94 protein-coding genes and 1 pseudogene (2 of these 95 running past the window's edge) are annotated in these 115,343 nt (G+C 69.8%); 40 read left to right on the top strand and 55 right to left on the bottom strand.

Annotation, left to right across the window (positions count from 1 at the left end; all coding sequences use genetic code 11):
• The 3 genes from ABZT06_RS04840 to ABZT06_RS04830 form a co-directional block, all read left to right on the top strand.
• Nucleotides 1-607 carry the 3' portion of a DUF4142 domain-containing protein gene (locus tag ABZT06_RS04840; RefSeq protein WP_355734833.1) on the top strand. The gene continues 182 nt to the left of window position 1, outside the view, so 607 of the gene's 789 nt are visible here — the last part of the coding sequence; its start codon lies beyond the left edge, outside the window; it ends in the stop codon at nt 605-607.
• A gap of 100 nt (nt 608-707) precedes the next feature.
• The gene (locus tag ABZT06_RS04835; RefSeq protein WP_355734830.1) at nt 708-1,550 is read left to right on the top strand and encodes a TIGR04222 domain-containing membrane protein; all 843 of its coding nucleotides are present in this window, start codon (nt 708-710) and stop codon (nt 1,548-1,550) included.
• Between the two features lie 116 nt (nt 1,551-1,666).
• A complete protein-coding gene (locus ABZT06_RS04830; RefSeq protein ID WP_355734827.1) occupies nt 1,667-3,283 on the top strand; it encodes an alpha/beta hydrolase in 1,617 nt (538 codons plus the stop codon).
• On the opposite strand, the gene hemQ is transcribed toward ABZT06_RS04830, so the two are convergent.
• Nucleotides 3,284-4,015: a hydrogen peroxide-dependent heme synthase gene (gene hemQ / locus ABZT06_RS04825; protein ID WP_355734825.1), complete on the bottom strand. Its 732-nt coding sequence runs from the start codon at nt 4,013-4,015 to the stop codon at nt 3,284-3,286.
• 5 nt (nt 4,016-4,020) lie between these two features.
• Nucleotides 4,021-5,460 (bottom strand): protoporphyrinogen oxidase, encoded by a 1,440-nt coding sequence (gene hemG, locus ABZT06_RS04820; RefSeq protein WP_355734822.1) that lies wholly within the window; start codon nt 5,458-5,460, stop codon nt 4,021-4,023.
• Between the two features lie 159 nt (nt 5,461-5,619).
• Between hemG and ABZT06_RS04815 the strand changes: the two genes are divergently transcribed.
• Nucleotides 5,620-6,606, top strand: a complete 987-nt coding sequence (locus ABZT06_RS04815; protein WP_355734819.1) for a DUF4349 domain-containing protein — start codon at nt 5,620-5,622, stop codon at nt 6,604-6,606.
• 27 nt (nt 6,607-6,633) lie between these two features.
• Nucleotides 6,634-8,028 carry an FAD-dependent oxidoreductase gene (locus tag ABZT06_RS04810; protein WP_355734816.1) on the top strand — a complete coding sequence of 465 codons (1,395 nt, stop codon included), beginning with the start codon at nt 6,634-6,636 and terminating at the stop codon, nt 8,026-8,028.
• A gap of 213 nt (nt 8,029-8,241) precedes the next feature.
• Here the strand turns inward: ABZT06_RS04810 and ABZT06_RS04805 are convergent, their stop codons facing one another.
• Entirely contained in the window at nt 8,242-8,568 is a 327-nt protein-coding gene (locus ABZT06_RS04805; protein ID WP_355734813.1) for a hypothetical protein, read from the bottom strand.
• A gap of 135 nt (nt 8,569-8,703) precedes the next feature.
• On the opposite strand from ABZT06_RS04805, the gene ABZT06_RS04800 reads away from it, so the two are divergent.
• Nucleotides 8,704-9,531, top strand: coding sequence for a rhomboid family intramembrane serine protease (locus tag ABZT06_RS04800; RefSeq protein ID WP_355735537.1), 828 nt, complete (start codon nt 8,704-8,706; stop codon nt 9,529-9,531).
• Nucleotides 9,532-9,538: 7 nt separating this feature from the next.
• Here the strand turns inward: ABZT06_RS04800 and hemE are convergent, their stop codons facing one another.
• A complete protein-coding gene (hemE, locus tag ABZT06_RS04795) occupies nt 9,539-10,594 on the bottom strand; it encodes a uroporphyrinogen decarboxylase (protein WP_355734810.1) in 1,056 nt (351 codons plus the stop codon).
• 116 nt (nt 10,595-10,710) lie between these two features.
• Here hemE and ABZT06_RS04790 point away from each other — a divergent pair, with 116 nt between their 5' ends.
• The 3 genes from ABZT06_RS04790 to ABZT06_RS04780 all read left to right on the top strand — a co-directional run bounded on the left by ABZT06_RS04790 (nt 10,711) and on the right by ABZT06_RS04780 (nt 13,666).
• Nucleotides 10,711-11,379 (top strand): DUF3000 domain-containing protein, encoded by a 669-nt coding sequence (locus ABZT06_RS04790; protein ID WP_355734807.1) that lies wholly within the window; start codon nt 10,711-10,713, stop codon nt 11,377-11,379.
• 211 nt (nt 11,380-11,590) lie between these two features.
• Nucleotides 11,591-12,253: a response regulator transcription factor gene (locus ABZT06_RS04785; protein ID WP_355734804.1), complete on the top strand. Its 663-nt coding sequence runs from the start codon at nt 11,591-11,593 to the stop codon at nt 12,251-12,253.
• A gap of 132 nt (nt 12,254-12,385) precedes the next feature.
• Nucleotides 12,386-13,666, top strand: a complete 1,281-nt coding sequence (locus ABZT06_RS04780; RefSeq protein WP_355734801.1) for a ribonuclease D — start codon at nt 12,386-12,388, stop codon at nt 13,664-13,666.
• Nucleotides 13,667-13,776: 110 nt separating this feature from the next.
• On the opposite strand, the gene ABZT06_RS04775 is transcribed toward ABZT06_RS04780, so the two are convergent.
• From ABZT06_RS04775 to ABZT06_RS04765, 3 genes are read right to left on the bottom strand one after another with little or no spacing between them, the layout of a single operon-like run.
• The gene (locus tag ABZT06_RS04775; protein ID WP_355734798.1) at nt 13,777-14,607 is read right to left on the bottom strand and encodes a carbohydrate ABC transporter permease; all 831 of its coding nucleotides are present in this window, start codon (nt 14,605-14,607) and stop codon (nt 13,777-13,779) included.
• On the bottom strand, nt 14,604-15,545 hold the full coding sequence (locus tag ABZT06_RS04770; RefSeq protein WP_355734795.1) for a sugar ABC transporter permease: 942 nt from the start codon (nt 15,543-15,545) through the stop codon (nt 14,604-14,606). Before ABZT06_RS04770 ends, ABZT06_RS04775 begins: the two co-directional genes overlap by 4 nt.
• Nucleotides 15,545-16,858, bottom strand: a complete 1,314-nt coding sequence (locus ABZT06_RS04765) for an ABC transporter substrate-binding protein (protein WP_355734792.1) — start codon at nt 16,856-16,858, stop codon at nt 15,545-15,547. Before ABZT06_RS04765 ends, ABZT06_RS04770 begins: the two co-directional genes overlap by 1 nt.
• Before the next feature lie 156 nt (nt 16,859-17,014).
• On the opposite strand from ABZT06_RS04765, the gene ABZT06_RS04760 reads away from it, so the two are divergent.
• The 4 genes from ABZT06_RS04760 (at nt 17,015) to ABZT06_RS04745 (ending at nt 23,886) form a co-directional block, all read left to right on the top strand.
• Entirely contained in the window at nt 17,015-19,384 is a 2,370-nt protein-coding gene (locus ABZT06_RS04760) for a glycoside hydrolase family 2 protein (protein WP_355734789.1), read from the top strand.
• A complete protein-coding gene (locus ABZT06_RS04755; RefSeq protein ID WP_355734786.1) occupies nt 19,381-20,418 on the top strand; it encodes a LacI family DNA-binding transcriptional regulator in 1,038 nt (345 codons plus the stop codon). Before ABZT06_RS04760 ends, ABZT06_RS04755 begins: the two co-directional genes overlap by 4 nt.
• Nucleotides 20,419-20,536: 118 nt before the next feature.
• The gene (locus ABZT06_RS04750; RefSeq protein WP_037720402.1) at nt 20,537-21,763 is read left to right on the top strand and encodes an acetyl-CoA C-acyltransferase; all 1,227 of its coding nucleotides are present in this window, start codon (nt 20,537-20,539) and stop codon (nt 21,761-21,763) included.
• Complete coding sequence (locus ABZT06_RS04745; protein WP_355734782.1) at nt 21,760-23,886, top strand: 3-hydroxyacyl-CoA dehydrogenase NAD-binding domain-containing protein; 2,127 nt, start codon at nt 21,760-21,762, stop codon at nt 23,884-23,886. Before ABZT06_RS04750 ends, ABZT06_RS04745 begins: the two co-directional genes overlap by 4 nt.
• An 80-nt stretch (nt 23,887-23,966) precedes the next feature.
• Here ABZT06_RS04745 and ABZT06_RS04740 read toward each other — a convergent pair whose 3' ends face one another.
• On the bottom strand, nt 23,967-24,995 hold the full coding sequence (locus tag ABZT06_RS04740; protein ID WP_355734780.1) for a hypothetical protein: 1,029 nt from the start codon (nt 24,993-24,995) through the stop codon (nt 23,967-23,969).
• A gap of 70 nt (nt 24,996-25,065) precedes the next feature.
• Here ABZT06_RS04740 and ABZT06_RS04735 point away from each other — a divergent pair, with 70 nt between their 5' ends.
• Nucleotides 25,066-25,431: an NTP pyrophosphohydrolase gene (locus tag ABZT06_RS04735; protein WP_355734778.1), complete on the top strand. Its 366-nt coding sequence runs from the start codon at nt 25,066-25,068 to the stop codon at nt 25,429-25,431.
• Between the two features lie 178 nt (nt 25,432-25,609).
• Here the strand turns inward: ABZT06_RS04735 and ABZT06_RS04730 are convergent, their stop codons facing one another.
• The 10 genes from ABZT06_RS04730 to ngcE all read right to left on the bottom strand — a co-directional run bounded on the left by ABZT06_RS04730 (nt 25,610) and on the right by ngcE (nt 39,202).
• Nucleotides 25,610-27,037 (bottom strand): glycosyltransferase family 39 protein, encoded by a 1,428-nt coding sequence (locus ABZT06_RS04730; protein WP_355734776.1) that lies wholly within the window; start codon nt 27,035-27,037, stop codon nt 25,610-25,612.
• Between the two features lie 74 nt (nt 27,038-27,111).
• Nucleotides 27,112-28,614 (bottom strand): amino acid permease, encoded by a 1,503-nt coding sequence (locus ABZT06_RS04725; protein WP_355734774.1) that lies wholly within the window; start codon nt 28,612-28,614, stop codon nt 27,112-27,114.
• 142 nt (nt 28,615-28,756) lie between these two features.
• On the bottom strand, nt 28,757-30,676 hold the full coding sequence (dxs, locus tag ABZT06_RS04720) for a 1-deoxy-D-xylulose-5-phosphate synthase (protein ID WP_355734772.1): 1,920 nt from the start codon (nt 30,674-30,676) through the stop codon (nt 28,757-28,759).
• 136 nt (nt 30,677-30,812) lie between these two features.
• The gene (locus ABZT06_RS04715) at nt 30,813-32,129 is read right to left on the bottom strand and encodes a sugar ABC transporter permease (protein WP_355734770.1); all 1,317 of its coding nucleotides are present in this window, start codon (nt 32,127-32,129) and stop codon (nt 30,813-30,815) included.
• A complete protein-coding gene (locus ABZT06_RS04710; protein ID WP_355734767.1) occupies nt 32,126-32,917 on the bottom strand; it encodes an ATP-binding cassette domain-containing protein in 792 nt (263 codons plus the stop codon). The genes ABZT06_RS04715 and ABZT06_RS04710 overlap by 4 nt, the downstream gene beginning before the upstream one ends.
• A gap of 289 nt (nt 32,918-33,206) precedes the next feature.
• Entirely contained in the window at nt 33,207-34,298 is a 1,092-nt protein-coding gene (locus ABZT06_RS04705; protein WP_355735535.1) for a substrate-binding domain-containing protein, read from the bottom strand.
• A 133-nt stretch (nt 34,299-34,431) separates the two neighbouring features.
• Nucleotides 34,432-35,631 carry an ROK family transcriptional regulator gene (locus tag ABZT06_RS04700; protein WP_355735533.1) on the bottom strand — a complete coding sequence of 400 codons (1,200 nt, stop codon included), beginning with the start codon at nt 35,629-35,631 and terminating at the stop codon, nt 34,432-34,434.
• Between the two features lie 183 nt (nt 35,632-35,814).
• A complete protein-coding gene (locus ABZT06_RS04695) occupies nt 35,815-36,738 on the bottom strand; it encodes a carbohydrate ABC transporter permease (protein ID WP_355734764.1) in 924 nt (307 codons plus the stop codon).
• 17 nt (nt 36,739-36,755) lie between these two features.
• Nucleotides 36,756-37,691 carry a sugar ABC transporter permease gene (locus ABZT06_RS04690; RefSeq protein ID WP_355734761.1) on the bottom strand — a complete coding sequence of 312 codons (936 nt, stop codon included), beginning with the start codon at nt 37,689-37,691 and terminating at the stop codon, nt 36,756-36,758.
• Nucleotides 37,692-37,756: 65 nt separating this feature from the next.
• Nucleotides 37,757-39,202: an N-acetylglucosamine/diacetylchitobiose ABC transporter substrate-binding protein gene (gene ngcE, locus ABZT06_RS04685; protein WP_355734758.1), complete on the bottom strand. Its 1,446-nt coding sequence runs from the start codon at nt 39,200-39,202 to the stop codon at nt 37,757-37,759.
• Nucleotides 39,203-39,560: 358 nt separating this feature from the next.
• Between ngcE and ABZT06_RS04680 the strand changes: the two genes are divergently transcribed.
• The gene (locus ABZT06_RS04680; protein WP_355734755.1) at nt 39,561-43,349 is read left to right on the top strand and encodes a GH92 family glycosyl hydrolase; all 3,789 of its coding nucleotides are present in this window, start codon (nt 39,561-39,563) and stop codon (nt 43,347-43,349) included.
• Between the two features lie 20 nt (nt 43,350-43,369).
• Nucleotides 43,370-45,313 carry an alpha-glucuronidase gene (locus ABZT06_RS04675; protein WP_355734752.1) on the top strand — a complete coding sequence of 648 codons (1,944 nt, stop codon included), beginning with the start codon at nt 43,370-43,372 and terminating at the stop codon, nt 45,311-45,313.
• Between the two features lie 6 nt (nt 45,314-45,319).
• On the opposite strand, the gene ABZT06_RS04670 is transcribed toward ABZT06_RS04675, so the two are convergent.
• The 6 genes from ABZT06_RS04670 to ABZT06_RS04645 all read right to left on the bottom strand — a co-directional run bounded on the left by ABZT06_RS04670 (nt 45,320) and on the right by ABZT06_RS04645 (nt 53,203).
• The gene (locus ABZT06_RS04670; RefSeq protein ID WP_355734749.1) at nt 45,320-47,329 is read right to left on the bottom strand and encodes a beta-galactosidase; all 2,010 of its coding nucleotides are present in this window, start codon (nt 47,327-47,329) and stop codon (nt 45,320-45,322) included.
• Nucleotides 47,326-47,949 carry a hypothetical protein gene (locus ABZT06_RS04665; protein ID WP_355735531.1) on the bottom strand — a complete coding sequence of 208 codons (624 nt, stop codon included), beginning with the start codon at nt 47,947-47,949 and terminating at the stop codon, nt 47,326-47,328. The genes ABZT06_RS04670 and ABZT06_RS04665 overlap by 4 nt, the downstream gene beginning before the upstream one ends.
• Nucleotides 47,950-48,149: 200 nt before the next feature.
• Nucleotides 48,150-49,664 (bottom strand): xylan 1,4-beta-xylosidase, encoded by a 1,515-nt coding sequence (locus ABZT06_RS04660; RefSeq protein WP_355735528.1) that lies wholly within the window; start codon nt 49,662-49,664, stop codon nt 48,150-48,152.
• On the bottom strand, nt 49,664-51,319 hold the full coding sequence (locus tag ABZT06_RS04655) for an extracellular solute-binding protein (protein ID WP_355734746.1): 1,656 nt from the start codon (nt 51,317-51,319) through the stop codon (nt 49,664-49,666). The genes ABZT06_RS04660 and ABZT06_RS04655 overlap by 1 nt, the downstream gene beginning before the upstream one ends.
• A 37-nt stretch (nt 51,320-51,356) precedes the next feature.
• Nucleotides 51,357-52,229, bottom strand: coding sequence for a carbohydrate ABC transporter permease (locus ABZT06_RS04650; protein WP_355734742.1), 873 nt, complete (start codon nt 52,227-52,229; stop codon nt 51,357-51,359).
• On the bottom strand, nt 52,223-53,203 hold the full coding sequence (locus ABZT06_RS04645) for an ABC transporter permease subunit (protein WP_355734739.1): 981 nt from the start codon (nt 53,201-53,203) through the stop codon (nt 52,223-52,225). The genes ABZT06_RS04650 and ABZT06_RS04645 overlap by 7 nt, the downstream gene beginning before the upstream one ends.
• 203 nt (nt 53,204-53,406) lie before the next feature.
• Here ABZT06_RS04645 and ABZT06_RS04640 point away from each other — a divergent pair, with 203 nt between their 5' ends.
• Nucleotides 53,407-54,420: an acetylxylan esterase gene (locus ABZT06_RS04640; RefSeq protein ID WP_355734736.1), complete on the top strand. Its 1,014-nt coding sequence runs from the start codon at nt 53,407-53,409 to the stop codon at nt 54,418-54,420.
• Here the strand turns inward: ABZT06_RS04640 and ABZT06_RS04635 are convergent.
• From ABZT06_RS04635 to ABZT06_RS04605, 7 genes are all read right to left on the bottom strand, one after another.
• Nucleotides 54,401-57,673: a GH92 family glycosyl hydrolase gene (locus ABZT06_RS04635; protein ID WP_355734733.1), complete on the bottom strand. Its 3,273-nt coding sequence runs from the start codon at nt 57,671-57,673 to the stop codon at nt 54,401-54,403. The two genes, ABZT06_RS04640 and ABZT06_RS04635, sit on opposite strands and share 20 nt — an antisense overlap.
• 356 nt (nt 57,674-58,029) lie before the next feature.
• Complete coding sequence (locus ABZT06_RS04630; RefSeq protein ID WP_355734730.1) at nt 58,030-59,094, bottom strand: lytic polysaccharide monooxygenase; 1,065 nt, start codon at nt 59,092-59,094, stop codon at nt 58,030-58,032.
• An 811-nt stretch (nt 59,095-59,905) separates the two neighbouring features.
• Nucleotides 59,906-60,487, bottom strand: a complete 582-nt coding sequence (locus tag ABZT06_RS04625; RefSeq protein ID WP_355734728.1) for an HD domain-containing protein — start codon at nt 60,485-60,487, stop codon at nt 59,906-59,908.
• Between the two features lie 263 nt (nt 60,488-60,750).
• Nucleotides 60,751-61,299: a DUF1062 domain-containing protein gene (locus ABZT06_RS04620; protein ID WP_355734725.1), complete on the bottom strand. Its 549-nt coding sequence runs from the start codon at nt 61,297-61,299 to the stop codon at nt 60,751-60,753.
• A 202-nt stretch (nt 61,300-61,501) separates the two neighbouring features.
• A complete protein-coding gene (locus ABZT06_RS04615; protein ID WP_355734722.1) occupies nt 61,502-63,055 on the bottom strand; it encodes an ATP-binding protein in 1,554 nt (517 codons plus the stop codon).
• A complete protein-coding gene (locus ABZT06_RS04610) occupies nt 63,052-63,402 on the bottom strand; it encodes a hypothetical protein (protein WP_355734719.1) in 351 nt (116 codons plus the stop codon). Before ABZT06_RS04610 ends, ABZT06_RS04615 begins: the two co-directional genes overlap by 4 nt.
• Nucleotides 63,403-63,588: 186 nt before the next feature.
• Nucleotides 63,589-66,951, bottom strand: a complete 3,363-nt coding sequence (locus ABZT06_RS04605) for a BTAD domain-containing putative transcriptional regulator (RefSeq protein ID WP_355734717.1) — start codon at nt 66,949-66,951, stop codon at nt 63,589-63,591.
• A gap of 214 nt (nt 66,952-67,165) precedes the next feature.
• Here ABZT06_RS04605 and ABZT06_RS04600 point away from each other — a divergent pair, with 214 nt between their 5' ends.
• Together ABZT06_RS04600 and ABZT06_RS04595 are read left to right on the top strand one after the other, a co-directional pair.
• Nucleotides 67,166-67,708 carry an SDR family oxidoreductase gene (locus tag ABZT06_RS04600; protein ID WP_355734714.1) on the top strand — a complete coding sequence of 181 codons (543 nt, stop codon included), beginning with the start codon at nt 67,166-67,168 and terminating at the stop codon, nt 67,706-67,708.
• A gap of 70 nt (nt 67,709-67,778) precedes the next feature.
• Nucleotides 67,779-69,023: an MFS transporter gene (locus ABZT06_RS04595; protein ID WP_355734711.1), complete on the top strand. Its 1,245-nt coding sequence runs from the start codon at nt 67,779-67,781 to the stop codon at nt 69,021-69,023.
• A gap of 570 nt (nt 69,024-69,593) precedes the next feature.
• Here the strand turns inward: ABZT06_RS04595 and acnA are convergent.
• Nucleotides 69,594-72,311, bottom strand: coding sequence for an aconitate hydratase AcnA (gene acnA / locus ABZT06_RS04590; protein ID WP_355734708.1), 2,718 nt, complete (start codon nt 72,309-72,311; stop codon nt 69,594-69,596).
• A 181-nt stretch (nt 72,312-72,492) separates the two neighbouring features.
• Between acnA and ABZT06_RS04585 the strand changes: the two genes are divergently transcribed.
• From ABZT06_RS04585 to ABZT06_RS04570, 4 genes are all read left to right on the top strand, one after another.
• Nucleotides 72,493-72,624: a hypothetical protein gene (locus ABZT06_RS04585; protein WP_355734705.1), complete on the top strand. Its 132-nt coding sequence runs from the start codon at nt 72,493-72,495 to the stop codon at nt 72,622-72,624.
• A gap of 589 nt (nt 72,625-73,213) precedes the next feature.
• Entirely contained in the window at nt 73,214-73,414 is a 201-nt protein-coding gene (locus ABZT06_RS04580; protein ID WP_007385362.1) for a DUF4236 domain-containing protein, read from the top strand.
• Nucleotides 73,415-73,497: 83 nt separating this feature from the next.
• Nucleotides 73,498-75,027, top strand: coding sequence for a UDP-N-acetylglucosamine 1-carboxyvinyltransferase (locus ABZT06_RS04575; RefSeq protein WP_355734701.1), 1,530 nt, complete (start codon nt 73,498-73,500; stop codon nt 75,025-75,027).
• Between the two features lie 409 nt (nt 75,028-75,436).
• A complete protein-coding gene (locus tag ABZT06_RS04570) occupies nt 75,437-75,832 on the top strand; it encodes a helix-turn-helix transcriptional regulator (RefSeq protein ID WP_355734698.1) in 396 nt (131 codons plus the stop codon).
• A gap of 18 nt (nt 75,833-75,850) precedes the next feature.
• On the opposite strand, the gene ABZT06_RS04565 is transcribed toward ABZT06_RS04570, so the two are convergent.
• A complete protein-coding gene (locus ABZT06_RS04565) occupies nt 75,851-76,540 on the bottom strand; it encodes a M24 family metallopeptidase (protein ID WP_355734695.1) in 690 nt (229 codons plus the stop codon).
• Nucleotides 76,541-76,792: 252 nt separating this feature from the next.
• Here ABZT06_RS04565 and modA point away from each other — a divergent pair, with 252 nt between their 5' ends.
• The 4 genes from modA to ABZT06_RS04545 all read left to right on the top strand — a co-directional run bounded on the left by modA (nt 76,793) and on the right by ABZT06_RS04545 (nt 80,663).
• Nucleotides 76,793-77,617, top strand: a complete 825-nt coding sequence (gene modA / locus ABZT06_RS04560; RefSeq protein WP_355734692.1) for a molybdate ABC transporter substrate-binding protein — start codon at nt 76,793-76,795, stop codon at nt 77,615-77,617.
• A complete protein-coding gene (gene modB, locus ABZT06_RS04555) occupies nt 77,614-78,477 on the top strand; it encodes a molybdate ABC transporter permease subunit (protein WP_355734689.1) in 864 nt (287 codons plus the stop codon). The genes modA and modB overlap by 4 nt, the downstream gene beginning before the upstream one ends.
• A gap of 637 nt (nt 78,478-79,114) precedes the next feature.
• Nucleotides 79,115-80,194, top strand: coding sequence for an ABC transporter ATP-binding protein (locus ABZT06_RS04550; RefSeq protein ID WP_355734686.1), 1,080 nt, complete (start codon nt 79,115-79,117; stop codon nt 80,192-80,194).
• A gap of 262 nt (nt 80,195-80,456) precedes the next feature.
• Nucleotides 80,457-80,663 (top strand): hypothetical protein, encoded by a 207-nt coding sequence (locus ABZT06_RS04545; protein ID WP_355734683.1) that lies wholly within the window; start codon nt 80,457-80,459, stop codon nt 80,661-80,663.
• Nucleotides 80,664-80,709: 46 nt separating this feature from the next.
• Here the strand turns inward: ABZT06_RS04545 and ABZT06_RS04540 are convergent, their stop codons facing one another.
• Nucleotides 80,710-81,138, bottom strand: a complete 429-nt coding sequence (locus ABZT06_RS04540; RefSeq protein WP_355734680.1) for a DUF6299 family protein — start codon at nt 81,136-81,138, stop codon at nt 80,710-80,712.
• A gap of 242 nt (nt 81,139-81,380) precedes the next feature.
• On the opposite strand from ABZT06_RS04540, the gene ABZT06_RS04535 reads away from it, so the two are divergent.
• The gene (locus ABZT06_RS04535; RefSeq protein ID WP_355734677.1) at nt 81,381-81,575 is read left to right on the top strand and encodes a DUF5999 family protein; all 195 of its coding nucleotides are present in this window, start codon (nt 81,381-81,383) and stop codon (nt 81,573-81,575) included.
• Between the two features lie 408 nt (nt 81,576-81,983).
• On the opposite strand, the gene ABZT06_RS04530 is transcribed toward ABZT06_RS04535, so the two are convergent.
• Nucleotides 81,984-82,382: a RidA family protein gene (locus ABZT06_RS04530; protein ID WP_355734673.1), complete on the bottom strand. Its 399-nt coding sequence runs from the start codon at nt 82,380-82,382 to the stop codon at nt 81,984-81,986.
• Nucleotides 82,379-83,506, bottom strand: a complete 1,128-nt coding sequence (locus ABZT06_RS04525; RefSeq protein ID WP_355734670.1) for an acyl-CoA dehydrogenase — start codon at nt 83,504-83,506, stop codon at nt 82,379-82,381. The genes ABZT06_RS04530 and ABZT06_RS04525 overlap by 4 nt, the downstream gene beginning before the upstream one ends.
• Before the next feature lie 156 nt (nt 83,507-83,662).
• Here ABZT06_RS04525 and ABZT06_RS04520 point away from each other — a divergent pair, with 156 nt between their 5' ends.
• The 3 genes from ABZT06_RS04520 to cysC all read left to right on the top strand — a co-directional run bounded on the left by ABZT06_RS04520 (nt 83,663) and on the right by cysC (nt 86,748).
• Nucleotides 83,663-85,255, top strand: a complete 1,593-nt coding sequence (locus tag ABZT06_RS04520) for an AMP-binding protein (protein ID WP_355734667.1) — start codon at nt 83,663-83,665, stop codon at nt 85,253-85,255.
• Between the two features lie 15 nt (nt 85,256-85,270).
• The gene (locus ABZT06_RS04515) at nt 85,271-86,083 is read left to right on the top strand and encodes a PaaX family transcriptional regulator C-terminal domain-containing protein (protein ID WP_355734664.1); all 813 of its coding nucleotides are present in this window, start codon (nt 85,271-85,273) and stop codon (nt 86,081-86,083) included.
• Nucleotides 86,084-86,196: 113 nt separating this feature from the next.
• Nucleotides 86,197-86,748, top strand: coding sequence for an adenylyl-sulfate kinase (gene cysC / locus ABZT06_RS04510; protein WP_355734661.1), 552 nt, complete (start codon nt 86,197-86,199; stop codon nt 86,746-86,748).
• 40 nt (nt 86,749-86,788) lie between these two features.
• Here cysC and ABZT06_RS04505 read toward each other — a convergent pair whose 3' ends face one another.
• Together ABZT06_RS04505 and ABZT06_RS04500 are read right to left on the bottom strand one after the other, a co-directional pair.
• Nucleotides 86,789-89,161 carry a bifunctional salicylyl-CoA 5-hydroxylase/oxidoreductase gene (locus ABZT06_RS04505; RefSeq protein WP_355734658.1) on the bottom strand — a complete coding sequence of 791 codons (2,373 nt, stop codon included), beginning with the start codon at nt 89,159-89,161 and terminating at the stop codon, nt 86,789-86,791.
• Nucleotides 89,158-89,985, bottom strand: coding sequence for an enoyl-CoA hydratase family protein (locus ABZT06_RS04500; protein WP_355734655.1), 828 nt, complete (start codon nt 89,983-89,985; stop codon nt 89,158-89,160). Before ABZT06_RS04500 ends, ABZT06_RS04505 begins: the two co-directional genes overlap by 4 nt.
• A 307-nt stretch (nt 89,986-90,292) precedes the next feature.
• Here ABZT06_RS04500 and ABZT06_RS04495 point away from each other — a divergent pair, with 307 nt between their 5' ends.
• The gene (locus tag ABZT06_RS04495) at nt 90,293-90,745 is read left to right on the top strand and encodes an ATP-binding protein (RefSeq protein WP_355734652.1); all 453 of its coding nucleotides are present in this window, start codon (nt 90,293-90,295) and stop codon (nt 90,743-90,745) included.
• Nucleotides 90,746-90,748: 3 nt separating this feature from the next.
• Here ABZT06_RS04495 and argF read toward each other — a convergent pair whose 3' ends face one another.
• Together argF and ABZT06_RS04485 are read right to left on the bottom strand one after the other, a co-directional pair.
• On the bottom strand, nt 90,749-91,756 hold the full coding sequence (argF, locus tag ABZT06_RS04490) for an ornithine carbamoyltransferase (RefSeq protein ID WP_355734649.1): 1,008 nt from the start codon (nt 91,754-91,756) through the stop codon (nt 90,749-90,751).
• Nucleotides 91,757-91,872: 116 nt separating this feature from the next.
• A complete protein-coding gene (locus ABZT06_RS04485; RefSeq protein WP_355734646.1) occupies nt 91,873-93,096 on the bottom strand; it encodes an arginine deiminase in 1,224 nt (407 codons plus the stop codon).
• Between the two features lie 123 nt (nt 93,097-93,219).
• Here ABZT06_RS04485 and ABZT06_RS04480 point away from each other — a divergent pair, with 123 nt between their 5' ends.
• Both ABZT06_RS04480 and ABZT06_RS04475 read left to right on the top strand, forming a co-directional pair.
• Nucleotides 93,220-94,224: an SPFH domain-containing protein gene (locus tag ABZT06_RS04480; protein ID WP_355734643.1), complete on the top strand. Its 1,005-nt coding sequence runs from the start codon at nt 93,220-93,222 to the stop codon at nt 94,222-94,224.
• A complete protein-coding gene (locus tag ABZT06_RS04475; RefSeq protein ID WP_355734640.1) occupies nt 94,221-95,111 on the top strand; it encodes a hypothetical protein in 891 nt (296 codons plus the stop codon). Before ABZT06_RS04480 ends, ABZT06_RS04475 begins: the two co-directional genes overlap by 4 nt.
• A 44-nt stretch (nt 95,112-95,155) precedes the next feature.
• Here ABZT06_RS04475 and ABZT06_RS04470 read toward each other — a convergent pair whose 3' ends face one another.
• From ABZT06_RS04470 to ABZT06_RS04460, 3 genes are all read right to left on the bottom strand, one after another.
• The gene (locus tag ABZT06_RS04470) at nt 95,156-97,699 is read right to left on the bottom strand and encodes a polynucleotide kinase-phosphatase (protein ID WP_355734637.1); all 2,544 of its coding nucleotides are present in this window, start codon (nt 97,697-97,699) and stop codon (nt 95,156-95,158) included.
• Entirely contained in the window at nt 97,696-99,174 is a 1,479-nt protein-coding gene (locus ABZT06_RS04465) for a 3' terminal RNA ribose 2'-O-methyltransferase Hen1 (protein WP_355734633.1), read from the bottom strand. The genes ABZT06_RS04470 and ABZT06_RS04465 overlap by 4 nt, the downstream gene beginning before the upstream one ends.
• A gap of 110 nt (nt 99,175-99,284) precedes the next feature.
• The gene (locus ABZT06_RS04460; RefSeq protein ID WP_355734630.1) at nt 99,285-99,839 is read right to left on the bottom strand and encodes a recombinase family protein; all 555 of its coding nucleotides are present in this window, start codon (nt 99,837-99,839) and stop codon (nt 99,285-99,287) included.
• 1,406 nt (nt 99,840-101,245) lie between these two features.
• Between ABZT06_RS04460 and ABZT06_RS04455 the strand changes: the two genes are divergently transcribed.
• A complete protein-coding gene (locus ABZT06_RS04455; RefSeq protein ID WP_355734627.1) occupies nt 101,246-101,656 on the top strand; it encodes a hypothetical protein in 411 nt (136 codons plus the stop codon).
• Nucleotides 101,657-102,090: 434 nt separating this feature from the next.
• Nucleotides 102,091-102,759, top strand: coding sequence for a helix-turn-helix domain-containing protein (locus ABZT06_RS04450; protein ID WP_355734624.1), 669 nt, complete (start codon nt 102,091-102,093; stop codon nt 102,757-102,759).
• A 742-nt stretch (nt 102,760-103,501) separates the two neighbouring features.
• Here the strand turns inward: ABZT06_RS04450 and ABZT06_RS04445 are convergent.
• Together ABZT06_RS04445 and ABZT06_RS04440 are read right to left on the bottom strand one after the other, a co-directional pair.
• Nucleotides 103,502-104,140 (bottom strand): hypothetical protein, encoded by a 639-nt coding sequence (locus ABZT06_RS04445; RefSeq protein ID WP_355734621.1) that lies wholly within the window; start codon nt 104,138-104,140, stop codon nt 103,502-103,504.
• A 112-nt stretch (nt 104,141-104,252) separates the two neighbouring features.
• On the bottom strand, nt 104,253-104,588 hold the full coding sequence (locus tag ABZT06_RS04440) for a hypothetical protein (protein ID WP_355734618.1): 336 nt from the start codon (nt 104,586-104,588) through the stop codon (nt 104,253-104,255).
• A gap of 49 nt (nt 104,589-104,637) precedes the next feature.
• On the opposite strand from ABZT06_RS04440, the gene ABZT06_RS04435 reads away from it, so the two are divergent.
• Nucleotides 104,638-104,940 (top strand): GntR family transcriptional regulator, encoded by a 303-nt coding sequence (locus ABZT06_RS04435; protein ID WP_355734615.1) that lies wholly within the window; start codon nt 104,638-104,640, stop codon nt 104,938-104,940.
• A 189-nt stretch (nt 104,941-105,129) separates the two neighbouring features.
• Here the strand turns inward: ABZT06_RS04435 and ABZT06_RS04430 are convergent, their stop codons facing one another.
• From ABZT06_RS04430 to ABZT06_RS04420, 3 genes and pseudogenes are all read right to left on the bottom strand, one after another.
• Complete coding sequence (locus tag ABZT06_RS04430; RefSeq protein ID WP_355734612.1) at nt 105,130-106,815, bottom strand: recombinase family protein; 1,686 nt, start codon at nt 106,813-106,815, stop codon at nt 105,130-105,132.
• A 42-nt stretch (nt 106,816-106,857) separates the two neighbouring features.
• A pseudogene (locus ABZT06_RS04425) lies at nt 106,858-107,076 on the bottom strand (3' terminal RNA ribose 2'-O-methyltransferase Hen1); the annotation flags it as partial.
• Nucleotides 107,077-107,099: 23 nt separating this feature from the next.
• A complete protein-coding gene (locus ABZT06_RS04420; protein WP_355734609.1) occupies nt 107,100-108,023 on the bottom strand; it encodes an LLM class F420-dependent oxidoreductase in 924 nt (307 codons plus the stop codon).
• A gap of 239 nt (nt 108,024-108,262) precedes the next feature.
• Here ABZT06_RS04420 and ABZT06_RS04415 point away from each other — a divergent pair, with 239 nt between their 5' ends.
• Nucleotides 108,263-108,433 (top strand): hypothetical protein, encoded by a 171-nt coding sequence (locus ABZT06_RS04415; RefSeq protein WP_355734606.1) that lies wholly within the window; start codon nt 108,263-108,265, stop codon nt 108,431-108,433.
• Between the two features lie 153 nt (nt 108,434-108,586).
• On the opposite strand, the gene ABZT06_RS04410 is transcribed toward ABZT06_RS04415, so the two are convergent.
• The 4 genes from ABZT06_RS04410 to ABZT06_RS04395 all read right to left on the bottom strand — a co-directional run bounded on the left by ABZT06_RS04410 (nt 108,587) and on the right by ABZT06_RS04395 (nt 111,197).
• Nucleotides 108,587-109,051 (bottom strand): DUF6099 family protein, encoded by a 465-nt coding sequence (locus ABZT06_RS04410; RefSeq protein ID WP_355734603.1) that lies wholly within the window; start codon nt 109,049-109,051, stop codon nt 108,587-108,589.
• A gap of 155 nt (nt 109,052-109,206) precedes the next feature.
• Entirely contained in the window at nt 109,207-109,533 is a 327-nt protein-coding gene (locus ABZT06_RS04405) for a nucleotide pyrophosphohydrolase (RefSeq protein ID WP_355734600.1), read from the bottom strand.
• A complete protein-coding gene (locus ABZT06_RS04400) occupies nt 109,530-110,726 on the bottom strand; it encodes an ATP-binding protein (protein ID WP_355734597.1) in 1,197 nt (398 codons plus the stop codon). Before ABZT06_RS04400 ends, ABZT06_RS04405 begins: the two co-directional genes overlap by 4 nt.
• An 81-nt stretch (nt 110,727-110,807) precedes the next feature.
• Nucleotides 110,808-111,197 carry a cell division protein SepF gene (locus tag ABZT06_RS04395; protein ID WP_355734594.1) on the bottom strand — a complete coding sequence of 130 codons (390 nt, stop codon included), beginning with the start codon at nt 111,195-111,197 and terminating at the stop codon, nt 110,808-110,810.
• Between the two features lie 256 nt (nt 111,198-111,453).
• Here ABZT06_RS04395 and ABZT06_RS04390 point away from each other — a divergent pair, with 256 nt between their 5' ends.
• Nucleotides 111,454-113,124 (top strand): hypothetical protein, encoded by a 1,671-nt coding sequence (locus ABZT06_RS04390; protein ID WP_355735525.1) that lies wholly within the window; start codon nt 111,454-111,456, stop codon nt 113,122-113,124.
• Here ABZT06_RS04390 and ABZT06_RS04385 read toward each other — a convergent pair.
• Nucleotides 113,105-113,620 carry a YceI family protein gene (locus ABZT06_RS04385; RefSeq protein WP_355734592.1) on the bottom strand — a complete coding sequence of 172 codons (516 nt, stop codon included), beginning with the start codon at nt 113,618-113,620 and terminating at the stop codon, nt 113,105-113,107. The genes ABZT06_RS04390 and ABZT06_RS04385 overlap by 20 nt on opposite strands.
• Nucleotides 113,621-113,702: 82 nt before the next feature.
• Between ABZT06_RS04385 and ABZT06_RS04380 the strand changes: the two genes are divergently transcribed.
• A complete protein-coding gene (locus tag ABZT06_RS04380; protein WP_355734590.1) occupies nt 113,703-114,182 on the top strand; it encodes a MarR family transcriptional regulator in 480 nt (159 codons plus the stop codon).
• 96 nt (nt 114,183-114,278) lie between these two features.
• On the opposite strand, the gene ABZT06_RS04375 is transcribed toward ABZT06_RS04380, so the two are convergent.
• Together ABZT06_RS04375 and ABZT06_RS04370 are read right to left on the bottom strand one after the other, a co-directional pair.
• The gene (locus ABZT06_RS04375) at nt 114,279-114,863 is read right to left on the bottom strand and encodes a sigma-70 family RNA polymerase sigma factor (RefSeq protein WP_355734588.1); all 585 of its coding nucleotides are present in this window, start codon (nt 114,861-114,863) and stop codon (nt 114,279-114,281) included.
• Nucleotides 114,864-115,038: 175 nt separating this feature from the next.
• Nucleotides 115,039-115,343, bottom strand: the 3' end of a protein-coding gene (locus tag ABZT06_RS04370; RefSeq protein WP_355734586.1) for a hypothetical protein. It continues 337 nt past the right edge of the window; the window shows 305 of its 642 coding nt (coding positions 338-642); its start codon lies off the right edge, out of view; the stop codon is at nt 115,039-115,041.

The raw sequence follows: 115,343 nt of genomic DNA, 5'->3' as shown, positions 1-115,343 counted from the left end.
CGCGCTGGACCGGGAGTTCGTCACGAAGGTGCGGCTGGCCGGGCTGTGGGAGCTGCCCGCGGGTCAGCAGGCGCAGCAGAAGGGGACGACGCAGGCCGTACGGACGGCGGGGCAGCACCTCGTGGAGGGGCACACGTTCCTCGACGCACGCGTGCGTGACGTGGCGTCGAAGCTGGGACTCGCCCTGCCCAACGAGCCCAACGACCAGCAGAAGCAGTGGCTCGCCACCCTGGACCAGGCGCAGGGCGTCGACTACGACCGCCAGTTCGCCAACATCCTGCGCCTCGCGCACGGCAGGGTGTTCTCCGTCGTCGCCGAGGTCCGCGCGAGCACCCAGAACTCCCTGGTCCGCGCCCTGGCCGACGACGCCAACAGCACCGTACTGGACCACATCAAGATCCTTGAGGCCACCGGGTACGTCGACTTCGGCGCGCTGGCCCGGGACATGGCCACGGGCAGCACCCCGCCGATCACCAACTCCCCCGCGCCGCCCGGTCCGACGACCGACCCGGGCCAGGTCGTGCCGGTCACCCCGTCGCCGTACGCCACGACCTTCACCCTGCCCCCGGCCGCCTCCAGCCCGCCGCCGGAGCCCGTGCCGTCGTAGTTCACTTCCGGACAAACGGAACGTCACACACCGACAACACTCCGTCCGGATCGTGAACAGCCCATGGCGCCGCCAGGAGCCTTTGGCATAGAAACGCGGCATGTTCTGGGTTCTTCTCCTGTTGCTGGCCTGGGCCACCGCCGGCACCGCGTGCACCCGGCTGTGCCTGGCCGCCGTACACGCGGCGGCCGCGGACGCGGACACCCGGGCACACGATCTGACGCTGTACGAGGCCGCGTTCCTGTCCGGTGGACCGCGGCGGGTCGCCGATCTGACGCTCGTCTCCATGGCCCGGCAGCGACGGCTGCTGCTGGCCCACACCGGCTGGGCGACCGTCGTCGATCCGCGCGGCCGGGACGAGATGGAGCGCACGGTCCTCGGAGCCATCGGGCCGGAGGGGCAGTCCCGGATCGCTCCGGTGCGGGCGGACGCGGCCTCGGCGGACGCGGTGCGCAGCCTTGCCGCCCGGCTCGTGGACGCGGGGCTCGCCGTGCCCGACGGCGCCCGCTCCGGCATCGCGGTGGCCGTCCGCCAGGTGCGGCTGGCCGCGGCGGCCGTCGTCGCGCTGGGCGCGATCGCGCTGCTGGTGCCCGCCCCGTCGGAGATGCCGCGGCACCTGGTCGCCCTCTGGTTCGCGCTGCCGCTCGCCCTCAGTCTGAGCTGTCTGGCCATCGCGCGGATCGAGGTCCACCCGTACTCGCGCTGGGCGTCCCCGGCGGGCCAGCGTCTGCTCGGCGCCCTGACCCGGCGCCCCGGCGGCACGGACGAGCGGACCTATCTCACCTCCGTCGCCGTACGCGGCATCAGCGCGATCGGCGAACCGGGCCTGCGCGCGGCCTTCGCCCACCGCGAGCAGCACCACGGCCCGCACCGCGAGCTGTGGCGAGGCGAGCGGCCCGGCGGACACGGCGAGGAGCACCGCCGTCCGCACCGGCGCGACTGACCCCACCCGGGGGCGCACGGAGGCATTGGGGCCGACACCGGCGGGGCGGTGCTTGCCTTCACCCACGGCCGAACCAAACATCCCTTTTGTCGCTGCTGCGCACCGAAGGGACACCGATGAGAGCTCCCGCCCTCTTCACGGCCGCCGGATCCTTGCTCCTGACCACGCTCGCCGCCGCACCGGCCGGGGGCGCTCCGGCCGCCCCGGGCGCGGCGGAACTGCACGGCACCGCGGTCGCCGCTGCGCGCGCCGGGGCGGCCGGCGTCCGCTTCGGCGCCTGCCCCGCGGTGGAGGACCTGCCCGAGGACGTCCGGTGCGGCACGGTGTCCGTCCCCCTCGACTACGCGCGTCCCGACGGCCGGCAGATCAAACTGACCGTCAGCCGGGTGCGTGCCACCCAGCAGGACCCGCGCAACAGCAAGCGCCGGGTACCCCGGCAGGGCGCCCTGGTCTTCAACCCCGGCGGCCCCGGCGCCTCCGGCATGTACTTCCCGCTGGTCGGCGCGCTCCCCGAGTGGAAGGGGCTCGCCGCGGCCTACGACCTGGTCGGCTACGCCCCGCGCGGGGTCGGCCGTTCGGCGCCGCTGTCCTGCACGGACCCGAAGCACTACTTCAAGGCGCCCACGCAGGCGCCGACGCACCCCTCGGAGTCGTACAAGAAGGAACGCATCGCGCAGGCGAAGGCGTACGCGCGCGGATGCGCGCAACGGACGGGCGCGGCCCTGCGGTACTACACCTCCCTGAACAACGCCCGGGACCTCGATGTCCTGCGGGCCGCGCTGGGCGAGCAGAGGCTGACGTTCATGGGGGCGTCGTACGGGACCTACTTCGGCGCGCTGTACGCGACGCTGTTTCCCTCACATGTGCGGCGGATGGTGTTCGACGCGGCGGTGGACCCGGATCCGGAGCAGGTCTGGTACCGCAACAACCTTGACCAGTCGGCCGCCTTCGAGGGCCGCTGGGCGGACTTCCGGGAGTGGGTCGCCCGGCACGACGACGTGTACGGGCTCGGGGCCACGGCCGACGAGGTGCTGCGCAGCTACGAGAAGGCGGCGGCGCGGCTGGCCGCCGAGCCGGCCGGCGGGAAGGTCGGGCCGGGGCAGCTCCAGGGGGCGTTCCTGTCGGCCGGGTACTACGACGACTTCTGGCCGCACCGGGCACAGGCCCTGTCGGCGTATCTCAAGGGCGACCCGAAGCCGCTGATCCAGCAGGCGGGGCCGCATCAGGAGGCGGCGAAGGAGGCGGAGAACTCGAGCGCGGTCTACACGGCCGTCGAGTGCAACGACGCGCCCTGGCCGACGGAGTGGAAGGTGTGGGACCGGGACAACACCCGGCTGGCGCGGGTGGCGCCGTTCGAGACCTGGGACAACGTGTGGACGAACCTGCCCTGCGCGTACTGGCCGGCGCCGCGTCAGCAGGCCCTGGACGTGCGGACCGGGCCCGGTGAGGTGCCGCCCACGCTGATCCTGGCGGCCGAGCGGGACGCGGCGACTCCGTACGACGGTGCGCTGGCACTGCACCGGCGGCTGTCCGGCTCGGTGCTGGTGACCGAGCGGGACGCGGGCACGCACGGCATCGCGGGCGGCCCGAACCCGTGCGTCAACGGATACCTGGACGCCTATCTGCTGGAGGGCCGCCTCCCGGTGCGGCGCGCGGCGTGCTCGCCGCACCCCGAGCCGGAACCGAAGCCGGTGGCCGGCCTCCGGAAGGCGGCCGGCACACCGGTTCGCTGATCAGGCGAGGCCCGCCACGAGGTCGCCGATGTCCTTGCGGCGGCCCGTGTAGAACGGGACCTCCTCGCGGACGTGCATGCGGGCCTCGGAGGCGCGCAGGTGGCGCATGAGGTCGACGATGCGGTACAGCTCGTCGGCCTCGAACGCCAGGATCCACTCGTAGTCGCCCAGGGAGAAGGAGGCGACGGTGTTGGCGCGGACGTCCGGGTAGCCGCGGGCCATCTTGCCGTGGTCGGCGAGCATGCGGCGGCGGTCCTCGTCGGGCAGGAGGTACCAGTCGTAGGACCGCACGAACGGGTACACGCTGACGTAGTCGCGCGCGTGCTCGTCCGCCAGGAACGCCGGGATGTGCGAGCGGTTGAACTCGGCGGGGCGGTGCAGCGCCATGTTCGACCAGACCGGCTCGAGGGCGCGGCCCAGCTTCGTGCGGCGGAAGAGGTTGTACGCCTCCTGCAGCTGGTCGCTGGTCTCCGCGTGCCACCAGATCATGACGTCGGCGTCGGCGCGCAGCCCGGACACGTCGTAGGTGCCGCGGATCGTGACGTCCTTGGCGGCGAGCTGGTCGAACAGCTCCTGGACCTCGTCGGCGAAGCCGGTGCGGTCCTCGGGCAGTACGTCCTTCAGCTTGAAGACGGACCAGAGCGTGTAACGGATGACCTCGTTGAGGTCCTTGGCCAGCTTGCCCTTGTTCGGGACCCTGCCGGACTCGGGGGTGGGGGCGTCGTTGCTCATGGGTCTCATTCTCCCGCTCCGCCATGGAGACTCTGCACCGGGTTGGCCGTGAGCTCGCGTACGGCGGTCAGGTCGCCCTGGATCTGGTCCACGGCCGCGTATGCGCTCGCGATGCAGGCCGGGATGCCGACGCCGTCGTACTGCGCGCCGCACACCGCGAGGCCCGGGAGCTTGGCGACGTGCTCACGGATACGGGCCACGCGCGCGTGGTGGCCGACGGGGTACTGGGGCAGGCCGTGGGTCCAGCGGGTGACGCGGGTTTCGAGCGGGGTGGCGTCCAGACCGGTGGCCGCTTCCAGGTCGTGGCGGGAGACGTCCACCAGGTCGGTGTCGGCGCGCTCCAGGATCTTCGTCTCGCCGTAGCGGCCGACGGAGGTGCGCACGACGACCACGTCCGGGTTCTCGTCGGCGATCCAGTCCCACTTCTGGGAGGCGAAGGTGGACGCCTTGATGGTGCGGCCGTCGACCGGCGGGACGAGGAAGCCGCTGCCCGCCGGCAGGGCGGTGTCGGAGCGCCGGTAGGCGAGCGTGACCAGGGCCATGGAGGCGTACTCGACGGTGTCGAGCTCGCTGGCGGCCTCGGGGGCCTCGGCGCGCAGCAGACCCGCGGCGGCCGGCGCGGGGACGGCGACGATCACGGCGTCGGCGTGCAGAACGCGGTCCCCGGTGACGACCTTCCAGCCGCCGGAGGGCTCGCGGCGCAGCTCGGTCACCGGGGCGCCGGTGACGATGTCGCCGCCGCGCGCGCGAACCGCGTCGGCGACGGCGAGCGGGAGGGTGCCCACGCCGCCCTCGATGCCCATGAACACGGGGCCGGTCTGCTGGTTGGCGGCCATCCTCGCCTGGATCTCGCGGACGCCCTCGGTGAGCGAGGTGTGGGTTTTGGCGGCCTGGAAGAGCTGCGGGACCGCCGAGCGCATCGAGATGCGGTACGCGTCGCCCGCGTAGACGCCCCCGAGGAGGGGTTCGACGAGGCGGTCGACGACCTCGCGGCCCAGGCGCGCCGCCACGTACTCACCGACCGCCACGTCGTCGCCGACCTCCGTGCGGGGCAGCTCGGCGTCCTGCTCGATACGGGCGAGGCCCTCGTCGGAGAGCACGCCCGCGAGGGCGTCGGCGGTGCCGGGGACGCCCATGACGTGGCCCTTGGGCATCGGGCGCAGGGCGCCGCGGGTCCAGATCGACGCGGTCGCGGTGGCGGGCGGCTGGAGGCGCTCGTCGAGGCCCACCTCGCGCGCGAGGGCCACCGCCTCCGGCCTGCGGGCCAGCATCGACTCGGCGCCCAGGTCCACGCGCGCGCCCGCGATCTCACCGGGCAGCAGCTTGCCGCCGACACGGTCCGACGCCTCGAGCACGGTGACGTGCGCACCGCGCTGCGACAGCCGGTGGGCCGCGGCCAGTCCCGCGATGCCGGCTCCGATGACGACGACCTGTGATCCGCTCATGGCCCCAGCCTCTCAGACCCCACTGACAGTCCACCGGCGGCCCGGTGTCCTGCACGAGTCCTGACCGTGACCGCATCGGGACCGCCGGAGTCCAACGTTCGCACCCACTCCGGCGTCGAAGGAGCGTCAGTTGTTCACGACCCTCGGGGGGACGCCCGCATGCGCACATCACGATCACGACGTTCCGTACGGCCCGCGCGGGCCCTGGCCGGCCTCGTGCTCGCCGCGGGCCTCGCCCTGACCGGGTGCAGCGGAGGCGCCGACAGCAGCGACGGCGGCAGTGCCCTGTCCGACGACAAGGCGGCGCAGAGTCAGGCGGAGGGCGCGGCCGGCGACGCCGGTCGCGCGGGCGGCAAACAGGCCTCCCAGGCGCCCGCTCCCGCCGCGAACCACATCATCCGCACCGCCACGCTGACCGTGCAGGTCAAGAACGTGCCGAAGGCCCTCACCGCGGCCCGGACCACCACCGAGGACGCGGGCGGGTTCGTCGGCAAGGAGTCCACCTCCCGGGACGAGGAGGGCCAGGAGCAGACGGAGGTCGTGCTGCGGGTGCCCGTCGAGAAGTACGACGAGGTCCTTGCCGACCTGGAGGGTTCGGGCAAGCTCCTGGAGCGCACCGCGAACGCGCAGGACGTCACCGACCAGGTCGTCGACGTGCAGAGCCGGATCGCGACGCAGCGCGCGAGTGTGGCGCGGATCCGGGAGCTGATGGACAAGGCGACCGTGCTGAGCGACGTGGTGACCCTGGAGGGCGAACTGAGCTCCCGCCAGGCCGACCTGGAGTCGCTGCTGGCCCGCCAGGCGTCCCTGAAGGACCGCACGACCCTGGCCACCATCACCCTGTCCCTGTCCGAGAAGCCCGTCGTCGTGGCCGAGGAGGACGACGACCCCGGCGTCGTCGACGCGCTGGCGGGCGGCTGGGACGCGTTCGTGACCATGCTGCGCTGGATCGTGGTGGCGCTGGCCGCGGTGCTGCCGTTCCTGCTGGGGATCGCGTTGCTCGTGCTGGTGTGGCTGCGGCTGGTCCGGCCCCGGCTGCCTCGCCGGCCGGCCCCCGCGGCCGCCTCGACCGCCCTGGGCCCACTGCCCATGGCACGTCCCGTACCGGACCCGGAACGGGAGCAGGAGCGGGGCGGCCAGGACTGAAATGCCCCGCCCTCGTAGCGTGTTCGCATGAACATGAGCCGTACGCGGGACACGAGGGAACGTCTGGTAGTGATCGGCGGCGACGCCGCGGGGATGTCCGCGGCGTCGCAGGCACGCCGGATGAGGGGCCCCGGCGAACTGGAGATCGTGGCGTTCGAGCGGGGTCACTTCACCTCCTACTCGGCGTGCGGCATCCCGTACTGGGTGGGTGGGGACGTCGCCGGGCCGGACCAGCTGATCGCCCGTACGCCCGAGGAGCACCGGTCCCGCGGCATCGATCTGCGCATGCGCACCGAGGTCACGGAGATCGACGCCGACCGGCAGCGGGTACGCGCGCGTGACCTCGACTCCGGGGCCGAGTCCTGGACGTCGTACGACCAACTCGTGATCGCGACCGGCGCGCGCCCGATCCGCCCGGACATGCCGGGTGTCGACGCACCCGGCGTCCACGGGGTGCAGACCCTCGACGACGGCCAGGCGCTCATCGACACGCTGGCACACACGCGTGGCCGCAAGGCGGTGGTGGTGGGCGCCGGTTACATCGGCGTGGAGATGGCCGAGGCCCTGATCAACCGCGACTACGAGGTGACGGTCCTCAACCGCGGCAGCGAGCCCATGTCCACGCTCGACCCGGACATGGGCCGTCTGGTGCACGAGGCCATGGAGGGCCTGGGCATCACCATGGTCAACGACACCGAGGTGACCAAGATCCTCACGGGCGAGGACGGCCGGGTCCGCGCGGTGGCCACGCAGGACGCGGAGTATCCGGCGGACGTGGTGGTGCTCGGCATCGGCGTGCGCCCGGAGACGACGCTCGCCGAGGCGGCCGGTCTGCCGCTGGGCACCCACGGCGGCCTGCTCACGGACCTCGCGATGCGGGTGCGCGGTCACGAGAACATCTGGGCGGGCGGCGACTGCGTGGAGGTCCTCGACCTGGTCTCCGGGCAGGAGCGCCACATCGCGCTCGGCACCCACGCCAACAAGCACGGCCAGGTCATCGGCACGGGCGTCGGCGGCGGTTACGCCACCTTCCCCGGGGTCGTCGGCACGGCGGTCAGCAAGGTCTGCGACCTGGAGATCGCCCGCACCGGGCTGCGGGAGAAGGACGCGCGTCGGGTGGGCCTGCAGTTCGTGTCGGTCACGATCGAGTCCACCAGCCGGGCCGGCTACTACCCGGGCGCCTCCCCCATGACGGTGAAGATGCTCGCCGAGCGCCGCACGGGGCGGCTGCTCGGCGTGCAGATCGTCGGGAGAGAGGGCGCGGGCAAGCGGGTCGACGTCGCCGCGGTGGCGCTGACGGCGGGGATGACGGTGGAGCGGATGACGGCCCTGGACCTGGGGTACGCGCCGCCGTTCAGCCCGGTGTGGGATCCGGTACTGGTGGCGGCCAGGAAGGCCGTCGCGAAGGTGCGGGGCTCCTGAGGGCCGGTGCCTGTCCTTCGGATCGGGTCGGCCCGCAGGGACGGCCCCTGCCGGCCGGGGTGAGCGGCGTCTGGTGCGTGCGGCCGCGAGGCGGAGGAGGGCGGCGACGCGGAGCACCGGCAACCGACGACAACACGGCCCGGCCCCCGCCTTTCGGGCAGTGACGAGTGCGTGCCGGCCCCCGCGACGCCGGCCTGATCCGAAAGACGGGCCCTACGCCGTCCCGTTGATCCGCTCGATGGCCTGGCGGGCCTGGTCGGCCGGCGGGCGGGGCGGCAGCGCCGAGACGGAGGCGCTGGTGCTGGCGGGCATCGCGGACGGCTGCTCACCCGCCGGCTTGGCGTGCGCCGCGGACCGGGTGGACCTGAGCCGGTTGCTCACCGCCTCGTCGAGCGTCACCGGCCGCTGCATCTGGGACGCCAGCCGCCCGGCCTCCTGACCGAGCCTGGCCACGTCCTCCCACGGCAGTCGCACCACCAGGGAGAGTTCGGCTTCACCGTCGGGAAGAGCGTGCATCGGAGGAGTAATACGGTCGTTCATCGCTGTTCCTCACGTAGTCCCCGCGGCCCGCCTTCCCCGTGCCGCGGGCGGTTGAGGAGACATACGCACGCGTGCGTGCGGGTGTTCACCGAAGCGGCACCGATTCGCCGGGCCCATCGCGGGCAGTACTTCCTTGTGGTCATCCCCGTCCATGATGTGAACCCCGTGCGCCGCACCACCGTGGTGACGTACGCGCTCATCGCCGCGAACGTCCTCGTGTTCCTGTACACGCCCGGCCTGGCCGGCTCGGTGGCGGGCGACAGCAGCGTGTCGCAGCTGTGCCACCTCCAGGCGTTCCTGGACCACTGGGCGGCGATCCCACAGGAGTTGATCCACCATCAGATGCCGCACCTCGTCCCCACGGGCGACGTCGGCACCAACGCGCAGGGCGCGACGGGCTGTGTGGTGGCCCCGCCGGACTACGACAAGTCCCCCGCCCTGTCGGTCCTGACGGCGATGTTCCTGCACGGCGGCTGGCTGCACCTGCTGGGCAACATGCTGTTCCTGCTGATCTTCGGCAACAACGTCGAGGACCGCATGGGGCATGTGCGCTTCGCGCTGTTCTACGTCGTCTGCGGCTACGCGGCCTCGTACGGCTTCGCGCTCCTCAACGCCGACTCGGCCGACCCGCTGATCGGCGCCTCGGGGGCCATCGCCGGGGTCCTGGGCGCCTACCTGGTGCTGTATCCGAAGGCCAGGGTGTGGGTCCTGGTGCCGTTCCTGGTGTTCCTGCCGCTCAGACTGCCGGCCTGGCTGGTGCTGGGCTTCTGGTTCGTGCTCCAGGCGGTGTACTCGTCCGGCGAGGGCGTCTCCGCGGCGGGCACGGTCGCGTACGCGGCGCACGTCGTGGGCTTCCTCGTCGGGATGCTGCTCGCCTGGCCGCTCAAGCCGGGCACTCCCCCGCCGCCGGAACCGCGCGGCCTTCTGTTCGGCAGGAAGGCGCGGCCCCGGCACACGTGGTGAGGGCTTTTTACCGGGCCGTCTGCGTGTGGACGTACTCCACGAGGCGGGTGAGGGCGTCCGGGTCGGTGGACGGCATGACGCCGTGGCCGAGGTTGAAGACGTGGCCCTCCAGGCCCTCGGCCGAGTCGAGAACCTCGCGGGTCTTGGCCTCGACGGCCTCCGTGGACGCGAACAGGACCGTCGGGTCGAGGTTTCCCTGGAGCGCCTTGCCGGGGCCGACGCGGCGGACGGCCTCGTCGAGCGGGACGCGCCAGTCGACGCCGACGACGTCCGCGCCGGCCTCGCCCATGAGCCCCAGCAGCTCGCCGGTGCCGACACCGAAGTGGATGCGGGGGACGCCGTACCCCGCGACCGCCTCGAAGACCTTCGCGGAGGCGGGCAGCACCGAGCGGCGGTAGTCGACGGGGGCGAGGGCGCCGGCCCACGAGTCGAAGAGCTGGACGGCGGAGGCGCCGGCCTCGATCTGGACCTTCAGGAAGGCGGCCGTGATCTCGGCGAGGCGGTCGAGGAGGTCGGCCCACAGTTCGGGGTCGCCGTACATCATCGACTTGGCGTTCTCGTAGGTGCGGGACGGGCCGCCCTCGACGAGGTAACTCGCGAGGGTGAAAGGCGCGCCGGCGAAACCGATGAGGGGGGTCGGGCCGAGCTCGGCGGTCAGCAGGCCGATGGCCTCGGTGACGTAGGAGACGTCCTCGGGGGTGAGGTCGCGCAGCTGGGCCAGGTCGGGGCGGGTGCGGATCGGGCGCTCGACGACCGGGCCGACGCCGGGCTTGATGTCGAGGTCGATGCCGATGGCCTTGAGCGGGACGACGATGTCGCTGTAGTAGATCGCCGCGTCCACGCCGTGCCGGCGGACCGGCTGGAGGGTGATCTCGGCGACCAGCTCGGGCCGCGTGCAGGACTCGAGCATCGGGATGCCCTCGCGGACCTTGCGGTACTCCGGCAGCGACCGCCCGGCTTGGCGCATGAACCACACCGGGGTGTGCGGCACGGGTTCGCGCCGGCAGGCCTTGAGGAAGGCGGATTCGTACGTGGCTGACGGCGGCGTCTGGTGTGCACTCACATCGGAAAGTCTCGCACGGTGCGGTGAGTGCCGAGTGCGCGGTGTCTGTGTGGGCATGGAGCCGAGTCAGGGTGTCTAGGCCCGCACCACGCCTCGGTTCCCCTTAACCTTCCGGCATGGCTGCGGCACAGGGACGACTGTCGGACGACACGGGCGGAATGGACGACGCGAAGGGGAGTGACCGGGATGGGAGCGGTGCGGCTCCGCCGGCCTTCCAGGCGGCGGTTCAGGCCCTGCGCGGCAGTCGGCTGCGGCCGCAGATCGAGATGGAGCCGACACGGGCCCCTCAGCGACTCGCCCCGCACGCGTACGCGTTGGAGGCGACCGTCGTCGACGGCGACCAGGACCTCGCCGACGGGCGCCTCGTGCTCCTGCACGACCCCGACGGCCACGACGCCTGGCGGGGCACCTTCCGGCTGGTGACGCTGGTGCGCGCGGAGCTGGAGCCGGAGATGGCCGCCGACCCGCTGCTGCCCGAGGTGTGCTGGTCGTGGCTGACCGGCGCGCTCTCGGCGCGCGGGCTGTCGTACGGCGAACCGAGCGGCACCGTCACGCGCGCGAGCTCGCACTACTTCGGTGGTCTGTCCGAGCGCCCCGCGGCCTCGCAGATCGAGATCCGTGCCTCCTGGACGCCTCGTGAGGGCCTGGGCGGGGTGCCGGACACGGCGGGGCACCTCGCCTCCTGGTGCGACCTGCTGGCCCAGGTCGCGGGTCTGCCGCCGGCCGGTCCGGGTGACGCGTCGGTGGTGACCTTGCCACAGCGGCGGGATCCGCAGGCCCGCTGACCACCCGTGCGGAGCATCAATTTGTCGATACGGCCACTTTCAGTCAGGAGTGGTCCCTCGAACGAACCGATATGTTCACCGAACGATCGACCGTACGTCCGAATTGCACTAATTGTTACTCACTAGATCGTGATCATTCCCTAAAGGACGCCGGGTTCGGTGCCGAAGACGTCTGTGACCTTCCAAGCCGTCCCGCACCCCAGGAGGCCCGGTGTCCGTTCTCCTCGAGCAGCCCGCAAGCCTGGTCGCCTACCGCCCCAACAAGCCCACCGCCATGGTGGTCGTGGCCGACCCGCGTGTCCGCTCCACCGTCACCCGTCACCTCTGGGCGCTCGGTGTGCGCGATGTCATCGAGGCCTCGTCCGTGGCGGAGGCTCGTCCCCGCATCGGCAGCCCCAGAGACATCTGCGTCGCCGACGTCCACCTACCCGACGGCTCCGGCCTGACCCTGCTCTCGGAAACCCGCGCCGCGGGCTGGCCCAACGGGCTCGCCCTCTCCGCGGCCGACGACATCGGCGCCGTACGCAACGCCCTCGCGGGCGGCGTCAAGGGCTACGTCGTCACCGGCACCCGTACCAACATCGGGCTCCCCACCCGACCGGGAGCCGCCCCCATCGGCGCCGCCGCCGCCCGTATGCACCGCCGCCCCCCGGGTGCCCCGAGTCACCCGGGCGGCTACCGCGAGCTCTCCGGCCGCGAGGTCGAGGTCCTGCGGCTGGTGGCCGAAGGGCAGTCGAACAAGGCGATCGGCGTCTCGATGGGCCTGTCCGCACTGACCGTCAAGAGCCACCTCGCCCGCATCGCCCGCAAGCTCGGCACGGGAGACCGCGCCGGCATGGTGGCGGTGGCTCTCCGTACCGGCATCATCCACTGAGGCTCTTCGGACCTCACTGTTCACGGACGTGAACCAGGGCTTTCACCGAGCTGACTGGTTTACGACCCTCAGGCGCCTGCCGACGGAACGTTCCGTCGGCAGGCGCTGTCCATACACAGATACCCTTGACATGTGACCGACGCCCAAGAGACCGCAGCAGACGTTTCACTGCGAACCACCGGAGGCGGCCCTCCGGACGATGGCGGATCTTCTGTCGCGGAGGCTCCGATCCCTCTGCTGGAGCCGCGCGAGGGCATTCCGCCCGTGATCGCCGACGAGGAATCGCTCGCCGAGGTGATCGCCGCGTTCGCCGCGGGCTCCGGCCCCGTCGCCGTCGACGCCGAGCGGGCGTCCGGCTACCGCTACGGACAGCGCGCGTATCTCCTGCAGCTGCGCCGCGCGGGGGCGGGGACCGCGCTGATCGACCCCGTGGCCTGCCCCGACCTCTCGGGTCTCGGCGAGGCCCTCTCCGGTGTGGAGTGGGTGCTGCACGCCGCCACGCAGGATCTTCCGTGCCTTCGCGAGATAGGCATGATCCCCTCGCGCCTCTTCGACACCGAGCTGGCCGGCCGGATCGCCGGGTTCCCCCGGGTCGGGCTCGGCGCCATGGTCGAGGGAGTGCTGGGCTTCGTCCTGGAGAAGGGGCACTCGGCCGTCGACTGGTCGACCCGTCCCCTGCCCGAGCCCTGGCTGCGGTACGCCGCCCTCGACGTGGAACTGCTCGTCGATCTGCGGGACGCGCTGGAGAAGGAGCTCGACCGGCAGGGAAAGCTGGAGTGGGCGCTCCAGGAGTTCGACGCGATCGCCTCGGCCCCGCCGGCCGAGCCGCGCAAGGAGCCCTGGCGCCGGACCTCCGGGATGCACAAGGTACGGCGGCGTCGGCAGCTGGCCGTCGTGCGGGAGCTGTGGGAGGCGCGGGACCGGATCGCCCAGCGGCGGGACGTGTCGCCGGGCAAGGTGCTGTCCGACGCGGCGATCGTCGAGGCCGCGCTCTCGCTGCCGGTCAACGTGCACGCGCTCGCCGCGCTGAACGGGTTCGGGCATCGGATGGGGCGGCGGCAGCTGGAGCAGTGGCAGGCGGCCGTCGACCGAGCCAGGGCCCTCGCCGAGGCGCAGCTGCCGCAGCCCGGGCAGCCGGTGACGGGACCGCCGCCGCCGCGGGCCTGGGCCGACAAGGATCCCGCCGCTGCGGCTCGGCTGTCCGCGGCCCGAGCGGCGGTGTCCGCGCTGGCCGAGTCGCTGAACATGCCTCAGGAGAACCTGATCACCCCGGACACGGTGCGGCGGGTGTGCTGGGAGCCGCCGAGTGTGGTCAGTGCGGAGTCGGTGGGAGCCGCGTTGGCTGGTTTCGGGGCTCGGGCCTGGCAGGTCGAGCAGGTTACGCCGGTTCTGGTGGCCGCGTTGTCCGCATAGCCGCCGTAGGGGTTCTGCGACGTACGGCGGCTGCGGGTTGTCCGTGGTTGCTCGCGCCCACGCGGCGGTAGCCGCACATCCCACACAGCCCCGCGCCCCTGGACGGGCGCTTACCTGGTCGCGCCCCTCATGAAGCCGTTGTAGATGAAGCGCTGCAACGACAGGAAGACGATCAGCGTGGGCAGGATCACCAGGACCGCTCCCGCCGAGATCACCTCCCAGTGGGCCGCGTACGGACCCTTGAAGCGGAACAGCGACGTCGAGATCACGCCAAGATCTTCCGAGGGCATGTAGAGGAACGGGATGTAGAAGTCGTTGTAGACGGTGATGCCCTTCACGATCACCACGGTCGCCGTCGCCGGCTTCAGCAGCGGAAAGATGATCTTCCGGTAGATCGTGAAGGCGTTGGCGCCGTCCAGACGGGCCGATTCGTCCAGGGAGATCGGGATCGAGCGGACGAACTGCAGGAAGATGTAGATCGAGACGATGTCCGTGCCCATGTAGAGGACGATCGGCGCCCACAGGGAGTCGAACATGCCGAAGCTGTTGACGATCTGGAACGTGGCCACCTGGGTGGTGACGCCGGGGACCAGCGCGGCCGTCAGGAAGAGCGCCACCACCAGCTTCTTGAAGCGGAAGGTGAAGCGGTCGATGGCGTAGGCCGTCATCGAGCCGATGAGGACCGTGCCGCCGACCGAGACCAGCAGGATGATCGCCGTGTTGGCGAAGGCGGAGAGCATCCCGCCGTCCTGGAAGGCCGCCACGTAGTTGTGGAAGTTCAGCGGGTCGTCCGGGAGGTCGAGGGCGCCGCTCGTGTTCGCCATCTCCTTCTCCGACTTGAGGGAGGTGAGCAGGACGACCACAAGCGGGAGCAGGACGACCACCGTCGCGGCGATCAGCGACAGCTGGACCAGGGCGCGGGCGATCGTACGGCGGGTCATACGAGGTCCACCTTGTCGTCGGGGACCAGGCGCCGCTGCACCCAGGTCACCAGCAGGATGATCAGCAGGAGGACGACGGCGGCCGCCGAGGCCAGGCCCGTCTTGTTGAAGCGGAAGGCCAGGTTGACCGTCTGGATCACGAAGGTCTCGGTGCCGGTCGCGCCGCCGGTCATGATGTACGGGATCTCGAAGACCGAGAGCGAGCCGGAGATCGAGAGGATCACGGTCAGCGTCAGGACCGGTTTGATGCCCGGCGCGATGATGTAGCGGAACTGGTGCCAGCGGTTGGCGCCGTCCAGCTCGGCGGCCTCGTACAGCTCCCCCGGGATCGACTGGATCGCGCCCAGGAAGAGGACGAAGTTCAGGCCCAGGTAGCGCCAGACCGAGACGCCGGCGAGCGAGGTGTTCGCGGAGGCCGGGGTGCCGAGCCAGGCGTGGTCGGTGTGCACGCCGAACAGGCTCAGCACCGAGTCGAGGGTGCCGCCGTCCTGGAAGAAGTACAGGAACACGAAGCCGATGGCGACCCCGTTGATCAGGTACGGGAAGAAGAGCACGCCCTTGAAGAAGTTCCGGAAGCGGACGTTGAAGCTCAGGACCGTCGCGAAGTAGAGCGCGAGGACGATCTGGACCGCGGAGGCGGCGAGGTAGTAGCCACTGACCCAGAAGACCTCGAAGAGATCCGGGCGGGTGAAGACCTCCTGGTAGTTCTCCGCGCCCGTGTAGTGCAGTACGGGGCTGACGCCGTCCCAGTCGGTGAAGCTGTAGGCGAGCATGTTGACGATCGGCGCGTACGTGAAGGTGATCAGCAGGGCGAGCGGGGCGATCAGGAACAGCCAGGGGGTGACGCCCCGCCAGGTACGAGTCCGGCGCGAGGCGGGCGCCGGGACGGGGGCGGCCGGGGTCACCTCCACGGCCGCCTTCTGTGTCGTGTCCGTCATCAGGACCCCAGGTTCTTCTGGGCGTCCGTCCAGCGCTTGCCGAGGTCGTCGAGGAAGCCGTCCAGGCTGCCCTTGCGGGCTCCGCGGGCGAGGTCGACGAGGTTCTGGCGGTACTCGGGGGCGTAGATGCCCACCTCCGAGTCGCTGTCGATCTGCTTGACCCGGGCGCCCTGGGCGTCGTCGACCTCGATGAGCTTGACGCCCTGCTCCTCGTACGGCTTGAGGACCGCGGGCATGGAGGCGTTCTTCAGCGGCGAGATGGCCAGGTTGTCCTGCCCGTACGTCGACTTGTCGGTGAACCAGTCGATCCAGGCGCGGGCGGCCTCCTTGTACTTCGAGTGGACGTTGACGGCCTGGTTGTAGTCGGGTGCGACGGTCGCGCAGAACTTGCCGTCGGTCTGCGAGGGGAAGGGCATGAAGCCGATGTCGTCGGGGTTCACCCCGGCCTTCTTGGCGGCGTCCTGGAACTGCACGATCGCCCAGGTGCCGAGCCACTGCGTGGCGATCTCGCCCTTGGCGGTGCGGGGCTTGGACTCCTCCCAGTTACTGGTGGTGGGGTCCTTCTCGATCAGGCCGGCCTTCACGATGTCGTGGAGCAGGGTGTCACCGACGCGCAGGTCGGCGCCCTTCGCCCACGGGTCGCCCTCGGCGAGCTTGGTGGTGGCCTGCGGGTCGCAGTGGACGGCGCCGTCGACGTACGTCCACGAGGTGAGCGTCCAGCCGGCCGCGAAGTTGGTGTAGTACGGGATCGCGTCGGTCTTGGCCTTGATGGCCTTGAGGTCCTTGATGAACTCGGCCGGGGTGGTGGGCCATGCGGTGACCCCGGCCTCCTTCCAGATCCGCTTGTTGTAGACGAACCCGGGGGCCACACCGATCGGGCTCTGCCCGTAGACCTTGCCGTCGACGGTGGTGTAGTCGGTGAAGCGGTACTTCTTGGCGCGCTCGGCCTGGGTGCCCAGCGAGGCGAAGAACCTCGGGTAGTCGGCCTTCTTGATGACCGCGGGGATCAGCAGGACGTCACCGTAGTTCTCGGTGTTCATCCGGATCTTGACCTCGGCCTCGTAGTTCGTGAGGGCCTCGAACTCGACCTTGACCTTGGGGTACGTCTTGTTGAACTCGGCGGCGTACTTCTTCATCGTGCCGTCCTGCACGAGGTCGGTGCGGACGGTGAGGACCTTGATGGTTCCGGAGACCTTTGACGGATCGTCAGGAGCCTTGGCGTCGGCCCCCTTCGACGATCCGCCGGTGCCGGTGCACCCCGGGATCAGCAGGGCGGCTCCCACGGCCAGGGCCAGGGCTGTACGGCGGTTCATGTGCATCAGCTCCGTTCACGGGACGGACGAGCACGAGCGGGTTGGCTGGTTCGGTACTCTGACAACGTTTTCTTAACCGGTAAAGTCCCTATCTCGCCAACGCTGCCGAAAAGCTTTCGAACCACTGGACTTGATCGGTTTAGGGAGTGTGCGTACATGCTTCAGGCCACACCGCTCACCGACGGATGGATCCTGCGGCACGAGGGAGAGGCGCTGCCGGCCGTAGTGCCGGGCTGTGTACACACCGATCTGCTGGCCGCCGGGGTGATCCCGGACCCCTTTCTCGGGCGCAACGAGACCGAGGTGGCGTGGGTGGGGCAGCGGGAGTGGACCTACGAGACCGACCTCGCTCCGGTGAACGGGCACGAGCAGACCGACCTCGTCTTCGACGGTCTGGACACGGTGGCCGAGATCCTGCTGGACGGCCAACTCCTGGGCCGGACAAGGAACATGCACCGCTCGTACCGCTTCGACGTGACCGGTATGGCCGGACGGCTGAGCGTGCGGTTCGTCTCCGCGTACGCCGAGGCCGAGGCGGTACGCGGGAAGCTGGGCGAGCGGCCCGCCGCGTATGCCGAGCCCTACCAGTACATCCGCAAGATGGCCTGCTCGTTCGGCTGGGACTGGGGGCCCACGCTGGTGACGGCCGGGATCTGGCGGCCGGTGCGGCTGGAGCGGTGGTCGACGGCCCGCATCGCCCGGGTGCGGCCGCTGGTGACCGTCGAACAGGGCGTGGGTGTCGTGGAGTTGGCGGTCGACGTGGAGCGGGCCAGGGTCGAGGCGCCGCTGACGGTGGAGGCTTCCGTGGGCGGGGTCCGGGCCCGCGCCGCGGTCGAGGGGACCTCGGGGGCCGTGCGCCTGGAGGTGCCGGACGCACGGCTGTGGTGGCCGCGTGGTTACGGTGAACAGTCGTTGTACGACGTCGAGTTGACGCTGCTGCACGAGGACCGGCCGCTGGACGCGTGGCGGCGCCGGGTGGGCTTTCGGACCGTCGAGCTGGACCGGGCGGCCGATGAGCACGGCACGGGGTTCACGTTCGTCCTGAACGGCGAGCGGCTCTTCGCGCGCGGCGTGAACTGGATCCCGGACGACGTGTTCCCCTCCCGGATCACCCGGGAGCGGTACCTGAAGCGGCTCGGGCAGGCGGCCGACGCGGGTGTCGATCTCGTACGGATCTGGGGCGGCGGGATCTACGAGAGCGAGGACTTCTACGACACCTGCGACGAGTTGGGGCTGCTGGTATGGCAGGACTTCCCGTTCGCGTGCGCGGCCTATCCCGAGGAGCAGCCACTGCGGGGCGAGGTGGAGGCGGAGGCCCGGGAGAACGTCGTACGGCTGATGCCGCATCCCTCGCTCGTGCTGTGGAACGGCAACAACGAGAACCTGTGGGGCTTTAGGGACTGGGGGTGGGAGGCGCGGCTCGCCGGGGACTCCTGGGGGGAGGGGTACTACCTGGGCCTACTGCCGCGGGTGGTGGCCGAGTTGGATCCGACGCGTCCGTACACGGCGGGCAGTCCCTGGTCGGGGTCGTGGGAGCACCATCCGAACGACCCGGCGCACGGGACGCACCACTCGTGGGAGGTGTGGAACCGTCTGGACTACGCCGGGTACCGCGCCGATGTCCCGCGGTTCGTGGCCGAGTTCGGCTGGCAGGCACCCCCCGCGTACGCCACGCTCGCGCGTGCGCTGCCCGGGGAGGAGCTCGCGGCGGGCTCCCCCGGGGTGCTGGCCCACCAGAAGGCGGACGACGGGAACGGCAAGCTGCGGCGGGGCCTGGAGCGCCATTTCGCCTTCCCTGAGGGGGACTTCGACCGCTGGCACTACCTCATGCAGGTCAACCAGGCGCGGGCCGTGGCCGCCGGGATCGAGCACTGGCGGTCGCACTGGCCGGTGTGTGCGGGGACGGTGGTGTGGCAGCTCAACGACTGCTGGCCGGTGACTTCGTGGTCGGCTGTGGACGGGGACGGCCGGGAGAAACCGCTCTATCACGAGCTGCGGCGACTGTACGCGGACCGGCTGCTGACGGTTCAGAAGCGGGAGCGGGGGCTGGAGCTGGCGGCGGTCAACCAGGCGGGCGAGCCGTGGGCGGGGGTGCTGCGGCTGCGGCGGATGTCGGTGGACGGCGACGTGATCGACGAGGCCGAGGTGGGCTTTCGCACGAACCGGCGGGCGGTCACGGAGGTGTCGGTACCGGCGGAGGTGGTGCCGGTGGGAGCGAAGGAGTTCCTGGTGGCCGACGCGGACGGACTGCGGGCCCTGTACTTTCCCTCGCCCGACCGGGAAATCCCCTACCCCCGGCCCGAGTTCGACGTGTCCGTGGCGCCGGGGGCCGTGACGGTGACCGCCCGCACCCTCGTACGGGATCTGTTGCTCCAGGCGGACCGGCTGGATCCGGCGGCGCGGGCCGATCGGGGGCTGGCGACGCTGTTGCCCGGGGAGCGGGTGACCATCGGGGTGAGCGGCTGGGAGACTCCCGATGCGGATGCCGCCCGGTCCGCCCTGTACTGCCTGGAGCCCAGCCGATGACAGCCCAGCCGGCCTCTCGCGTCACCATCAAGGACGTCGCCGCGCGCGCCGGGGTGTCCAAGGGGGCCGTGTCGCTCGCCTTCAACCACAAGCCGGGGCTGTCGGAGGCGACCCGGGACCGGATCTTCGCGGCCGCGCGGGAGCTGGGCTGGGCGCCGAACCTCACGGCGCGGACGCTGGCCGGCTCGCGGGTGGACGTCGTAGGGCTCGCGATCTGCCGGCCGGCCCGGCTGCTGGGGCTCGAACCCTTCTACATGGAGTTCGTGTCGGGCGTGGAGAGCGTGCTGATCGAGCGGAACTGCGCGCTGCTGCTGCGGCTCGTGCGAAACGTGGAGGAGGAGGTCGGGCTCCAGGAGTCCTGGTGGCGGGGCCGGCAGGTCGGGGGCTCGATCCTGGTCGACTTCCGGGCCGACGACCCGCGCGTCGCGGCGGCGGAACGGCTGGGGATGCCGGTGGTGGCCGTAGGACATCCGTCGTTCACCAGCGGCCTCACCTCCGTGTGGACGGACGACGCCACCGCGGTGACGGAGGCCGTGCGGTATCTGGCGGCGCTGGGGCATCGGCGGATCGCCCGGGTGGGGGGTGCGGCGGCGCTCGGGCACACGGCGATGCGGACGGCCGCGTTCGACGACGCGGCGCGGGGGCTCGGCCTCGCGGGGGCCTGGCAGGTGACCACCGACTACTCGGGAGAGGCCGGAGGGCGGGCCACCCGGTCCCTGCTGACCGCCCCGCCGGCGGACCGGCCGACGGCGATCGTCTACGACAACGACATCATGGCGGTCGCCGGGCTGTCGGTCGCGGCGGAGATGGGGCTGCACGTCCCCCGCGACGTCTCCCTGCTCGCCTGGGACGACTCCCAGCTGTGCCGGCTCACCCATCCCACGCTCTCCGCGATGAGCCATGACGTGCACGGCTTCGGCGCGGAAGCGGCCCGTACGCTGTTCGGGGTGATCACCGGGGAGGGGCCGGGATCGCACCCCGTGCCCACTCCGGTGCTGACACCGAGGGGTTCCACGGCGCCTCCGGCGGTGTGACCTTCGCCGCTCCGGCCTCCAGGGGTGGGCAGTCACGTTACCCATAAGTAGCATGGGTCCTGAGCGCGCGCTCAGCGCATCGCAGCAGTGCAGATCCCGCATCTGGAGGAGAGCCATCGTGCCTCGTACCGTCAGGGACGTCGTCTTCGTCGACGGCGTCCGCACCCCGTTCGGCAAGGCGGGCCCGAAGGGCATCTACCACGAGACCCGCGCCGACGACCTCGTCGTGAAGGCGATCCGGGAGCTGCTGCGCCGCAACCCGGGTCTCGACCCCAAGAAGATCGACGAGGTCGCCATCGCCGCGACCACGCAGATCGGCGACCAGGGGCTCACCATCGGCCGTACCGCGGGGATCCTCGCCGGTCTGCCGCAGTCCGTCCCCGGTTACTCCATCGACCGCATGTGCGCCGGCGCGCTGACCGCCGTCACCACGGTGGCCGGTTCGGTTGCCTTCGGGGCGTACGACATCGCCATCGCCGGTGGTGTCGAGCACATGGGCCGCCACCCCATGGGCGAGGGCGTGGACCCGAACCCGCGGTTCGTGAGCGAGAAGCTCGTCGACGAGTCCGCCCTGTTCATGGGCATGACCGCCGAGAACCTGCACGACCGGTACCCGACGATCACCAAGCAGCGCGCCGACGAGTACGCCGTGCGCTCCCAGGAGAAGGCCGCCAAGGCGTACGCCAACGGCAAGATCCAGGCCGACCTGGTGCCGATCTCGGTGCGCCGCACCAACCCGGAGGCCGGTGAGACCGGCTGGGGCCTCGTGACCGCCGACGAGCCGATGCGTCCGGGCACCACCCTGGAGAACCTGTCCGGGCTGAAGACGCCGTTCCGTGTGCACGGCCGGGTCACCGCCGGTAACGCGGCCGGTCTGAACGACGGCGCCACCGCCTCCCTCATCGCCTCCGAGGACTTCGCCCGCGAGAACGACCTGCCGGTGAAGATGCGTCTCGTCTCGTACTCCTTCGCGGGTGTCGAGCCCGAGGTCATGGGCTACGGCCCGATCCCGGCCACGGAGAAGGCCCTCGCGCAGGCGGGTCTGTCCATCTCCGACATCGGTCTCTTCGAGATCAACGAGGCCTTCGCGGTCCAGGTGCTGGCCTTCCTGGAGCACTACGGCATCGCGGACGACGACGCGCGCGTCAACCAGTACGGCGGCGCCATCGCGTACGGCCACCCGCTGGCCTCCTCCGGCGTCCGGCTGATGACGCAGCTGGCCCGTCAGTTCGAGGAGCAGCCCGAGGTCCGCTACGGCCTGACCACCATGTGCGTCGGCTTCGGCATGGGCGCGACGGTCATCTGGGAGAACCCGAACCACAAGGACGCCGGAGGCAGCAAGTGAGCACCACTGAGCTCTTGAAGGGTGCGGCCGAGCTGTTCCCGGACGAGGTAGTCACCCAGGCGCACGTACGCCACCTGGACCTGCCGTTCAACGCGGGGCGCTTCGCGCTCATCACGCTGGACAACGGCTTCGACCACACCAAGCCGACCACCTTCGGCCCGGCCTCGCTGGCGAACCTGAACACCGCCATCGACCAGGTGGAGAAGGAGGCCGCGGCCGGCGAGATCGTCGGTGTCGGCATCACCGGCAAGCCGTTCATCTTCGCCGTCGGCGCGGACCTCAAGGGCGTCGAGCTCCTCAAGGAGCACAAGGACGCTCTGGCCATCGGCAAGGGCGGCCACGAGGTCTTCAAGCGCCTCGCGGGCATCGCGGTGCCCACCTTCGCGTACTACAACGGCGCGGCGATGGGCGGTGGCGTCGAGGTCGGTCTGCACTGCACCTACCGCACGGTCTCCGCGGCGCTGCCCGCCTTCTCGCTCCCCGAGGTCTTCCTCGGTCTGGTCCCCGGCTGGGGCGGCTGCACCCTGCTGCCGAACCTGGTCGGCGCGGAGAAGGCCGTCTCGGTCATCATCGAGAACTCGCTCAACCAGAACAAGCAGCTCAAGGGCGCGCAGGTCTACGAACTGGGCATCGCCGACGCGCTGTTCGAGGGCGCGGACTTCCTGGAGCAGTCCCTGCTGTGGACGGCGTCCGTCCTCAAGGGCGAGATCGTCATCGACCGGCCGGTGATCGACCGCGGTGAGGCCTGGGACCAGGCCGTCGCCAAGGGCCGTTTCATCGCGGACTCCAAGGTGCACGGGGCCGCTCCGGCCGCCTACCGCGCCCTCGACATCATCGCCGCCGCCAAGAACGGCGATCTGCAGCAGGGCTACGACGCCGAGGACCAGGCGCTCGCCGACCTGATCATGGGTGGCGAACTGCGCTCCGGCATCTACGCGTTCAACCTGGTGCAGAAGCGCGGCAAGCGTCCGGCCGGTGCGCCGGACAAGTCGCTGGCCCGCCCGGTCACCAAGGTGGGCGTCGTGGGCGCGGGTCTCATGGCCTCCCAGCTCGCGCTGCTCTTCCTGCGCCGCCTGGAGGTGCCGGTCGTGCTGACCGACATCGACCAGGAGCGCGTCGACAAGGGTGTGGGCTACGTCCACGCCGAGATCGAGAAGCTGCTCGGCAAGGGCCGTATCAACCAGGACAAGGCCAACCGCCTGAAGGCCCTGGTCACCGGTGTGCTGGACAAGGCGGAGGGCTTCTCCGACGCGGACTTCATCATCGAGGCCGTGTTCGAGGAGATCGGCGTCAAGCAGCAGGTGTTCGCGGAGGTCGAGGCGGTCGCCCCGGCGCACGCGATCCTCGCCACGAACACCTCCTCGCTGTCGGTCTCCGAGATGGCGTCGAAGCTGAAGAACCCCGAGCGGGTCGTCGGCTTCCACTTCTTCAACCCGGTCGCGATCCTCCCGCTCCTGGAGATCGTCCGCGGCGAGCAGACCGACGACGCCTCGCTGGCCACGGCCTTCGCCGTCGCCAAGAAGCTGAAGAAGACCGCGGTTCTGGTGAAGGACGCCCCGGCGTTCGTCGTGAACCGCATCCTCACCCGCTTCATGGGCGAGATCCAGAACGTCATCGACGAGGGCACCCCGGTCGAGGTGGCGGAGAAGGCGGTGGAGCCCCTGGGCCTGCCCATGTCGCCTCTCGTCCTCCTGGAGCTGGTCGGTCCCGCGATCGGCCTGCACGTCTCCGAGACCCTCAACCGGGCCTTCCCGGAGCGCTTCACCGTCTCCCCGAACCTCGCGGCCGTCGTCAAGGCGGGCAAGCGCGGTTTCTACGTCTACGACAGCGGCAAGCCCGAGCTCGACCCCGAGGTCGCGGCGCTGCTCGAGCAGGGCGATGTCGTCCTGTCCGAGGAGCAGGTCCGCGAGCGCGTCCTCGACGCCGTCGCTCAGGAGATCGGGCTCATGCTCGACGAGGGCGTCGTCGCCGAGGCCCAGGACATCGACCTGTGCCTGATCACGGGCGCCGGCTGGCCCTTCCACCTGGGCGGCATCACGCCGTACCTGGACCGCGAGGGTGTCTCCGAGCGCGTGAACGGCAAGAAGTTCCTGGCTCCGGGCCTGGCGTCGGTCCCGGCGTAACACCGGCAGGCGAAGAGGGCCCCCGCCACGGCGGGGGCCCTCTGTCGTTCACCGTGGACGGCACGGGGACGGCTGGACGGTCAGACCTCCTGCCAGGCCGCCAGTGCCAGTCCCGGCTCGTCCTTCTGCCGGGCGATCCTCAGCTCCCCGTCGGGGGTCACCGTCGCGGCGACGACACGTCCGTCCGCGTCCTCGGCGAGGGCCACGGCCGTGCCCACCGGCAACTGCGGCCCGGACTCCGTCCACCACAGGCCCGCCGACTCCTGCTCGGTCGGACAGGCGGCGAAGGCGACCCGGCCGGACGCCGAACGCTGGGCGAGCACCGTGCAGTCGTGACCCTCCAGCGTGCAGCGCAGCAGGGCCGCCGGGCCGGGGCCGGCCGCCGCCAGCAGAGGAGTGGGCTCGGTGTCCGGACGCCAGGCGTACAGCATGCCCTCGGGGTCGGCGAAGAACAGGGTGGTGTGGTCCTTGGCAGTGGGCAGCGCGCTGAGCGTGCCCGGCTCCACGCGCACCGGCAGCGGGTCGGCCGGGACGGGAGGCGCGCCCGCCTCCCCCGGGAGCCAGCGCAGGATGCCGACCGGGTCGGTGCCGTACAGCTCGACCCGGCCCGACTCCCCTGTCACGGCGGTCAGTTGCTCGTGCACGCCGCTCCCTCCGAGGTCGGCCCAGGCGTTCCAGCCGCCACGCTCCTTCTGGATGAGTGCGCGCACGCCGTTCCCACGGTCGCGGACGAAGACATGGGCCCGGCCCTCCGCGTCGACGGCCACGGCGGGCACGCCGGTGCGCGGGCCGGCCTTGTCGGGGTGACCGACCGGGGCCCAGTCGAGGGCGGCGAGGTGGACGCGGAAGTGCGTGGAGTGGACCAGGCCCGCTTCCTGGGCCTTGGTGGGCCGCCAGGAGACGAGGTGCGCGTAGCCGTCGGCGCCGTGTCCCACGGCGAATCCGGGGTGCAGGCGCTGGCCGCCGCCGACCTTGCGCCAGGACAGCCAGGTGTCGCCGCCCGGGCGGCGCTCCGCCCTGCACCACACGGCGTCGTCGCGGGTGGCGTAGACGCCGAGTCGGCCGTCACGGGCGCGGATGAGCCAGTCGCCGTTCACTGTACGGACCATTGACACGGGTCCACTTTAGTCAGGCGGTCAACGCCGTCTCCGGGTGGGCCGGTCGTGGGACGCTGAAGGCATGAGTGACGTGCTGTTGGTCGTCGTGGATGCCGCGAACGTCGTCGGGTCGGTACCGGACGGGTGGTGGCGGGACCGGCGGGGGGCCGCGGAGCGGTTGCGGGACCGGCTGGCGGTGGACGGGGTGCCGGGACGGGACGGTCCCCTGGAGATCGTGCTGGTGGTGGAGGGGGCGGCTCGGGGCGTGGAGTCGGTGCCGGGGGTCCGGGTGGAGTCCGCTCCGGGGAGCGGGGACGACCACATGGTGGAGCTGGTCGGGGGGGCCGGTGAGCGGCCGGTGCTGGTGGTCACGGCGGACCGTGAACTTCGGCGGAGGGTTGGGGAGTTGGGGGCGGAGGTGGCGGGGCCGCGAACGGTTCGTCCCTGAGCGCCTTCCGATGTCCCGCGTTGTGCCGTCTGGCGGCACAGGTGCCTCGTGGCTGGTCGCGCAGTTCCCCGCGGCCCTGGGTGGGTGCGGTTGGGGCCTGCCTGGCTGTACCCACCTGTTTGGGGGCGCGGGGAACTGCGCGACCAGCCCCCACCGGCCCGCAGCCGACAAAGAACCCCTACCCCCGTCTCACGTACAGCACAGCCCCATCCACCGTCCCCACCTCCTCGTACCCCGCCGAAAGCAACCGCCGTAGTCCGGCAACCCGTTCCGGCGCGTACGGCTTGCCAAGGGAGTCGTCCACCACCAGGACCGCCGAGACCGCCTCCCGCCGGAACACCGTCCACGCACCCCTGACCGCGTACCTCTCCCCCACCCGTCCGCCGTCCCGGCCCCCGCTGAAGTTCGTGAGGAGACCCGCCGTCAGATAGCGGGTGGCCGGGGCGCGGTCCGCCAGCCAGTACGTCTCCGGGTGTATGCCCCAGACCAGCACCGGATCGCCCGGCGACGTGCGGGACGACACCGCCTGCGCGACCCGGCGGGCGTGGTCGAGGTCGGGGCGAGGGGCCAGCACGCCCCACGTCAGGAACAGCACACACGCACAGGCCGACGTGAGCACCGCCGTGACCGTGCGGTCGTACGGCAGCGTGCGAAGCGCTCCCGTGGCCAGGAGCGCGACCGGCGGGAGGAGTTGGAGGTAGTAGTGGCCGAAGAAGTGGAGGCCGAGCAGCACCGCGCCCGCCGACGCGAGCAGCCACAGCCACAGGTCGGCCGTCGGTGCGCGCCGGGCCCGTACGACAGGCGCGATCAGGCCCGCGCAGGCCGCCGACACGATCGCGGTGTTGACCAGCGCCCTTGCCAGTACGTGGAGTTCGGAGCCGGTCAGGGTCGCGTACGCGACCGAGCCCGTCACCGTCCAGAACACGAAGCCCGCCGGGTCCGTGACCAGCGCCGCGCACAACACCGGCACCACGGCGCCCGCCACCAGCCGCGAAAGGCCACCGCGCCGCGCGCCCGAGGTGACGTACAGCCACAACACCGGCAGCAACACCGCCCCGCCCGTCTGCTTGGTGAGGAAGGCGCACGCGACCGCCGTCCCCGCCGCGCCCCAGCGGCGCCGGTCCGCGCACCACATCGCGGCGGCAGTGCAGGGCAGCAGGAAGACTTCGAAGGTCGCGGCCTGCGCGTCCTCGGGGTTCAGTCCGACGGAGATCAGCAGGTACAGCACACCGGCGGTACGGCCGGACGCGTCGCCCCAGCGGCGGGCCAGGGAGGCCAGTAGTGCGGCGGTGAGGAGGTGGGCCAGGACCGCCAGGACCCGCACCCCGGCCAGCGTGCCGGAGCCCGTCCCCGCGAACGCGGCCTCGTAGAGCCACGGTACGAGCGGCGGCTTGCGGTCGACGACCGTCTCGTAGAGCTGCCCGCCGTGCGCCAGCAGCCGTGCCTGTACGGCGAGGTAGCCCTCGTCCGGGTTCCAGAGGGGGCGCGTGAAGGACGGGATCCTCGTCGCGCAGGCCAGGGCCGCGAGCGGAGGCAGCAGCCGGCTCCAGTACTCCGCACGGGAACCGGGTACGGAGGGTGACGGGAGCAGGAGCTCTGCGGGCATGAGCGGCACGCTATCCGGCCCCGTACCTCCTGGTTGAGCAGGACATACGGAGCCGGAGAGGTGGAACGTTTGTGTTACTCCGTGTTACCGGCGGTCGCCGTCGTCGCGCGCTGCGCGAGGCGGCTGTGGGTGCGGCCGTACAGGAAGTACACGAGGAAGCCGATGACCATCCAGATTGCGAACCGCAGCCAGGTCTCGGCCGGCAGGTTCAGCATCAGCCAGAGGGAGGCGGCCACCGACAGGATCGGGATGAACGGCACCCAGGGGGTGCGGAAGGCCCGCGGCAGGTCGGGGCGGGACTTGCGGAGGATGATCACGCCGATCGCGACGACGATGAAGGCGAACAGGGTGCCGATGTTGACCAGTTCGGCGAGTTCGCTCAGGGGCGTGAAGCCGGCGACGATCGCGATGATCACGCCGAGCAGGATGGTGGGACGGTGCGGGGTCCTGAACTTCGGGTGGACGTGGGAGAAGAACGTGGGCAGCAGTCCGTCGCGGCTCATCGCGAAGAAGACCCGGGTCTGGCCGAGCAGCAGGATCATGCAGACCGTGGTGAGGCCGACCGCGGCGCCGAAGCTGATGAAGCCCGCGAACCAGGGGTGGCCGGTGGCCTTGAAGGCGTCCGCGAGCGGGGCCGTGATGGACAGGTCCGTGTACTTCTGCATGCCCGTCACGACGATCGACACGGCCACGTAGAGGGTCGTGCAGATGATCAGGGAGCCGAGGATGCCGCGGGGCATGTCGCGCTGCGGGTTCCTGGTCTCCTCGGCGGCCGTGGCGACGACGTCGAAGCCGATGAAGGCGAAGAAGACGACGGAGGCGGCGGTGAAGATGCCCATCACGCCGAAGTTGGAGGGCGCCCAGCCGAACATCAGCTGGATCAGCGGCGACTGGAGGCTGTCACCGGCCGGCACGCCCTTCGCCTCCGGCACGAACGGGTGGTAGTTGTCGCCGCTGACGAAGAAGGCACCGGCGATGATGACGGTCAAAACGACCGTCACCTTGATGGCGACGACGATCGAGGTCACGCGCGCGGAGAGCTTGGTGCCGAGCACGAGGATGCCGGTGAGCACCAGGACGAGCGCGGCGGCGAGGATGTCGAAGCCGAAGCCGTGGGCCCCGTCGCGGCTGCCGAGCGCCGCCGGCAGATGCCAGCCCGCGTTGTCCAGCAGCGAGGCGATGTAGCCGGACCAGCCGACGGACACCACCGCCGTGCCCAGCGCGAACTCCAGGACCAGGTCCCAGCCGATGATCCAGGCGGGCAGTTCACCGATGGAGGCGTACGAGAAGGTGTACGCCGATCCGGCCACCGGGACGGTGGACGCGAACTCGGCGTAGCAGAGCGCGGCGAGCGCGCAGACGACGCCGGCCACGACGAAGGCCAGAGCGACCGCCGGGCCGGCGTTGTTCTTGGCGACGGTGCCGGTCAGGACGAAGATGCCGGTGCCGATGATGACGCCGACACCGAAGACGGTCAGGTCCAGCGCGGACAAGGACTTCTTGAGCGCGTGCTCTGGCTCCTCGGTATCGAGGATGGACTGCTCGACCTTCTTCGTCCGGAAGAGGGTGCTGCTCATGGGTACCTCCCACGCTGTGTCGTCCTCGACATGATCGAGAGGGGGCGTAGGTCGTATGCCCCGGCGCGGGCGGATTCACGCGAACGGGCCGGTCACACCACTGTCAAGAGTGGCGTGACCGGCCCGTTCGGCCGAACTTCTGTCAGTCGCGGGCCGACTCGACCTCGGCCCGGGCGTCGTCGTAGCGGCCGTCGAGCTTGGAGACCAGGCCGGTGACCTGGCGGGCGATGTCGGGCGCGGTCAGCCCGATCTCCGCCATGATCTCGGCGCGGGAGGCGTGGTCGAGGAAGCGCGGCGGGATGCCGAAGTCGCGCAGCGGGACGTCGACGCCCGCGTCGCGCAGGGCCTGTGCGATCGCCGAACCGACACCGCCGACACGGGAGTTGTCCTCGACGGTGACGACCACGCGGTGCCGCTCGGCGAGCGGGGCCATGGCCTCGTCGACGGGCTTGACCCAGCGGGGGTCGACGACGGTGGTGGAGATGCCCTGCTTGTCGAGCAGGCCGGCGATCTCCAGGCACATCGGGGCGAGGGCGCCGACGGAGACGAGGAGCACGTCGGGCCTGTCCGTCCCCGGCTCACGCAGCACGTCCATGGAGCCGACGGTGCCCACGGCGGGTACGGCGGGGCCGACGACGCCCTTGGAGTAGCGCAGCACGGTCGGCGCGTCGTCGATCTGGACGGCCTCGCGCAGCTGGGCGCGCAGCTGCTCGGCGTCGCGCGGTGCGGCGAGCCGGAGCGTCGGCACGACCTGGAGCATCGACATGTCCCACATACCGTTGTGCGAGGCGCCGTCGTCGCCGGTGACGCCGGCCCGGTCGAGGACGAAGGTCACCCCGCACTTGTGCAGGGCGACGTCCATGAGGACCTGGTCGAAGGCGCGGTTGAGGAAGGTGGCGTAGACGGCGAAGACGGGGTGCACTCCCCCGGTCGCCAGGCCCGCCGCCGACACGGCCGCGTGCTGCTCGGCGATGCCGACGTCGTAGATGCGGTCGGGGAAGGCGTCCGCGAACTTCTTGAGCCCGACCGGCTGGAGCATGGCCGCGGTGATGGCGACGAGGTCCTCGCGCTCGCGGCCCAGCTTGACCATCTCGTCGCCGAAGACGGAGGTCCAGCTGGCGGCGGAGGCCTTGATGGGCAGGCCGGTGTCGGGGTGGATGGGGCCGATGCCGTGGAAGCGGTCGGCCTCGTCCTGCTCGGCGGGCTTGTAGCCGCGGCCCTTCTCGGTGAGGCAGTGCACGATGACCGGGCCGCCGAACCGCTTGGCGCGGGCCAGCGCCGACTCCAGCGCCTCGATGTCGTGGCCGTCGATGGGGCCGACGTACTTCAGGCCGAGGTCCTCGAACATGCCCTGGGGCGCGATGAAGTCCTTGAGGCCCTTCTTGGCGCCGTGCAGGGTCTCGTACAGCGGCCGGCCGACGACCGGAGTGCGCTCCAGGAGGTCCTTGCCGCGGGCCAGGAAGCGCTCGTAGCCGTCGGTGGTGCGCAGGGTCGCCAGGTGGTTGGCGAGGCCGCCGATGGTCGGCGCGTAGGAGCGCTCGTTGTCGTTGACGACGATGACCAGCGGCCGGTCCTTGGCGTCGGCGATGTTGTTCAGCGCCTCCCAGGCCATACCGCCGGTCAGGGCACCGTCACCGATGACGGCGACGACGTGGTCGTCCCGTTTCAGCACCTGGTTGGCCTTGGCGAGGCCGTCGGCCCAGCCGAGGACGGTCGAGGCGTGGCTGTTCTCGATGACGTCGTGCTCGGACTCGGCGCGCGAGGGGTAGCCGGAGAGGCCGCCCTTGGAGCGCAGCTTCGAGAAGTCGTGGCGCCCGGTGAGCAGCTTGTGCACGTAGGACTGGTGGCCGGTGTCGAAGAGCACCCGGTCCTTGGGCGAGTCGAAGACCCGGTGCAGCGCGATGGTCAGCTCGACCACACCGAGGTTGGGGCCGAGGTGGCCGCCGGTCTTGGAGACGGCGCCGACGAGGAAGCTGCGGATCTCCTCCGCCAGCTGGTCCAGCTCCTCGAGGCTGAGCCGGTCCAGATCACGCGGTCCCCTGATTCGGGTCAGCAGCGGCACCCGTGCCTCCTTGCATTAGAGCTGATCGAGCTTTGCCGGGCGGGGTCGAGTCTAATGTTCTACGAGAACAATCCTGCCCGGCACCTCGTGGGTGCCGGGCAGGACCATCGATCTGGAGGGGCGCTCCCCTGCGGTGTTATCCGCGGCCGGAGGCCTTCTGAGACCTTCGCGACACCGAGTCGATGACGACGGCGCCCAGCAGAACACCACCGGTGATCATGTACTGGATCGAGGCGTTCATGTTCAGCAGGTCCAGACCGGTCGTGATGGACTGGATGACCAGCATGCCCAGGAGGGCCGACCACACCGAACCGCGGCCGCCGAACAGGCTCGTACCGCCGATGACGGCCGCCGCGATGGCGAGCATCAGGGTGTTGCCGCCACCGGCGCTGAGGGTCGCGCTCGCGGTCTGACCGGCGAAGAACATACCGCCGATCGCGGCGAACCCACCGGAGATGGCGAACACGGTGATCCGGACCATCGGCACGTTGATACCGGCACGGCGCGCGGCCTCGATGCCGCCGCCCACCGCGAAGACCTGACGGCCGTACGTGGTGCGGCGGAGCACGAAGTCGACGACCACCAGCGCCGCCAGGAAGATCACCAGCGAGTTGGAGACACCGGCCGCGTTGTTGAGGACGGCGGCGGCCAGGAAGGACGCGACGGCGAGCGCGCCGACGCGGACCAGGATCTCGACGGTCGGCCGGAAGGGCACGCCTGCGGCCTTGCGGCGCCGCTGCTCGTTGAGGTTGCCGACGAGGGTGAGCACGACGGCGAGGCCGGCCAGCAGGTACGCGCCGATGATCGCCTGGTCCATGAAGAACGAGCTCTGGCCGAACAGGTGGATCGGACCCGAGTCGGACGGGATGTTGATGGTGCCGCTGGAGCCCAGCAACCACAGCATCAGGCCGTTCCAGCCGAGGAGACCGGCCAGGGTGACGACGAACGCCGGTACGCCGACCTTGGCGAAGAACCAGCCGTGCAGGGAGCCGATGGCGACACCGGTGACGATCGCCAGGATCAGCGCCAGCCAGACGTTCATGCCGTGGTTCACGACCCACACCGCGAACAGGGTGGAGGCCAGGCCGCTGACCGAACCGACCGACAGGTCGATCTCGCCGAGCAGCAGCACGAACACCAGGCCGATGGCGATCATGCCGGTGGCCGACATGTAGTAGCTGATGTTGGAGACGTTGTCGGCGCTCAGGAAGCGGTCGTTCTTGAACTGGAAGATCGCCCAGATGACGATCAGGCCGACCACCACCGGCAGCGAGCCCAGCTCACCGCCCTTGACCTTGCGCGTGAACTCGGTCCAGTAGCCCTTGAAGCCCTCTTCACGGACCAGCAGCCGGGGGTCGACCACCGACACCGGTGCCGCGGTGGGGTCGTCGGCGGGGGCGACCGTGGTCTGCGCCTCCGCGTCCGCCTTGGAAACCTTCGACGTGTCGCTCACTTTGCCGCCTCCGCGCTGCGACGTCCCGCACGACGGGTCACGGCGTTGTCCGTGGCACCCGTGATCGCGGAGATGATTTCTTCCTGACTGGTGTCCTTCACCGAGAAGGAACCGTTGTTCCTGCCCAGCCGCAGCACGGCGACGGTGTCGGCGACTGCCTTCACGTCGGCCATGTTGTGGCTGATGAGGATGACGCCGAGGTTGCGCTCCCGCAGCCGCTCGACCAGGTCGAGGACCTGTGCGGTCTGCTCGACACCGAGGGCGGCGGTGGGCTCGTCGAGGATCACGACCTTGGGGTCGCCGATCAGGGCGCGCGCGATGGCGACGACCTGACGCTGACCGCCGGAGAGGCTCGCGATCGGGATGCGCACACTCGGGATGCGGATGGAGAGCGTGTTCAGCAGCTCGCGCGCCTTCTGCTCCATCGTGACCTCGTCGATCACACCGCGGCGCAGCAGCTCGCGTCCGAGGTAGAGGTTGCCGACCACGTCGAGGTTGTCGCACAGGGCGAGGTCCTGGTAGACCGTCGCGACGCCGAGTCCCTGGGCGTCGTGCGGCTTGTTGATGCTGACCGGGTTGCCGTCCCACTCGATGACGCCCTCATCGATGGGGTGGACACCGGCGATCGTCTTGACCAGCGTCGACTTTCCGGCGCCGTTGTCGCCGACCAGGGCGACCACTTCTCCGGCGTGGACCTCCAGTTCGACATCGGTGAGGGCCTGCACCGCACCGAATCGCTTGGAGACTCCGCGCAACGCCAGCACGGGCGTAGCGGACACGTGAACCATCTCCTTCGCCGCCTGACCGGCGGGGATGCCGCGCTTGGGGTAAGGCGCGGAGGGGTTGCGCTCGTGGCACTCAGGCTCGTAGCACTCGACTGACGAGTTGTGCCGTAAGCACGGATTTACTGTCGAACATGCGCGCGACCGGTGCCTCTTGGCAACGGCTGCGTCCGTCATGCTTCCGTCCGGCGCCCGCCCCGCAGCGGGGTATGAAGGCGGTGCGGGCGCCGGACAGGCTTGGGTGCCTGCCTCGGGGCGGGTCCGTCGAAGGACGCGCCCCGGAGCTCAGCGGCTCTTACTGAAGGCCGGCCTTCTTGCACGCGGCGGCGTAGTCCGCGGTGCAGATCTGCGCGACGGTGTAGAGACCGTCCTTGACGACCGTGTCCTTGATGTTCTTGACGGTCACGGAGACGGGGGTCAGCAGCTTCGCCTGGACCTTGTCACCGGAGCCGCTGGTGACCTCGGTGTCGGCCAGGGACTTGATGTCCTTGCCCTGCAGGAGGTTGACCGCGAGCTCGGCGGCGTTGTCGGCCTCGGGCTTGTAGGCCTTGTAGACCGTGGCGGACTGGGTGCCGGCGACGATCCGCTGGATGGCGGCGAGCTCGGCGTCCTGACCGGTCAGCGGGATGGTGCTGATGCCCGCGCCCTTGAGGGTGTTGGCGATACCACCGGCCATGCCGTCGTTGGCGGCGTAGACGCCCGCGATGTTCTTGGCGCCCAGCTGGGTGATGGCCGCGGACACCTTCTGCGCGGCGACGGTGTCCTTCCACAGGCCGGACTGCTCGTAAGCGATCTTGACCTTGCCGTCGAGGACCTTGTGCGCGCCTTCCTTGAACTGCGCGGCGTTCGGGTCCGCGTCGTCACCGTTGATCATGACGACGTTCGCCTTGGGGGTCGCCTTGGAGCCGAGGGCGTCCAGCAGGGCCTGGCCCTGCAGCTCGCCGACCTTGACGTTGTCGAAGGAGACGTACGCGGAGACCGGGCCCTGGGCCAGACGGTCGTACGCGACGACCTTGACGCCCTTGCTCACCGCGGAGGCGATGGAGGACTTGATGGCGGCGGAGTCCTGCGCCGAGACCACGATCACCTTGACGCCCTTGGTGACCATGCTGCTCATCTGCTGGGCCTGCTTGGCCGGGTCGGCCGCGGCGTTGGCGTAGGAGACGGTGCAGTCGCTGCACAGCTCCTTGACCTTGGCCTCGAAGTACGGCTTGTCGAACTTCTCGTACCGCGCGGTGACGTTGTCGGGCAGGAGCAGGCCGATCGACTTGCTGCCGGAGCCGGAGCTGCTGCTGTCGCTGCCGCTGTTGTCGTCGCCGGCCTTACCGCAGGCGGCGGCCGAGACGGCGAGCGCCGAAATCGCTACGGACACGGCGGCACGACGCATGAGCGTGTTCACTTGAGAAACCTCCCTGACGAGGCCGCGTCGTTGCGGCCGAGGTGGCTGGAAGTCAACTCGGCCACACGTGCGACGTCAAGAAGTAAATACTTAACGAGATGGCAACGACGTCCTGTGTTCTCTAAGTGAACGCAGGCGCCGCGGCATGCAGCGTGCTGTCCAAAAGGGTCGAATCACCCATCTCGCTGAGGGCGAGGGCGAGTGCTCCGAGCACCTCCGCCCGGCCTCCAAGTGCCCCTGGAAGCACGGACAGTTGACGCGCCGCACTGGGGATCGCGTAGCGGCCGACGGACTCCCTGATCGGACCGAGCACCAGCTCACCGGCCTCGGCGAGATCACCGCCCAGGACGACTCGGCTCGGGTTCAGCAAGTTGCAGAGATTGGCGACTCCACTGCCGATGTGTCGGCCGACGTCGGCGATCACCCGACGGCAGCCAGGGTCTCCGTCCCGCGCGAGTCGAACAACGCCTTCCATGGTGAGATCGGTGCCGTGGCTGGACTGGAGCAGCGGAAGCACATAGCGCGCGGCCGCGAAGGTCTCCAGACAGCCGCGGTTGCCGCAACGGCAGACGGGGCCGGACTCATCAAGAGTAATATGCCCGATTTCTCCCGCTGTGCCACCCGGGCCGCGGTAGATCTTGCCGCTGATCACCAGTCCGGCGCCCACACCGCTCGCGACCTTGATGTACGCCAGGTCGCGCACCCCCCGGCCACTGCCCCAGACCAGCTCACCGAGGGCGCCGAGGTTGGCGTCGTTGTCCACGTGCACGGGCACGCCGAGGCGCCCCTGGAGCTCCTCGGCGGGCTTGGTGCCGATCCAGCCCGGCAGGATGGCGGAGGAGCCCAGGGAGCCGGACTCCAGGTCGATGGGGCCGGGCACGCCGAGGCCCACCCCGGCGATCTTCGAGCGGTCCACGCCGGTCGCCTCGATCAGCCGGTTGACCAGCTGTTCCGCCCGGTCGAAGCCCTGCGCGGAGGAGGCGTCCACGTCCAGCGGCTCGGACTCCTCGGCCAGCACCTGGTGGGCGAGGTTCCCGACCGCGACGCGCAGGTGGGTGTGCCCGAAGTCCACCCCTATGACGATGCCGGCGTCTCCGCTCAGGGAGACCGCGCGGGCGCGCCTGCCACCCGCCGAGGTGGGCGTGACCTCGACGGTTCCGCCGTCCTTCAGCTCACGGACGATGTTGGAGACGGTCGCGGCGGACAGTCCCGTGGTCCGTGCGATCTCCGCCTGCGTGAGCGACCCGGCCAGCCGGACGGCTCGTACGACCCGCTCCAGGTTGGCTCGGTGCAGCGACGACTGCGACCCCGGAGTCTCCACGACGACCTCCTGCGCGCGGGACCGCAGCGATGAGGCCCCGTCTATGTCCAACTAGTGAACTCTAAGCTGAGCCGTTAGGGTCGCCTCCCGTCAAGAGGTTGAACAGTATCCGGGGTGTAGCGCACACGTCTGCGCACCGTCACCGGGGCCGGGGACGGTGCGCCTGCGTGCGCTCGCGGAGCGCTACTTCAAGGTCGCCGAAGTCAGACCCGCCTGCACCTGGCGCTGGAAGGACAGGTACACCACCAGCATGGGGATCATCGCGATGGTCACCCCGGCGAAGAGCACCGGAAGGTCCGACGCGTACCCCATCTGCTGCTGGAGCTGGATGAGGCCCTGGGTGAGCACATAGCGCTCCGGATCGTCGCCGCTCTGCGGCTGCATCAGCACCGTCGGCAGGATGAACTGGTTCCACTGGCCGAGGGTGTTGAAGATGCCGACGCTGATCAGTCCCGGCTTCGCCATCGGCAGCATCACCTGGAAGAAGGTCCGGGTGTGCGAGGCGCCGTCGAGGACCGCCGCCTCGAAGACCGCCGTGGGCAGCGTCCGGAAGAACGCGTGCATGAAGAACACCGTGAACGGCATCGAGTAGGCGACGTACACCAGGATCAGCCCCTGGTACGTGTTCAGCATGTCCAGCCGCTTCACCATGAAGAACAGCGGGACCAGGGCCAGGAACACCGGGAACATCGCGCCCGCGACGAAGAAGAAGTACAGGAACCTGTTGCCCCAGAACTGGTAGCGGGCCAGGACGTAGGCGGCCATGGAGCCCAGCAGCATCGTCAGCGGCACCGAGAAGACCAGCACGATGACGGTGTTCAGGAAGTAGTCGCCGATGCCCTTGTCCCAGGCCCGGCCGAAGACGTCGAGGGACCAGTTCTGCGGCCAGCCGAAGGCCGAACCGCCGATCTGGGCGTCGGTCTTGAAGGAACTGATCACCAGCCACAGCAGCGGCAGCACGATCAGCAGGGCCCACAGCGCGAGGAAGCCGTGCGAGAAGGCGTTCAGGACGACGCCCTCGCCGCGCTCGCTGCCGGGGCGGGCCGGGGCCGGGCCCGTGGTCCGCTGTGCCGGCACGGCGGCGGTCTCCTTGATGGGTGCGCTCATCGTCGTATCTCTCCCGCTCAGAACTCGACGCGGTCGCGGCGGGTGGCACGCAGCATGACCACGGACAGGACCAGGGTGAGCAGCAGCATGACGACGCCCATCGCGCAGGCGTATCCGCTCTTGCCGAAGTACTGGAAGTTGCGCATCATCACCGTCGACATCACGTCGCTGTGATGGTCGGGGCCGCCGCCGTAGGCGCCCATGTTCTGGGTCATCGAGGACACCAGCACGAACATGTCCATCGCGACGATGCCCAGATAGACCCAGGCGGTCTGCACGGTGTCCCACAGCAGCGGCAGGGTGATGCGGAAGAAGGACTGGTTGCGGCCCGCGCCGTCGATGAGCGCGGCCTCGTAGATGTCCTTCGGAATGGACTGCATGGCGGCCGAGAACAGCACCAGGTAGAAGCCGACCCCGTGCCACACCACGGCGATGACCAGCATCCACAGCACGAGGTTGGGCTCATTGAGCCATTCCATGGGATTCTCGGCGTCGACCAGGCCGAGTTTGATCAGGATCCCGTTGAGGAGACCGCCGCCGTCACTCCGGTACACCGCGTTGAACAGCACGGCGACGATCGCCAGCGACAGCACCTGGGGAAAGAAGTAGACGATTTTGTAGACCTGTGATCCGGCGACTCCGCGCACCCCGCCGGCCCTGCTGCGCCCGCCCGCGTTCAGCATGAACGCGAAGAACAGGGCGAGCAGAATGGTGATCACCGGGATGAAGATCAGGAACAGGATGTTGTGCCAGATGGCCTGCATGAAGACGTCGTCCTGGAACAGCGCCTTGTAGTTGTCCAGGCCGACGAACTTGAACGTCTGCGACTGCCCTTTCCAGTCGGTCAGCGAATAGCCGAACGTCTGGACGTAAGGCCAGATCACGAAGATCAGATAGAGCGACACGGGAACGAAGAGAAATCCCGCGACGAACCTGTACTGCCCTTTGCGCATGCGATTCCTGCCCCTGATGTCCCTTCCCGGGCCGGAGTGCTCCGGCCCGGGAAACGGCGTTGCGGTCAGTCCCGGTGGTTCTTCTTGGAGGCCGGGTCCTTGGCCTGCTTGTCGACCGCGGCCTGGGCCCGCTTCAGCCACTCCTTCGGCTGGATGCGCTTGGCCATCAGCTCGTTGGACGCGGCCTCGATCGCCGCTCCCATCTCGCTGTACCACTCGGTGTACAGGTAACGGAAGGTGTCGTCGCCGGCCGCCTTGGACGCCTCGACGGTGGACTGGGTGCCCGGGCGCAGCTTCACGCTCGGGTCGACGCCGTCCTTGAGGATGGTGAGGGAGTTGGCCTCCTTGGCGAACAGCGTCGACCACTCCTTGGAGAGCATGCGCCGCATGAACTCCTTGGCCCCCGGCAGGTTCTTGGCCTTCGCCGGGATGATGAAGGGTTCACCGGAACCGGCCCGGATCGCCGGGAAGGGCAGAGCGCTGTCGGGCAGCAGCGGCATCGGCATGAACTTCATGTCGAAGTCCGCCGGCGTCTGCTTGAGCTGCTCGTTCTCCAGCCAGGAACCGCAGGTGATGAAGGCGGCCTTGTACTGGTTCCAGCGGGTCTGGGACTCGGTGTGGGTCAGGCCGTTGGTGCCGGGCATCAACAGGCCCTTCTCCACGACCTCGTAGATCGCCTCGACGCCGGCCTGGGCCGCGTCCGAGCCGACGAAGGCCTTCGGATCGAGGTTGTCGATCGCCTTCATGGCGTCCAGACCGCCCTTCTTGGCGATCAGGTCCATGATGGCGACGTTGATGTAGTACGGGTACTTGCCCTGGTGGGCGAGGCCGCCGATGCCCTGCTTCTTGGCGTCCTGGCAGATGGCGAGGAAGTCGTCCCAGGTCTTGGGCTCCTCCCAGCCCTTCTCCTTGAAGAGCTTGCCGGAGTACCACAGGCCCCAGACGGTGTAGATGTAGTTGAGGGCGACGATCTTGCCGCCCTGGAGACCGGCGTCGAGGGTCCCCGGGATGATGAGGTCGCGGACCTTCTTGCTCGGGTCGTCGATCGCGGGCGCGTCCAGAACCTCGGCGAGGTCGAGCAACTGCCCGTTCTTGTAGAGGACGTCGACCTTGATCTGCTGGGCGCCGGAGTCGTCGACGACGTCCGGCGGGTTGCCCGCGTTGAAGCGCGGCTGGAGCTTTCCGGTGATCTCCTGGGTGCCGGTGTGGGTGGAGGTGATGCCGAGCTTCTTCTGGAAGTCGGCCTCCCATGCCTTGGCGTAGTCGTCGCCGTAGCCGCCCTTGAAGATCACGACGTCGAGCTTGCTGCCCTTCGCCGCTCCGAAGGGGTTGTCCTTCGACGTGGTGCCCTTGGTGTTGTCGTCGCTCGATTCGTCGCCTCCACCGCTGGCGCAGGCGGACAGAAAACCGGTCGCGGGGACGGCGGCCAGTCCGAGCGCGGCCGAACGCTTGATCAGATCGCGCCGGCCGACACCTTCATCACCGTGGCTGTCTGCGGAAGTGGATCCCATGCTCAAGTCCTCGCCTTCTCCAGGACTCAGGCGGTGAACCGGATCCTCCCCGGCACCGCGGTCAGGTCAAGCAGGTTCGTGCAGGAGGTTCGTGCAAGAGGGGTGAATTGCCGACAGGTATAGTCCACTTCCGGTCGGCGGAGCAAGATCGAACGCAATGTTGGTCATGGGTGTTCTCTAGTTGAGACCTCGCGGAAATATGAGCGGTCTGTGCGAAGCTTGCCGGAAAAATCCATGACATAGGCCCCGAATGCCACAGGCAACACCCTTGACATCACTGTCCACTTGGGCCACTACTGATCCTTGCACGGAATTGGTGACAACGTTGTCCGGCCTCGTGCAGGGAGGGTACTCGCCGATGCATCGGTACAGAACTCGGCTCAGACGGAGTGCGGCGGTCGTGTTCACGGCCGCCTTTGCCGTGACGGTGGGCTCGCAGGGCGCGGCGGTCGCCCTGCCCCAGGCCGCCGCCCAGGCCGATCGGGGGTTCGCCACCTCCTTCGAGACGGGCGATCCCGCCCCGGACTGGATCAACAGCGTCGACGGAGGCAGGGCTTCCGGTGTCGACGGCGGCTACAGCACCGGCATCCCGGGCAACATCACCGACCACGTGACGGACGTCCGGGCGAGCGCGGAGAACACCGGCGGCGGCGAGGTGAAGGAGAACCTCGTCGACGGCGAGTCCGGCACCAAGTGGCTGGCCTTCCAGAGCACCGGCTGGGCCGAGTTCGACCTGGACAGACCGGCCAAGGTGGTCACCTACGCGCTGACCTCGGCCAATGACTTCGCCGAGCGCGACCCCAGGGACTGGACGCTCCAGGGCTCGACGGACGGCAAGGACTGGAAGACCCTCGACACCCGCTCGGGCGAGACCTTCACCGAACGGTTCCGGACAAATTCGTACGACATCCAGGATCCGGCCGAATACCAGCACTTCCGGCTGGACATCACCCGCAACAACGGCGCCTCCGGCATCCTCCAGCTGGCCGACGTGCAGTTCTCCACGGGCGGGAGCGACGGGCCGGTCCCGCAGGACATGCTCTCGCTGGTCGACCGCGGCCCGAGCGGATCACCCACCGCGAAGGCGGGCGCCGGATTCACCGGAAAGAGGGCCCTGCGTTACGCCGGTCGGCACACCGCCGACGGGCGGGCGTACTCGTACAACAAGGTCTTCGACGTCAACGTGGCGGTGGACCCGCTGACCCGGTTGTCGTACCGGATCTTCCCGTCGATGGCGGACGGCGACCGGGACTACGACGCGACGAACGTCTCCGTGGACCTGGCCTTCACCGACGGCACCTTCCTGAGCGGCCTCGGCGCGCGCGACCAGCACGGATTCACGCTCTCGCCACAGGGACAGGGCGCCTCGAAGGCGCTCTACGTCAACCAGTGGAACAACGTGGTCTCGCGGATCGGGTCGGTCGCGGCCGGGAAGACCGTCGACCGGATTCTCGTCGCCTACGACTCCCCGAGCGGGCCGGCGAAGTTTCGGGGCTGGCTGGACGACGTCACCGTGGAACGGGCGGCGCCCGAGAAGCCCGAGGCGCATCTGTCGGACTACGCGCTCACCACTCGCGGCACCAACTCCAGCGGCGGCTTCTCGCGGGGCAACGACTTCCCGGCGGCGGCCGTGCCGCACGGCTTCAACTTCTGGACGCCGGTGACCAACGCGTCCTCCCTGAGCTGGCTCTACGACTACGCACGCGCCAACAACGACGACAACCTGCCGACGATCCAGGCGTTCAGCGCGAGCCACGAGCCGAGTCCCTGGATGGGTGACCGGCAGACCTTCCAGGTGATGCCGTCGGCCGCCGCCGGCACCCCGGACACCGGTCGCGAGGCCCGTGAGCTGGCCTTCCGGCACGAGAACGAGACCGCGCGGCCGTACTACTACGGGGTGCGGTTCGAGAACGGGCTGAAGACGGAGATGGCGCCGACCGACCACGCGGCGGCCCTGCGCTTCACCTACCCGGGCGACGACGCGAACGTGCTCTTCGACAACGTGACGGACCAGGCGGGCCTGACGCTCGACAAGGACGCGGGCGTGATCACCGGGTACTCGGACGTGAAGTCCGGGCTGTCGACCGGCGCCACCCGGCTCTTCGTCTACGGCGTCTTCGACAAGCCGGTGACGGACGGCTCGTCGAGCGGGGTCAAGGGGTACCTGCGCTTCAAGGCCGACGACAGAACCGTCACGCTGCGGCTCGCCACCTCACTGATCAGCCTCGACCAGGCGAAGGACAACCTGCGCCAGGAGATCCCGGACGGCACCTCCTTCGAGCAGGTCCGCGACCGCGCCCAGCGGCAGTGGGACCGGCTGCTCGGCAAGGTCGAGGTGGAAGGCGCCACGCAGGACCAGCTCACCACGCTGTACTCCAGCCTGTACCGGCTGTACCTGTACCCCAACTCCGGCTTCGAGAAGGTCGGTTCGAAGTACCAGTACGCGTCCCCGTTCTCCCCGATGCCCTCTCCCGACACCCCGACGCACACCGGGGCGAAGATCGTGGACGGCAAGGTGTACGTCAACAACGGTTTCTGGGACACCTATCGGACCACCTGGCCGGCGTACTCCCTGCTGACGCCCTCTCAGGCGGGCGAGATGGTCGACGGGTTCGTCCAGCAGTACAAGGACGGCGGCTGGACCTCGCGCTGGTCCTCCCCCGGGTACGCGGACCTGATGACCGGCACCTCCTCCGACGTCGCCTTCGCGGACGCGTACGTCAAGGGGGTCGACTTCGACGCGAAGTCGGCGTACGACGCGGCCCTGAAGAACGCCACGGTCGCGCCCCCGTCCTCCGGTGTGGGCCGCAAGGGCATGGAGACCTCGCCCTTCCTCGGCTACACCAGCACCGACACCCACGAGGGCCTGTCCTGGGCCCTGGAGGGCTACCTCAACGACTACGGCATCGCGCGCATGGGCAAGGCGCTGTACGCGAAGACCGGTGAGAAGCGCTACAAGGAGGAGTCGGAGTACTTCCTCAACCGGGCCCAGGAATATGTGAACCTCTTCGACAAGAAGGCGGGCTTCTTCCAGGGCCGGGACGCCGACGGCAAGTGGCGTGTGGAGTCGTCGAGTTACGACCCGCGGGTGTGGGGCTACGACTACACCGAGACCAACGGCTGGGGGTACGCGTTCACCGCCCCGCAGGACAGCCGGGGTCTGGCGAACCTGTACGGCGGCCGCTCCGGGCTCGCCGACAAGCTGGACCAGTACTTCGCGACGCCGGAGACGGCCTCGCCGGACTTCGTCGGCTCCTACGGCGGTGTCATCCACGAGATGACGGAGGCGCGGGACGTCCGGATGGGCATGTACGGCCACTCCAACCAGGTCGCCCACCACGTGAACTACATGTACGACGCGGCCGGTCAGCCCTGGAAGACACAGCAGAACGTCCGTGAGGTGCTGTCGCGGCTGTACGTGGGCAGCGAGATCGGGCAGGGCTACCACGGTGACGAGGACAACGGCGAGCAGTCGGCCTGGTACCTGTTCTCCGCGCTGGGCTTCTACCCGCTGGCCATGGGCAGCGGCGAATACGCCGTCGGCTCACCGCTGTTCACCAAGGCCACGGTCCATCTGGAGAACGGTCGGGACCTGGTGGTCAGGGCCCCGAAGAACAGCGCCCGGAACGTGTACGTGCAGGGCCTGAGGGTCGACGGCAAGCCCTGGCGGTCCACTTCGCTCCCCCACTCGATCCTGTCCGAGGGGGCCGTCCTGGACTTCGACATGGGTCCACGGCCGTCCAAGTGGGGCACCGGGAAGAACGCGGCTCCGGTGTCGATCACCCAGGACGACGAGGTGCCGACGCCGCGCGCGGACGTGCTCGCCGGGGACGGGGCACTGTTCGACAACACGTCGGCCACGGACGCGACGGTCACCTCCGTGGACCTTCCGGTGTCCGGCGAGGTGAAGGGGCTTCAGTACACGCTGACCTCGTCGTCGGACCGCACGAAGGCCCCGACCGGCTGGACGCTCCAGGGCTCGGACGACGGCACCAAGTGGAAGACCCTCGACCAGCGGTCCGGGGAGTCCTTCGCATGGGACCGGCAGACACGGGCGTTCTCCGTGAGGTCTCCGGGTACGTACGGGAAGTACCGTCTCGTGCTCGACGGCGAGGCGGTGGTCTCGGAAGTCGAACTGCTCGCCTGAGCAAAGGCGTTGGGGGTCTCATGCAGGGTGTCGATCCGGCCTGGCTGCCGGACGGGGCGTTCCGGCCGATCGGCACCCGGCGGACCCTGATCCGCGGCTCGGGTGCGCTGGTGGACACGGTTCACGGGGAGGTGGCGGCGGCCTGCGAGCGCTTCGGAGGAAGTGTCTCGCGTGAACCCGGGCCCTGCGACCTGGTGGTGGAGCTGGACGGCGACGACGGCTCCGAGGGTTTCGTGCACGGACGCCGTGACGGTTGTACGACCGTCACGGCGTCCGGCGCGCGCGGGTTGCTGTACGGGTTCTTCCACGTCGTACGGCTCGGGGAGGCGGCGTTCCTCGGCGAGGCGCAACCTGCCCTGCATGAACCCAAGTCGGCGCTGCGCATGCTCGACCACTGGGACAACGTGGCCGTGCACCCGGTCATGGGCCAGGTGGAGCGCGGGTACGCCGGCGGGTCGCTGTTCTGGGAGGACGGACGGGCGCGCGGGGACATGGAGCGCGTGCGGCGGTACGGCAGGCTGCTCGCGGCCTGCGGGATCAACGCCGTGGCCGTCAACAACGTCAACGTGCACGCGACCGAGGCACGGCTGCTGACCGACCGGATCGGTGAAGTGGCCGCCATCGCGGGCGCGTTGCGGCCCTACGACATCCGGACGCATCTGTCGGTCACCTTCGCGGCGCCGATGGTGCTTGGCGGGCTGCCCACGGCCGATCCGCTGGACGAGTCGGTGCGGACGTGGTGGGCCGAGGCGACCGCGCGGGTGTACGCGGAGATTCCCGACTTCGGCGGGTTCGTGGTCAAGGCCGATTCGGAAGGGCAGCCGGGGCCGTTCGCGTACGGACGCAGTCACGCTGACGGCGCGAACGCGCTGGCCGCCGCGCTTGCCCCGCACGGCGGTACGGTCCACTGGCGGGCCTTCGTCTACGACCACCGCCAGGACTGGCGGGACCGCTCGACCGACCGGGCGCGGGCCGCGTACGACCATTTCGTGCCGCTGGACGGGGAGTTCGCCGGCAACGCCGTCCTCCAGGTCAAGCACGGGCCGCTGGATTTCCAGGTGCGCGAGCCGGTCTCCCCGCTGATCGGGGCGATGCCCGGCACACGGCTGGCGGTGGAGCTCCAGGCGACCCAGGAGTACACGGGGCAGCAGCGGCACGTGTGCTGGCTGGGGCCGATGTGGGGCGAGGTGCTGCGCTTCGGCATCGACGGGGAGTCCGCTGTCGGCGAGCTGGCACGCGGTGGGCTCGTCGCCGTGTCCAACGTCGGGGACGACCCGTTCTGGACCGGGCATCCGCTGGCCCAGGCGAACCTCTACACGTTCGGTCGGCTGGCCTGGGACCCCGACGCCGATCCGCATCGGGTCCTCGACGAATGGATCCGGCTCACCTTCGGGAGCGAGCCCCGGCTCACGGCGGGTCTGCGCTCGGTCCTGGACGGTTCGTGGCGGACGTACGAGAAGTACACCGCTCCCCTCGGCGTGGGGTTCATGGTCCAGCCGGGACACCACTACGGGCCGAGCGTCGACGGCTACGAGTACAGCCCGTGGGGCACCTACCACTTCGCCGACCGTGACGGCGTCGGTGTCGACCGGAGCGTGGCGGGCGGGACCGGGTACGCGGGGCAGTACGCCAAGCCGTGGGCCGAGGTCTACGAGTCCCCGGAGACCTGCCCGGACGAGCTGCTGCTGTTCTTCCACCACGTGTCGTACAAGCACATGCTGCACAGCGGCAAGACGGTGATCCAGCACATCTACGACACGCACTTCGAAGGCGTGGCGGAGGTGGAGGCGGCCCGGGAGGTGTGGGCCTCACTGGTGGACCTCGTGGACCCGGAGCGCCACGCAAGGGTGACGGAGCGGTTCGAGGAGCAGCTCCGGAGCGCCCGCGAGTGGCGCGATCAGGTCAACAGCTATTTCTTCCGGAAGTCGGGGGTGCCGGACGAGCGGGGGCGGACCATCTTCTGAAGCCGCCTATGGGAGGCGCAGGACCGCGACGCCCCGTGGGTCGAGGGTCACAGGCGCCCCGGCCTCCGCCACTTTGCCGCTGAGCAGGTCGGTCGCGGTCGCGTGAGCAGTCAGCTGAAGAGGCTCCGCCGTGTGGTTGAGGAGGAAGAGCAGGCGGGTTCCGTCGGGGGCCACTCGGGTGGCCGTCTCCAGGCCCTCGTGGTCGGCGTACGGGCCGACGAGGTCGTGGCGGGACAGGACGCGGCGGACCACCTGGTCCACACCGGGCTGGTCGAGGGCCGTGGCGACGTACCAGCCCTCGCCCCGCCCGTACCGGTTGCGGGTGACGGCGGGGGTCCCCGCGTAGAAGTCGGAGCCGTAGGTGGCGACCGACTCGGCGCCCCGGAGCCGCACGATCTCGAAGACGAGCCGTCCCTCCGAGGCGAGTTCCGGGACGGGCTGGGCGAACTCGGCCGGGCGGGAGTCCCATTCGTCGATGCGGATGCCCATCAGGGGCGCGAGGGGGCCGGGGACGTCGGCGAGAAAGGCCCGGTCGTGTGCGTCGACGCGGCCGGAGAGGAAGGTGGCGAGGACCGTGCCGCCGCGTTCCGCCACCGCTTCGAGGCGGGTGGCGAGATCGCCCTTGACCATGTGCAGGGCGGGGGCGAGGACCACGTCGTACGGGGTGAGGTCGGCGGTGTGCGCGACGACGTCCACGTCGGCGCCTGCCGCGCGGGCGGCCCGGTAGTAGGCGTGGACCACCTCCTGGTACCTGACCAGCCGGGAGGGGCCGTCGGAGATCTCCAGGGCCCACCAGCTGTCCCAGTCGAAGAGCAGGGCGGTGCGGGCGGGCGTACGGGCGCCGAGGGAGGCGTCGCCGAGCAGCTGCAACTCCGCACCCAGTGCGGCCACTTCCTGGAAGACACGGGTGTCGTCGCGACCGGCGTGGCCGATGACCGCCCCGTGGTACTTCTCGCAGGCTCCCCGCGAGGCGCGCAGCTGGAAGTAGAGGGCCGCGTCGGCGCCGTGGGCGATCGCCTGGAAGGTGGCCAGGCGCAGCTCCCCCGGTCTGCGCAGGGGGTTGACGTCACGGCATGCTGTCGTGGACGGGGTCTGCTCCATCAGCCAGAAGGGGGCGCCGTCCTTGAGGCCGCGCATCAGGTCGTGGGCCAGGGCGGCCCAACTCGGCGGGGCGTCGAGGGGCGGGTAGCTGTCCCAGGACGCGAAGTCGAGGTGGGGTGCCCAGCGGTGGTAGTCGAGGGGGCGAAACATGCCCATGAAGTTGGTCGTGACGGGGGTGACCGGATCATGGGCGCGGATCACCTCCTTCTCGGCGAGGAAGCAGCCGAGCAGCGCGTCGGTGGTGAAGCGGAAGTAGTCGAGCGTGATGCCCTGGAAGGCGGTGTGGTCGGGGCCCCGCCAGTGCTCGGTGAGGGCGCTGGGCGGCTCGATCTCCTCGAAGTCGGTGTAGCGGTGCGACCAGAACGTCGTCCACCAGGCGTCGTTGAGGGCGTCGAGGGTGACGTACCTGTCCCGCAGCCAGTCCCGGAAGGCGTCGGCGCACAGGTCGCAGTAACAGACGCCGCCGTACTCGTTGTTGATGTGCCAGGCGAGCAAGGCCGGGTGGTCCGCGTGCCGTTCGGCGAGTCGTGCCGCCAGCTCCGTGGCCAGTCTGCGGTACGCCGGTGAGCTGGGGCAGAAGTTGTGGCGTTGCCCGTAGCGGTGTCGGCGGCCCTCGAAGTCGGTGCGGTTGACCTCGGGATACCGGTGCGCGAGCCAGGGCGGCAGGGCGGCCGTACCGGTGGCCAGACAGACCTGTCGGCCCTCGGCCGTCGCCCGGTCCAGGACGCGGTCCAGGACCGTGAAGTCGTAGGTGTCCTCGGCGGGTTGGGTGAGCGACCAGGAGAAGACGCCGACGGTGAGGGTGTCGATGGCGGCCCGGGTGAACAGGTGGTGGTCCGCGTCCCAGACCTCCTCGGGCCACTGCTCGGGGTTGTAGTCGCCGCCGTAGGGGATCTTGGAGCTCGACGGGCTCATGCGGTGAAGTCCTCCTGGGTCTCGGCGATCACCGGGCGGCTGCTGTGCAGCAGGGACAGCAGCAGCGGGGCCGCCAGCAGGGCGGGCAAGGCCTCGGTCAGTACGGCGGTCCCGGCGGCGGTCAGGACGAGCAGCGAGGCGGCGCCGAGGGTAGCGCGGCCGTGCCGGAACAGGAAGTGACCCGCGAGGCGTGCGGTGTCGCGCGCCCGGAACGCGAACAGGGCGGTGAGCACGAGTGCGTGTGCGCCCCAGAGAAGCGAGCCGACGCCGATCGCCGCGAGCAGCACCGCCCACCAGCCGGGCAGGCCGGTGGCGGTGAAGTGGGTCAGCGTGAACGCGATGACCGTCAGCCACGCCAGCAAGGGTGCCCACAGCTTCAGGGCGGGGACGGCGTTGAGCCGCCAGCCGCGCCGGTACGCCCGCGCCGGGTGGAGGTCGGCGAGGTCGCGGTCGCGGTGGTCGAGGGCGTACAGAGCGGCGGCCGTGGCGGGGCCGAGGGGCAGCAGGCACACGGCGGCCAGGGGGAGGTTGGCGGGGGCCGGGCCCAGCAGGAGCAGACCCGCCAGGCCCGGAGAGGCGGCGACGAGGAGCAGGACCTCGACGGTGACGAGGGTGTGGATGAGGGCTGCGGCACGGGAGAGGGAGCCCTGGCCGAAGGAGGTGCCGGCGGGTGAAGGCGGGGGCTCGTGGGTCTCCTGTCGTCGCCCTGCGGGTCGGCCGGGTGGGGCGGTGTCGGGTCGGTCGGTGGCCGTGGTGTCGTGGGCCCCGGCCCGGGTGCGGCCGGCTGTCGCCCGCACGCGACTGTCCCCGTTCACCCCGTTCACTGCGGCTCCCTGCCCAGCAGTCGGCGTTCGTCCCACCAGTCCGGTGCCTCCTCCACGACCGGACTCACCTCCACGAGCGTGATCTCGTGGCGGGCCAATGTCAGGTCCAGTTCGGTCCGGTCGTCCTCGACCCGCAGCCTCAGGTGCTGTCGGCCCGGCTCGGCGGCCTCGTGGAGTACGTCGAGCTGGTGCCGGCCGGGTGAGCGCGGGCTGCCCATTCGCTGCCAGGCGGTGCGGGCGTTGCCGTGCTCCTCGTCGACCACGGACCGCCGTACGAAAGCCTCCCGTGCGCCCCGCACCGGCACCGACAGGCGCAGCCGGTGCCGCTCGGGCCCTGGCGTCTCCCCGCTCGCGTCGACCGGAGCCCAGGCGAGGACGGTCACCCGGCCGTCGGGATGCCGGGTGGCCAGGTGGTCGGCGCCCCGGGTGAGCAGCTCGGGGCCCATGCGGGCCATGAAGGAGTAGAGGTGGTACGTCGGTTTCCTGATCTGCCGGTGGGTGAGCAGGCCGAAGCCGCCGTGGAAGAGAGCCGTGGGAGGCCCCTCCTCCTCGAACATGTCGCTGAAGGTCCAGTACGAGAAGGAGTCGACGTGGTCGCCGCCGCGGGCGAGGACCGGTGCCAGGTACGCCGCGTGGAAGGCGGTGTCGTGGACCGGGTTGTCGGGGCGGTAGGAGGAGTTGAACTCCGTGATGTGGACGGGGAGTCCGGCGAGCCGGGTGCCCTTCAGCCGTTCGCGGGGTGTTGCGAACTGGTCCAGGAGGTCCTCGGCGGGTGCCAGGATCTGGTGGGTGCCGAAGGGGACGTGCTGGGCGGGGCCCGAGGTGTAGGCGTGCTTCGACACGAAGTCGACCGGGACGTCGCGTTGTGCGGCGAACTCGGCGAAGCGGTCCAGCCACTCGTCGGAGGCCGGTGAGATCGCGGGGCCGCCCACCTGGAGATCCGCGTCCACCTCCTTCACCGCGCCCGCCGTCACCTCGTAGAGGCGGTGGTACGCCTTCTCGTCCGCGCCCTCCCAGAAGTCGCGCAGGTTGGGCTCGTTCCACACCTCGATGGGCCAGGTGCGCACCTCGGCGAGACCGTACCGGTCGACCAGGTGCCTGAGGGTCGCCCGGACCAGGTCCGCCCACTCCCCCATGTCCCGGGGCGGGGTGACGTTCGCCTGCCACCAGAACACCGTCTGCTTCCCCGACGCCAACTCCGAGGGCATGAAGCCGAGTTCGAGGAAGGGCCGGATGTCGATCTCCAGACAGGCGTCGACGACCTGGTCGACGTAGGTGAAGGAGTGGCGGACACCTCGGACACCCTCGGGCCACTCGTACGGCCGGTACACGCCCATGCCGTCGCTCAGCAGGCCGTGCCCGCGGATGTACCGGAAGCCGATCTCGCGCTGTAGCAGCTTCAGGGAGTCCTGGTAGTCGCGGCGCAGGGCGAGTTCGATCCTCCCGGTGCCGACGCAGTGGCGCCAGGCGTCGGAGAAGGGGCCGGAGGGCTCGGCGGGGACGCGGTGGATCACGCGTTCTCCTTCTTGAACCGGTCGTGCGCCTTGTTGTGCAGGTCGACGAGCTGCTGCATGTTCTTCGCCTTCAACTCGGATATGTACGCGTCCCATTCGGACATCGGGCGCTTGCCGAGCACGAACTGGAGGGTGTTCTGGATGGCGTGGTCCTTGAGCGGGGTGTCCCAGAGCGTCGCCTGCTCCTGCTCGAAGGACTGCAGGGGGTGGGCCGGGTCGACGGGCAGTTCCCTGCGCTGGGACATGACGTCCTGGAACTTCTTCTCGTCCGGGCTGAAGTTGGAGGACACCAGCTCCCAGCTGCCGCCGTAGGTGAACACGCCGTTGAAGAAGCCGAAGTCCTTCTGGAGGTCCTTCGGGGCGTCCGGGTCGGATCCCATCAGCGAGATGCCGGGCTTCAGCGTGTAGGTACCGCCGGACTCGGTGTAGGTGACGCCCGCCACGCCCCACTTGCAGAACTTCTGGCCCTCGTCGGAGTACCAGAGCCAGTCCACGAACTGCATCATCGCCACGAAGTCGGCGCTCTTGAGGGCCTTGCTGGAGATCATGACGCCGTTCTCCAGCCGGATGCCGCTCAGCAGGATCGGTCCCGCCGGGCCGAGGGGCACCGGGATCATCTCGATCGTCGAGCCCTTGACCTGCTTGCCCAGGTTGTAGCGGTAGTTCTGCACCAGCTCCTGCGGATTGGCGCTGATCGCATACGACTTCTCGGCCAGCAGCTTCTGCACGGCCTGGTCGTCCTGCTGGGTGAAGCTCTCGGGGTCGAGGAGCTTCTCGGCGACGATCTTTCTCAGGTACTCGATCATCTGCCGGTAGGCGTCCTGGGCCGCGGTGAAGACGAACTTCTGCGCCTTGGTGTCGTAGCTGATGTTGTCGTACGTCCAGCCGGCCTTAACCCCGTAGGCCTGACCGAGGTACTGGAACAACGCCCCGCACGGGAAGGGGGTGTTGGTGCTCCAGCGGTCGGTCCACGGGTACTTGTCGGGGTACTCCGTCTTGAGCGCCTTGAGGACGTCGTACACCTCGTCCCAGGTCTTCGGCAGGCTCAGTCCGTGCTTGTCGAGGACGTCCGTGCGGAAGGAGAGCGAGTAGCCGGACTTGGGCTTCTCGTGCAGGCCCGGGAGCAGGTAGTACTTGCCGTCGGACTGGCGGATGGAGTCGAGTTCGGGCTCGAGCTTCCACTTCTTCACCTTGGCACGGAAGTTGGGCATCAGGTCGACGTACTCGCTGACCGGGAGGATGGCGCCCGAGGACACGAAGGCGACCTCGCCGGGGTGGTACGTCTTCGGGATGATGAAGGGGGCGTCGCCCGAGCCGATGAGGACGCTGCGCTTCTTCTCGTAGTCGGCGAGCGGGACGTCCAGGGGCTTGATGGTGACCCCGGTGCGCCGGGTGACCTCCTTCCAGAACAGCCAGTTGTTCTTGAGCGGGTAGACCGGGTTGTCGTTGTGCAGCATGGAGAAGGACAGCGCCTTGGTGGCCTTGAACTGCTGGCCGGCCTGGTACTCCTTCATCGCGCCGTTCTGCTTCTTGGACAGGTCCTTGGAGTCGCCGCCGTCATCGCCGCTGCCGCAGCCGGTGAGGCCGGCGAGGCCGATGAATCCCGCGGCGGCCAGGATCTGACGTCGCGACAGCTGTCCGGTGTTCTCCACGGAGACTCCTTTGTTCCGTAAGTGAGGTGACGCACTGTCAGCCCTTGACCGCGCCGAGCATCACGCCCGAGACGAAGAAGCGCTGGACGAACGGGTACACGCAGATGATCGGCAGCGCGGTGAGCACGATCGTGACCGCCTGGATGCTCGCGCCGACCTGGCTGAGCTCCGCGGTGCCCGCGCCCGCGTTGCCGCCACCGGTGGCGCCGGCGATGAGGTTGCGCAGATAGACGGTGACCGGCATCAGGTCCGAGTGGTCCAGGTAGAGGAACGCGCTGAACCAGGAGTTCCAGAAGGACACCGTGTAGAAGAGCACCATGGTCGCCACGACCGCCTTGGACAGCGGCAGCACGATCCTGAAGAGGATGCCGTAGGTGTTCAGGCCGTCGATCTGCGCGGCCTCCTCCAGCTCGGCCGGCAGGCTCTCGAAGAATGCCTTCATCACCAGCAGGTTGAAGACGCTGATCGCGTTGGGCAGCGCGATGGCCCAGACGCTGTTCTTCAGCCCGAGTTCGGTGACCAGGATGTAGTTGGGGATCAGTCCGCCGGTGAAGAACATCGTGAACACGGCGATGCCGACGAGCACCCCGCGCCCCCTGAGGTGCTTCTTCGACAGGACGTAGGCGTAACAGGTCGTCAGGACCATGGCCACGGCGGTGGAGACGACCGTGTAGAAGACGGTGTTGCCGTAGTTCCGCCAGAACATCGAGTCCTGGAAGACGATCCGGTACGTGGTGAGGTTGAACCCCTTGGGCCACAAGGTCACTTCACCAGCCCGGATCTGCCGTTCCCCGCTGAAGGACCGCGCGACGATGTTGACGAAGGGGTACAGGGTCACGAGCACCACGAGGGTGAGGATCACCCCGTTGACGCCCTGGAACACCCGGTAGGAACGGCTCGGCTTCACCACAGGCTGGTCCCCACTGTGCGGCGCGAGAGCGTGTTGGCGGTGGTGATGAGGACCAGCCCGATGACCGCCTCGAACAGGCCGATGGCGGCCGCGTAGCTGAAGCTGTTGGACTCGACACCGGCCCGGTAGACGTAGGTCGAGATCACGTCGGCGGTCGGATAGGTCAGCGGATTGTACAGCAGCAGGACCTTCTCGAAGCCGACCGCCATGAACGTGCCGACGTTGAGGATCAGCAGCGTGATCATGGTGGGGCGGATGCCGGGCAGGGTGACGTGCCAGATCTGCTTCCAGCGGTTGGCACCGTCGATGCGCGCGGCCTCGTACAGGTCCTCGTCGATGGTGGTGAGCGCGGCGAGGTAGAGGATCGTGCCCCAGCCGGCGGTCTGCCAGATCTCCGAGCCGACGTAGATCGTGCGGAACCAGTCGGGCTCCTGGATGAAGCGGATCTCCTCGTGGCCGAACCAGCCGAGGGCGTGGTTGACCGGCCCGTCGGTGGCGAGCGTCTGCAGGGTGAGGCCCGCGACGATCACGATCGACAGGAAGTGCGGGAGGTACGACACCGACTGCACGAACCGCTTCAGGGAGCGCCGGCGCACCTCGTTGAGCAGGAGGGCGAGGACGATCGGGATCGGGAAGCAGAACACCAGCGTGAGTCCGCCGAGCCACAGGGTGTTGCGGAACACCTGCCAGAAGGTCGGGTCGCTGAGGAACATGCGCACATAGCGCAGGCCCACCCAGTCCTCGCCGAACATCGATCCGCCGGGCTCGAAGCGCCGGAACGCGATCACGTTGCCGATCATCGGCAGATAGCGGAAGACCAGGAAGAACAGCAGCGGCAGGACGGCCAGCGAGTACAGCTGCCAGTCGCGGCGCAGGGCCCGGCGCCATCCACCGCGCGGCGCAGGGCGGCCGACGGCTCCGGGCGGGTCCTCGACGCTGGGTGGTGGAGAGGCCGACTTGACGGATGTGCTCATGCTCGGTCCTCTCAGACGGAGGCACGGAACCGAAACTTTCGAGCTCTTACCGGTAACTTCGCGGCAACTTAGGGCCACGAAGAAAGCGCTGTCAATGGGTCGGGGGTGAGATACCTGGGGCAGGAGTGGGGTAGAACAGGGAGGCCAACACCCGGCCCCCTTCGCAAGTTTCACTACTTGGACCGACTCATGCGAGGTGCCCTGTGCCTGCGTTCGACCTGCCTGCCGCGGAGCTGGAGCACTACCGTCCCGATGTCCGGGAACCCCCGGATTTCGACGAGTTCTGGCGTGACACCCTGAAGGAGGCAGCGCAGACGGACGTGTTGGCGTCGGTGCGCCCGGAGGAGAGCGGGCTGCGGCTGACGCGGACCTGGGACGTCACGTTCCGGGGCTTCGCCGGCGATCCGGTGCGCGCCTGGTACAGCAGACCCGCCGGGGTCCGCGAGCCGCTGCCCGCGGTCGTCGAGTACGCGGGCTACGGCCGGGGGCGCGGACTCCCCCACGAGCGGCTCACGTGGGTGAACGCCGGGTACGCGCATCTGCTGATGGACAATCGCGGCCAGGGCGACCAGTACGGCAACGGCGGCGCGACCCCCGACCCTCACGCCTCGGCGCCGGGCGGCCCCGGTCCCGCCGTACGTGGCCTGCTGGACCCGCGCGCCTACCACTACCGGCGGCTGATCACGGACGCGGTGCGCGCGGTGACGGCGGTGCGGGCGCTGCCGGGGGTGGACGCGGGACGCGTCGCGGCCGTCGGCAACAGCCAGGGCGGCGGGCTGGCGCTGGCCGTCGCGGGACTGGTGCCGGACCTGGCGGCGGTCCTGGTCACGGCGCCTTTCCTGTGCGGCATCCGGCGCGCCCTCGACCTGACCGACGCGAGCCCCTACGGCGAGATCGGTGCCTACCTCTCCGTGCACCGGGGCGTGGAGGAGGCCGCGTATCGCACGCTCTCGTACGTGGAGGGCGTCTCCTTCGCGCGGCGCGCCGCCGCCCCGGCCCACTTCGGGGTCGGGCTGCGCGACACGGTGTGCCCGCCGAGCGGGGCGTACGCGGCCTTCAACCGCTACGGCGAGCTGACCGGCCTGGACCCCCGCAAGGAGATCCACGCCTATCCGTACAACGGCCACGAGGGCGGCGACGCGGTGCAGGTGCGCCGCCAACTCGACTGGTTGACCGCGGTGTTGGGACTCGGCCCCGTCAGCTCACAGCCAGGGTGAACACGTGAAGGTCCGTGTTCTGCGGCAGCTTCACGCTCACGATGCGCTTCCCTTCCGGTGCCGCGAACGGCTTCGTGGCGAAGACGTACGTCGCCACCGGGTCCCGGTCCGCGCCCGACACGTTGCGATAGGCGGCGCGGGCGACGACCTCGTTGCCGTACTGGACGGTGCCGCCGCCTCCCCCGACGGTCCAGTCGGTGAAGGCCAGTTCGACCGTGCCGGTGCTGCCGTCGGTGTAGGTGACGGTGGCCTGGGACTGCTGGTTGCCGTTGACCGCGCTGCCGACGAAGGACAACTGGCTTACTGGTTCATCCAGTTGGACGGACCGGCCGGATGCCGTCGCGTTGTCGGGCCGGCCGTTCGGTGAGTTGGGCCAGGTGAAGGTCAGGCCGTCGACCGTGCCCTGCCGGCCCGGGGTGAGGCCGGCTGCCTCCAGCGCCTGGCGGGAGTAGCTCCAGCCGCCGCCGTCGTAGTCGGCCTCGTCGTGGTCACCGGAGTCGTCCGAGATCCCGGTGTTGTCGTAGGCGGCGAGAAGGGTGCCGGGTGCGGCGACCGTGAGGGAGACGGGCTGTTCGTACGCGGTGCCGTCCGAGGTGACGGCGATCGTGACGTCGTAGAAGCCCTGCGCGGTGCCCTCGGTGGCGCTCAGGGTGATCTCCTGGGAGCCGTCGGCCACCGTGCCCTCGGCGGGGGTCGCTGTGATGCCCTCGGGTGTCTCGACTCGGAAGCGGACTTCGGGGCCGGTGCCGTCGCCGCTCAGGGACAGCGCGCGGACACCGACCTTCGTGCTGCCGCCCGGCGCGATCGTCGCCGTGGTCGGGCCGACACCGATCTGGTACGGCTGCTCGCCCTCACGGAAGGACGGCGGGGCCGCGTCCGCGCCCCAGGCCGGATCGGGCTCGGAGGAGAGGGTGTAGTCCAGCCGGCCGCCGTCCCGCACGAAGGAGGCGGGCAGCCAAGCCGCCTGGCTCGTACGGCCGTCGACCTTCAGCGCGTGGACGTACGGCGCGTCGGCGGCCGCCCCCTGCGCGCGGACGGAGATGTCGTTGCCGGAGGGGCGGTCGATCTCGATCCGCGGGAACAGCGGTGAGGCGAGGACCAGTTCGGACCGGGACGGCACCTGGGGGTACATGCCGAGCGCGGAGAAGACGTACCAGGCGGACATCGCGCCGAGGTCGTCGTTGCCGGGGATGCCGCCCGGCTGGGTCGACCAGAGCTGCCGCATGGCGGCGCGGACGGTTTCCTGTGTCTTGTAGGGGGCGCCCGCGTAGGCGTACAGGTAGGGGACGTCGATCGACGGCTCGTTGTCCAGCTCGGACTTCTCGCCGCCGTTGCCCGTGAAGGCCCAGTCGCCGCTGTCGTCGTGGAAGAAGGCGTCCAGGCGGGCGAGAGCCTTGTCGCGGCCGCCCATCGCGGCGAACAGGCCCGCCGGGTCGTGCTGGACCATCCAGGTGTACTGGGCCGCCGTGCCCTCGACGAAACCGTTGCCGGTGGCCGGGGTGAAGCCGGTGACCCAACTGCCGTCCGCCTTGCGGTTGGCGATGTATCCGCCGCTCGGGTCGGCGGCGATGTCGAAGCTGTTCTGCCACCACTGGGATCTCTTGGTGAAGGCCGCCGCCGTGTCCTTCTCCCCTGCCGCTCGGGCCAGTTGGGAGAGCGCGAAGTCGGCGCCGGACATCTCCAGGGTCTCGGCGGCGCCGCCCCAGGCGTTGGAGACGGACGGCATGTAGTGCAGCTTCAGGTACTTGTCGAGGGAGGGGCGCTGACCGGCGGACAGCACCGGCTTCCCGGCGGACGACAGGTCCTGTTCGGTGGGGACCGTGGCGGCCCGCACGAGCGAGTCCAGTGCGCCGCGCAGGTCGAAGCCGGTGCCGCCGAAGGCGCGGATGCCGGCCAGGGCGATGGGTGAGGGGTCGCCGTTCATGACATGGGTGCCGCTCGCGCCGTGCAGCCAGCGGTCCCACACTCCGCCGTTCTGCCGGGCCAGCTCGTACAGGGACTGCGCCACGTCCGAGCCGGTGCGCGGGTCGAGCAGGGTCAGCAGCTGCACCTGGCCGCGGTACATGTCCCAACCGGAGAAGGTGCCGTACTGGGCCCGGTGGCCGCGGGCGACACGGTGTACCTCGTCGTCGCTGCCCCGGTATCTGCCGTCGGCGTCGCTGATGACGTTCGGGTGGAGGAGGGCGTGGTAGAGCGCGGTGTAGAAGGTGGTGCGTTCGTCGGCGGTGCCGCCGCCGACGCGGATCGCCCGCAGCCGGTCACGCCAGGCGCGGCGGGCCGCGTCGCGCACCGCGTCGAAGGAGCGCTGGGGCGGGTTCTCGGCGGCGAGGTTGGCCTCGGCGCCCGCACGGCTGACGTACGAGATCCCGATCCTGACGCCGACCTGCTCGGTGCCGGGGGCGAACTGGACGTATCCGCCCGCCCCCTTGCCCGCGACGGGCCGACCGCCCTGGGAGAAGCCGCCCGTGCCTCCGGACACCTTGAGGGTGCCGGGGGCGAGCCGGTCGTCCTGCCAGGTACCGGTGGCCGCGAAGGGGCGGTCGAAGTGGGCCGTGAAGTGGACGGTGTAGTAGGCGCGTTGGCCCTCCGGGTCCAGGTAGCCGCAGAAGTTGCCGGAGGTGACCGAGCCGGAGACCGTCCGGGTCGCCGGGTCGATCTCGACCGCCGACCCGGTCGATCCCACCTCGGAGTTGGCGGTCCGGAAAAGCAGGGAGGCGGGCTTGTCGGCCGGGTAGGTGAAGCGGGCCGAGCCGGTGCGGGCGGTGGCGGCGAGGTCGGCGGTGACGCCGGAGGAGAGGCCCACCTTGTAGTGGCCGGGTTCCGCGGTCTCGTCGGCGTGGCTGAAGTCGGCCGCGTACACCGCGTCCTTGGTGTCGCTCGCCGGGGAGGAGGTGACCTCGCCTGCGAAGGGGAAGAGCGGGATGTCGCCGCTGCCGCCCGCGCAGCCCGTGCCGGACATGTGCGTGAGGCTGAAGCCTCGGATGCGGGTGGCGTCGTACAGGTAACCGCCGGGGGCGGCGGTGCGGGTGGCGTCGCCGCGGGTGTTCTCGGGGCTGAAGGAGAACATGCCGAACGGGGTGACGGCGCCGGGGAAGACGTTGCCGCCGTTCTTGGTGCCGATGAGCGGGTTCACGTAGGCGGTCGGGTCGTCGACGAGACCGGGTGGCGACGCGGCGGGCGCCGCGAGGGCGGGGGTGGCGCCGGTGGCCGCGAGAACGGCCGCCAGCAGCAAGGACGTGGGACGGAAACGCATGACGCGGCCCCTCCTCCTTCGGACGGGTCGCGCACCACAGGTCGCACAAGCCGCAGGGACAGTAACGTGCGCCACGCGTATCACGGAAGGGTGCGTACGGCCGGAGGTACGCGCGAGGGGGACACCCGGCCGGGTCCAGCCATTCACCCCAACTCATTTGACATCGTTGTCCGTTGCCGCGGTAGAGTCATGTACAGACCACTCGACAACGTTGTCGCGCGTCGCGTCGTCACAAGCCATGCACCATCCGCGTCGGCCACCACCCCCCTTGCGCCGACACGGCTCGCGGACCCGGTGGCGCACAGTCCCACCAGGTCCGCCCTGAGCTGAGGGTTCGAGCGCGTACTGACGGTGACTCAGCCGACCCGGCAGGGAAGGGTCGTGGCCGTGTCGCCTCCGGAGCCGGTGACGACGTAGCCGAACGTCGTACTCTGCCCCGGACTGAGCGAGCCGTTCCAGTTGGCGTTGTGGACCATCACGTCCTGGCCGGTGTAGGTGGCGTTGCCGTTCCAGAGGCTGTCGACCTTCTGCCCGGTCGGCAGGGTCCAGTCGACCATCCAGCCCAGCATCGGGACGTCGCCGGAGTTGGTGACGGTCACCTCGGACTGGTAGCCGCCGCTCCAACTGCCCGTGGTCCTACGGGTGGCGGTGCAGGTGCCCGGGACCGGCTCGGTCGGGTTGCCCGGCTCGTGGATGCCGGTGACCTCGCCGTTGCCGCCGTCGAAGACGACGTCGGAGCAGGAGTAGAAGGTCTCCGCGCTGTCCGAGCGCTGCCAGACCATGTAGATGATGTGGCGGCCGGACTTGTTCGCCGGAAGCTGGCCGGTCCAGGAGTAGTTGGCCTCGACCGTGCCCGGGCTGCCGTTGAGCGGCGGGTGGTCGACGCTGAGGAACGGCTGGGCCTCCATGTCGTCCCAGGTGAGGGTCTTCTTGGGGTCGAAGCCGTCCTTGGTGACGTAGACGTAGAACCAACCCGGGTGCGCGGCCCAGGCGTTGTAGGAGAAGTCGACCGTCCTGCCCGCGGTGAGGTGGGTGAGCGGCCAGTCGTCGCGGGGGGCGTTGAAGCCGGTGAAGTTGGTGTTGCCGCCGCTGCACAGCTGGCCGTCGGGCACGAAGCCGCGGGTGCGGCCGGCGCCGTCCGAGCGGAGTACGGAGAACCAGTTGTAGAACGGCGTGGTGCCGCTGACCTGTTGGGCGTTTCTGCAGGCCGGGTTGACCGGCTTGATCTCACCGGTGTCGGTCAGCCCGTCCTGCCAGCACAGGAAGGTGCGGCTGGCGGGCTTCATCGGGGTGCCGTGGGCCTCGGCCGTTCCGCCGGCCGTGAGGACGAGGCTGAGGGCGGGGATGGTGGCGAGCAGGGAGACGAGGACCAGGAAGAGGGCTCTGGGACGGGTCACCCTCGATAACCTTGTCAGGATCATGACAGTCCAGTCCGTTCCTTGAGGTACGGGCCATGCGGGGTGTGTGGTTGCCGTGGGGTTGCCGTGGAGTGGGAGCCGCCGACGGGCGGGTTCCGGTCCGTCCGTATGGGAGCGCTCCCACCCCACGTGTTGCGGAAGGTAGCGCGAAGTGGGGTGACTGTAAACAGGGGGCGGGGGGCGGGGGGTTGTGTGGGGGGGGTTGGTGCGGGAGTGCTGGGGGTCGGTGCGGGGGGGTGCCGTGGGGGTCGGTGCGGAGGGTAGGTGGGGGGTGGGTGAGTTGCGGGCCGGTTGGAAGGCAGCGGGTGCGGTCACGCTGGGTGGGGCGGCTGGAAGGTCGGTGACTGGTCGGATGGGGTCGCTCGGAGGGCAGGTGCGGGGCCGTTTCGGGGGGCTGGGAGGCCCGGCGAGAGGTTGGACCGGGTGGGACGGGGGGCGACGGACGCCGGGTCACAGCGGGTGCGGCGGCCGGGAAGCCCGGCGAGCAGTCAGGACCAGGCGGGACGGCGGAACGCCAGAGGCCGGGTCACAACCGGTGCGACGGCCAGGAAACCCGGCGAGCGGTCAGGACCAGGCCGGTCCGCCGAAATCCCAGACGCGGGATCCCACCGGGTGCGGCACCCGGGATGCCGGGCGAGAGGTCGGACCGGGCGGGAACGTCAGACGCCGGGTCACAGCGGGCGCGACGGCCAGGAAGCCCGGGGAGCAGTCAGGACCAGGTGAGGCGGGGAACGCCGGACGCCGGGTCACAGCCGGTGCGACGGCTGGGAAGCGCGGCGAGCAGTCACGTCGTACGATCGCGTGCGGGCGGTGGTCACACCGGGTGAGTCGTCTGGAAGGTCAGTCGCTCCGGTGCGTCTTCTCCTAGGGCCGTCAGGGCGTCGTCGAGGGCCAGGAACTCCTCCCACACCGTCCGGCCGCTCGACTCCGCCAGTCTCCTGACCACCAGGTCCTCCAGCTCCGGTACCCGCTTGTTCTTCCAGATCTTGTCGGCGACGCTGACGAGCAGGTCCTCGAGCCCGATCTCCGGGAGGGTCCAGGACGCGTGGGTGGCTGCGAAGCGGGCGAGTCCGGGGGCGACGCCGTGGGCCAGGAGAAGCTCACGGCCGGCCTCCTCGTGTGCGGAGCCCGGGCCGGAGAGTTCGGAGACGTGCGCGGCTTTTCCGACGTCGTGGGTCGCGGCCCCGAACAGTACGGCCTCGCGGTCGAGTTGAAGCGCCGGGTACCGGCTGGCCAGCCATGCGACGAGCTCGTACGCGACGTCGTGCACCAGTCTCAGGTGGGCCGCCAGACGGGGTGGCGCGGCGAGCGTGCGCAGGAGGGTGGCCACCTCGTCGGGGAGGGGGCGTGGGCCGGGGGCGTGGAGGGCGCGGTGCAGGGGGTCGGGGGCGGTCACGTGGCAAGGGTAGGGGTGGGGGCGGGAGTTGGGGTGATTCTGCCGTCTTGGTGGGGAGGTGCACGCGGGCACGCGAGCGGGGGCGGGGAACGGCCCGATCGGCACGCCATGCTGAACCGGCCCGCCACCGAAGCACTCTGCCCAGCCTCCAGCTCTCGTGGTCCGGGTGTGGCGGCCGACCGGCGGCGGGTGCCAAGCACAGCGCGGGCACCCGGGGCCCGGCCCATAGGATCGGCGGGCGGGCCCCAGGTGCCATGGAGAGCTCAGCGCTTGAGCGTGAAGGTGAAGTCGCTCGAGAGCTTGGCGTTCAGGCGGACCGCCGAGACGAGCTTGCCCTCCGTGATCAGTCTTTCGACCTCCGCCCGGGAAAGGGCGCAGCCTCCGGCGATCAGGCGGGTCGGCCGGACCGGGATCCGGGCCGTGAAGCGGACCGAGACGTCGATCACCTCGCGGTCCAGGTGATCCGATCCGCCGGTGTCGAGACGCCAGGCGTCGCTCCAGTCCAACGCGATGCGGTTACGGCGCCGTACGTCCGGGGCCTGAAGCAACTCGGCGGCCAGGACAGGGTCGTTGTCGTGCAGCCGGTCCAGCAGCGCAGGTCGTACGGAACGCACATGCATCCGCTCCAGGACCGTGAGCTTCGCCGTATCCCCGCAGGCGGTGCAGAGCACGAGGAGCCAGGCGTCGAGGAGCTTGTGGTTCGCGTTGACGCGAAACCTGCCGTCGGCCCGGAAGCGCTCCGACGCGCAGGTGTGGCAACGGCGGAGGACGTGCGGCAGGCAGGTGGGCATGACCACCCAGGTGGTGAGCACAGAAGTACACCGGTTTCAGTGAGAAGTCCGCAGCAAGAAGCAGCGCGGCGCACATGCGCGACGCGCGACCGATCAGCGCTTGGGGGGTCTCACAGGGTGTACAACGGCACGTCCTAGCCTGGGCGACTTGGTTCGGCAGCACGGTAGTGGCGCGCGGCGGCCCTCATCCACTGGTTTTCGCCCGCCGACCGAGCCTGGCGGACTACACCGACACTCCGTTCCCCGAAACCGCCCGCTGCGCCACCCCCGCCTCCATGACCGCCGGCAGATCGATCGTGAACTCGGTATGTCCCGGGACGCTGTTCACCTGGATGTGGCCTCCGTGGGCCGTCGTGATCGCCGCCGCGATGGCCAGACCCAGTCCGGAACCACCGGAGTTCGCGTCGACGCGGGAGCGGGACGTGTCCGCTCGGGTGAAGCGTTCGAAGACGGTGGGGAGGAGGGCCGGGGGGATTCCGGGGCCGTTGTCGTGGACGCGGATCACACAGCGCCCGTCCGCGGACTCCACCGATGCCGTCACCCTCGTGCCGGGCGGCGTGTGCATCCGCGCGTTGGACAGGACGTTGGCCACCGCCTGGCGCAGCCGGATCTCGTCGCCGGTCACCAACGCCGGGACGTCCAGACTCAGTTCGAGCTGCCAGTCGTGGTCGCCGCCCGCCGCCCGCGCGTCCCACACCGCCTCCGCGACCAGCCCCGCCAGGTCCACCTCCGAGCGCTGGAGCGGGCGGCCCTCGTCGAGGCGGGCGAGCAGGAGAAGGCCCTCCACCAGGCCCGTCATACGGGCGGACTCCGCCGAGACCCGGCGCCAGGCCAGCACCGGTTCGATGCGGTCGGGGCCGCGGTTCATCAGCTCGGCGTATCCGGCGATCGAGGCGAGCGGCGTACGCAGTTCGTGGCTGGCGTCGGCCAGGAAGCGCCGCATGCGTTCCTCGCTGCGCCGCATCCGCTCCTCGCCGCGCTGCCGTTCGGCGAGGGAGGACTCCACCTGGTCGAGGAGATGGTTGAGTGCGGCGCCGACCTGACCGGCCTCACTGTCGGGGTCGGTGTCGTGCTCGGGCACCCGGGTCAGGCCGGTGGCCTCGCCGTGTCCGAGCGGGGCGCGGGAGACCTGGGCCGCGGTGGCGGCGACCCGGCGGAGGGGACGCAGTTGCCGTCGTATGACCACCGCGCAGACACCGCCGGCGGCGATGAGCCCGGCCACGGCGACACCTGTCTCGATCATCACGAGTCCGCTGATCATGTCCTGGACGTCGTCCATGGGCAGCCCGGCGAGGACCCGGATGCCTCCGTCCACGAGGACGGTGACCCGGTAGGTGCCGAGGCCGGGCAGGTTCCGGGTGTGCATCGCGCCGTCGGCCCGGATCCCGGCCAGGGCGGAGCGCTGGCCGGTGCTGAGGTCGCGGGGCGGGGCGTCCTGGCCGACGACGGCCGCAGAGACGATGGCGCCGTCCTTGTCCAGCCGGGCGGAGAGCATCCCGGCGGGCTGTCCGGTCTTCCCCAGGAAGATCGGTTCGTCCTCGCGGTCCGGGTGCGACGAGGCTCCCTCCAGGGCCCGTTCGGCGGTGGCGAGGACGCGGTCGTCCAGGTCGCCCATCAGGTAGACGTGCTGGAAGAGCGTCGTGACCAGGCCCATCGCGACACAGACGACGACCAGCGTCGCGCTGACGAAGACGAGCAGCCGCGTACGGATGGACCGGGTACGGAGCGATCGGATACCGGAGAGGGTGCGCATCCTCGTGCTCGGTCGCCTGCTCATCTCCCGTCCTCCACGGCCCTGATGACGTACCCGAGACCGCGCACGGCGTGGATCACCGATGCCGGGTCGCCGAGTACACGTACGGATTCCTCGGTGCGGCCGTGCCCGGGCCCCGCGCGGCGCAACGGTCCCCGGAGTCCGCCCAGGTCGGGCAGCGTCCCGTCGAGCACGACGGCGCGGGGCGCCCAACCGCGGACCGTACGCAGGGCGTTGCGCCCGTCCGGCGCCGGGTAGGGGCGCCCGCCCGCCTTCGTGGCGGCGAGCAACCGCGCTTCGTCGGGTGCGGGCTCGTGGTCGGCGATGAGCCCGTGTGCGTGGCCGGTTCGGGACCCGGATGTGCCAGTCATGTACCGATCGTGTCCCCGCCCACTGAGGGAATCCTGTGTTCCACCTGAGGCTGGGTGATGACCTGTGCCGTTTCGTCCTGGGAACGGCGAAGGGCCTACTTGCGGATCAGGCTGCGCAGCACGTACCGAGACATGCTTCGATTGCCGTTCTTACCCTCAGGAAGACACGCACCCGCAGGCCCGTCCTCAACCGGCCTGGTCACCGTCCCAGTCGAGCGTCGCCCGCGCCTGGCACACCGCTTCCTCCACGGTGAGCCGCGCCCCGCGCTCGAACGCCTCCGCGAAGGCCGCCCCACCCAGCACCGCCCGTGCGGCCGCCGTGACGCGGTCGACGTCACCGCGCTCGGCGGGCGGCAGCGGGGCGCCCACCCCTCGGCGGGCCGCGTCCGCCGCTCCGAGCAGCAGCACGGCGCACTCGGCGGCAGGCGCGCATCCTCGCAGGGCCACCGCTCCCGCGAGGCCCTCCAGGGACAGAGCCAGCGCGCGCGGTTCACCGAGGGAACGGGCGACGTCCAGTCCGCGCAGGTGATGGCGCCCGCACTGGTCGGCGTCACCGCGCAGTTCGGCGATGAAGCCGAGCTCGGCCAGCAGCAGATGGTCGCCCGCCTCCGAGGAGACGTCGGCGAAGCCGTCGCGGATGCGCAGTAGGTGGGCCTCGGCGGCGTCAAGGTCTCCGGAGCGGCGCGCGCCGAGTGCGAGGCCCATCTCGGAGTGGATCTCGCCGTACTTGTAACCCTGTTCGGCGGCGATCCGACGCGCCTGCTCGTGCAGACTGCGCGCCTGCTCCCACTGCCGGGCCAGCAGTTCGAGTCGGCCGAGCCCGGACAGCCGCGCCGACACCTCGGCCTCCAGGCCCAGTTCCCGCGCCAGCCTCAGCCCTTCCCGCTGCAGGCGGGCCGCCTCCTCGTACTCGCCCTTGATCTCGGCGAGCGCGGCGAGCGGCGACACCGTCTGCAACTCGCCCCAGCGGTCGCCCACCTCACCGAAGAGCTCGGCGCTGCGTCGCCCGTCCCGGCCGAGCGCGTCGAGGTCACCGTGGACCAGGGCGAGGGTGGCGCGCAGGCCGAGCGCGGCGGCGGTGCCCCACTGCTCGCCCGCACCGTCGAAGAGGTCGAGCGCCCGCGCGTTCAGCTCGGCGCTCGCGGTCACCTCGCCCGCGCTGAACAGGCCGTACGCACACAGCCAGAGGGCGCGGGCCCGGCGTACCGGGTCGGGGACGGCGTCGGCCGTCGCGCCGGTCACCGCCTCGGCGTGGTCACCGGTCAGGAGCGCGAACGCGGAGTGCAGCAGGGCGAGTTCGGGGGAGTCGGAAGCGACCGTCAGGACGGCCGACAGGCTGCGGCGAGCCTCGGTGAGCCGGCCGCGCAGCAGCCACCACCAGGACAGGACGGTGGCCAGTCGTACGGCCTCGTCGGCCTGCCCGGCGGCGGCGCGGCGCACCGCCTCGTCGAGCGCGGCCCGCAAATTGCCCGTCTCCGCGTCCAGGCGGGCGAGCCAGGAGCGCTGCCCCGCACAGCGCAGCCGGGACTCGGCGCGTTCGGCGAGCGCGAGGTAGTGGCGCAGATGGCGATCGCGTACGGCGGTGAGGTCCTGCATCTCGTCCAGCCGCTCCGTGGCGTACGCGGCGACGGACTCCAGAAGCCGGTAGCGGCGCCCGGCCGGGCCCTCGACGACGACCACGAAGGACCGGTCGACGAGCCGCGTCACGAGGTCGAGCACCTCCTCGCGGTCCACGCCGTCGCCCGCGCACACCGCTTCGGCGGCGGCCAGGTCGCAGCCGTCGCTGTGCACGGCGAGACGGCGCAGCACGATGCGTTCGGGCGCGCTGAGCAGCTCCCAGCTCCAGTCGATCATCGCCCGCAGGGTCTGCTGCCGTGCGGGCGCGCCCCGCTGCCCGGCGGTCAGGATCCGGAACCGGTCGCCGAGCCGGTCCGCCAACTCTCGCACTCCCAGTGCGCGTACCCGGGTCGCGGCCAGCTCCAGGGCGAGCGGGATGCCGTCCAGTCGGCGGCAGATCTCGGCGACGGCCGCCCGGTCGGCCGGGTCGGCGGCGTCCGGGTCGCCGGGGAAGCCGGGGGCGGAGGCGGCGGCCCGCTCGGTGAACAGCCGTACGGCGTCGTCGTCGTGGAGCGGCTCCACGAGGAAGACGGCCTCACCCGCGAGGCCGAGCGGTTCCTGGCTGGTCACCAGGGCCCGCAGTCCGGGGGCGGTGCGCAGCAGCAGCTCGGTGAGTTCGGCGGCGGCGTCGACGACGTGCTCGCAGTTGTCCAGGACGAGCAGGGTACGGCGGTCCCGCAGCACGGCGGCGAGGCGGTGAGCCGGGGACGGGGACGGCGCTCCGGTGCCGGGCAGCGCGGACGGGGCGTCGTCGCGGATGCCGAGTGCGGAGGCGACGACCTGGGCGAGGTCGGCGGCGGTACCGGTCCGGACTCCGGAGAACTCCACGAGCCAGACGCCGTCGGGGAGTTCCTCCGCTGACGCCGAGGCGGCCGCGGCCACGGCGAGCCGCGTCTTGCCGACACCGCCGGGCCCGGTGAGTGTCACCAGGCGGGTGGTGTCGAGGAGTTGGGAGAGTCGGGTCAGGGCGTCGGTGCGGCCCATGAGGGGGGTAAGGGGGGCGGGGAGGTTCGAGTGGGGGGTTTTGGTGGGGGGACTCGGGAGCGCCGGGGCGCTGGTCGGGGCCGTCGCGAGGGCGGCCGGAGTGGCGCCGGACGCGGTCGCTGACGTGCCGGGGGTTATCGGGGCCCCGCCGGGCGCCTTCTCCGGGCCGGTCGCTGTCGGATGCGTCGACGGCATGGTGGTGAACTTCTGTTCCAGCTCCGGGTCCTGGCGCAGCACCGCCTGGTGGAGGGCGCCGAGGGCGGGGCTGGGGTCCACTCCGAGTTCCTCGGCGAGGCGGGCGCGCAGGGCCTCGTACGAGGCGAGGGCCTCGCTCTGGCGGCCGGCCAGGTAGAGCGCCCGTATCTGCAGGGCGCGCAGGCGTTCCCGCAGGGGGTGTCGGGCCACCAGGTCGGCCAGTTCGCCGGAGAGCAGGACGTGGTCCCCCGCCTCCAGGCGGGCCTCCGCCTGCTCCTCCAGCACGGACAACCAGTGCTCGGTGAGGCGCCGCTCGGCCCCCCGTACGAACTCCTCGTCCGCGAAGTCGGCGTAGGCCGGTCCCCGCCACAGATCGAGGGCCTCGGTGAGCAGCGCGGCCTTGGCGCGAGGGTCGCGGACGGCGCGGGCCTCGGCGACGAAGGCGTGGAAGCGGTCGGCGTCCACCTCGTCGACCGTGGGGTCGAGGCGTAGGCGGTAGCCCGGTGCCTGCCGTACGACGCGGTCCCGGCCGAGCACCCGGCGCAGCTGGGAGACCTTGGCCTGGAGCGCGCCACTCGGCTTGCCCGGCGGTGCGTCGCCCCACAGGTCGTGGACGAGGCGGTCGGCGGAGACCGGCTTCCCGTCGTGCGCGAGCAGATCCGCGAGCAGGGCCCGGACCTTGAGTTCGGGGACCGTGACCGTCTCCCCCTCGTCGTCCCACACCACAAGTGGCCCGAGCACCCCAAACCGCATGCGAGCAACCGTACAGGTCCGGGGGCGGCCGGCCCGCTCCGGTCGCCACCGGGGCGGCGGGCACGACCCCGACATCACCGAGACGGCCGGACGGGCGGCCGTCAGCGAACTGTCAGCGGCCCCGAAGTCCCTCCGAAGCGCCGGCGCGCACAGTCGTTGCCGTCGGGTGCCGCGGTGCGTCCGGCAGCGGCGCCATGAGGAGGGAGCGGTAGGCATGACCAGGTACGCGGGCAAAAAGGCCGTGGTCGTCGGGCAGGCCACCGGGATCGGGCTGGCCATCGCCAAGCGGCTCGTGGAGGGCGGCGCGGAGGTGCTGCTGACCGCGCATACCGCGCAGGAGCGGGACCACGCGGGCGCCGAGTTGGGCTCCGCGGCCCGCGTGGTCTCACCGAACGTCGTCGAGGCCACTCTCGGGCCTGTCGGCGGCATCGATCTCGTGTTCGCCGACGCCGTGCCGACGGCGCGTCCACTGCTGCCGTACCTCGTGGACCATGGCGCGGTGGTGCTCACCGCTCCTGCCCCGACCCCGGCCTCCGTGCGGGCGCTCGCCGCTGAGCTGATCACCCGCGGCATCCGCGTGAACGCCGTGGCACCGAGCTGTATCGAGGCGCCGGCCGGCGGCACGGCACCGCTGCCTCCGCTGGGCCGGCTCGGCTCCGCCGAGGAGGTGGCGCGTGCCGCGCTCTTCCTCGCCACCGACGCGACGTTCACGACGGGCGCCCGGCTCCCGGTCGACGGCGGCCTCGGCCACCCCTAGCCGGTTGTCCTCGACGATTCGCGGCGCCCGATGCGATCCACCCCGTCCCCAAAGATCCGGAGATCACCACATGAGTACCTCACCAGATACCACCGCCGCCCGCGGAGAGGACAGCGGGGCCGCACCCGATGCCACGGGCGGGAGCGAACAGCGGCAGAAACTTCCGCTGTTCGCCCTGCTGGCTCTCGCCACGGCAGTCTTCATCACCAGCCTCACCGAGACGCTCCCGGCGGGCCTGCTCCCCGCGATGAGCGACGACCTGCAGGTGAGCGAGTCGGCGACAGGTCAGACGGTGACGATCTACGCGATCGGCACCGCGCTGACCGCGATTCCGCTGACCGCGGCCACCTCGGCGTGGCGGCGCAAGGTGTTGCTGCTGACCGCCATGGCGGGCTTCGCCGTGGCCAACACCGTCACGGCCGTGTCGTCGGTTTACGGCGTCACGATGGTCGCGCGGTTCGTCGCGGGTGTCGCCGCCGGACTGGCATGGGCCCTGCTCGCCGGGTACGCGCGGCGCATGGCGCCCGTACCGTTGCAGGGCAAGGCGATCGCCGTCGCGATGGCGGGCATTCCGGTGGCGCTCTCCCTCGGCGTGCCGGCCGGCACCTTCCTCGGCGAGACGCTCGGCTGGCGCACGGCGTTCCTGGCGATGACGGGGCTCACCGTCGTGCTGCTGCTGTGGATCGTCGCCGCCGTGCCCGACTACCCGGGGCAGGAGCGCGGTGAGCGCCCGAAGATGCTGGGTGCGCTGCGGGTCCCGGGTGTGGCCCCGGTCCTGTTCGTCACGCTGGTCTTCGTCCTGGCGCACACCATCCTGTACGCGTACGTCGCCACGTTCCTGGACGACCTGGGCATGGGCGGCAGCACCGACCTGGTGCTGCTGGCGTTCGGTGCCGCATCGCTGGTCAGCATCTGGATCGTGGGCGCCCAAATCCACCGCCGGCTGCGCGCGCTGACCATCGCGAGCGCACTGCTGGTCGCCGTGTCCGCGGCGCTGCTGGCGGTGCTCTCCGACAACACCGCCCTGGTGTACGTCGCCGCCCTGCTGTGGGGTCTCGGCTGGGGCGGTGTGCCCACGCTGCTGCAGACCGCCGCGGGCGACGCCGGCGGGGACTCCGCCGACGCGGCGCAGGCGATGCTCGTCACGCTGTGGAACGTCGCCATGGCGGGCGGCGGCATCCTCGGTGGCATCCTGCTCGACGCGATCGGCAGCGACTCTTTCCCGCCGACCATGTTCCTGCTCCTGCTGCCGGTGCTCGGGGTCGTCGTCCTCGCCCGCAGCCACGGCTTCCCCGCGAAGCGGCCCAACGCGTAGCCGGCACACGGCCCTCGAACGCCCCGCCGTCACCGGGGAGTTCGGGGGCCGTCCTCCGAGAAAGGAACTTCCATACGCATCGGTGAACTGTCGGAGCGCACTGACACCTCCCGCACCCGCATCATCCGGCGGATCCTGCCGTGTCTGCACCAGCCCGCCCTGGGGCGTCAGCGCGACCGTATGACGGAACGCATCCGCTCCCTGATCCGCGACCGCGACGCCATGGCCGAGTACGTCTCCATGACAGAACAACTGCTCCCCATGTCGAGTTAGGGGCCCGCTGTCACGTTGGTTGATCGGGTGGATGCTGTCCGGGCTGATCATGGTGGAGGGGGATAGTCCGTGAGGAGTGCGTCGCCGTCGTACAGGGGTCATCGGTGTCCGAGGAACTGATGCTCGAGCACGGTCCCGTTGTCTGTCCGCGTTCAGCGGCACCTCACCTCACGTCCGACCCGGCCGCCATCTAGCGGCGCTCGTTCGCCACACCCGCGCAGACGCGTCTACCGCCCGTCAAGCACGAGTGCCCCGCTCCCCGCGAGATGCAGGGGCAGGGCACTCGTTCACGTCAGATCAAGAACTGGCGAGTTGGCGCAGCACGTACTGCATGATGCCGCCGTTGCGGTAGTAGTCGGCCTCACCGGGGGTGTCGATGCGGACGACCGCGTCGAACTCGACGCCCGTGTCGGTGGTGACCTTGACCGTGCGCGGCGTGGTGCCGTTGTTGAGCTCCTCGACGCCGGTGAAGGAGAAGGTCTCCTCGCCGGTCAGGCCGAGGGAGGCCGCCGTGGCGCCCTCCGGGAACTGAAGCGGCAGGACGCCCATGCCGATGAGGTTCGAGCGGTGGATGCGCTCGTACGACTCGGCGATGACGGCCTTGACGCCGAGGAGCGCGGTGCCCTTGGCGGCCCAGTCGCGGGACGAGCCGGAGCCGTACTCCTTGCCGGCCAGGACGACGAGCGGGATGCCCTGCTCGATGTAGTTGCGCGAGGCGTCGTAGATGAACGACACCGGGGCGCCCTCTACGGTGAAGTCGCGGGTGTAGCCGCCCTCGGTGCCCGGCGCGATCTGGTTGCGCAGGCGGATGTTGGCGAACGTGCCGCGGATCATGACCTCGTGGTTGCCTCGGCGCGAGCCGTAGGAGTTGAAGTCACGACGCTCCACACCGTGCTCGGTGAGGTACTTGCCGGCCGGGGTGTCGGCCTTGATGGCGCCGGCGGGCGAGATGTGGTCCGTCGTCACCGAGTCGCCCAGCTTGGCCAGGACCCGGGCGCCCGTGATGTCGGAGACCGGGGTGGTCTCCATCGTCATGCCCTCGAAGTACGGGGGCTTGCGGACGTAGGTCGACTCGGCGTCCCACTCGAAGGTGTTGCCGGTCGGGATCGGCAGCGCCTGCCACTGGGCGTCGCCCGCGAAGACGTCCTGGTAGGACTTGTTGAACATGTCCTCGCCGATGGCGTTCGCGACGACGTCGTTGACCTCGGCCTCGGAGGGCCAGATGTCCTTGAGGAAGACCGGGTTGCCGTCCTGGTCGGCGCCCAGGGCGTCCTTGGTGACGTCCACCTTCATGGAGCCCGCGAGGGCGTACGCGACGACCAGCGGCGGGGAGGCCAGGTAGTTCATCTTGACGTCGGGGTTGATACGGCCCTCGAAGTTCCGGTTACCGGAGAGGACCGAGGTCACCGCGAGGTCGTGGTCGTTGACGGCCTTGGAGACCTCCTCCGGCAGCGGGCCGGAGTTGCCGATGCAGGTGGTGCAGCCGTAACCGACCAGGTTGAAGCCGACCTTGTCGAGGTACGGGGTCAGGCCCGCCTTGTCGAAGTAGTCGGTGACGACCTTCGAACCCGGGGCGAGGGTGGTCTTGACCCACGGCTTGCGGGTCAGGCCCTTCTCCACGGCCTTCTTCGCGACGAGCGCCGCGGCGACCATGACGTAAGGGTTGGAGGTGTTGGTGCAGGAGGTGATGGCCGCGACCGTCACCGCGCCGTGGTCGATCTCGTACGTCGAACCGTCGGGGGCGGTCACGGTGACCGGGTTGGACGGGGCGCCGTTCGGGATCGTCGACGGGGCGTCGGAGCCCGGGAAGGACTCCTTGCTGGCCTCGTACTCGTCGTTGACGTAGTTACGGACGTCCTGCTTGAACTGCTCGGCGGCGTTCGCGAGGACGATGCGGTCCTGCGGGCGCTTCGGGCCGGCGATGGAGGGGACGACCGTGGAGAGGTCGAGCTCCAGCTTCTCGGAGAAGTCCGGCTCGGCCTTCGGGTCCAGCCAGAGGCCCTGCTCCTTGGCGTACGCCTCGACGAGCGCGAGCTGCTGTGCGGAGCGGCCGGTGAGCTTGAGGTACTTGATGGTCTCGTCGTCGATCGGGAAGATCGCGGCGGTCGAGCCGAACTCCGGCGACATGTTGCCGATGGTGGCGCGGTTCGCCAGCGAGGTGGCGGCGACGCCCTCACCGTAGAACTCGACGAACTTGCCGACCACGCCGTGCTTGCGGAGCATCTCGGTGATGGTGAGCACGAGGTCGGTGGCGGTGGTGCCGGGCTTGAGCTCACCGGTCAGCTTGAAGCCGACGACACGCGGGATGAGCATGGAGACCGGCTGGCCGAGCATCGCGGCCTCGGCCTCGATACCGCCGACGCCCCAGCCCAGCACGCCGAGGCCGTTGACCATGGTGGTGTGCGAGTCGGTGCCGACCAGGGTGTCGGGGTAGGCCTGGCCGTTACGGACCATGACGGTCCGGGCCAGGTGCTCGATGTTCACCTGGTGGACGATGCCGGTGCCCGGCGGGACGACCTTGAAGTCGTCGAAGGCGGTCTGGCCCCAGCGCAGGAACTGGTAGCGCTCGCGGTTGCGGCCGTACTCCAGCTCGACGTTCTGCGCGAACGCGTCGTGGGTGCCGAACTTGTCCGCGATGACGGAGTGGTCGATGACCAGCTCGGCCGGGGAGAGCGGGTTGACCTTCGCGGGGTCGCCGCCGAGCTCCTTCACGGCCTCACGCATGGTGGCGAGGTCGACGACACAGGGCACGCCGGTGAAGTCCTGCATGATCACGCGGGCCGGCGTGAACTGGATCTCCTGCGACGGCTGGGCCTGGGAGTCCCAGCTGCCGAGGGCGCGGATGTGGTCGGCGGTGATGTTCGCGCCGTCCTCGGTACGGAGCAGGTTCTCCAGGAGAACCTTGAGGCTGTACGGCAGGCGGGCCGAGCCCTCCACCTTGTCCAGCCGGAAGATCTCGTACGACTCGTCGCCCACGCTCAGCGTGGCGCGGGCGTCGAAGCTGTTCGCCGACACGACAGTCTCCTTCATTTTTGTGCGCTTACCACCGCATCCTGCCGCCACGCCGTCTTGGCCGATCCGCTAAGGTAAGGCTAAGTTAGGTATGCCTTACTGCCAGACCCAGCGAAAGCGTGCGACTGCGGTACGCCTCGGCAGATATCTCGATGTCGAGATAACTCTAGTACATGAGGCCGGGATGGTCATGCCCGGCCTCGCCGCGATCTCCGGGCGGCCCGTGGACCCCGCGCGCGGCGGGGGCGACTGTCGCGCCCTGCGGGCCTCGCGGGGCGACCTGCGCTCGGCGGTGGCCTGGCACGGCGTGACGTGACGTGATCCCGAGCCTGACCATGTCCGGCGCCGCCGGCGGGCTGTGCGCCGCTCGGCCCGGCCATCGGGTTCGCGCTGAACCCGCCGGCCGTGTGCGGTGCCATCGTCGCGGTCGGTACCCGCAGGCGGAGGCGGCCAGGGCACGTCTCAGGTCGGCCGGCCACTGAAGGCCGCTCCCCATTCCCGCCGGGATGCCGGCAAGGCGACGGACCCGCGCAGGCGACCTGGCACGGCGTGCGTTGACCCGCACGTGACCACGCCGGCGCCGTCGGCGGGCCGTACGCCATGGTCCGGCCGCCGCCCCCCGGGGCCACGCCGGCCGCGACACCGCGCCGACCTTTCGGTGGTCGCGGGCCCGGCACCGCGAGCACGTCGCTCACCGCCGGTGACGCTTCGACGCGGCCGTCGACCTGGACCCGGCGAGGACACCGGCGCCGGACGCCGCGCGTGACGGGCGCCCCCGACGACACGTCCGCCCCAACTCGCCCACCACAACGGGCGGATACGAACCCGGCACCCATCACTTCGCCGGGCCGGGGTATGCGAACACCGTCGTAAGCACGCGACCGAACCCTCGACGGGAGGCCCCCATGCCGCTCACGTTCCGCAAGAGTTTCCGAATCCTTCCCGGGGTGCGGCTGAACATCAACCGGCACTCCTGGTCCATCACGACCGGTGGCGGAAGCCACGGACCGAAGCACACGCACAGCAGCACGGGACGTCGTACGACATCGGTTGATCTGCCCGGACCTTTCGGATGGCGCCGGACCCGCACCGCCAAGCGCCACTGACGTTTCCTCAGGCCCGCCGGGCTCCTCACCCGAACGGACCCCCTCGAAATGCGGCATCTCATATCTGAGATAGCCTCAACCCCATGGCAGACGACTACCTCGTACGTATCGGCAGGCTCATCCGTGACGCCCGACAGCACCGGGGCTGGACACAGTCGCAGCTTGCCGAGGCGCTCGGCACCAGTCAGAGCGCCGTCAATCGCATCGAGCGCGGCAACCAGAACATCAGCCTTGAGATGATCGCCCGTATCGGTGAAGCGCTGGACAGCGAAATCGTCTCTCTGGGCTACGCGGGCCCGATGCATCTGCGGGTGGTCGGCGGTCGTCGGCTGTCCGGCGCGATCGACGTCAAGACGAGCAAGAACGCGTGCGTGGCCCTGCTGTGCGCCTCGCTCCTCAACAAGGGGCGCACGGTGCTGCGCAGGGTCGCCCGCATCGAGGAGGTCTACCGCCTCCTGGAGGTGCTGAGCTCCATCGGGGTGCGCACCCGGTGGATCAACGGCGGCGTCGACCTCGAACTCGTGCCGCCGGCCGAGCTGGACATGAACGCCATCGACGCCGAGGCCGCCGTCCGCACGCGCTCGATCATCATGTTCCTCGGCCCGTTGCTGCACCGCATGGACGGCTTCAGGCTGCCGTACGCCGGCGGTTGCGACCTCGGCACCCGGACCATCGAGCCGCACATGATCGCGCTGCGCCGGTTCGGTCTGGACGTCGCGGCGACCGAGGGCCAGTACCACGCCCGGGTCGACCGGAACGTCCGCCCCGACCGCCCGATCGTACTGACCGAGCGCGGCGACACCGTGACGGAGAACGCGCTGCTCGCGGCCGCCCGCCACGAAGGCGTCACCGTCATCCGCAACGCCTCCTCCAACTACATGGTCCAGGACCTCTGCTTCTTCCTGGAGACCCTGGGAGTCAGGGTCGAGGGCATCGGCACCACCACCCTCACCGTGCACGGCGTGCCACACATCGACGTGGACGTCGACTACTCCCCCTCCGAGGACCCGGTCGAGGCGATGAGCCTGCTGGCCGCGGCCGTGGTGACGGAGTCGGAGCTGACGGTGCGCCGGGTGCCGATCGAGTTCCTGGAGATCGAGCTCGCGGTGCTGGAGGAGATGGGGCTCGACCACGACCGTACGCCCGAGTACTTCGCCGACAACGGCCGCACCCGGCTGGTCGACCTCACGGTCCGGCCCTCCAAGCTGGAGGCGCCGATCGACAAGATCCACCCGATGCCGTTCCCCGGCCTGAACATCGACAACGTCCCCTTCTTCGCGGCCATCGCGGCGGTCGCGCAGGGCCAGACCCTCATCCACGACTGGGTCTACGACAACCGCGCGATCTATCTGACGGATCTGAACCGTCTGGGCGGACGCCTTCAACTCCTCGACCCGCACCGCGTGTTGGTGGAGGGTCCGACCCGCTGGCGCGCCGCCGAGATGATGTGCCCACCGGCCCTGCGCCCCGCCGTGGTCGTCCTGCTGGCGATGATGGCGGCGGACGGCACGTCCGTGCTGCGCAACGTCTACGTCATCAACCGGGGCTACGAGGACCTGGCCGAGCGGCTCAACTCGGTGGGGGCGCAGATCGAGATCTTCCGGGACATCTGAACAACGGTGCCGCACCCCTTCTGACCTGCATAAAAGTGGGGCCTGGAGGGGTGCGGCGACGCCTCTGGGACCTCTGGGGCTTGGGGCCAGGACGCCGCGCGTACTTCCTGATCCGGGACGGGATGGATGCCCGTCTCCCGCAGAAGCGGGCAGGCCGGTGACCGGGCGTCGACGCCATCACGAACACCGACGGCAGACGATGAGTGCCTGCAGGGTAAAGACCCGGACTCCGCATTCCGCCCTCGGGAGCCCCGCCGTGCGGAGACCGAGATTGTTGTAGATGCCGGCCGCAGGCTCCTGCACCGCGAGCTCCCAGGCCGCCGACGCACGCCGGGCTCCGGTGCCGTCCACATCCCGGAGACGCGGGTCGCCTGCGCCTCGTGACGCCGGGACGCCTATCTTGTCGCTCATGCAGTCCTACACGATCGGCCAGGCCGCACGGCTGCTCGGCGTCAGCCCCGACACCGCGCGGCGGTGGGCCGACGCCGGGCGGGTCCCCACGCACCGCGACGAGAGTGGTCGGCGCCTCATCGACGGGCGGGACCTGGCCGCCTTCTCCGTGGAGCTGGCCAAGGGCGACGGCGGTGAGGAGGAGACCTCCCACACCTCCGTCCGCAATGCCTTTCCCGGCATCGTCACCGCCGTCAAGCTCGGCGATGTCGCGGCCCAGGTGGAGATCCAGGCGGGCCCGCACCGGCTGGTGTCGCTGCTGACGCGGGAGGCCGTGGAGGAACTCGGCCTGGAGGTCGGGGTGGAGGCCACCGCCCGGGTGAAGTCGACGAACGTGCACATCGACCGCACCTGAGCGGGGCCGCCGTCCGGGTCAGAGGGTGAGCAGTTCCTCGTGGAAGCCGCCGAACTCCCGCTCGCCGTCGATGAGATGGATCTCCAGGATCCAGTGGCAGCGGCGTCCGGCCTTGTCGGTGCGGCGCAGCGGGGTGTCGTTGGCGGGGGTGATGTACGACTCCACGTCGGCGCCGTCGATCGACTCGTGCGGAAACTCGCCGACGAGGTGCCCGGCATGCCAACCGCCCAGACGCCAGCCGGAGTTGGCGGCCTGGCGTTCGACCTCGGCGTACAGCCGCGCGCCGGTGATGTCCGGGTCGGCCTCGTAGGCGCGCCGGCCCGCCGCGAAGATCTTCGGCAGGTCGTCGCGGAGGCGGTGCTTGACCGGGTCGTCACCGAGGACGAAGGTCCGCCCGAAGTCGGCCTCGTACTCCTCGAAGATCGGGCCGAAGTCGGCGAAGACGATGTCGTCCGCGCCGATCACCCGGTCCGGCGGGTTCTCCCGGTACGGCTGGAGCGTGTTCGGTCCCGAGCGCACGATCCGCTTGTGCCAGTGCCGGGTGGTGCCGAACAGTTCGTTCGCCAGGTCCCGGACCCGATCACTGACCGCCCGCTCCCCCTGGCCCGGCGCGACGAGTCCGCGCGCCTCGATCTCCGCGAAGAGCCGTACGGCCTTCGACTGGGCGTCCAGCAGCCTTGCCGCGCGTGTGGGTTCGTCGTCCGCCATGGGCCCGAACATATTCGTCTGGATCGACCGCGACAACGGAATTCTGCTCCGCCGAACCGGTCCACGGCCCGCACTCCGTACGAACGCACATGCCACCCTGCTGGATCTGGTCTGCGGCTCATGCGATGTGACAGGGGGTTTTTGCCTGGCATCTGCGTCAGTATGATCGAAGTGATGAGGGACGTGATGATGGACGTGCGCTGCCTCGCCGAGGCCTGAGCCGGGATCATGAGGACCAGAAGGAGCGGACCTGTGAAGACCCCTACCGCGCGCCGGAACCGCCGGGCCCTGCGAACGGCCGGCGCAGGTGCGGGTGCGGCAGCGCTGCTGGCCCTGAGCGCCTGCTCGTCGTCGGACGCGAACTCCTCGTCCTCGGGGTCGGCGTCCGCCTCGGGCGAGCTCTCCGGCACGGTGACCGTGTTCGCCGCCGCCTCCCTCCAGGAGAGCTTCACGACTCTCGGCAAGCAGTTCGAGCAGGCCCACCCCGGCACGAAGGTCACTTTCAGCTTCGGCGGCAGCGACTCGCTGGCCGCGAGCATCACCGGCGGTGCCCCGGCGGACGTGTTCGCCTCGGCCAGCCCCAAGACGATGAAGATCGTCACGGACGCGGGGGACGCCTCCGGCACGCCCGTCACCTTCGTGCGCAACCAGCTGGAGATCGCCACCCTGCCCGGCAACCCGGACAGGGTCGGGTCGCTGAAGGACCTCACGGACAAGGACCTGAAGGTCGTGCTGTGCGCGAAGGAGGTGCCCTGCGGTGCCGCCGCTCAGAAGGCCCTCGACGCCGCCAAGCTGAAGCTCACCCCCGTGTCCTACGAGCAGGACGTCAAGGCCGCCCTGACGAAGGTCGAGCTGAAGGAGGCCGACGCGGCCGTCGTCTACAGGACCGATGTGCACGCGGCGGGTGACAAGGTGGAGGGCGTGGAGTTCCCCGAGTCCGCCGACGCCGTCAACGACTACCCGATCACCCTGCTCAAGGGCACGCGGCACACGGACGCCGCGAAGGCCTTCATCGCACTCGTGCGGTCCGCCGAAGGCCAGAAGATCCTTACCGGGGCCGGATTCCTCAAGCCGTGAGCCCGACCGACAAGGCCACTGCCGCGTCCGAGACCCTCCGGGGCGGGCCGCGGCGCCGGCGTGTCCGAAGGACCGGCGGCGGCCGCGCTGTGCCGTTGCCGCTGCTCGTGCCCGCGCTGATCGGCCTGGCGTTCCTTGCCGTACCGCTGATCGCGCTGCTCGTACGGGCCCCCTGGCGCGGCATGCCCGAGCAGCTGACCGGCGCCGCGGTATGGCAGGCGCTCCAGCTGTCCCTGGTGTGCGCCACGGCCGCGACCGCGGTGAGCCTGGTGATCGGGGTCCCGCTGGCCTGGCTGCTGGCCCGCGTCGAGTTCCCCGGCCGGGGCCTGGTGCGCGCCCTGGTCACCCTCCCGCTGGTCCTCCCGCCGGTCGTCGGCGGTGTCGCACTGCTCATGGCGCTGGGGCGCAACGGGGTCGTCGGGAAGTGGCTGGACGCATGGTTCGGGATCACGCTCCCCTTCAGCACGGCCGGGGTCGTGGTCGCCGAGGCATTCGTCGCGATGCCCTTCCTCGTCATCAGCGTGGAGGGCACCCTGCGGGCCGCCGACCCGCGCTACGAGGAGGCGGCGACGACCCTGGGCGCCTCCCGTTTCACCGCGTTCCGGCGGGTCACGCTGCCGCTGATCGCGCCGGGGGTGGCGGCGGGCGCCGTACTGGCCTGGGCGCGGGCGCTGGGCGAGTTCGGCGCGACGATCACCTTCGCGGGCAACTTTCCCGGCCGTACCCAGACCATGCCACTAGCCGTTTACCTAGCCCTCCAGAGCGACCCGGAGGCGGCCATCGCCCTCAGCCTGGTCCTGCTGGCCGTGTCCGTGGCGGTACTGGCGGGGCTGCGCGACCGTTGGATGGCGACGAGATGACTGGGGTGGGCGGGGGCGGGACGGCCGGAGACATGACGGACGGTACTGAAACGGCTGATGGCGGAACGACTCGTGGCGGGATGGCCGACGGCGGAACGGCCGCCAGCGGATCGGCCAGTAGCGGAACGGCCCGCGGCGAGTCGGCCGGCGGTGGCACAGCTGACGGCGGAACGGCCGGGGATGGGACGGCCAGCGGCAGAACGGCCCGCAGCGAGTCGGCCGGCAGCGCTGACCGCATGACGCGCTGCACTGGTGACAGCATGACGGCCGAGACTGCTGACGCCCGGACGAATCCGGTCGGAGCTGGTCAGGCGACCGCGACCGGCGTCGACGGCGGCCACGCGACGCACGACCCCGGCGACGGCCGGACGGCCGCGACTGCCGACACCCCGACGACGAAACCCAGCACTCGCCAGACCGCCGCGACCAACACCGGTACTGACCACGCGACACCCCACCCCGGTGACAGCAAAACGACTCCGACCACGACTCCCCGACGACGAAAACCCGCACTCACCCACCCATCACGACCAGCGCCGGCCCCGCGAGCCGCCGGAGGCAGTCGTGCGGGCGGCAAGGTGATGGTCGGACGGTCCGGAGCGGCGGCATCGACATGAACGGCACGAGTGGCCGCGCCATGAACAGGCAGACCTCGGCCACCGCCCCCGACGCCACCCTGGACGGCCTCGACGCCCGCCTGGTGGTGGACCGCGGTGCCTTCCGCCTCGACGTGTCCCTGTCCGTGGCCCCCGGTGAGGTCGTCGCCCTGCTGGGCCCGAACGGCGCCGGAAAGACCACCGCCCTGCGCGCCCTCGCCGGTCTCACCCCGCTCACGGACGGCCATCTACGGCTGGACGGCGCCGCGTTGGAGAGAACGCCGCCGGAGTCACGTCCCGTCGGCGTCGTCTTCCAGGACTATCTGCTCTTCCCCCACCTCACCGCCCTCGACAACGTCGCTTTCGGCCCGCGCTGCCAGGGCGCGTCCAAGGCGGAGGCCCGTGCGCAGGCTGCCGAGTGGCTGGACCGGATGGGCCTCGCGGCCCACGCGGGCGCCAAGCCCCGCAAGTTGTCCGGTGGCCAGGCCCAACGGGTCGCCCTGGCCCGCGCGTTGGCCACCCGCCCCCGGCTGCTGCTCCTCGACGAGCCGCTGGCCGCCCTCGACGCCCGCACCCGCCTTGAGGTCCGCGCCCAACTCCGGCGTCACCTCGCGGAGTTCGAGGCCGTCGCCGTACTCGTCACGCACGACCCGCTGGACGCCATGGTCCTCGCCGACCGCCTCGTGGTCGTCGAACACGGCGAGGTCGTCCAGGAGGGCGCCCCCGCCCACATCGCCCGCCATCCGCGCACCGACTACATCGCCCAACTGGTCGGCCTGAACCTCTACCGGGGCGAGGCCGCCGGCCACACCGTACGCCTCGAAGCCGGGCCCCCGCTCACCACCACGGAAGACCTCACCGGCCCCGTGTTCGTGACCTTCCCGCCGAGCGCCGTGACCCTCTACCGCGAACCCCCCGCCGGCTCGAGCGCCCGCAACCACTGGCGTTGCGAGGTGGCCGGCCTGGAGACCCACGGCGACCAGATCCGCGCCGACCTCACGGGCGAGCTCCCCCTCGCGGCTGACCTCACGACGGTGGCCGCGGCCGAACTGGACCTGCATCCGGGCGCGGAGGTCTGGGCGGCGGTGAAGGCGGCGCAGACGCACGCGTATCCCGTCTGAGGGAGCGACCCGGGGCTCTGGGGGGAGGGGCCCGGGGCCGAGCCGACGGCCCACGGGTGATCACGCTTCGCCACGGCCGCGGGAACTGGCGGGCTTCACCCGAACGGCCGTCCGGACAGGCCGCCCGGCCGGGCCGTTCCTAGCGTGAACGCATGGGGGTACGCCCGCCCGGCCCCTCGCCCGGCCGCCGTGGCCCCCAGGAGGAGGAGACCATGACTCTGGCCACCCTCGAACACACCTCCGAAGCGAAGGCGGGCGTCCGGTGACTCCCGCGGACCCCGAACCCGCGCTGCGGTGCGCGAGCCGGCACTCCGGTCCGCGGGACGGGGAGGAGTGCGGGGCCCGCGCCCGCTTCGGGATCGCCTGCCACGCCCGGCCGGCGCTGGTCGTCTGCCCCCAACACCTGGGCCCCTCCCTGCTGTTGGCCGACGGCGTCCTGTGGCCTCCGGAGATCACACTCGTGCGATGACCGCCCGGTGGTGGCCAGGCCCCACCGGCACGCGCACGGCCCGCGCTCAGCCCTTCGTCAGCGTGATGTCCCGCTGCTCGGCCGCGTGGAAGCGGGGCAGCGGCAGGCCGCCCAGGAGGCTGAGTTCCATGAGGGTGGCCTCGACGTGGGCCGCACCCGGCTCAAGCGTCTCCGAGGTGGGCTTGCCGGTGTTCTGCCAGCTGTGCTCCACGCCGTCGCACACCGCGCTGGTCCCGCCGATGCCGTGCCGGAGAGAAGAGGAGCGCCCGCTCACGGAGGAGCTCACGAACACCGGGCCCGAACCGCCGGTGCAGCGGTAGGTGCCCGACAGGGTCACGGTGCCGTCCTCGGCGACACGGCCGACGGGGTCGACGGTGACGGTCTCGGACGGGGCGGCGCTCGCGGGCGGCACGGCGGCGGCCATCAGGAACAGCACGGCACCGGCAGCGGCGGTGAGAGCGGGGCGAACAGGCATGGGGGTACCTCCCGGATGAGTGGAGCGGTGGCCCCCACTGCTACCGGGAACACAGGCGGACAGCCGTGATCGTCACTCCTTCGGTGGCGAGTCCGCACCGAGCGTCGTGGAACCGTCCGAGAGTTGTCCGCGTGTTGTCACGCTTCCCGTCGGGCCATTCCGATGAGTTCGCGGCGGGAGCATGGTCTACCCATACGGATACGGCCCCCATAGGGACGGTCCAACGAATATGGAGGTGCGCCATGTGTTCTCACCAGTCTTCGTGCGCTTCGTCCGACACCACCACGCCGCACATCGTGGCCGCCCACCCCGAGCAGGGCTGGAACCTGCTGTGCAACGGCGCGATCGTCTTCGACGACACCGGCGAGCTGCTGCCCGACGGCCGCGTCGTCGCGCCGCACCGGGTGCCGACCGGACAGCTGGCCGTCGCCGCCTGACGCTCCCGCGGGAGGAGTCCGGCGGCGACTCTGGACGCGGGACGTTTGCGGATCCCCGGCCGCCCACACGACGAGAGCGGACCTGCCGCACGAAACTCACCCCCGCCGGATCGCCGCACCGGCCCGCAGGGGCGCCCTGGCCGGCCGCCGACGGTCTCACCCGGCACCGGCCGCTCGCTGAGCGAGGCGGCCCCGCCGACACCCGGCGCGGCGGCTTCAGCCCCAGGGTGCGCACCGAGGAACGCCACCCCTGTCGGGCACCTCACCAGCCCCGCAGACCGCTCGGAGACGCCGGGCCACCTCCCGTGCGGGCGCACCCCGACCGGGCCTGCGCCGCCCCCGTCCCCGTCGTCATCCTCGGACGCCACGATCCCCGCCCTGAACCCGATTCCGTACAGACCGGCGTTGCTACGGCAGCACCGCGAAGCCGTCGAGTTCCACCGCGGCCTGGTCGTCCCACAGCCGTACGACCTCGACGACGGCCATCGCGGGATAGTCACGGCCCGCCAACTGACGCCAGATGAGGCCGAGTTCACGCACGTGGGTGCGGTAGGCGGCGATGTCGGTGGCGTAGACGGTGAGCCTGGCGAGGTCGGAGGGGGTACCGCCGGCGGCCGCGAGGGCGGTGAGGAGATTGGTGAGCGCCTTCTCGAACTGCTCCGGCAGGGAGTCCCCCACCACCTTGCCGTCGGCGTCCAGGGCCGTCTGTCCCGCCAGGAAGACGACCCGTGAGCCGGTGGCGACGACCGCGTGCGAGAACCCGGTGGGCGGGGACAGTTCGGGCGGGTTGAAGCGCTCGGCGCTCACGACACCTCCAGGTCGGCGTACAACTCCTTGGCGATGATGCCCCGTTGGACCTCGCTCGCCCCTTCGTAGATGCGCGGGGCGCGCACCTCCCGGTACAGGTGCTCCAGCAGGTGACCGCGTTGCAGGGCGCGTGCGCCGTGGAGCTGGACCGCGGTGTCGACGACGTACTGCGCGGTCTCGGTGGCGAGCAGCTTCGCCATCGCCGCGCGCTTGGGCACGTCCGGGGCGCCTTCGTCGTACGCCGTGGCCGCCGCGTACACCATGAGGCGGGCCGCGTCCGTGCGCAGGGCCATCTCGGCGACCGTGTGGGCCACGCTCTGCAGGTCCCTCAGCTTGCCGCCGAAGGCGTCCCGTCGGGAGGTGTGCGTGAGGGTCGCGTCCAGCGCCGCCTGTGCCATGCCGACCGCGAAGGCGCCGACGCTGGGCCGGAAGAGGTTCAGGGTCCCCATGGCGACCCGGAAGCCACGGTCGACCTCACCGAGGACGTCGTCGGCGCCCACCGGCACGGCGTCGAGGGCGAGGGCGCCGATGGAGTGCGGGGAGAGCATGTCGAGGGCGGTGCCGGTGAGTCCGGGACGGTCGGCGGGCACGAGGAACGCGGTCACTCCGCGGGCTCCGGCGCCGGGGGTGGTCCGGGCGAAGAGGGTGTAGAAGTCGGCGTCGGGGGCGTTGGAGATCCAGCACTTCTCCCCGCTGAGCCGCCAGCGGGAAGGGCCGTCGGACTCCGCGGCCAGGGACAGGGCCGCCGCGTCCGAGCCCGCCCCCGGCTCGCTCAGCGCGAACGCGGCCACCGCGCTGCCCTCACTGACCGGCGGCAGCCAGCGCTCGCGCTGGGCCGGGGTGCCGTGGGCGTGGACGGGGTGGGCGCCGAGGCCCTGGAGGGCGAGGGCCGTCTCGGCCTCCGTGCAGGCGTACGCGAGGGATTCCCGCATCAGGCAGAGGTCGAGGGCGCCGGAGGTGAACAGCCTTTCCAGCAGGCCCAGTCGACCGAGTTCGGCAACCAGTGGGCGGTTCACCTGGCCCGGCTCGCCCTTCTCCGCGAGCGGGCGCAGCCGTTCCGCGGCGAGGGCACGCAGCTCCGCACACCGGGCGGTCTGTGACGGTTCGAGCGAGAATGCGGGCATCGCCGGTCCTCTCTCGTCGACAGGGCCCCCGACAGTATCGCGTGCCGTTGACTGTCGTCACCAACACGATACGCTCCTTGTGCGAGCCCACCATCGACGCCCACGAGGCGGCCCACAAGGCGGCCCACGCGGCCCAAGGCAAGGGGGCGACCCGCCATGAACGTCTCGGCCCACGTCGACACCTTCGCGCGCGACCACCTCCCGCCCCCCGACCAGTGGCCGCAGCTCCGCTTCGACCTTCCGGAGCTGAGGTACCCCGACCGGCTGAACTGTGCCGCCGAACTGCTGACGGGCCCGCCCGACGACCGCCCGGTCTTCCACACCCCGGCCGGGGACACATGGACGTACGGCACACTCCGCGCCCGTGTCGACCGGCTCGCCCATCTCCTCACCGGTGACCTCGGAGTCGCCCCCGGCAACCGTGTGCTGCTGCGCGGCCCGACCACCCCCTGGCTAGCGGCCTGCTGGCTGGCGGTGCTGAAGGCGGGGGCGGTCGCCGTGACGGTGCTGGCCCAGCAGCGCCCACACGAGCTGGCCACGATGTGCGAGATGGCGCGCATAGAGCACGCGCTGTGCGACATACGCGCCGTCGACGACCTCGCCAAGGCCGAGATACCGGGCCTCAGGATCACCACCTACGGCGGCGACGCCCCCGACGACCTGCTGAACCGCGAGGCGCCCGGAACGCCGTACACCGCCGTCGGCACCGCGGACGACGACGTGGCGCTGATCGCCTTCACCTCCGGAACCACCGGGCGCCCCAAGGGCTGTATGCACTTCCACCGGGATGTGCTCGCGATAGCCGACACCTTCTCCAAGCATGTGCTGCGACCCCATGTGGACGATGTCTTCACGGGCAGCCCCCCGCTCGGTTTCACCTTCGGGCTCGGCGGCCTGGTGATCTTCCCGATGCGCGCGGGCGCGAGTTCCCTCCTCCTCGAACAGGCCCATCCCCAGCAGCTGCTGCCGGCGATCGCCGAGCATCGCGTCTCCGTCCTGTTCACCGCCCCCACCGCATACCGGGCCATGCTCGACGAGCTCGACGCCTACGACATCTCGTCCCTGCGCCGCTGTGTCTCCGCAGGTGAGAACCTGCCGGCTGCCACCTGGCGGGCCTGGCGGGAGCGGACCGGGCTGCGGATCGTCAACGGCATCGGCGCCACCGAACTGCTGCACATCTTCATCTCCGCGGCCGACGAGCACATCCGGCCCGGGACGACCGGGCTGCCCGTACCCGGATGGCACGCGCGCGTGGTCGACGGGACGGGTCGCGAGATGCCCGACGGCGAGCCCGGATTGCTCGCCGTGCGCGGACCCGTCGGCTGCCGCTACCTCGCCGATCCACGCCAGCGCGAGTACGTGCGGGACGGCTGGAACATCACCGGCGACACGTACATCCGGGAAAACGATGGGTATTTCCGCTATGTGGCCCGCGCGGACGACATGATCATCTCGGCCGGGTACAACATCGCGGGACCGGAGGTCGAGGACGCCCTGCTGCGCCACCCGGACGTGGTCGAGGCGGCGGTCGTGGGGCGGGCCGACGAGGCGCGCGGTCAGGTCGTCGTCGCCTTCGCCGTCCTCAGGGAGGGCGCCGAGCGCGACGCCGACGCGCTGCGCACCTTCGTCAAGGCCGAACTGGCGCCCTACAAATGCCCGCGCGAGATCGTGTTCCTGGACGCGCTGCCGCGCACGGCGACCGGCAAACTCCAGCGGTTCAGACTGCGCACCGATGGTGACCAGCAGTGATCCACACGACCTAAGATGATCAACGTGTCCGACCAGCATGCACCACGGTCTCTCATCGTCACGCTCTACGGAGCCTACGGCCGCTTCATGCCGGGCCCCGTGCCCGTCGCCGAGCTGATCCGGCTGCTGGCCGCGGTCGGCGTGGACGCCCCCTCCGTACGCTCGTCGGTGTCCCGCCTCAAGCGGCGCGGGCTGCTGCTGCCGGCCCGCACGGCCCGCGGCGCCGCCGGGTACGAACTGTCGCCGGACGCCCGCCAGCTGCTCGACGACGGCGACCGGCGCATCTACGCGGCGACCCCGCCGCGGGACGAGGGCTGGGTGCTCGCCGTGTTCTCGGTGCCCGAGTCGGAGCGGCAGAAGCGGCACGTGCTGCGCTCGCGACTGGCCGGACTCGGCTTCGGCACGGCGGCTCCCGGGGTGTGGATCGCCCCCGCGCGGCTGTACGAGGAGGCCCGGCACACCCTCCAGCGGCTGCGGCTCGACCCGTACGTGGACTTCTTCCGCGGAGAGCATCTCGGTTTCGCGGCGACCGTGGAGGCGGTGGCCCGCTGGTGGGACCTGGCCGCGATCGCCAAGGAGCACGAGGCGTTCCTCGACCGCCACGCGCGCGTGCTGCGCGACTGGGAGGACCGGACCGACACGCCACCGGAGGAGGCCTACCGGGACTACCTCCTCGCCCTCGATTCCTGGCGCCATCTCCCCTATGCCGACCCCGGCCTGCCCGTCGCCCTGCTCCCGGAGGACTGGCCGGGCGAGCGGGCGGCGGCGGTGTTCCGAGGCCTGCACGAGCGGCTGCGGGACGCGGGGGCGGCGTTCGTCGGCCTGTGATCCCGGACATACCGCGGGCCCCTAAGACAACCCTCAGGTTCCTCTGTCCCTCCTCTCAAGTTTCTTACCTAGCGTCCCCCGGGTCGTCGTGAGAAAGAAGAGGACCGTTGCGCATGACCACCACGGCAAGGGCTCAGGGAGCCACCGTCTGGCTGACGGGACTGCCGAGCGCGGGCAAGACGACCATTGCCCGCCTGCTCGCCGACCGGCTGAAGGCAGAGGGGCGTCGCGTGGAGGTCCTGGACGGCGACGAGATACGCCGTTTCCTCTCCGCCGGCCTCGGCTTCTCCCGCGCGGACCGGACTACCAACGTCCAGCGGATCGGGCTGGTCTCCGAGGTCCTCGCCCGCAACGGCGTCCTGTCCCTCGTCCCGGTGATCGCGCCGTACGCCGACAGCCGCGAGGCGGTGCGCAAGCGGCACGACGCGAGCGGGACGCCGTACGTCGAGGTCCATGTGGCGACCCCGGTCGAGGTGTGCGGCGAACGGGACGTGAAGGGGCTCTACGCCCGGCAGGCCGCGGGTCGGCTCACCGGTCTGACCGGGGTGGACGATCCGTACGAGCCGCCGACCGACCCGTCGCTGGTGCTCAGGACGCAGGACCAGACGCCCCAGGAGTCGGCCGACACCGTGTACGCGGTGCTGGCGGAACGGGGGCTGGTGTGACCGGCCCGCTCACAGTCGAACCCACCTGACGTGGACTCCCTCAACTCCCCAGCGTGAGCCGGGGCTTGGGGGCGTCGGTGCGTCCGGTCCGGGGGCGCCGGCTGCCCGCGCGGTACGGGTCCGGCCAGACCACGCCGGGGCCGTCGTACTCCTGCTCGGCGGCCGCGTGCAGGGTCCAGTGCGGGTCGTAGAGGTGCGGTCGGGCCAGCGCGCACAGATCCGTACGCCCGGCCAGGATCAGGGAGTTGACGTCGTCCCAGGAGGAGATGGCGCCGACCGCGATCACCGGGACGCCGGTCTCGTGGCGGATCCGGTCGGCGTACGGCGTCTGGTACGACCGCCCGTAGTCCGGGTGCTCCTCGGCCACGACCTGCCCGGTCGACACGTCGATCGCGTCGGCGCCGTGCGCGGCGAAGGCGCGGGCGATCTCGACGGCGTCCTCGGCCGTGTTGCCGCCCTCGGCCCAGTCGGTGGCGGAGATACGGACGGTCATGGGCCGTTCCTGCGGCCACACTCCCCTGACGGCGTCGAAGACTTCGAGCGGGAAGCGCAGGCGCTTGGCGAGCGAGCCGCCGTAGGCGTCCGTGCGCCGGTTGGTCAGCGGGGAGAGGAAGCCGGAGAGCAGGTAGCCGTGGGCGCAGTGCAGTTCGAGGAGGTCGAACCCGGCTCGCGCGGCACGCCAGGCGGCCGCGGTGAACTGCTCGCGTATGTCGGTCAGTTGGGCGCGGCTCAGCTCGCGCGGGGTCTGGTTGAAGGGCCTGTACGGGATCGGTGACGGCGCCACGACCGGCCAGTTGCCCTCCGGCAGCGGCTCGTCGATGCCCTCCCACATCAGCTTGGTCGAGCCCTTCCGGCCGCTGTGGCCGAGCTGTACCCCGATCGCGGTGCCCGGCGACCGCGCGTGCACGAAGTTCGTGATCCGCTTCCAGGCCTCGGCCTGTCTGCCGCTGTAGAGGCCGGTGCAGCCGGGCGTGATGCGGCCCTCGGGCGAGACGCACACCATCTCGGTCATCACCAGCCCGGCGCCGCCGAGAGCCCGGGCGCCCAGGTGGACCAGGTGGAAGTCGCCGGGGACGCCGTCGGTGGCGGAGTACATGTCCATCGGCGACACCACGACCCGGTTGCGCAGGGTCAGACCGCGCAGCCGGAACGGGGTGAACATCGGGGGCGTGTCCGGCGGGCAGCCGAACTCGCGTTCCACGGCGCCGGTGAAGCTCGCGTCGCGCAGGCGCAGGTTGTCGTGGGTGACCCGACGGCTGCGGGTGAGCAGGTTGAAGGCGAACTGGCGGGGCGGTTGGTCGAGGTACAGGCCGAGGTTCTCGAACCATTCCAGGCTGGCGCGCGCGGCCCGTTGGGTGGAGGCGACGACCGGTTTGCGCTCCGCCTCGTAGGCCGCCAACGCCCTTTCCAGCGAAGGCTGTTCATCGAGGCAGGCGGCCAGGGCGAGGGCGTCCTCCACGGCGAGCTTGGTGCCGGAGCCGATGGAGAAGTGGGCGGTGTGGGCCGCGTCGCCGAGCAGCACGGTCCTGCCGTGCGACCAGTGTTCGTTGACCACCGTGCGGAAGGTGGTCCACGTGGCGTTGTTGGAACGCAGGGGGCGTCCGCGCAGGGCCTCCGCGAAGATCTTGGCGCAGCTCTCCACCGATTCCCCCGGGGGGACCTCGTCGAAGCCGGCGGCCCTCCAGACCTCCTCGCGCATCTCGATGATCACGGTGGAGGCGTCGGGGGCGTACGGGTAGCCGTGGAGTTGCATCACGCCGTGTTCGGTCTCGGCGATCTCGAACCGGAAGGCTTCGAAGGGGAAGTCGGCGGCGAGCCAGATGTAGCGGCAGTGGTGGGAGGTCACATGGGGGCGGAACACAGGTGCGTGGGCCCCGCGTGTGGTGCTGTTGACCCCGTCGGCGGCGATGACGAGGTCGTGCGTCTCCTCGAGGCCGGCCGGGGCCTCCGTACGGAAGCGGAGGTCCACGCCGAGGGCGCGGCAGCGGTTGTGCAGGATGTCGAGGAGTCGTCTGCGGCCGAGTGCGGCGAAGCCGTGCCCGCCGGAGGTGTGGCGCACGCCCCGGTGCACGATGTCGATGTCGTCCCAGCGGACGAAGTCGGACCGCATCGCCTCGAAGACCGCCGGGTCCGCGTGCTCGATGCCGCCCAGGGTCTCGTCGGAGAGGACCACGCCGAAGCCGAAGGTGTCGTCGGGGGCGTTGCGTTCCCAGACGGTGACCTCGCGGGCCGGGTCGAGACGTTTCAGCAGGGCGGCCGAGTAGAGTCCGCCCGGACCACCGCCGATGATCGCGACTCGCAGGGGGTGGCGGGGCTTCGTGGGTGCGTGCGGGTCCGTTGCGGCTTGTCGCGCCCGCGCGGCGGTAGCCGCAAAGTCAACACAGCCCCGCGCCCCTGACCTGGGCATCCTCATCGCCCTTGCCACTTCGGCGGTCGCTTCTCCTTGAACGCCGCATGGAACTCCGCGTAGTCCTCGCCATTCATCAGCAGGGCCTGGGTCGAGGCGTCCAGTTCCACCGAAGCCGCCAGCGGCATGTCCAGCTCGGCCGTCAGCAGGGCCTTGGTCTGCGCGTAGGCCAGGGCCGGACCCTCGGCCAGGCGGTGGGCCAGCGCCTGGGCGGCCTCATCGGCGCCGCCCTCCTCGGTCAGTTCGCTGATCAGGCCGATGCGCTCGGCCTCGGCGGCCCGGACCGGTTCGCCGAGCATGAGGAGGCGGGTGGCGTGACCGAGGCCCACCACGCGGGGCAGCAGATAGGCCGCGCCCATGTCGCCGCCGGACAGGCCGACCCGGGTGAAGAGGAAGGCGAAGCGCGCCGAGGGGTCCGCCACCCGGAAGTCGGCCGCCAGGGCGAGGACCGCGCCCGCGCCCGCCGCCACCCCGTGCACGGCCGCGATCACCGGGAACGGACACTCCCGTACGGCCCTCACCACCTGTCCGGTCATCCGGTTGAAGTCGAGGAGCTGGGCGGTGTCCATGGCGAGGGTCGCGCCGATGATCTCGTCGACGTCACCGCCGGAGCAGAAGCCGCGGCCCTCTCCGGCCAGGACCAGTGCCCGGACGGAACGCTCGCGGGACAGTTCGGCGAGCAGGTCGCGCAGGTCGGCGTAGGCACCGAAGGTGAGCGCGTTGAGCCTGTCGGGGCGGGCGAGGGTGACCGTGGCGACGCCGTCGGCGAGACCGACGCGCAGATGCTGCCAGTCGGGGGTGCGGGCGGCGGAGCCGGTGAAGGGGCTCATGTCCGTGCGGCCTCCTCGTGCTCGGGCTGGGTGCGAGGTTCGAGGTGCGCTCTGCCCTTCGAAGTTATCACCCATCTTTGACTGTCGTCACGAGTGCGCGATACAAGACTCCGGATGTGACCTGGGCCCGTCACATCCGTCACGGCTCGGCGACAGCCGGGCAACGGCGGGATCAGCGGTGAGAGGCAAGCCGTTGCTACGGGTAAGCCGCCTGCCAACGGGGCCGAAGGTCCCGTACGGTGCCCGCCGGTCGCCTCTGCCGGCGGCGCCGTACCATTCGTAAGGTTGAAAGCAGGACAGCCTGCTCATGAACGGACCCGCCTTGCAAGATCGCCCCTCGGCCTCCGCCTCCTGGCGCATCGCGCTGCCGCACTCCGCCGCGGCCGTGCCCGTGGCGCGCGCTCTGGTCCGCACCGCGTTGGCCGAGCTGGAGCACGGGGCGGACTGCGACACCGCGGAGCTGCTGACGGCCGAGCTGGTGGCGAACGCCGTGGAGCACACCACCGGCGACACCCCGATAGAGCTGGTCGTGGAACTGCTGCCGACCGGCTGCCAGGTGGAGGTGCACGACCCGGACCCGGCGCCCCCGGGGCACCTCACCCAGCCGGACACCCGGGACCCGGACCCCTGGCAGGAGCACGGCCGGGGACTGCTGCTGATCAGGGCGCTCAGCTCGTCGTGCGGTCACCGCCCGACGGAGACCGGCAAGGCGGTGTGGTTCCGTCTGCCCGTGGTGCCGCGTCAGTGGCACCCGGCGTGACGCTCAGGCCAGCGTCGCGACCAGCACCGCCTTGATCGTGTGCAGACGGTTCTCCGCCTCGTCGAACACGACCGAGTGCACCGACTCGAACACCTCGTCCGTGACCTCCAGGGACTCCAGCCCGTGGGTCTCGAAGATCTCCTGCCCCACCTTGGTGCCGAGGTCGTGGAAGGCGGGCAGGCAGTGCAGGAACTTGACGTCCGCGTTGCCCGTGGCCCGCAGCACGTCCATGGTCACCGCGTACGGCGCGAGCGCGGCGATCCGGTCGTCCCACACGCCCTTCGGCTCCCCCATGGAGACCCAGACGTCGGTGGCGACGAAGTCCGCACCCCGCACCCCCTCCTCCAGCGACTCGGTGAGGGTGATCCGCGCCCCGCTGTCCGTGGCGAGCGCACGCGCCCGCTCGACGACGTCCTGCGCGGGCCAGTAGCTCTTCGGCGCGACGATCCGGACGTCCATCCCCAGCAGGGCACCGGTGACCAGATACGAGTTGCCCATGTTGAAGCGCGCGTCACCGAGGTAGGCGAACGCGATCTCCCGGACCGGCTTCGCGGTGTTCTCGGTCATGGTCAGCACGTCGGCCAGCATCTGCGTGGGGTGCCAGTCGTCGGTGAGCCCGTTGTACACCGGCACACCGGCGTACCCGGCCAGCTCCTCCACCTTCTGCTGGCTGTCCCCGCGGTACTCGATCCCGTCGTACATCCGGCCGAGCACACGCGCGGTGTCCCGCACGGACTCCTTGTGCCCGATCTGCGAGCCGGACGGGTCCAGGTAGGTCGTCGACGCGCCCTGGTCCGCCGCGGCGACCTCGAACGCGCAGCGCGTGCGCGTCGAGGTCTTCTCGAAGATCAGAGCGATGTTCTTCCCGCTCAGGTACCGCGTCTCGGTCCCGGCCTTCTTCGCGGCCTTCAGCTCCGCGGCCAGTTCGACCAGCCCGAGGAACTCCTGCTCGGTGAAGTCGAACTCCTTGAGGAAGTGGCGGCCGGCGAGGGCGGTCGGGACTGTCGCCATGGGGGGCGCTCCAGAGGTGCGTGAACAGAAGGACCCTGGAAGTCTATACGACCTTCAGCATTTATATACAGACTCCTGTACGACTATGCGATCGCGCGTTCCAGAAGACATCCCTCCTATACGGCCTCCCGCTCCACCGGACAGCTCATGCAGCGCGGCCCGCCCCTCCCCCGCCCCAGCTCGCTGCCCGGGATCTCGATGACCTCGATGCCCTGCTTGCGCAGATGGGTGTTGGTGGTGGCGTTGCGCTCGTAGGCGACGACGACACCCGGCTCGACGGCGAGGACGTTGCAGCCGTCGTCCCACTGCTCGCGCTCGGCCGCGTGCACGTCCTGGGTGGCGGTCAGGACCCGGATCTCGCTCAGCCCGAGCGCGGCGGCGATCGCACGGTGCATGTGCTCCGGCGGGTGGTCGGTGACCTTGAGCTCCTTGTCGCCGACGCCCGGTTCGATGGTGTACGACCGGAGCATGCCGAGCCCGGCGTACTGGGTGAAGGTGTCGCCGTCGACCATCGTCATCACGGTGTCGAGATGCATGAACGCCCGCCGTTTCGGCATGTCGAGGGCCACGATCGACTGCGCGGAGCCCTCGGCGAAGAGCTTGTGCGCGAGCATCTCGACGGCTTGGGGCGTGGTCCGCTCGCTCATGCCGATGAGGACGGCGCCGTTGCCGATGACGAGGACGTCGCCGCCCTCGATGGTGGACGGATAGTCGGCCTGCCCCTCCGACCAGATGTGGAACGTCTCGTCGCGGAAGAGCGGGTGGTGACGGTAGATCGCCTCGAAGTGGACCGTCTCGCGCTGGCGGGCCGGCCACTTCATCGCGTTGACGGAGACCCCGTCGTATATCCAGGCGGAGGTGTCGCGGGTGAAGAGGTGGTTGGGCAGGGGGGCGAGGAGGAAGTCGTCCAGGTCCATGACGTGGAAGCGCACAGAGGTCGGCTCCGGGTGCGCCTCCAGGAACTCGCGCTTGGTCATGCCGCCGACGAGGGCCTCCGCCAGCTCTGCGGCGGGCAGCGCCTCGAAGGAGGCCCGGAGATGGTCGGTGGCCAGCGGACCGTACTCCTTCTCGTCGAAGACCCGGTCGAGGACGAGCGAGCGGGCCGCCGGGATCTCCAGGGCCTCGGTGAGCAGGTCACCGAAGAGGTGCACGGCGACACCGCGGTCGCGCAGCACGTCGGCGAAGCCGTCGTGCTCGGCGCGCGCCCGGCGCACCCACAGCACGTCGTCGAAGAGCAGTGCGTCCTTGTTGCTGGGGGTGAGCCTTTTGAGCTCGAGGTCCGGCCGGTGCAGGATGACGCGGCTGAGCCGCCCGGTCTCGGAGTCGACATGGAATCCCATGCCTCCATCCTGACCAACCCGGAGCCTCTTGACCCCTGAGTCCGCCCGGCTTTCTTGTTCTCGTCCCCTTGACGACAAGTGCGCCCTCTGGTTATCGTCTCACAGACGAAAAGAGGGAGTTCGATGGCCGACATCACCCGGCGCCTCGGCTGGCGCCATCTGCGCGGCGCGCCCACGGCCCACATCCGCCACCACCGCGGCGGCAAGTTGCTGCACGACGGTCCCGGGCTCAGCTTCTGGTTCCGCGCACTGACCGCCGCGCTCTCCGAAGTCCCGGTGGACGACCGCGAGTTGGCCATGACCTTCCACGCCCGTACGTCCGACTTCCAGGACGTGGCGGTCCAGGCGACCGTGACCTACCGGATCGGCGACCCGGCCCTCGCCGCCGCCCGCCTGGACTTCTCGGTCGACCCGGACACCGGGGTGTGGCGGGGCGCGCCCCTGGAGCAACTGGGCACACTGCTCACGGAGACGGCCCAGCAGCACGCGCTCGACGTACTGACCCGGACCTCCCTGTCCTCCGCCCTGGTGGACGGCGTCTCGGCGGTGCGCGAGCGGATCGCCGCGGGCCTCGCCGCCGAACCCCGGCTGCCGGCCACCGGCATCGAGGTGGTCGCCGTACGGGTGATGGCGCTGCGCCCCGAACCGGAGGTGGAGCGGGCCCTGCGCACCCCGGCCCGCGAACAGATCCAGCAGGAGGCCGACCGGGCGACCTACGAACGGCGGGCCGTCGCCGTGGAGCGCGAGCGGGCCATCGCCGAGAACGAACTGGCCAGCCAGATCGAACTCGCCCGCCGCGAGGAGCAGTTGGTGGAGCAGCGCGGCACCAACGCCCGCCGGGAGGCGGAGGAGCACGCGGCGGCGGACGCGGTACGGGCCGAGGCGGAGGCGACCCGGTCGGTACGGCTCGCCCGCGCGGAGGCCGAGGGAGTGCGCGCGGTCGGTGACGCGAAGGCGCAGGCGCAGGCCGCCTGGCTGAAGGTGCACGAGGACGTCGAGGTCGCCACCCTGCACGCCCTCACCGGCACCCGGCTCGCGGAGAACCTGCCGCACATCGACAGCGTGACGATCTCGCCGGACGTGCTGACGGGGCTCCTGGCCAAGCTGGGCGCCCGGGAGCCGGAGTGATTCTCGCGCCACGGGCCGTCCTGGTCCATCGCACCACGGAGTACGAGGAGTTGGTGGCCCACCACGGCACCCACGGCCAGGCCGCCTTCTTCCTCTCCTCCCGGGGCCGGGACATCGAGGAGGTCGCCGGACGCCACGAGCGCACCCGCCGGGCACTCGCGGAGGTGACCGCCGCGATTCCGCTGACCTGGCGTCAGGCCCGGGTGGAGCGTGGCGACCTGGACCGCTTCCTGTTCGCTCCCGAGGACGTCGTGATCGTGGTCGGCCAGGACGGACTGGTGGCCAACGTGGCCAAGTACCTGTCCGGTCAGCCGGTGCTGGGCATCGACACCGAGCCCGGCCGCAACCCCGGTGTCCTGGTACGCCACCGCCCGCGGGACACGGCGGAGTTGCTGGCCGTGGCCGGTGCGAGCGTCGACGAGTTGACGATGGTCGAGGCCGTCGCGGACGACACCCAGCGGCTCGTCGCGCTGAACGAGATCTACCTGGGCGCGGCCGGACACCAGACGGCCAGATACCGCCTGGGCCTGGAGGACGACGGGGGTGTCGTCGAGGCCCAGGCTTCCTCCGGGGTGCTGGTGGGGACGGGGACCGGGGCCACGGGCTGGCTCCGGTCCGTGTGGCAGGAGCGAGGCGGTGCCCTACGGCTGCCGGCCCCGACGGAGAACCGCCTGCTCTGGTTCGTCCGCGAGGCCTGGCCCTCCCCGGCCACCGGCACCCACCTGACGGCCGGCGAACTCCCCGCCCCCGCCCGCCTCCGCCTCACCGTCGAGTCCGAACGCCTGATCGCCTTCGGGGACGGGATGGAGGGCGACTCGCTGGAGCTGACGTGGGGGCAGACCGTGGAGGTGGGGGTCTGTCGGGAGCGCCTGCGGCTGGTGGGGTGAGGGGTGACCGGTGGGTCACCCCTCACGCCGCCCGGAACCATGGCTCACAGCCGTGGGTCGACCGGCTCCGACTCCAGCGCCAACACCCCGAACACCGCCTCGTGCACCCGCCACAGCGGCTCGCCCTCCGCCAGCCGGTCCAGGGCCTCCAGGCCCAGGGCGTACTCGCGGATCGCGAGGGACCGCTTGTGGTTCAGGAACCTCTTGCGCAGGCGGTCCAGGTTCTCCGGGCGGGTGTACTCGGGACCGTAGATGATCCGCAGGTACTCCCGGCCGCGGCACTTGATGCCGGGCTGGACCAGGCGGCCCTCCGTGCTGCGGACCACCGCGCCGAGCGGCTTGACGACCATGCCCTCGCCGCCGCGGCCGGTCATCTCCAGCCACCAGTCGACGCCCGCCCGCACCGACTCCGGGTCACCGGTGTCGACGTAGAGGCGCCGGGTGGTCTGGAGCAGGCCGGTGCCGTCGTGCTCCACCAGCCGGTCCAGCAGGGCCAGCTGCTCGTCGTGCGCGAGACCGGCGAGACTGCGGCCCTGGACCGCGAGGATCTGGAACGGTGCCAGGCGCACGCCGTCCAGGCCGTCGGTGGTCCAGCAGTAGCGCCGGTACGCGTCGGTGAACGCGCTTGCCGCGTCGGCCCGTTCGCGCTGGCGGGCCAGCAGGTCCGTCACGTCCACGCCCCGGTCCGCGGCGCCCTGGAGCGCGGCCAGCGCACCCGGGAAGACCGCGCCGGACGCGGCCCCGACAGCCGCGTACTGCGACCGCAGCAGGCCCGATGCCTTCAGCGACCACGGCATCAGCTCGGCGTCCAACAGCAGCCAGTCGGTGTCGAGTTCGTCCCACAGACCCGCCTCGCCGATCGCCGTCCGCAGCCGGTCGAGAATCGTCTCCGTCACCGACTCGTCGTCGAAGAAGGGGCGGCCGGTGCGGGTGTAGAGCGAGCCCGTCGGGCCGTCCACGCCGAAGCGCCCGCGGGCCGCTTCCGCGTCCCGGCAGACCAGAGCCACCGCCCGCGAGCCCATGTGCTTCTCCTCGCACACGACCCGCTCGACCCCGTCCGCGGCGTACTGCGCGAACGCCTCCGCCGGGTGCTCCAGGAAGCCTTCGACCCGTGAGGTCGCCGTCGGTGCCATGGTCGGCGGCAGGTACGGCAGCAGCCTCGGGTCCACCGCGAAGCGGCTCATGACCTCCAGAGCCGCCGCCGCGTTCTCCTCGCGGACCGCGACCCGGCCCTGGTACCGGGTCTCGACCGCCCGGCGACCGTGCACGTCGGCCAGGTCCAGCGGCCGGCCGTCCTGCCCGCCGGGCGCCTCCGACTTCAGCGGCTTCGTCGGCTCGTACCAGACCCGCTCCGCCGGTACGTCGACGAGCTCCCGCTCCGGCCAGCGCAGCGCGGTGAGCTTGCCGCCGAACACCGCACCGGTGTCCAGGCAGATCGTGTTGTTGAGCCAGGTCGCCTCCGGGACCGGGGTGTGGCCGTAGACCACGGCCGCCCGGCCCCGGTAGTCCTCCGCCCACGGATAGCGCACCGGCAGCCCGAACTCGTCGGTCTCCCCGGTGGTGTCGCCGTACAGCGCGTGCGAGCGGACCCGGCCCGAGGTGCGGCCGTGGTACTTCTCCGGCAGACCGGCGTGGCAGACCACCAGGCGGCCGCCGTCCAGGACGTAGTGGCTGACGAGACCGTCGATGAACTCCCGTACCTCGGCCCGGAACTCGTCCGGGACGCTCTCCATCTGCTCGATGGTCTCCGCGAGGCCGTGGGTGTGCTGGACCTTGCGGCCCTTGAGGTAACGGCCGTACTTGTTCTCGTGGTTGCCCGGCACGCACAGCGCGTTGCCCGACTTGACCATCGACATCACGCGCCGCAGCACACCGGGGCTGTCCGGGCCGCGGTCGACGAGGTCGCCGACGAAGACCGCGGTACGGCCCTCGGGGTGGACTCCGTCGACGTAGCCCAACTTGCCCAGCAGCGACTCCAGTTCGAGGGCGCAGCCGTGGATGTCGCCGACGATGTCGAAGGGACCGGTGAGGTGGGTCAGGTCGTTGAAGCGCTTCTCGGTGACGACGGTGGCGTTCTCGACGTCCGCCACCCCGCGCAGGACGTGCACCTTGCGGAAGCCCTCGCGCTCCAGATGGCGGATCGAGCGCCGCAGTTCGCGGATGTGCCGCTTGATGACCCGGATCGGCATGTCGGCCCGGTCGGTGCGGCCCGCGTTGCGCTCGGCGCACACCTCCTCGGGCACGTCGAGCACGATGGCGATGGGCAGCACGTCGTACTGCTTGGCCAGGTCGATCAGCTGCCGTCGTGAGTCCGACTGCACGCTGGTCGCGTCGACCACCGTGCGGCGGCCGGCGGCCAGGCGCTTGCCCGCGATGTAGTGCAGGACGTCGAAGGCGTCCTTCGTGGCGCCCTGGTCGTTCTCGTCGTCGGAGACCAGGCCGCGGCAGAAGTCGGAGGAGATCACCTCGGTCGGCTTGAAGTGGCGCCGGGCGAAGGTGGATTTGCCGGAGCCGGAGGCGCCGACGAGGACGACGAGGGAGAGGTCGGTGACGGGGAGAACCCGTCCCTTGGTCTGTGTCTCGCTCATGCGGCCTTCGCCTCCTTCTCGGTCCTGATCACGGCTGTGCTCAATTCAAAAACGGCCATCTGTGTGGGCGGTCCGACCTCCGGTTCGTCCGGTCCCACGGGCACGAACTCCACGTCGTAGCCGTGCCGTTCGGCCACCGTCGCCGCCCAGGCCCGGAACTCCTCACGCGTCCACTCGAAGCGGTGGTCGCCGTGCCGGACGTGCCCGGCGGGGAGCGACTCCCAGCGGACGTTGTACTCGACGTTCGGGGTCGTCACGAGGACGGTCCGCGGGCGGGCCGCGCCGAACACCGCGTACTCCAGGGCGGGCAGCCGGGGCAGGTCGAGGTGCTCGATCACCTCGCTGAGCACGGCGGCGTCGTACCCCTTCAGCCGCTTGTCGGTGTACGCCAGCGAACCCTGGATGAGCTGGACGCGGGAGGCCATCCGCTCTCCCATGCGGTCCAGCTTCAGCCGCCGGGAGGCGATGGTGAGCGCCCGCACCGACACGTCGACGCCGACGATCTCGGTGAACTTCGGGTCCTTGAGCAGCGCCTGCACCAACTGGCCCTGTCCGCACCCGAGGTCGAGGACGCGGGCGGCACCGGCGGCGCGCAGCGCCTCCACGATGGCCTCGCGGCGCTGGACGGCGAGCGGAGTCGGCTTCTCCTCGGTCTCGGTCTCCGCCTCGACGGCGTTGTCGATGTCCTCGACCTCGCTGTCGTCGGCCTCGGCGAGCCGCACCAACTCCAGGCGTTCCATCGCCTCGCGCGTCAGCGACCAGCGGCGCGACAGGTAACGGCTGGTGATCAGCTTCTGCTCCGGGTGCTCGGGCAGCCAGCCCTCACCGGCGCGGAGCAGCTTGTCGACCTCGTCGGGGGCCACCCAGTAGTGCTTGGCGTCGTCGAGGACGGGGAGGAGGACGTACAGATGGCGCAGGGCCTCGGCGACGGTGAGTCGCGTGGACTCAAGTTCGAGGCGGACGTAGCGCGAGTCGCCCCACTCCGGGAACTCGGTGTCCAGCGCCACCGGTTCGACGGTCACGGTCCAGCCGAGCGGCTCGAAGAGCGCCCGTACGAGACCCGGGCCGCCGCGGGCCGGGAGTGCGGGCACCTCGATGCGCAACGGCCGCGGCTGCGAGGGCAGTTCCGGCTTGGCATTGCACACGCCGCGCATCGCGCTGGAGAAGACCGCGCTCAGCGCCACCGCGAGCAGCGAGGAGGCCGCGTAGGGGCGGTCGTTGACGTACTGCGCGAGCGCCGTGTCCGGGGCGCCGCCGCGCCCCTTGCCCTTGCCGCGCCTGACCAGCGCCACCGCGTCGACCTCCAGCAACAGCGCCGCCGTGCAGCGCTGATCCTCCGCCTCGGGGTACAGGACATGCGCCCTGCCGTAGGACAGGTTGGTTGAGAACGCTCGGTCAGGGTGCTTATGGAGGAGAAACCCCAGGTCAGTGGCAGGGGTAGTCTCGTCGCCGGTAGTGGAGATCGTCAGGAACACGTGACCGAGTATGCGTGTCGGTGGGCCCATGCCGGTACTGGATTACCTGGGGACAGCAGAAGACCCCTGCCGCATGAGCAGGGGTCCTGTAGGACTGTCAGGGTGTGCGACTACCCGATGTGCCGGTAGAGGGTGGCGCGGGAGACTCCGAGAGCCTTGGCAATAGCGGCGACGCTCTCCCCCTTGGCCTTACGAGCCTTGGCCACGGTGAGCAGATCCTCAGTGATGACGGTGGGACGCCCACCGGTACGCCCCTGAGCCTTGGCCGCAGCGAGACCAGCCTTTGTGCGCTCAACAATCAAGGAACGCTCGAACTCCGCCATGGCGCCGATGACTTGGAGCATGAGCCGTCCATCCGGCGTGCTGGAGTCAATGTTGGCGAGAGCGCCAGTAAGCACCTTGAAGCCAATACCGCGCCCCCTCAGAGCATCAACCGTCGTCACCAGATCAATGAGGGAACGGGCGAACCTGTCCAGCTTCCAGACGCAGAGGGAATCTCCCTCACGCATGTAGTCCTGAGCCTTGGCAAGTTCCGGCCGGTCCATGCTCTTACCGGAAGCCTTGTCCACGAAGATGCGGGAGCAGCCAGCAGCCTTGAGAGCGTCAATCTGCATCTGTGCTTCCTGGTCATCCGTCGAGACTCGCGCGTATCCGATGAGAGCCATGATCCGTTCCCTCCCTGGTGAACCTTGCTGACACAGGAAGTGTCTCATAACTCGTCTCAAAACATCAAGGGATCAAGAGGGGTTGTGAGACGGGTTTTGAACACCCAAATGGGGTCCGGGAGCCGTCCGGCCGGACAGTCTCTCAATCGATGGCGATCGAGACGCTACAAAGCTCGCTACAGAACTGGGACAATAGAAGACAGAGGGAGCAGAGGCGGAGAGAAGAGACAGACGAGACAGTCAGGAGAGAGACATGAGCATGGGACCAGGAGAGCCAGTAGACATGGCAGCCGTCGACCGCATGGGGGACGAGACGGCAGCGCGCAGCGAGGAAGGCGCAGAGAAGATCGGGGACGCCATCCGCAGCGCACTCCCAGCACCAGAGAGCCGCACGGCAAGCTTTGGGCAGGGAGCCATCGAGGGGCGCAGCATCCCCGCCGTTACAGGTGGTCGCACCTACTATGCAAGAGACAATGACGTGATCTTGGTCACAACCTAACCGAATATCGAACACTGTAAGCATGGGTTTTTACAGTGTGTAGCAGAAGGGCCCCCTTCGTCACTCTATGTAGACGATGGGGGTCTTTTTGCTGCTCAGCGGCGCTCAGGCTCCCACCAAACCCGACGCATAGCGTGGGATAATTAATACAGAAGGGTGAGGTCGACGGAGAGAAATACCTATCGACCAACCTGGAGTAATTATGAGCGTGACCATTCCGCGTACAACCGTGCCAGTCGTACCCATTCACCAGGTCAAGAACCTGTCCACACACGCAAAAGTCGTGTGGTCCGCATGGCAAATCGGCCTCCCCCTCACTGAAGAGGCTTGGGAAGACTACCTAGCCAAGATGCGTGTTTCGTACCTGCCTCTTGATGACTGTAAGGCAGAGCTACGCCGTAACGGCTGGCTGGCATAGGGGTACGGACATGAGCGCAAGCATTGCAGAGATCAGCCCTGAAGCATTCACGGTGCTACACGTGATCAGAGCACACAACGAAAGACACGAGTACGTCTCTACGGGCGTACTGGCACACGAGACACACATGACCCCAGACCACATCAGAGAGTGCCTTAGAGAGCTGTCTGAGTGGCCAGAGAGAGCCCTAGTCGCATAGAGAAAGGAAGACATGACAGAGACCCAGTTCGTTGAAGCCCCTGTGCCTCTCCTGAGAGACGACATGCTGTCAGCCAAAGCGAAATTCCTATGGCTGTACCTGAGGAGCCATGCAGGAGAGGACGGGAAGGTTATCCGCCTCAATCAACCTCACCTGTGCAAGATGATCGGATCAGGAGCAAACGCAAAAGATCTGAGAGACGCCGTACGGAAGCTAGAAGACCAGGGGTGGCTAACGGTCGACCGTAGCCGTAAGCCGCACCGATACACACTGAATCAAGGAGAGAACCTATGACCAATCCAAACGCATTTACCTTCGGCTCTCAGGAGCGCAGCAACTATTGGGGGCGCATTCTTGACCCGCAGTACCAGGAAGAGAAGAGAGCCAAGCAGGAAGCCATGGAGGCCGAGCAAAGACGCATGATTGCGGCTCACCAGGAGCAGCAGAGAGCACAGGCAATCATGACCCATGCCGGACCGGCTCTAGTCGACATGATCCGTAAGTACGACGTTCAGGGAAAACCGGCCGTAACGAGCAATGTCGAGCGTGATTTCACTGAAGCTCTACCGGGCGCTACGCCTGATGAGTTCAGAACGGCTCTGGAACACCTCAAGGCTTCCGGCATCGTTCACGAACTGACCTCTTCAACCCAGGGCTTTATGGGTGAGCGCACAACGCATCTCTACGTACTGGAAGGCTAACCATGAACCTCAGCCTTCCGGCTACCGCTCTCTTCACAGAGCTACGGGATACGGGAGAGCGATACCCAAGAGATGCATTCGAGCGAGAATTTCCAGGAGCCGACTACGACACGGCGCTTGGAGAAGCTTTGGAGGAACTGAAGAACACGGGGCCGACCGAGCAAGTACAGGCTTTCACGTACGAGAGACCTAGAGGAGTCCTCTTCACTCAGAAGAGTTCCAGAACGATTCGGATTGACTAAGACCAAACAAGAGAGCCCCGGTCCCATACGCATAAGTATGGGAGCCGGGGCTTTCTAACTGATGGCCTCAGTGTGGATCGAACGGAGTACGGAGAAAGGAACCGTTTAATGCATCGAATCGGAGAAAGAGTCAGGAATTCGTACCAGTAAATTACCTAAACCAGATTTCCATCTAAGACAAGGATACCAGGAATGACAGACAACAAGACAACCGTACCCGTCGACCTATTGGATACCCCAGACGTCATGCACAAGGGAGGAAGCTTTATCCGTACACCTAAGCCATTGCTATACAGCTTCGACCTGACACCCCAAGCCAAAATCCTATGGATGGTTCTAGAGGAGCACGCCGGACAGAACCGCAAGGCCAATGCCGGACAGAAGCGTCTAGCGGCTCTCATGAACATCAGTCTCACTCAGGTAAAGACCTATGTGAAGGAGCTACGCGACCAGGGATGGCTTATCACCCAGGGAAGCAACGGAGACACCCTCTCCTACATCCTGGCCATTCCAGCAGGCTTCAGAGCCCTTGATGAGGAGTCCTACAAGCACGGGACCACCCAAGTTGAGGTAACCGTGAAAGAGAAGATCCTGAACGACGACAAAAAGGCATGGTGCGGGATTGAGGCCAAAGGCTCTGACGCTGCGCCCCGTATGGCAGTCTCAGCCAATCGCATGAAACTTGAGATGGACAGACGCAAGATGGGGGTAGCCGGAATCCCGACTAGGGGGGTAGCCGGAAAACCGGCTAGGGGTAGTCGGAATCCCGACCAGGAGGTAGACGGAATCCCGGCTACAAACAATAAGAAAGAACTAGAAGAAGTAACAAGACGAATGGAACAACCGCTACCCCTGGCGTAGCCAGGGCAGCGAATGAGTACAGAGACAGTAATTCAGTAGACCAGGGAAAAGCCCTGGCTGACACTAATACCGCCTTCGGCGGAGTAGGTATCTCTGGTGATTACCAGAGGAAAGAGGTTATCCCTGGTCCACCTGATTACGTTACTCAGATACCTAACTCTTCCCTGGTCTACTTGATTAGGAATCCCTCGACTTCTCTATCGCTATTCCTCTGGTAATGGAATATCCCAGCCGGCTGGGGTACATTAATTCCTTTATTTAATAGCCAAATGAGGCTACTGAATAGCAATTACAAAGGAATTCCAGTCGTGACACCAAGGAAAGTGGGTAGTTCACGAGGTATCTCGACTAGGTGGAGTTACTCCTGTCCAGCAGGGTCCGAGAAAAGAGCCGGTACCTCCGAGTTTTGAGGATACCGGCTCTACGTCGTTCTAGTTACTACTGTGGATAGTGCATGGTCATGTACTTATCCCGCTTAACAACCAAGTTCCCCGCCTTGTACAGACGCAGAATGAGAGCCTTCCTCCCTACCTGGTTCACCGCTTCCTCAATGGATAGAATTTCGGCTGTCTTGCCGTTCCACAACTTCAGGTGGTCACCCGCCTTCAAGTTCCTCGCTGCCTTACGTGTTGGCTTGTTGATGTCGTTCCCCTCCCTTCTTTTGAGGTACTTCCATCATCCCATCCACCACTGACAAACGAGAGGGAGTCATTCCGCTTACGGCATGGCGCCGGGGGCGCAGCTAGTCGTCGTTCCCTTGCGGCAGATCGTCGAAAGAGAGTTGCCGCTGGGCTGAGGCGGGAGTCGGCCCTATTCGGGCAACGTAGGGATGGATGGAAAGTGACAGCGTTCGCAGTCTCGCGTCTTCGTCTGCCAGCATCTGAGTGGGAAACCAACGTGTGGTTACGGATTGGCCGTTAGCCAACGTGATGGATAGGCGCAGGGCTTTCATATCTTCTGGATCGATGAACGGCGTGTCTGGCCGCACTATCCAGGACACGCTACTAAATGCCTCAAGCTGGACTTTCTCCTCGCCCTCGATCCAATTCGGTGCGAAGGCGTTAATTACCGGCCTCCATGCGCGCCGCCGAACTCCGAGTTCACGACGATCCTGGGAGTGACGGAGCTGTTGAAAGTCGACTCGCTCAATGGTGGTGGGTACGGAACTGGCGTTGACCACACGGACAAAGAAGGCATTCACCAGCTTGTTCCCTGGCCCCGTCCAGTATTCGTACGGTATAGGAATGGAGTCGTAGGTCAGGTTCCGAAATTGGACCCTAGGGCGTCCTCGGAGAAACGTCGCGTAGGCGACTGTCCAGGAGGCCGCCGCGAGCGTGGCACTAAAGCCACTGATAATGATCGCGATGACTGGAAGCGACATGCGCCAAGGATGCCCACCTGTAAGCCCGTTGGACCTTGACTTGAGGAACAACAGCGCTTGGACATGAGAGAGCCCCCAGACAGGGCGTCCAGGGGCTCTCTGAGGGCTTGGGCTACTCCCCTGGCTCCTCGTATGCCGGAAGCCTCTGTGCGCGGCTCTCGGCGATGTTCAGGACGTCCGTAAGGCTCTCGATGAGCCGTCCGGCGATCCAACGCAACTCATCCGTCGTGAGCTTGGCTTCCTCGCCGACCATCGGCCGCGCCAACTCCACGATGACGGCTGCTGTCTCGATCTGCTGACGCTCGATCTTGTCCGCCAGAAGGGACAGAGGTGTGGGAGTGCCGTCCGTGATCAGGTGCGCCGTCTTCCCTTCCGGTCCCTTCCAGGGCAACAGCCGGACGTGACTAGGCTGGCTCACTGTCATCAGCTCCTCATAGCTGGTGGCCATACCCCCGGACCGTTCGCCCGGTTGCGGGGGCCTTACGTGAGATGAGCTTATGCGGTTACGCGTAAGCGCGGTAGCAGAGTTGCGCGATAGCACACAGGCTGTCCGTATGCCTGATCTTGACCGCTCCCGGAACCTCTGGCCGCAGATTGCCGACGACCTGCGTCGCCGGTTGCGCGCTGGAGAGTGGGCACCCGGTGAACGTTTCCCCGGAACGGTCGCTCTGGCAGCGGAGTACGGGACGGCACAGGCGACCACACAGAAAGCCGTCGTAGCGCTCCGCGCGGACGGATGGCTACGCCTGGAAGTCGGACAGGGTAACTACGTGACAGATACTCCCCCAGAGAGCCCCTGAGCGCCCCTGTAAGCCTCTCTGCGGCTCTTCCGGCTACTGCCTCTCCATCAGAAAGCCTCAGGCACGCGAAAGACTAGGGCACCCTGGAATTAAATTCGGATAGTAATGGTAGGGGGGTCGATTTCATAAACAATTCCATAAAAGAATAAGGCCCCGCTATTCAGCGGAGCCTTATCTTTATGTCTGTTTCTATCGCGTCGATTCGAGTTCCTTTAGGAATGCCGGAACGGGTTCCAATGTCACACCGGGGAATTCCCTTAGCTCAGGGTCAGTCCAGTGCGCCGGTACATTCCACCCAGTCAACTGCCATCCTTCTACAGAGGCAGCGTCCAATCCCGCAGCTTGAGCAAGTTGCTTAAGGTCTCCCAGGGAGACAACAGCACCATGCGCAACATAGGGAATGGCTTGCTTCCAGACGTAGACCTTCACTCCCCTGCCCGTTAGATAGTCCCTGCGTTCCTCGGTCCTCATGCCTCCCCACTTCTGAGCCCAAGTAAGACCCGTAGGAACGAAACGAGTAACCGCAGGGCGTACCGGCTTGGCTTTGAGTTCCTTCTGTCTCCTGGTCAAATTCCCGTGCATACGCCAGTAGGACTCTTCTTTTTCGGGATCGTCGTACCGGCCGTTCTCGTAATCCTTCTCCAGCCTGATCAGACGTGCCGTGACCTGCTCCAACTCTGCTGTGTGGTCCTCCCCCGGCTCGGTCACCTTCACTACCTCGGGAAGCTCCCCGAGCCTGCTCAACAGGGCTTCCTCAAAGACTTCATTCAGCAAGTCCTCTGGAATCCGTGCGGGAGAACTACAGGGCATTCCCTTGGAACGGGAAGTACACGAGTAGTGCCGGTAAGTCTTGACTTCCCCTGTTGCCAGAGTCTTCTTCAGCCGGTGACAGAACATCCTTGCTCCGCACACTCCGCAGCGTGCAACACCAGTCAGCAAAGAGGCTTGATCGGTACGCCGGATAACCGAAACGCCACGGGACTTAATGGCTGCAACGGTGGCTTGCCATTCGGCATTGGTGAGAATCGGGTATTCGGTGGCCATAACGGGGTTTCCCTGGTCATCCTCGTACGGCTCACCCTTGAATGCGAGGAATCCAGCACAGGCAGGGTGTTTGAGGATGCGCTGAACTACCTGTGGGCTCCAGTTGGTTCCCTTGGGCTCTGTCAGAGCCGTCCCGTTCCTGCGCTTGGGGTCCTTCCCCCTCAGCTCCCGCAGGTAGTCACGCCACGTCAGTATTCCCTTGGCATTCAGCTCACGGGCAATCTGGTTCGTGGAGACTCCTGCGCGTACCCGCCCTGAGATCTCCTGCAACAGCTTCGCGTACTTGGCTTCCGGCACCAGGACGTAGTGTTTCCCGTCCGGCGAGTCACCGTAGACGTAGCCAAAGGGCGTGATGCCTCCTGCGAACAGTCCATTCCTGCGCAGGTAGTCTCTGGCATCCGCTACGCGCTGCCGGATCTTCCTCAGCTCTCCCGCTGCCTGAGTGGCTTTGGCGTAGGCAATGAGCCGTCCCGTCTCCGTGGAGATATCGAACGACGGATCATCGAGGACGACCAGGGTCTTCCCCCAGTCCAGAACGTTCTTGACGAACGCCATGAAGTGGAGATCGTCACGGCTCAGCCGGTCCTGTGTGGTGACTGCCAGCACGTCCCACTCCTCCCGCCCTTCCTCGGTGAGCCATGGGCCCATAGAGGGGCGCTCAGGGAGGTCTACAGAGCCTGAGACGGACCGGTCCTCCACCACACCCGCTACGAGGTAGCTGAGCCCCTGAGCCCACGTGTGCAGCTTCTCCAACTGCCTTGGGATGGACGTCGATTCATCGGTGTCGACGCTGATCCGTGCGGCGAGTAGCGCCCTCTGTGTCTCTGCCATGGGCCGAGCGTAGGGCAGTTTCAACCTGCGTATCTACGGACTGCCGTAGGAGGTGGAGAACGCCTGCGCCTTGTCGGGATGCTTGTGCAGCAGAAAGCCGAGGTCGGTGGCGGGGCGCTCGGGAGTGCCGGTGGTACTGATCGTCAGAAACATGCGAGTGGCCTCTCCGGCCGGTGGACGGTACGGGGTGCCGTGCGCGCGAAAGCCCCCGAGACGGTGATCCCGGGGGCTCGGCAGGACGACGCCCTCAGCTTCGCACAGGGGCTTCGACCACTGCCTTCGATTTACGACAGCTGCGACTGGACCTGCGCGGAGATCAGCTCCAGGTGATCCAGGTCGTCGAGGTCGAGGACCTGGAGGTAGATCCGGCGAGAGCCCGCGGCGGCAAAGCGGCCGATCCTGTCGACGACCTCGGCGGGCGTGCCGGCCAGGCCGTTGGTCTTGAGCTCCTCGACCTCACGGCCGATCGCCGCGGCGCGGCGGGCGACCTCCTGGTCGTCCTTGCCGACACAGACGACGAGGGCGTTGGAGAAGGTGATCGCGTCTGCCGCGCGGCCCGCCTGCTCGGCGGCGGCACGGACCCGGCCGAACTGCGCCTCGCTGTCCTCCGGCGAGGCGAACGGCATGTTGAACTCGTCGGCGTAGCGGGCGGCGAGACGCGGGGTGCGGGTCTTGCCGTGACCGCCGATCAGCACGGGGATCTTGCTCTGGGCGGGCTTGGGCAGCGCCGGCGAATCCGTGAGCTCGTAGTGCTCGCCGTGGAAGTCGAAGGTCCCGCCGGGCTCGGTGGCCCACAGACCGGTGACGATCTCCAGCTGCTCCTCCAGGCGGGGGAACTTCTCCTTCGGGAACGGGATGCCGTAGGCCGCGTGCTCCTCCTCGAACCAGCCCGCGCCCAGGCCCAGTTCGACGCGCCCGCCGGACATCTGGTCGACCTGGGCGACCTGGATGGCGAGGACGCCGGGGAGCCGGAAGGTGGCGGCGGTCATCAGGGTGCCGAGGCGGATCCGCTTGGTCTCGCGGGCGAGGCCGGCGAGGGTGATCCAGGCGTCGGTGGGGCCGGGGAGGCCGTCGGCGTCGCCCATCTTCAGGTAGTGGTCGGAGCGGAAGAACGCGTCGAAGCCGAGGTCCTCGGTGGCCTTGGCGACGGTGAGGAGGGTGTCGTAGCTTGCGCCCTGCTGGGGCTCGGTGAAGATGCGGAGATCCATGGCTCCATCCTGCACGCAGGGGTGCGCAGCGGTCCCATCGGTCCCCGGGGCCGCACTCGTCCCCGGGCGGGTGAAATCCGTCAACGGTGCGCGCGAGGGGTGACCGTGCCAGTGACCGTGCCAGTGACCGGGCCCTTTGGTGATCGTTCGCTCGGGCGGAGCCGGCTTGTCGTAGCCGGTGCGTGATCCGTTACCCGCGTCGGTCCTTTCGCCGGGGTCCTTGGGCCGAGGAGGCCGTCATGTCCGAAGAAACCGTGCCGCTGACTGCGGGGGCTGGGCAACCGAAGGGGTTGTTGCAGCAGATGGAGGAGTTGATGGCGGCTCTGAACGCGGATCTTTCGGCGTTGGACGCGGATCTTCAGGGGGCCGGGGGTTCCGGACCTGGGGTTGGTGAGGAAGAGGTCGGCTGAGGACAGTTCTCCGGCTGCGGGTGCGTCGTGGCTGGTCGCGCAGTTCCCCGCGCCCCTCAGTGGGTGCACTCGAAGTACGCCCAGCTGTACCCACCTCTTTCAGGGGCGCGAGGAACTCGCGCGACCAGCCCCCACCGGCCCGCGGCCGAGAACTCACCCCGCCTCCGGCAACCCCTCCACCCGGTCCGCCAGTCTTCGCAGCATCTGCACCACCCGGTCCCGCGACTCGTCCGCCGCGTCGATCGCCTCCATGCACTGCCAGTACGTCGTCTCGTCGTCGGCCGCGCAGGCGAGGCCGACCAGGGCTATACCCACCTCGCCGAGGAGACCACCGAGGTAGAGGAGGGCCTGGCGGGCGTCGCCGAGTTCGGTGAGCTGCGCGGCCCGCAGCTCCGCCAGGGCGATGTCGGGACGCTCCAGGACGCCGCAGCCCCGCCCCGCGAGTTCGGTCAACCCCAGGGCCTCGCCCCGGAGTTCGGGTGGCCCGGCGACCGCGAGGCGGCTCCCTATCGCCTGGGCCAGGGCCTGCGCCTGCCACACCTCCGCCATGACCTGAGGCGCCTCGCCGCCCCCGGCCAGGGCACGCCTGCTCGTCACGATGAGCCGCACCGCGTCCATCGGCTGCCCCCGTCTGTCGCCCGAACTTCCTTGTCCACTACCCAGAGTGAGGTCGCTCGGAACGAAAAGCCAGAGGTAGGCGGAAATCTGTGGACAACAAATCGATTTCGGACCCACTTTTCATCACGGAGAGTGAAAGAGGACTGAACCCTTCCTCACGGCGCGGGAAACCGTCGCTCGTTGCGGTCGATCTTCGCGTCCAGCGCGGCCAGCGGATCGACGCCGAGCACCTCGCACAGCTGGAGCAGATACGCGAGCACGTCGGCGATCTCGTCCGTGACGCGGTGCGCGGTGTCGGGGTCGTCCATGACCCGCGTCGACTCCTCGGGCGTCAACCACTGGAAGATCTCGACCAGTTCGGAGGCCTCCACGCTGAGCGCGGCGACGAGGTTCTTGGGGGTGTGGTACGGCTGCCAGTCGCGGGCGGCCGCGAAGTCGGCCAGCCGGCGCTGCAGTTTCGCCACGTCGAGAGGTTCTGTCACGGCTCCAGGTGTACCACCGTGACCCCGTCCACCCCCGCGGCCCACGAGGCGTCACTCACCGCTCCGACGAGCCGGATGTGCCCGCGCTCGCACATCCGCACGGCCAGCCGCAGCAGTTCGGTCCGCTGCCGTGGGTCCAGGCCCCGGTCGAGGTTGTCGGCGAGCACGGTGAGCGTCTGCATCGCCGCGGGCACCTCACCGGCCGGGTCGACCTCCAGCACGCCGGGCCCGGTGAGCAGCACCAGCGCGAGGGCGAGGTACCTCAACTCGCCGTCGCCCAGGCGCCCGAGCTCCGTCCGGCTGCCGTCCCCGCGGTCGAGCAGGGCCCGGACCCTCCCCGCGGACAGGGGTTCGGCGAGCACGTCGGCGACCGGGCCCGCGCATCCGGCGCGCACCGCGGCGACGAGCTGGGCGTGCCGTCGGCCGCACTCCGCGCGCGTGCGCCACAGCACGTCGGCGAGGTTGTCGCAGCCGCCGAGCAGCCGTCCGGAACCGGTCGGGACGGGCAGGCGCATGCGTCCGGGCCGTGGGTCGCAGCCGAAGACGGAGCGCAGGGCGACGACCATCTGCTCGGCGGCGGCGAGGACGCGCCGCTGTCCGTCCGTCTTGCCGGCCACGCGCAGCGGCAGCAGAGCGGTGCCGAGCTGGTCGTCCGGGAGCGGGGCGCGGGTGACCGGTGCGCTCCCGGCCGTGTGCCAGGCGGCCTGCACGGCCCGGCGGGAGGGGTCGCGCAGCGCGGTCTCCAGGAGGACGAGGCCGCCGGACGTCAACCGCTCCCCCACGATGCGCAGTTCGGGCTCGGCCTGGACGGCGACGTCGAGCCGGACCGGGCCCTCTGGTCCGTCGGCCGTGCAGCCGATCCGGAAGCCGCGGCGGCGCTGGGCGTCGGGGCGGGCCCGGTCGGGGACACAGGCGACGGGTCGGGGGAACACCTCACCGACGCTCGCGCCGCCACCGAGCCGCGCGAGCGCCTCGTACGCCCTGAGCGCGCTCGTCTTGCCGCTTCCGCTGGGCCCGGCGAACAGGGTCAGCGGCCCGAGCGGCAGTCCGGCCCGTCGGTGCACGGCGTACGCGGAGAGCCGCAGCTCGGTGAGGCAGGGCCGGTCGGGGCGGTGCTCGCCACCCTGCGCCGGCTCCGCGAGCGGAGGAGCCGACTGAGCCGGCACTAAAGAGGATGTGGAGGACACACGCATATCCGGACCGTAGGACTCCGCCGCCGGGCGAACCGTTCCTCCGCGGCGGCCTTCCCACGAACGAGCGAACCTCCCCGAGGCTCAGGTCCCCGGCATCCCCGCGCTCTCCATCAGGCCCGTCACCTCGGTCCCGGCCGGAGTGAGCAGGAACACGTTCCGGTCCACCCGGTGCATCCCGCTGGCCAGTCCGAAGACGACGCCCGTACTGAAGTCGAGGACCCGCTTGGCGACCTCCGTCTCCGCGCTGGTGAGGTCGAGCAGGACGGGGATTCCCGCCATCAGGGTCTCGGCGACCTCGCGGGCGTCCGCGAAGACGTTGATCCGGAGCACGACGAAACGGCGCCGGGCCTCGGTCGCAGCCTCCGGCATGGACCGGTGGTCGATCGCGGACGGCCACGCGTCCCGCCCACGCAACGGAACGACCTGGGCGAGCCCCTCCCACTGTTCATCGGTGACGTCGTACCTGTTCACCGGCTCCCCCCGATCCGACTCGCCTTCAATGCCTGCACCAGCCAATTCTTACGCCAAGTCACCCGTTCGGCCCAACAACGACACGGTCCGCGACCGGCTCGGCGGCACATCTCGTACGGACGAAAGGGTCTTACCCGTCTCACACCGGACTCTTGGCCTCCGGCCGAGGGCACCTCACCAGGCCCGATTAGCGTCCGATGTCGTGCTCCTGGCAGATACTCAGCTGTCGGCACCCGGCCGGCCGACCCAGCCGACGGTGTCCACCGCCCCGGAACCGCCCACGCAGTGGCATCGCGTCCTGACGCTGCTCGCGGACGTCAGCCTGTTCATCGGCACGCGCGAGGTGTGGACACAGGCGGCCACCCACCGGCCGGCCGTGGCCGCGGTCATCTCGCTCTGCTACGCCTCGATCCTCGTCTGCGGTGTCCTGGCCCTGGTCGTGCGCGGCCGCCGCTCCCTCGCGCGCGTGGACCTGTGCGTGCTGGTGACCGGTCTGACGCTCGCCCTGTGCGCGTTCGTCCTGTTCCACCGCGGCTCCGACGAGTCCGCCCTCACCGCCCAGGCGGCCCGCGACCTGGTCGCCGGGCACGGGGTCTACGGCCGTCCCTGGCCCTGGCTCTTCGGCGGCAACGGCATCGCGCTCACCCCGACCGTCACGGGCGGCTACGACTACACGTACGGCTATCCCCCGCTCGCCCCACTGCTGACCGCCCCCCTGCTGTGGCTCGGCCACGGCGGCCTGCCGGCCATAGCGCTGAGCACAGTCGCCCTGCTGGTCGGCACGGTGGTGCTGTGGTGGCTGCTGCCCACGCCGTGGCGGTCGGCGGCGACCATGACGTGCCTGGGGTTCTCGATGCTCTCCATGTACGGCCGCCTCGGCTACCCGGCGATCCTGGCGCTGGCCCTGCTGGTGCCGGTGGTGGTGCGCTGGCCCCGGATCGGCCGGGGCGGAAGGCTGGGTCCTGCCGGGATGGCGCAGGCGGCGTGCCTGGGAGCGGCGTGCGCGGCGCAGCAACTGCCGTGGTTCCTCACGCCGTTCCTGCTCGCCGGGATCTACGCGGTACGGCGCGGGGAGCTCGGGGCGCGGGCTGCGGGGCTGCTGGTGCTGCGGCTCGCCGGGGTCGCCGCCACCGTATGGCTGCTGATCAACACGTACTTCATCGTGAGCCAGCCGGTCGCGTGGCTGAAGGGCATCGCGCTGCCGCTGATCCAGGGCGCGGTGCTGCACGGCCAGGGTCTGGTGGGCGTGTCCCTGTATCTCACCGACGGCAGTGACCGGCTCGACTGGTACGGGTACGCGAGCCTGCTGCTGCTCGCCGGTCTGCTGGCGTTGTTCGTGCTGTTCGTGCGCCGCCTCGGGCCGGCGGCGACCGTGCTGCCGTGGCTGGCCTTCTGGCTGGCGACACGTTCGCAGGACGGCTACTACCTGATGATGACCCCGCTGTGGCTGGCGGCGGCGGTCACCGCGCCCGCGGCGGAGTTCGCGGGGGCCTGGCAGCCGTTCACGCGCCGGCTCGCCGGTCCGCACCGGCGCCCGGCACGGATCGCCGCGGCCGTCGTGCTGCTGGGCCCGGCGCTGGCGAGCGCGGCGCTGGCGGCCACCGGCTCACCTCCCCTGCGCATCCAGGTCACCTCCGTGCGCCACGACGTCCGCACGCTCTCCCGGCTGACCCTGCGCGTCACCAACACCGACGACGACGCCCTCGCCCCGCACTTCACGCTCACCCGGGGGCAGGGCATGTACCCGTACTTCTCGGTGCTGCGCGGGCCGGCCACGCTGCCCGCGCACACGACGGCGACGTACGAGCTGCGGCCGCCCGGGGGGACGTACGCCCTGCCGCACCGCCATCAGCAGGTCCGGCTGCGGGTCTTCACGTCCTCACCGCAGACGCTGTCGAGCACCTACGTCACACTGCCGACCGCTTGAAGCGGAGCGAGGCGGTGACCGTGGTCAGGCCGCGGATCATGCCCAGCTGGTTCCAGCCCAGGCCGAAGTGCTCGCGGTCCACCGAGAACTCGGCGTTCAGCGTGACCGCGTCGGCGCTCGCGTCGGCGAGCTGCGCGGTGAAGGACTGGGGGCGGCTGATGCCGCGCGCGGTCAACTGGCCGACCACGTGCACCTGGTCACCGTCGCGCAGCTCGGCGCTGCGCACCGCGAAGGTGATCGCGGGGTGGTTCTCGACGTCGAAGAAGTCGGAGCCGCGCAGGTGCTCGTCCCGCTTGGCGTTCTTGGTGTCGAGGGAGGCGGCGTCGAGGGTCACGGTGCCGACGGCGGACCCGTCGGCCCGCACCTCGCCCTGACCTTCCACGGTGGTGAAGGCGCCCTTCACGGTCACCAGGCCCCACATCGTCCTGTGCTTGAGCGCGACGGTGGTGGCGGTCCGGTCGAGCTGCCAGGTTCCGGTTTCGACGGCGACGGTCATGATCCCTCACTCCTATTGTTCAAATTTGGATGACAGCACGCTATCCCATACTCCAAATTTGAACAACAGCTACACTCGAAGCATGGCCGATGCATCCGAATGTCCCGCCACGACCGGCGGGCTCCTCCCCCCTGAGCTGCACGCATGGATGCTGATGCTGGCCGCGACGGGAGCCGTCGAGCAGGAGCTGCGCTCCGTCGTCAAGGAACGGCTGGACGTCTCGCACGACGAGTTCCTGGTGCTCTCCCTGCTCGCCGCGGACCCCGGCCAGGCCCTGCGCATGACCCGGATCGCCGAACTCCTGGGCCGCCCGAAGACCCGCCTCACCTACCAGATCGCCTGCCTTCAGCACGCCGGTCTGGTCACCCGCAGGTCGGTCTGCGGCGACAAGCGGGGCATCGAGGTCGTCCTCACCGAGAAAGCCCGGAACCTGCTCAAGGACGCCTCCGAGGCACTCGCCGGGACGGTCAAGGAGGCGTTCGGACGCTTCATGGGCCCCACTCAGCGCCAGGCGTTGTGCGCGCTGATGCCGGACTTCGCGGCGGAGACGACAGCGGAGTAGTCGCCGGCCTTGGCCGGAACAAGCGGCGACCGGATCTTCCTCAGGGGCGCGGGGAACTGCGCGACCAGCCACGACGAACCGCCGCCGCCCACGACCTCAGACCACCAGTTCCATCAGCTCCCCCCTGGCCCGCGCCACACGAGACCGCACGGTCCCCACAGGACACCCGCCGACCACAGCCGCCTCCTCGTACGACAGCCCCAGCATCTGCGTCAGCACGAACGCCTCCCGCCGCTCAGCGGGCAACGCGGCCAGCAGATCGAGCAGCGCTATCCCGTCGTCGAACCCCAACACACCCTGGGGCTGGGCGCGCTCCACCGCCGCCTGCCAGTCCGCACCGTCGTACCGGCGGGGCCGGGCCGCCGCGTGCCGGAACCCGTCGATCACCGCGCGCCGGGCGATGGACAGCAGCCAGGCCCGCGCCGAGGACCGCCCCTCGAACCGGTGCAGACTGCCGAGCGCCCGCAGGAACGTGTCCTGGGCGAGGTCGTCCACGGCCTGGGGGTCGGCGCACAGGTAGGAGACATAACGCAGAACGTCACGGTGGAGCGCGCGTACGAAACGGTCGACGGCGTCGGTGTCACCGGCGCGGGCGGCGAGTGCCCAGGCGGTGGCGGAGGCGTCGGCGGCCTCCCGTTGCGCACGGAGGTCGGCAGGGGAGGGCAGGGCGGAAGTGATCACCAGGTGTCCTTCTCGGGTCAGCCGTGATCCGGACCGCCCTCTGTGCACAGGAGGGTGCGGGGTGGTCCGGTGAGGGGATCCGGGCGTACTGCGCCGACGTGGACGTGGTGGTGGACACGTGGGCGTACGGCCGGGGCCCGAGGCGCACAGGGGCGACTCGGGGCACTGGCTGTCGTCAGGCGACAGCGGTCCCCAGGGGTGGCCCCCGATGGGTGATCGCATGACCGAGAAGGAGTTGCCCTGGTCCCCGCTCCGAGCGGGCCCGGCGCACCCGCAGACGCGGGCGGTGCGGGGTGGCGGGCAGGGCGAGCAGCAGCCTCAGCGGGGCGACGAGCCGTGCTGCGAATGCCCGCAGGATGCGGAACGCGGCCCGCTCGCCGTACGCCAGCCAGAGCCCGGTGAGGAGCGCGGCGAGCAGGTGGGCGGCGTACATCCCGAACGGCACGAGGAAGGAGAGGGCGCCGACACCGGACGAGGTCC

Source organism: Streptomyces sp. NPDC005483, assembly GCF_040606035.1.
Classification (GTDB): domain Bacteria; phylum Actinomycetota; class Actinomycetes; order Streptomycetales; family Streptomycetaceae; genus Streptomyces.
This window is presented reverse-complemented; position numbering and strand designations above follow the sequence as displayed.

Bases quoted from the DNA above. Each gene is read 5' to 3' on its own strand.
- ABZT06_RS04835 (WP_355734830.1), top strand. From the start codon at position 708: ATGTTCTGGGTTCTTCTCCTGTTGCTGGCCTGGGCCACCGCCGGCACC.
- ABZT06_RS04830 (WP_355734827.1), top strand. From the start codon at position 1,667: ATGAGAGCTCCCGCCCTCTTCACGGCCGCCGGATCCTTGCTCCTGACC.
- hemQ (WP_355734825.1), bottom strand. From the start codon at position 4,015: ATGAGCAACGACGCCCCCACCCCCGAGTCCGGCAGGGTCCCGAACAAG.
- hemG (WP_355734822.1), bottom strand. From the start codon at position 5,460: ATGAGCGGATCACAGGTCGTCGTCATCGGAGCCGGCATCGCGGGACTG.
- ABZT06_RS04815 (WP_355734819.1), top strand. From the start codon at position 5,620: ATGCGCACATCACGATCACGACGTTCCGTACGGCCCGCGCGGGCCCTG.
- ABZT06_RS04810 (WP_355734816.1), top strand. From the start codon at position 6,634: ATGAACATGAGCCGTACGCGGGACACGAGGGAACGTCTGGTAGTGATC.
- ABZT06_RS04805 (WP_355734813.1), bottom strand. From the start codon at position 8,568: ATGAACGACCGTATTACTCCTCCGATGCACGCTCTTCCCGACGGTGAA.
- ABZT06_RS04790 (WP_355734807.1), top strand. From the start codon at position 10,711: ATGGCTGCGGCACAGGGACGACTGTCGGACGACACGGGCGGAATGGAC.
- ABZT06_RS04775 (WP_355734798.1), bottom strand. From the start codon at position 14,607: ATGACCCGCCGTACGATCGCCCGCGCCCTGGTCCAGCTGTCGCTGATC.
- ABZT06_RS04770 (WP_355734795.1), bottom strand. From the start codon at position 15,545: ATGACGGACACGACACAGAAGGCGGCCGTGGAGGTGACCCCGGCCGCC.
- ABZT06_RS04765 (WP_355734792.1), bottom strand. From the start codon at position 16,858: ATGAACCGCCGTACAGCCCTGGCCCTGGCCGTGGGAGCCGCCCTGCTG.
- ABZT06_RS04760 (WP_355734789.1), top strand. From the start codon at position 17,015: ATGCTTCAGGCCACACCGCTCACCGACGGATGGATCCTGCGGCACGAG.
- ABZT06_RS04755 (WP_355734786.1), top strand. From the start codon at position 19,381: ATGACAGCCCAGCCGGCCTCTCGCGTCACCATCAAGGACGTCGCCGCG.
- ABZT06_RS04740 (WP_355734780.1), bottom strand. From the start codon at position 24,995: ATGGTCCGTACAGTGAACGGCGACTGGCTCATCCGCGCCCGTGACGGC.
- ABZT06_RS04735 (WP_355734778.1), top strand. From the start codon at position 25,066: ATGAGTGACGTGCTGTTGGTCGTCGTGGATGCCGCGAACGTCGTCGGG.
- ABZT06_RS04730 (WP_355734776.1), bottom strand. From the start codon at position 27,037: ATGCCCGCAGAGCTCCTGCTCCCGTCACCCTCCGTACCCGGTTCCCGT.
- ABZT06_RS04725 (WP_355734774.1), bottom strand. From the start codon at position 28,614: ATGAGCAGCACCCTCTTCCGGACGAAGAAGGTCGAGCAGTCCATCCTC.
- ABZT06_RS04710 (WP_355734767.1), bottom strand. From the start codon at position 32,917: ATGGTTCACGTGTCCGCTACGCCCGTGCTGGCGTTGCGCGGAGTCTCC.
- ABZT06_RS04705 (WP_355735535.1), bottom strand. From the start codon at position 34,298: ATGCGTCGTGCCGCCGTGTCCGTAGCGATTTCGGCGCTCGCCGTCTCG.
- ABZT06_RS04695 (WP_355734764.1), bottom strand. From the start codon at position 36,738: ATGAGCGCACCCATCAAGGAGACCGCCGCCGTGCCGGCACAGCGGACC.
- ABZT06_RS04690 (WP_355734761.1), bottom strand. From the start codon at position 37,691: ATGCGCAAAGGGCAGTACAGGTTCGTCGCGGGATTTCTCTTCGTTCCC.
- ngcE (WP_355734758.1), bottom strand. From the start codon at position 39,202: ATGGGATCCACTTCCGCAGACAGCCACGGTGATGAAGGTGTCGGCCGG.
- ABZT06_RS04680 (WP_355734755.1), top strand. From the start codon at position 39,561: ATGCATCGGTACAGAACTCGGCTCAGACGGAGTGCGGCGGTCGTGTTC.
- ABZT06_RS04675 (WP_355734752.1), top strand. From the start codon at position 43,370: ATGCAGGGTGTCGATCCGGCCTGGCTGCCGGACGGGGCGTTCCGGCCG.
- ABZT06_RS04670 (WP_355734749.1), bottom strand. From the start codon at position 47,329: ATGAGCCCGTCGAGCTCCAAGATCCCCTACGGCGGCGACTACAACCCC.
- ABZT06_RS04645 (WP_355734739.1), bottom strand. From the start codon at position 53,203: ATGAGCACATCCGTCAAGTCGGCCTCTCCACCACCCAGCGTCGAGGAC.
- ABZT06_RS04635 (WP_355734733.1), bottom strand. From the start codon at position 57,673: ATGCGTTTCCGTCCCACGTCCTTGCTGCTGGCGGCCGTTCTCGCGGCC.
- ABZT06_RS04630 (WP_355734730.1), bottom strand. From the start codon at position 59,094: ATGATCCTGACAAGGTTATCGAGGGTGACCCGTCCCAGAGCCCTCTTC.
- ABZT06_RS04615 (WP_355734722.1), bottom strand. From the start codon at position 63,055: ATGAGCAGGCGACCGAGCACGAGGATGCGCACCCTCTCCGGTATCCGA.
- ABZT06_RS04610 (WP_355734719.1), bottom strand. From the start codon at position 63,402: ATGACTGGCACATCCGGGTCCCGAACCGGCCACGCACACGGGCTCATC.
- ABZT06_RS04605 (WP_355734717.1), bottom strand. From the start codon at position 66,951: ATGCGGTTTGGGGTGCTCGGGCCACTTGTGGTGTGGGACGACGAGGGG.
- ABZT06_RS04600 (WP_355734714.1), top strand. From the start codon at position 67,166: ATGACCAGGTACGCGGGCAAAAAGGCCGTGGTCGTCGGGCAGGCCACC.
- ABZT06_RS04595 (WP_355734711.1), top strand. From the start codon at position 67,779: ATGAGTACCTCACCAGATACCACCGCCGCCCGCGGAGAGGACAGCGGG.
- ABZT06_RS04585 (WP_355734705.1), top strand. From the start codon at position 72,493: ATGGTCATGCCCGGCCTCGCCGCGATCTCCGGGCGGCCCGTGGACCCC.
- ABZT06_RS04580 (WP_007385362.1), top strand. From the start codon at position 73,214: ATGCCGCTCACGTTCCGCAAGAGTTTCCGAATCCTTCCCGGGGTGCGG.
- ABZT06_RS04575 (WP_355734701.1), top strand. From the start codon at position 73,498: ATGGCAGACGACTACCTCGTACGTATCGGCAGGCTCATCCGTGACGCC.
- ABZT06_RS04570 (WP_355734698.1), top strand. From the start codon at position 75,437: ATGCAGTCCTACACGATCGGCCAGGCCGCACGGCTGCTCGGCGTCAGC.
- ABZT06_RS04565 (WP_355734695.1), bottom strand. From the start codon at position 76,540: ATGGCGGACGACGAACCCACACGCGCGGCAAGGCTGCTGGACGCCCAG.
- ABZT06_RS04550 (WP_355734686.1), top strand. From the start codon at position 79,115: ATGAACAGGCAGACCTCGGCCACCGCCCCCGACGCCACCCTGGACGGC.
- ABZT06_RS04540 (WP_355734680.1), bottom strand. From the start codon at position 81,138: ATGCCTGTTCGCCCCGCTCTCACCGCCGCTGCCGGTGCCGTGCTGTTC.
- ABZT06_RS04535 (WP_355734677.1), top strand. From the start codon at position 81,381: ATGTGTTCTCACCAGTCTTCGTGCGCTTCGTCCGACACCACCACGCCG.
- ABZT06_RS04525 (WP_355734670.1), bottom strand. From the start codon at position 83,506: ATGCCCGCATTCTCGCTCGAACCGTCACAGACCGCCCGGTGTGCGGAG.
- ABZT06_RS04520 (WP_355734667.1), top strand. From the start codon at position 83,663: ATGAACGTCTCGGCCCACGTCGACACCTTCGCGCGCGACCACCTCCCG.
- ABZT06_RS04515 (WP_355734664.1), top strand. From the start codon at position 85,271: ATGATCAACGTGTCCGACCAGCATGCACCACGGTCTCTCATCGTCACG.
- cysC (WP_355734661.1), top strand. From the start codon at position 86,197: ATGACCACCACGGCAAGGGCTCAGGGAGCCACCGTCTGGCTGACGGGA.
- ABZT06_RS04505 (WP_355734658.1), bottom strand. From the start codon at position 89,161: ATGAGGATGCCCAGGTCAGGGGCGCGGGGCTGTGTTGACTTTGCGGCT.
- ABZT06_RS04500 (WP_355734655.1), bottom strand. From the start codon at position 89,985: ATGAGCCCCTTCACCGGCTCCGCCGCCCGCACCCCCGACTGGCAGCAT.
- ABZT06_RS04495 (WP_355734652.1), top strand. From the start codon at position 90,293: ATGAACGGACCCGCCTTGCAAGATCGCCCCTCGGCCTCCGCCTCCTGG.
- argF (WP_355734649.1), bottom strand. From the start codon at position 91,756: ATGGCGACAGTCCCGACCGCCCTCGCCGGCCGCCACTTCCTCAAGGAG.
- ABZT06_RS04485 (WP_355734646.1), bottom strand. From the start codon at position 93,096: ATGGGATTCCATGTCGACTCCGAGACCGGGCGGCTCAGCCGCGTCATC.
- ABZT06_RS04480 (WP_355734643.1), top strand. From the start codon at position 93,220: ATGGCCGACATCACCCGGCGCCTCGGCTGGCGCCATCTGCGCGGCGCG.
- ABZT06_RS04470 (WP_355734637.1), bottom strand. From the start codon at position 97,699: ATGAGCGAGACACAGACCAAGGGACGGGTTCTCCCCGTCACCGACCTC.
- ABZT06_RS04460 (WP_355734630.1), bottom strand. From the start codon at position 99,839: ATGGCTCTCATCGGATACGCGCGAGTCTCGACGGATGACCAGGAAGCA.
- ABZT06_RS04455 (WP_355734627.1), top strand. From the start codon at position 101,246: ATGACCAATCCAAACGCATTTACCTTCGGCTCTCAGGAGCGCAGCAAC.
- ABZT06_RS04450 (WP_355734624.1), top strand. From the start codon at position 102,091: ATGACAGACAACAAGACAACCGTACCCGTCGACCTATTGGATACCCCA.
- ABZT06_RS04445 (WP_355734621.1), bottom strand. From the start codon at position 104,140: ATGTCGCTTCCAGTCATCGCGATCATTATCAGTGGCTTTAGTGCCACG.
- ABZT06_RS04440 (WP_355734618.1), bottom strand. From the start codon at position 104,588: ATGGCCACCAGCTATGAGGAGCTGATGACAGTGAGCCAGCCTAGTCAC.
- ABZT06_RS04435 (WP_355734615.1), top strand. From the start codon at position 104,638: ATGCGGTTACGCGTAAGCGCGGTAGCAGAGTTGCGCGATAGCACACAG.
- ABZT06_RS04430 (WP_355734612.1), bottom strand. From the start codon at position 106,815: ATGGCAGAGACACAGAGGGCGCTACTCGCCGCACGGATCAGCGTCGAC.
- ABZT06_RS04420 (WP_355734609.1), bottom strand. From the start codon at position 108,023: ATGGATCTCCGCATCTTCACCGAGCCCCAGCAGGGCGCAAGCTACGAC.
- ABZT06_RS04415 (WP_355734606.1), top strand. From the start codon at position 108,263: ATGTCCGAAGAAACCGTGCCGCTGACTGCGGGGGCTGGGCAACCGAAG.
- ABZT06_RS04410 (WP_355734603.1), bottom strand. From the start codon at position 109,051: ATGGACGCGGTGCGGCTCATCGTGACGAGCAGGCGTGCCCTGGCCGGG.
- ABZT06_RS04400 (WP_355734597.1), bottom strand. From the start codon at position 110,726: ATGCGTGTGTCCTCCACATCCTCTTTAGTGCCGGCTCAGTCGGCTCCT.
- ABZT06_RS04385 (WP_355734592.1), bottom strand. From the start codon at position 113,620: ATGACCGTCGCCGTCGAAACCGGAACCTGGCAGCTCGACCGGACCGCC.
- ABZT06_RS04380 (WP_355734590.1), top strand. From the start codon at position 113,703: ATGGCCGATGCATCCGAATGTCCCGCCACGACCGGCGGGCTCCTCCCC.